Genomic DNA, 115,343 nt, shown 5'->3' on the forward strand with positions numbered 1-115,343 from the left:
ATGAAAACAATTTTGCGTGCAGTCATTACATTTTTTGTATGCGTCTGTCATACCGTGCTTGACACGGTATCCATGTTAAATAAAAAATGGATTCCGATTTTCATCGGAAGCAGGAAAGCCGTTACTTTCTCCTTACTCCTTGCTACTTTTTCCTTGTTTTTGGCAGCGCCAAAAACCAATGCCCAAACATCTGTAAATAACTTCGCAGATTTTATAGCCATAACAACCACAACAAACAATTACGACATATCTTTAACCGGCGATATCTTCTTTTCCGGCGGTAATTTTAATGTTTTAAGCGGAACAATTACCGGAAACGGATACGTGTTAGACGGGCAAAATGTAAATGCCGGAGTTCTGCTTACTTCCGGAAATAATTTATTTTTTTATGGCCCCATAACATTTCAAAACTTTTCAAAAATAGTAGGTAGCAGCGGAACAGCAGCTCAAGGAGGGGCGTTATTTGTAGCGGGAGCATATAATGCATATTCAGATAGCACAACCATCTTAAATTTTACAAATGCAATAATAAGCTTTACAAGCAATACGGTAAGAAGTGGGGTCAACGGAGCAGCAGCACAAGGCGGAGGATTATTTGTAGGCGGAGTAGTCTCTGCCAGCGCAGGTATTGGAGCAAACCATTCCAGCAGCAGCGGCACAGCGATAGTAAATTTTACATCATCAACAATAAACTTCACAAGCAATACAGTAGCAAGTGGAAACAATGGAACAGTCGCGCAAGGCGGAGGCTTATTTGTAGGAGGAGCGGTGTCAGCCGGAACATATAGTAATGGAGTAAACAATTCCAGCGGCGGCACAGCAATAGTAAACTTTACATCGTCAACAATAAACTTCACAAGCAATACGTTGGTAGTGAGTGGAAACACTGATGGAACGGCGGCGCAAGGCGGAGGACTCTTTGTAGGAGGAGCGGTGTCTGCCGGAACATATGGTACCGGAGTAAGCAATTCCAGTAACAGCACAGCAATAGTAAACTTTATATTGTCAACAATAAACTTTACAAGCAATACGGTAACGAATACAAATCAGGGAACCGTTGCGCAAGGCGGAGGGCTCTTTGTAGGCGGAGCGGTCGCAGCCGGAGTACGTGCTGGAACAAACAATGCCAGTAGCGCCACAGCGATAGTAAACTTTACATCGTCAACAATAAATTTTGCAGGCAATATAGCAAAGAGCGGATCTGCTGCAACAGCCGCGCAAGGCGGAGGACTGTTTGTAGGAGGAGCGGTTGCAGCCGGAGCAAATGATACTACTGGAACAAACAATGCCAGCAGCGGTACAGCGATAGTAAACTTTGTATTGTCAACAATAAACTTCACAAGCAATACGGTAAGGGGTGGAGATGCCGGAACAGCAGCGCAAGGCGGAGGGTTATTTGTAGGAGGAGCAGTCGCAGCCGGAGGAATGGGTGCTAGTAAAAATTTCAGCAGCAGCGGTGCAGCGATAGTAAGCTTTACATCATCAACAATAAACTTTGCAGGCAATATGTTAATTGTTGACGGATCTAATGGAAGCTCCACACAAGGCGGAGGGTTATTTGTAGGAGGAGCGGTCGCAGCTAGCTCATATGGTAATGGAGTAAATAATTCCAGTAACAGTACAGCAATAGTAACTTTCACAGATTCAAAAGTTAATATAGACGGTAACGCCGCGCAAGACGGCGGAGGAATGTTTATAAGCGGTTCAGTATCAACAGGTAGCTTTTATGGTATCGGCGTGGCCACCAACGGCGTAGCGCAAGTAAATTTTACCGGTTCAACAATAGCAATAACAGGCAACGTAGCAAGCGTGCAAGGCGGAGGAATATATATAGCGGGAAATTATGGAGCAGGTTCCAGCGGAGGGCAAGCAAGCCTAATATTTGAGAATGCACAAGTTTCATTTACAAGCAACACGGCAACAAGCGGAAGCGCAATATACGCAAATAACGGTTCAACGGTAGTGTTTAAAAACTCGGATGTAAAATTTATAGAAAACGTTACGATAGGGGCAACAACGGAAAACGGAGGAGCGGTTAGCGTAGAGCGACGTTCTAAAGTTATTTTTTCATCCGGAACAACGGAATTCAAAGATAATACGGCATCAAGAGGATCGGGAGTATATGTTAGAAGCAGCAGCACAGTAGAGTTCATCTACGGGGATGTAAAATTTGATAATTCATATATATATGTAGTTATGGATTCAACAATAAGTTTTAGCAGCAGCAATGTGTTGTTGAGTAATAATAATACGGGCGCCCGCGCAACGTCAGTAGGAAGTAGAGCGTGGTTTTTAGTTAACAGCAGTACGGTTGAATATGTAAATAATAATAGTGATAACGGCGCTGCAATATTTTTAGATAGTAAAGGAAGTGCAGTATTTTATAGAAGTAATGTTAATTTTAGCAGCAATACGGCTGACGATAGCGGAGGAGCGATAGGGTCAAGATATTTTTCAACCGGTTCCGGTAATATGGCATTTGAAGGCGGAGTAGTAAATTTCAATTATAACACAGCGGGAAGCGCCGGCGGAGCAATATATATAGCAGCTAGTTCAACAATGAGCTTTACAGGAACAACGGTAACATTCCAAGGAAACAGCGCGCGGCAAGGAGGAGCAGTAAATGCAGTTAGCAATTCAAGCTTTATTTTTACGGGCGGAGCAGTAGAATTCTTGTGGAACAATACAACAAACGGAAACGGTGTAGTGTATTGGGACACAAGTTCATACGTTGGGTTAGAAAATGCAAAAATAACAAAAGCAATAGGGAACCAAGCCAACAACGGCGGATTTTTATATTTGGTAAACCAAGGAACGTGGAGCTTTGCAAATATAGATATGTCGTCAAACACAGCGCGAAGCGGATACGGAGGAGCGTTGTATTTGAATAGCGCAACAGTAGTATTTAGCGGAACAAATACAATTAGTTATAACACAGCAAACAGCTACGGCGGAGCAATACAAGCGTTTGATACAAAGAATATAGATTTCAGTTTGGCAACGCTCAAAGCGGAAGGAAACATGTCGGCGGCAGGCGGATTTCTGTATGCGGTAAATACGGGAACAATAACATTTGGAGCGGCAGAATTTTACGCAAACACAACAACGGCAAGCGGAAGCGGAGGAGCGCTCTACGCAGGGCCGAACGCGCAATTTAATTTTATAGCAACAACAACAACGTTTGAAAACAACATGGCAGGAAACGTAGGAGGAGCGCTGTATATATTAAACAGCACAAACGGATATATAAAATCGGCGAACACGCTGGTATTTAAAAACAACAAACAAACCGCCGCCGGAGGAGCAGGAGGAGGAGCAATATATATATTGTCGTCGCTGTCAACAATATTTGAAGCGCCTGTAATGAATTTTGACGGAAACACAGCGGTAGGAAACGGCGGAGCGGCAATGATAAATTTAAGCGCGGCGCAGTTTTTAGGAAGCGGGGAAATAAAGTTTAGCAATAATATAGCCAAAGGAAACGGAGCAAGCGCGGGAGGAGGGGCGTTATTTCTAAACGGAGCGCAAGCGTATTTTGATAATAGGGAAGTTACATTTTACAATAACCAGTCGTCGCCGTTAAATGCAGGAGGACAAAGCGGAGGCGGAGGAGCGTTGTACCTATATTCAATAGCAACGGGCACGTCGGCATACGTGGAGTTTAACGGAAAAACAAATTTTACGTCAAACACGGCGGTAGAACGAGGCGGAGCAATAGCAATGCACGGGCAGGTAAAAGTATCAAGCGCAGTATTTAACGAGGACGTATATTTCGGATATAACAGCGCAGCCAACGGGGTAGGCGGAGCAATAAGCATGATAGGGCCTATAGGAAACAAATTGGTATTTAACGGAAATACAACGGAATTTAAAGGAAACGAAGCCAAAAACGCAGGATGGGACGGAGCGGTAGGAGGAGCAATAAGCGCAGGGGACGCGTCGGATTCTGCGGTAGAATTTAATTCGCAAATAACGTCGTTTACGGCAAACAAAGCGTATGGAGCAGGGGCGTTGAACTTAACGCAAAGCAGCGTGGCGTTTAGTAAGGAAGTATATTTTACAAGCAACGCGGCAAAGTTTGCAGGCGGAGGGGTAGCAGTAGTAAAAACAGGGCAAAGTTACATATTCGGGTCAACGGCAGTATTTAGCGAAAACACGGCGGCAACCGACGGAGGGGCGCTGTATAATTATCAAGGAATAATAGAAACGAAAGGCAATACAATATTTAAGGGAAATAAAGCGCAAGCAAGCGCAGGAGCAATATATAATTATGAGGGATTGGTAAATTTAGGGGGAAACGTTGTATTTGAAGCAAACCAAGCGGAAGTATCGGGAGGAGCGCTGTATGCGGACGCAGCGGCGAGCGAAATACAATTTGCAGATGGCAGCACAATAACGTTTAAAGGAAATAAAGCAACGCAAAACGGCGGAGCGATATATGCAACAGCGGGAGCAAAAATAGTATTTTCTTCAGGCATAGCGCAGTTGGTAGTTGCCGGCAACACAGCGGCCAAAGGCGGGTTTATAGCGGTAGAAAACGCAACGGCAACGTTTGACGGCGGGAATTTCAGTTTTAGCAATTCAACGGCGTCAATATCCGGAGGATTCTTGTATGCGGCAAATAATGCAATAGCCAATTTTGAAAATATATATGCATCATCAAACAGCGCAGCATTAGGCGGATTTATAGCAGCGGAAAGCGGAGCAATAATAAATATTACAGGCTCAACAATATCGGCAAACGTAGCAACCAGCAGCGGAGGGGCGATATATTTATCAAACAACAGCGTTGCAAATTTTAACGGCGATGTATTATTTGCAACAAATACGGCATCGTTTGGCGGCGGCGCAATATATATGGAAAACAGCAGCGCAAGTTTTACCGCAAATGCAATTTTTGATTACAACGGTTCCGTCAGCGGAGCGGTTATGCAAGCGGTAAATTCGCAAATATATTTTACGGGCGTTTCATCTTTTACAAATAATTATAATGCAGGAAGCGAATATAACAATACAGATCGTGGAGCGGTATATTTGTTAAACAGCACAGCAACGTTCAATGATACTTATTTTATAGGAAATACCGGCGCGTATTACGACATTGCCGGAGGAGCGTTGAATTCGGATAATGCAATAATTCAGTTTTTAGGAAATATAACGGTGTTTGCCGGTAATAGGGCAAGACAAGCAAATTCGGCGGCATATATGCTTGGCGCGAAAGTTTCAAATTCAACGGTATTGTTTAAGAGCACAACTACAATTTTCAATGGAAATTCTTTTTGGGCGGACAATTCAACGGTAACGTTCTCCGGAAATTATGTAGAGTTTTCAAGCAACAATATTAACAACACAAGCGGCGGAGCAATAAGATCGGTTAATGCGGATATATTATTTGAAAACGTGCAGGTAGTTTTCAATGATAATCAGGCTAGACCAGGCTATATGACGCCAAGCGAATATTCTGCTTACGGAGGGGCAATAGCAAACATCGGCGGAAGAATAAGTTTTGTTAACGCGCCGGTTTTATTTGAAGGCAACGTTGCGGATATATATTCAAATGCATATTCACGCAACATATTCGGAGGAGCAATATATAATGCTAACGGGGGAATAATAACAATAGGTTCTGCAACGTTTGTAGGTAACGTTGCGTATAGCTCCGGAGGAGCAGTATATAACGCGAGCATATACAATATGGAAACCGGCATAGGCGACATAATATATGAAGGCAACACTGCAGGTTTTGCAGGCAACGACATATATAATATAGGAACAATAAATATAAACGGCGGAGCAAAAGGCGTGTACATATACGACGGAATGTATTCGTCAAACATAGTAAATAAATACAATGCAGGCGTATTGTATTTAAGCAGCGGAAATTATTTCAGCACAATATTTAACCAAAGCTCCGGAACAACGTTGATAGACAAAGCGGAAGTAACAATAGAAAACGCTGTGTGGAACGTAGCCACATCATCAGGCGTCCGTGTAACGACGTCGGCGGTAACAACTACAAACACGGCGGTGAAGTTTGACAAAAACATAAATACCGATGGAGGCGCATTGTATGCTTATGCGTCAACAATAACATTTAACGGCAACACAGTAATATTTGAAAGCAACACAGCAAGTAATTACGGAGGAGCGCTATACGCAGAAAATTCAAGCGTAACGTTTAATAATGCGCAGATAAATTTCACAAGCAACGCCGCAGTGGATGGAGGAGCAATCTACAGCAACTTGGCGAACATAACATTTAACAACGGCAACGCAACGTTTACAAACAACAAAGCGCTAACGGGAAGCGGAGGAGCAATCTACGCAGTGGACGATTTGGTCTTTGACGGAGCAAACGTAGATTTCACCGGAAACGAAGCGTTGAGCGGAAACGGAGGAGCAATATTTGCCGACGACACAATACTAACAATAAAGAACGCAGTGATGACGTTTATGAACAACAAAGCATTGCTTGGCGGAGCAGTGTACGCAAGCAACAATTCAAATATAACGTTGTCGGGAAGAGGAAACTTCACAGGAAATGAAGCAGCAACAAATGGAGCGGCAGTCTATGTAACAGGCGGCAGCACAGTAACAATAGAAGCCGCAAACGGCGATATAATATTTAGCGGCAACAAAGCCGCCGGCACACCAAACGATATATACGCGGACAACAATAGCCGACTAAACTTAATAACCTCCGGAACCAACACAATAAGTATAGCAGGAGGAATATTAAGCAACACAGCGGGCACGGCAATAGAAGTAAACAAAACCGGAACAGGAACGCTCTTGCTTGGAAGCGATAACGAAGTCTGGGGCGACTTTACGGCGACAGCGGGAAAAGTGGTGCTGTTAGAAAGCGCAACGTTTAAAGCAAACAACATAATATTTAACGGAGCCGAGTTAGACATGACCGACGCCGACCTGTATGATAACTTGCACGTAAACGTAGCAACGGCAACAACGATGTTTGCAAGCAATACAAGCTTGTTAATGGACATATTTAAAAACGGAAACAACGACCAAATATTTGCAAGCTCGGCGCAAATAGGAGGGAATTTGCAAATAAAAGCGCACTTTGGGGTGTACAATAATCAGGAATACCATTTGATAATGTCGAGTGAAAACGCGATAAACGGAACGTTTGCAAACGCAACGTTTGTATATGTAGGAACAGGAGCATTTAGCTATCAAGTGAAGTATAACGATATAACGGATTGGACAGGCGTAGTGAGAATAATAGTAAACGGAATAAACAAAGGGGACTTCCAAAACTTGCCGAAGTTAACGTTCAACCAAAGCGAAGTGGCAAAAACGTGGGACGAATTATCAATAATTCTGCCGACAAACGACTTGGAAAAAATAATGGAAGCAACGGCAAACTTAAGCGACCAAGAAGAACAAAAGAAAGTGCTGGCAATAGCGTCAGGCTACTTCCACAGCAACGTAATAAAGTCTGCAGCGTTGGACAGCGACAATAACGAGTTGTATGACAGAATAAAAAACCACAGCACAAGGGAACACACAAACAGCGCAATATGGGCGCAAGTAACCGGAGGAAACACAAAGTTAGGCGGCGACGAAAACAGCCTTGGCGAATACAAAGATAATAGATATGGAGTAATGGCAGGGTTTGACATATACTTTGGAAGCATGAGCAGCATAAACAAAACGATGTTGGGAATATATGTAAACTATAAAGACCAAAGCATGAACCAAGAAGCAAGCAAAGCAACGCTAAATAAAATAGGCGGCGGATTATACGGCGGCTACATAGAAGAAAGCTACGAAATAAAAGCAATGATAGGCGGAAGTAAGGATAGTTACGAAACAACAAGAAATATAGCAATAAGTCAGTACCTGCCGGTACCGCCATACGCCGACAGAAACGCAAAAGCCAACTACGAAGGCTTCACGTTAGGAGCAGACGTGGAAGGCGCATTGAAATACAAAATAGGAAACAACACAAACTTCAGACCATACGCAGGAGCAGAATTAAAGAACGTGAGCTACGACGGCTTCACAGAAACCGGAGCAAACGGATTAAACCTAAAAGTAGAAGCAGGCAACTATTTAAGAACAACCGCGCGAGTAGGAGCGGGAGTAAACTACGACGATAAGACATGGGCAGGATATGTAAACTTGGAAGGAAAATACTTATTAACAGGAAAGAAATACGAAATAGAAAGCGTATTTGAAGGAACGGAAGTGAAGTTCTTAAGCCGAGGCTACGAAGAAAACGGGTTGATATTAGGAGCAACATTAGGCGGAAGCGTGAGAATAACCGAAGGTCTAAAATTCTTCATAAACGCCAACGCCCACACAGCCGAAAAGTTCACAAACCTCTACGCCAACGCGGGTTTGAGATACAATTTCTGCGGAATAACGCATAAAGAAAAAGAAGAACCCGTCCCCGCGCCGGTGGTGGTGGTAGAACAGGCGAAGCCTGAAATAATAGAACAACCAAAGCCTGCTGTGGAAGCAGGCAAGAAGCAGATACAGCCATACAGATCAAGGGCAGTAAACTTTGACACAAACAAATATTTGTTGAAGAGCAATCATATAATGAGCATAAAAGAGCATGCGGAATATATAAAGCAGCATGAGTATAAGAAGATAACAATAGAAGGACACACAGACAGCACGGGAAATGAGAAAGTAAATCAGCCGCTGTCGGAAAGAAGAGCGCAGAGCGTGTATAATGAGTTGGCAAACAACGGAATACCAAAAGAGAAAATGGAAATAGTAGGACATTCGTCAAAGAACCCGGTTGATACCAACAAAACAAAAGAAGGAAGAGCCAACAACAGAAGAGTAGAAATATTTGTAGAATAACTAAAACGGCAAAGTGAAAAGTGACACACTTGTGTGTCATTGCCGAAATCCGTAATCGGCAATCCACGTTTGCTAAATATTAGATGTATGCATTATATCTTTAAAAGTGAGAAGTGGAAATAATAACAAATAAAAAAACCGGAAGGGTTAAAACTTTTCCGGTTTTTTTTGTTTGTTGCTTGTAGTTGTTAGCAGTTGCCGCTTCAGTGCGGTTTATGAGTGGAAAAATTTAATCGACGAGTCTAATTTTTATGTGTTTGAGTGCAGGAAGTGCGCTAGTTTATAAAAATTGCCGATTAAATTTTGTAACGAATGCGCTGCGGCGGCGGGCGTTTTGCTTACTTTTTTGCTCGTGAAAAAGTGAAGCAGGGTTTGGTGCGCAGCGCCCAAGGCGTTGCCTTGAATCTCAACTCAAAATAAAAAATGACAATAATTACAGATTGAAAAAGCAATAATATTGTGTTATAAATAAAATGTATGAAAACAAAAATTCCAAATAAATTTATGTCAATAATAGAAAAAATTGCAGTTACTGCAAAAGAGTCCGGTTTTGAGGCGTATGCGGTTGGCGGTTTTGTGCGGGATATTTTTATTTCCAGGGAGCCTAAAGATTTGGATATTATGGCTCAAAGCGCCAATGTTTCGGATAACAGCCGTCTTGACGGCGTTAATTTTTCTAAAATTATTGCAAAAAAATATAACTTGCACGAACCCGTAATTTTTGAAAGATTCGGCACGTCTAAACTTTTAATTGATAATGAAGAAGTTGAATTTGTTATGCCGAGAAAAGAATATTACGACGATAACTCCAGAAATCCGGATACTGAAATCGGCTCGCTTCAACAAGACGCGTTAAGACGCGATTTTACAATCAACGCTTTGTTTTTACGTTTAAACGATATGGAAGTTTTAGACTTAACCGGCAAAGGGCTTGAAGATTTAAAAAATAAAATTATAAGAGTTACCGACCCTGAAAGCGCCGAGTTAATTTTTGCGCAAGACCCTTTAAGAACGCTGCGCGCCGTGCGTCAAAGTTTACAGCTTAATTTTGAAATTGAGCCCGATACTTACAAGGCAATGAAAACCACAGCCGGCAGAATTTCCATAGTTGCCCCCGAACGTATTCGCGATGAAATAAATAAAATTTTAATTGAAAAAAATCCTTCTGTTGCTTTTGAAATGGCAGACGATATAAATTTGCTTAAAAATATTTTTCCGGAAATTGAAAGGTTGAAAAATTTGCAGCAACCTGAAAAATACCACAGCGACGATGTTTTTACGCATACAATGAAAGTTTTAAACAGAGTGCCGCCGGAGCTTGTTTTAAGAACCGCCGCTCTTTTGCATGATATCGGAAAGTTCGCAGCATGTAAAAATGAAAACGGAAAAATTACTTTTTACGGGCACGAATTAGAAAGCGTAAAGTTAGCGGAAAATATTTTGAAAAGATTAAAGTATTCCAAAGATTTCACAACGCAGGTTTTGCTTGTAATAAAAAATCATATGTATCCTAAAATGTACACAGCGCAATGGTCTGACGCTGCAATAAGACGTTTTGCCCGCGCCTGCGGAGAAAATTTAAATTTAGTTTTAGAACTTTCAAAAGCAGATTACGGGAAAGATAAGTCGGACGATAAACTTGAAGAGCTTATAAAACGCATAGACGATTTAAAAAATAAAAATATTCTTTACGTTACAAAAGAATTGTTAAGCGGCGACGAATTAAAAAAATATTTTAATCTCCCAGACGGCAAATGGATATCCCAAGCCAAAGAAAAAATAACCGAACTACAACTTGAAACCCCAACCCTAACAAAAGAAGAAGCTTTTGAAGCCATAAAAAAGATATTACAGTAAGCAGCATGGTTCATTATATGTCTGATAAACTCGTGAAATGTCATTCCTGCGAAAGCAGGAATCCACAGTTACTAAAAATAATAAAAATCCCTACACGCCGAAGGCGTGAATTGTCGAAGATGATAATTAGTAAAAATGGATTCCTGCTTTCGCAGGAATGACAAACCAATTGTTTTGTGGTTAATTCCGCTTTTTACCCGTCTTCGGGACTTCGTTCCTACGACGCGGCACGCTTTACCGTTATGGTTATCTAATCCTTAAAATCTTATGCAGTTGCGGCATTATCAATACGTTCGGGAGTGTTTTTTTTAGTTCCGTGTAAAATGCGGATAGGTTTTTTGCAAGAGGAATGTCTTTGCCGGTTGAAGGTTGTAAAATAAGACATATTTTTTTAGAGGCGCTGCGGATAATTTGTCCGCTGCGCTTTATTTCATTTAATGATGTATTTTTCGTAACAACGCATTTTACAAATACTTTATCTTTTGCGATTTTTAAAAATTCTTTATGTTCTTTCCAAAAACTTTTTTTGCATTCGGATTGAAATTTAAAATCCATTGAAACTATATCGCAGAAAGAAATAATCTTTTTTAAATTTTTCGGAAGAGTTCCGTTTGTTTCCAAGTAAACTTGAAAGCCGTATTTTTTTAATGCCGGTAAAAAAACTTTTAAAAAATCGGCATGTATCAACGGTTCCCCGCCGGTTATTGCTATTGACGGTTTAGATGTACCTGTCATTGCGAAGCGCGAAGCGCCGCGGCAATCCATTTTTTTTAAAATTTTTTCAATTTCAGCAAGCAGTTCTTGAGAAGAGTAATATTTAGCATTGTCGGATATTTTTATAGAATAAGCCGTATCGCAGTAATTACACTTTATATTGCACCCGGCAAAACGCACAAAAATTTGAGGAGTTCCCGTATAAGGACCTTCCCCTTGGTAAGAAAAAAACACTTCATAAACCGGAGCATAGATGTTTGTTATTGGTTTTTGTTTTTTAACTTTGCTTTTCACTTTTCACCCGTTTTCGGCGATTTGCTTCTACGCTGCGGCAAGTTTTTCTTTTTGTTTTAAATTGCCGGATCGTTAAGTTCTGCTTCTTTAAAACCTTTTGCTCTCAATTTGCATGAGTCGCATGTGCCGCAAGGTTTTTTCAAACCGTTATAACAAGACCATGTGTATTGATACGGAACTTTTAATTTTCCGCCGAGTTTTATAATTTGGGCTTTTGTCATGTTTACGAGAGGAGCCTGAACCGTAATTTTTAATCCGAGAGATTTCAGCAGTCCGTTGTATGCTTTTATAAACTCAGGTCTGCAGTCGGGGTAGCCGGAATAATCCAGCGCGTTTGCGCCGATAAAAATACTTCGCGCGTTTATTGATTCCGCATAAGAAAGTCCGTAAGATAAAAAAAGCGTGTTGCGTCCGGGAACGTAAGTTGCGGGGATAATGTCTTTTATAACTTTATGCGTAGGAACTTTTTTATTTTTGTTTGTAAGAACGTCTTTAGACCACGGCAGAGAAAGTTTAATAACGGTAAAATCCGCCTTTACAAGTTTTGCAATTTTCTGCGCGGATTTTATTTCTCTTTTATGACGCTGCCCATAATCAAAAATTAAACAATAGCACTTATAACCTTTTGACAAAGCGTAATAAAGCGCCGTCGTAGAATCTAACCCGCTGGAAAACAAAATAACAGCATTTTGCTTTTGCCGTATTTTCACTTTTCACTCTCCACTTTACCGTTAAATAATGAACACGTATAATATTTAGCAAACGTGGATCCCGGATTAAGACATTCCGGGATGACACTTCGTGTCGCTCTTCACTCTGCTGTTATTGTTGCCGAAGAAGTGTCGCTTTCCCAAACTTCTACTTCCGCCACTTTTGCGGTAAGCGTTTCGGCTTTTTTTAATTCTTCAAAAATATACAAGGCTATGTTTTCTGCCGTGGGGTTTATTTTGTCAAAAGGCGCGGTTTCGTTTAAAAATTTATGGTCTAAATAAGTCATAATTTTATCAAGATGCGCTTTCAAATCCGTAAAATCTATAAGCATTCCCGTTTTGTCTAATTGCGTTCCGCCAAATGCCGCGCGGATTTTCCAATTGTGCCCGTGGACGTTTTCGCACTTGCCTTTATATTCTCTTAGACAATGCGCCGAGGCAAAACCTTTTGTAACCGATAATTTATATTTCATGCGCGCTCCGGATTTATTTTTGTTACTTTAGATATTTTATTTGAGAAAAATTTGCCGCCTATTTGCGCAAATTTTTCAGGGTTGTCGCTTACATAAAAAGCCAGCGTCCCTTTTTTTGAATTTTTTGAGGATATTTTATTTTTTTCTAAAATATTTTTAACTTCATTTGCCGTTGCTTTTGCGGAATCAACAAGAGTTATTTTTTTACCTGCATTTTTTTGCAAAGAGTTTTTTAGAATAGGATAGTGCGTGCAGCCTAAAACAAGCGTGTCTATATTTTTTTTAAGCAAAGGTTTAAGGTAATGGCGCACTATATCGTCGGTAACTTTGTTGTTAACCCAGCCTTCTTCCACAAGCGGAACAAAAAGCGGGCACGCCTGCTGGCTTACGGAATATCCCGATATTTTTTTTATAGCTTTTAAATAAGAACCGCTTTGAACCGTGCCTTCGGTTCCTATAACGCCGATATTTTTGTTTTTTGTAACTGCCGCCGCGGCTTTTGCGCCCGGGTCAATTACGCCTATAACGGGAACTTTTAAATTTTTCTTTAAATTATCCAAAGCAAAGGCGGACGCAGTATTGCACGCAACAACTATAAGTTTCACGTCTTTTTTTATTAAAAAACCCGCAATATCTTTTGAAAAATTAATAACCGCATTTTTTGATTTTGACCCGTAAGGCACGTGCGCCGTGTCGCCGAAATAAATAAGATTTTCTTTCGGCAGACATTTGCGTATTTCGGACATAACGGTAAGCCCGCCGAACCCCGAGTCAAATATTCCTATAGGTTTATTTTCCGTTGTTTTGTTTTTTTTCTTTGTGGGCATAGAAGTTTTTAATTCCCTCGTATATTGAATCTGCAATTGCGGTTTGAAAAGTTTTTGTGCCAAGCTTTGATTCTTCGGAATAGTTGCTTATAAAAGCGCTTTCAACAAGCACCGCCGGCATTTGCGAACCTCTTAAAACATAGAAGCTTGCCTGCTTTACGCCCCTGTTGGATATTTTAAGCCTTTCCGGAGTTTGGGCGGCTATAAACCCTCCGAGTTCCGACGAGTCGTTTATGTATTCGTTTAACATCATAGACCATAACATGTCCTGCAAAAGAGCGCGTTTTTTTGTGGGTTTTCCTTCAAGCTCTATAACGGAGTTTTCAAGAGTTGCCGTAGCCTGCGCTTCGGAATCGGTGGCTTTTTCCGACAAGAAATAAACTTCAAAACCGTTTACGGCTCTGTCAAAATTGGCGTTGCAGTGAATGGAAATAAACAAGTCCGCGTTATTTTCATTTGCAATATTTGTTCTTTCAACAAGCGGAATGAACGTGTCGTCTTTTCTTGTAAGAATTACTTCAAACTCGTCGTCGTCGTTTAAAATATTTTTAAGCTCTAACGCAATTGCGAGATTTATAATTTTTTCTTTTGTGGCGTTAGGGCCTACGGCTCCCGGATCTTCGCCGCCGTGTCCGGCGTCAACAACGATAATTTTTTTGCGTCCCGTGTAAGGTTTTTTCGGCGTCTTCTGAGGGACAACGTCCGGAAGCGTAGTTGTGTCGTCTATTATTACGTAACTGTCGTCGGCTATGTTTGCTTCTTCAAACGTTACAACGGGCACAGCCGCCAAATCGGAGTTGTCTCCGGTTTCGGCTCCGTCAACAATTTCCGATATTTCTTCCGTTCTTTCTTTTGCCGGTTCGGAATTATCTAAAACCGTTGTTGCTGCGCTTTCTGAAATATCCACTTCTTTGGAGTGGGCAATTTCAACCGATATTCTGTCGGGATTTTTTAACGCGTGGCTGTAAACAACTTTCGGCGTCTGCATTAAATTTATTTGAATATAGGCTGCCTTGCCTTCCGTTTCGCTGAAAATATCGCGCACCGCTCCGTTGTCTAAATTTATAAGATTTCTTTGAATTTTGCCGCGGTGAACCGTAAGCAAAATGGCGCCGGTAGCTTTGGATATTGTGTATGGAAGAGGTTCCGTAAGACCTATTATAAGCTCTGTTTTTTCCGGAGTCGTAAAGTATCGTATTGAAGAAATATTTTCGCGGCGTTTAACATTTAGTATAAGAGAGTCCGCGTTCCACAACGCGTCGGCTTCAACAATGTCGGAAAATTCTTTAGACGTAATAATTTCAGGCGGTATATAAATTTCATTTTTTATAAGTCTTGAAGGCAGGGACATTTTTTTTCTTTTTTTGCCGAAAACTACGGAAGTTGAGTTTGCTTTTATATCTATTTTGCGATTGCCGGCGCGCAAGATAACTTCCGCGCTTAACTGTTTCCAGTCAATTGTAAGCCCGTAAATTGCGGCAATTTCTTTCACCGAAAAATATTTTGTATTTTCGGAAACCGGGTAGGCGTTAATTCCGTTGTAAGGTTGTCCGTCAATTACCGCGTTAACTTTTTTTGACGCAGGAGCATCCTCCTGCGCAAAAACATTCGCGCAAATAACCATAACAGCCAATAATAAAAATAAAATCTTTTTCATTGTAGTTTATTAATGTTTTTTGCAGTTTTTAAGCTTGCAGTTAATAAATTCTTAATATCTAAACAGTCTTTTAATAAACCTTCATATTCTTTTTCATTTATGTATTTAGATAAGTGCAACAGTCTAATCCAGTATTCTGTTTCAGCTGTTTCTTTTTGAGCAATTTGCATTTTGGCAATGAAATCCGCTCTGCTGCTTCCATAGTTGCCTTCGTTAATGTTTGCTCCAATAGAGGTGCCGCTTCTAATTATTTGTTTTGAAATAATATTTTCTTTGTGTGTTGTAATTAGATACTTATATAGTTTTACAATTCGTCCTGCAAATTGTAATGATTTATCTAATAAAATGTTTTCTTTTGGCATTATATTATTCCTTTTAATGGCAAATGAAAAATGATGAATGATAAATTATGAGTACAAAAAGCGCTTTGTTGTGTTAGATTTAAAAATATTTATCATTAATCATTCATCATTTTTCATTCTTCATTGTATGTATGTCGTGCGCTTTTTGGGGTGGAGGTGGGGGGAATTGAACCCCCGTCCGAAAATGCGTCCGTAAGACCGCTACAGGCTTAGTTTGGAATTTTTTCTCGTTTGCGGCGCCCTCTCCAAACGGGATTACGCCGTAAACCAGCTCCGTTTTGTTTTCGCATCAAGCTGACGGAACATGCCGCTTGAAACTAACCTGCTTTTGACGTTTTATCCAATTAGCAGATATCCTTGGTAAAACGAGGCTGACTTAAGCAGCCATTGCGGCAAATCCGAAACCGGAATTGCCAACATTAACGAAATTATCGTTGTTGTTTATTTTTTGGTCGATTTTTACGGAGCCATCGACCAACTCCGGCCTGCTGTCTTTACGTTCAAACATCCCCGTCGAACCCTGTTCACCCCCGTGAAAAGGCAATTGCAAATTATTAATTACTAATGAGTAATTGATGCTTCAGTTTCTTTTGTTTTTAAAGAACTGCTGTATTATTTTTGCGCATTCTTCTTTCAAAACTCCGCCTTTAAATGCAACTCGGTGGTTTAGTTTTTTATTGCCGGCAACTTTTAATACGCTTTTGCACGCTCCGGCTTTTTTGTCGGCGGCGCCGAAATAAATTTTACTTATGCGGGCGTTAACCAGCGCTCCGGCGCACATTGGGCAAGGCTCAATTGTAACATATATGTTGCAGCCGTTCAAACGATAGTTGGAAAGTTTTTTAGCGGCTTTTCTTAAAGCTATAATTTCAGCGTGCGCCGTGGGGTCGCTGTCTGTAATGCATCTGTTAAAGCCTTTGGCGATAATTTTGCCGTCCTTAACAATAACCGCGCCTACGGGAACTTCTCCGATTTTTTCGGCTTTTGCCGCTTCTTTTAACGCCATGGTCATAAATTGAATGTCGTTATCGCCGTGAACGCAGGCAACGCGGCAATCTATTTTTTTAGTCAATCCGGATTGTTTTGCCATTTTATTTCCCGCAATGACCGGCTTCAATATTTTTCTCAAAAATTTCGCGGATATCTTTGGGAAAGCGAACCACTTTTAAATCTTTATTTACAAACGGATGGACTGTTTTTCCGACCGCTAAAAGCTTATCATCGCACTTTACTTCATATTCGCAGGTTATGCTTGCGGCGCCAATATCGGTAAGTCTTGTTTCCACGGTTATTAAATCGTCGTATTTTGCCGGAGATTTATATTTGCATTCGGCGTAAGTTACGGGAAAACAAAATCCGCGTTTTTCAATTTCTTTGTATTCAAGACCTATTTCCCGCAGCCATTCCGTTCTGCCTCTTTCAAAAAAAGTCAGATAATTTCCGTAATAAACCACGCCCATGGTGTCGGTGTCGGCGTAAGCTATTCTTAACTGCAGTTTATTCATTTTATTTCTCCAAAAGTTTGTTTTTGTAATTAGATTGATTATATCATTTTTATGTTGACTTTTGCCCGACAACTTTGTATTATTACGGTCTGTCTTTTGCTTTACCCAAAGAGGTAAGGCTAACCCTTAAGACGTTTTTTAAGGAAATCCAAAAAGGAGGTTAAACCATGAATTACGAAAGCACATTTATCACTTCTCCGGAACTACAGCCTGACAAAGTTGAAGAACTTACCGCAAAAGTAACAAAACTCATTGAGTCTTCAAAAGGAACCGTAAAATCCGTTCAGCAGCTCGGTAAAAAAAGACTTGCATATCCTATCGCTAAATTTCGCGAAGGAAGCTACGTCTATATTGAGTGGTCAGGCGAAGGTTCTGCAATTGCTCCGTTAGAAAATTTCTTGAAACTCAACGACAGCGTTATAAGATATTTAACGATAAAAGTTGAGAAGAAAAAAGTTGTTGCAAAGAAAGCTGCTCCTAAAGCTGCCGAAGCGGCGTCGGAGGTAAAAAAAGATGACACAGCAAACCAACAGTCTGCGCTTGCCTGAGCAAAACAGCGTTATAATGGTAGGAAGACTTACAAGAGACCCTGAGCTTAGACGCACCGGCACGGGAAAAGCGGTTTGTTCTTTTGATATAGCCATTAGCAGAAGATTTAAAGATCAGGCTACCGGCGAATGGAAAGACGCGGATCCTACGTTTGTTCCGATAGTTGTTTGGGGAGATATGGCCGAAAGATGCGGAGAGCGTCTTAAAAAAGGCGCTCCTGTTCACGTTGAAGGCAGACTTCAAACCAACAAATGGGAATCAACGGACGGAACAAAAAAAAGCCGTCTTGAAGTAATAGCTTCAAGAGTGCAGTTTTTGTCAATAGTTCGCCATGAATCTCAAACGCAGGCGGCGGCAATAGGCGCAAAGCCCGTTGACGACGACTCGCAGCCGAATACGTCATTTAGCGGCGATGAAGACGAAGATATTCCGTTTTAACGGAAAATAAGATTTTTATTGAAGTTTCGGAGGAAAATATTATGGCATTTGCAAAAAAACCCCAGGGCGGCAAACCTTCAGGCGACGGCCACGCTCGTCCCGGAGGAAAGTTCAGAAAAGGCGGTCCGATAAGAAGAAAAGTCTGCCGTTTCTGCGCTGATAAAATTGAAATAGATTACAAGAACTTAAGCTTGCTTCGCGCGTTTATAACTGAAAGCGGAAAAATTCTTTCAGGTCGCGCAACGGGCACGTGCGCAAAGCACCAGAGAGAACTTGACACCGCGGTAAAAAGAGCGAGAATGCTTGCGCTTTTGCCGTTTACTGTTAATTAATATCGGAGGAATAAAATGAAAGTTATTTTAAGGTCCGATATTACAAACGTCGGACGACAGGGCGAGATAAAAGACGTTTCGGCCGGTTTTGTAAGAAACTATCTTGTTCCGCAAAATCTTGCAATGGAAGCAACTCCTCAGAATTTAAAAATCTGGGAGAGAGAAAAAGTAAAACTTGAAAAGCAGAGAGAAGAAGTAATAGCCGCGGCTAATACCCTTGGCGAAAAACTTACCGCTGAAGAATTTTCGGCAAAAGTTAAAGTAGGCGAAAACGGAAAAGTTTTCGGCTCTATAACTACGGCAACCGTAGCGAAAATTTTGGAAGAAAAAGGTTTTAACGTAAATAAACGCGATATTCTTCTTTCCGACAACATAAAAGAACTCGGAAATTACGAAATAAGCGTTAGACTTCACCCTGAAGTAGCGGTGAAAATAAAACTTGCCGTAACAGGCGAAAAAGAATAATATAAATTAGAAACCCGTCTGAAAGAGAAATCTTGCAGACGGGTTCTAATCACTAACGCTTATGGCTACAAATTTACCTATCATAGAGAAAGTTCCACCTCAGGCTTTAGACGCCGAAATGGCAGTCTTGGGCGCAATGCTCATAGAAAAAGAAGCCATTACAAAAGCCATAGACATAATCAAAGAAGACGATTTTTATAAAGAAGTTCACAGACAAATTTTTACCGTTGCGCGCGATTTGTATCTTGAAAATCAGCCTGCGGATATTATTACCATTGCCGACAAATTGAAAAAAGTTTCAATGTTTTCGGAGGTCGGCGGAGTTTCGTATCTTACCTCTTTAATAGATTCCGTTCAAACCGCGGCAAACGTTGAGCATTACGCGTCCATAATCCGCGATAAATCCATTTTAAGAAATCTTATAAACGCAGGCTCTCAAATAGTTACGGACGCATTTAACGAAAAATATTCTCCCGAAGAAATACTTGACCAGTCTCAAAGCAGACTTTTCAATATTTCGCAGGTTAAAAATAATAACGGTTTTGTAAAAGTAGGCGAGCTTGTACGCCCTACTTTAAAAATATTAGAAAAACTCCATTCCGATAAAAAAGATATTCCCGGTCTTCGCACCGGTTTTTCGGAACTTGACGTTATGACCGCGGGTCTTCAGCCGTCGGAATTAATAATTATAGCGGCGCGTCCGTCTATGGGTAAAACTTCTTTTGCGTTAAACATTGCCGAGCACGTGGCGCTTGAAGAGAAAAAACCGGTCGCTATTTTTTCGCTTGAAATGTCTAAAGAATCTTTAATGATGAGGTTTTTAGCGTCGGTGTCAAGAGTTAACGCTCACAATTTAAGAAAAGGAAGATTTCAGCCGGCGGACTGGTCAAGACTTACAACAAACGCGCAAAATATTTCAGAATCTCCCATATATATAGACGACAGCTCCGACATAAGCGTTATAGAGCTGCGCGCCAGAGCAAGAAGACTTGCAACCGAGCTTGAAGCCAAAAAAACTCCGTTGTCTTTAGTTGTTATAGACTACATACAAATTATGCGCGGCTCTTCAAGAAATTCGGAATCCCGCCAGCTTGAAGTTGCGGAAATTTCGCGTTCGCTTAAAGGGCTTGCGAGAGATTTAAAAGTTCCCGTAATTGCGCTTTCGCAGCTTTCAAGAAAAACAGAAGACAAGGGAAGAAAAGACAATAAACCGCAGCTTTCAGATTTAAGAGATTCCGGCGCTATTGAGCAAGACGCCGACGTTGTGGCTTTCATACACAGAGAAGGATATTACAACAGGCAGGATCCCGATTTGAAAAACTCCGCAAGCGTAATAATAGGTAAGCAGAGAAACGGTCCTACCGGCGAAATAAGCCTTACGTTTGAGTCGGAATACACGAAATTTTCAGATTTAAGCCAAAGAAGAGAGCAAGAGTAATTTTAACGCATAAAATTAAGTGTGAGTTAATTTCCAATTGTCAGTTATCTTTTTAAAAGAGGATATAAATGAAAAAAGAACCGCCTCCCGCCTTAACAAACTTATTTTTCCCTAAAAAAAGAACCCCTGTTTTTTTCAGACAAAACTGGGTGGAAGTAGATAAAAGCGATTTTCACTTCAACTTAAAAAAAATCAAAGAGCATCTTGCAAAAGATACAAAAATAATGACGGTAATTAAAGCCAACGCATACGGACACGGCGGAGTGGCGCTTGCCAAAGAAGCGCAGAAAGCCGGCATTTCTTGGATTGCCGTTTCTTCTCTTGAGGAAGGAATAACTTTCCGCGAAGCCGGCATTAAAACTAATATTTTAGTTTTGGGCGGGCTTTATCCGTTTGAAAATTTGCAAGTTGCAATAGTTCATAACCTTACGCCCACTATTTCAACAATGGCGGCGTTGTCCGCGCTTGAAGATATGGCTGTGCGCCACAATAAAATTGCCAATTTTCATTTGGCGGTTGATACCGGCATGGGCAGAATCGGCTCGCTTTCGGAAAGCGTGTATCCTATGCTTCAAAAAATTGCGCAGACTCCGGAACTTAATATGACCGGCATGTACACGCATTTTACGGTTGCCGACACCGACCCCGTTTTTACGCAAATGCAGCTGGAAAGTTTTACAAAAATCGTAAAGTATGCCCGCCAGACTCTCGGTTTAAAATTTATAGCGCACTCGGCAAATTCCGCGGCGCTTTTTAGAAATAAAAGAACGCATCTTGATATGGTGCGCCCGGGAATAAGTCTTTTCGGGCTAAGTCCTTTTAAACACGCCGAAAGATTTATAAAATTAAAACCGGTTTTAACGTGGAAAACTAAAATTTCTTTTCTTAAAAGAGTTCCGTCCGGTTTTTGCGTAAGTTACGGAAGAACTTTTGTTACCACAAAAGAATCCGTAATAGCTACTATCCCCGTGGGGTATGCCGACGGATATAACAGACTTTTGTCAAATAAAGGCGACGTTTTGGTAAGAGGCAAAAGATGCCCTATAGCCGGACGCATAACAATGGATATGACCATGATAGACGTTACCGGAGTTAAAGGCGTAGCTTTGGGCGACGAGGTGGTTCTTATAGGCGCGCAGGGCAAAGAGCAGATTAAAGTTGACGAACTCGCAAAAATTCAGGATACAATAAATTACGAAGTAACCTGCGCAATATCTCCAAGAGTGCCGCGAATTGTTGTATAATATGCACTATGAGAGACAGCGCGACGGCAACCGTAATAAAAGCAAGAAAGTTGGCAAGAACTACCGCCAGACTTCCAAAAAAAATATTCTTATCTTTTTTTGAAAGCGTCGGCAGCGCGGCGGCTATGACTTTTCAAACTTTTCTGTGGATATTAAAAGGCGACGTGTCCGCAACAAATACCGTCGCACAGATGGTAGAAACCGGATACAGATCTTTCCCCATTATACTTCTTACCTCATTTTTTACCGGAATGGTTTTAGCTCTTCAGGTGGGTTCCGCAACTACAAATCTTTTTAACGAACCCGTTTTTGTGGGGACGGCTACGGGCATGTCTTTGGTTATAGAGCTTGGGCCTGTGCTTACCGCGGTTGTAATTACAGGGCGGGTAGGCGCGGCGATAACGGCGGAACTGGGCACAATGAAAGTTACCGAGCAGCTGGACGCGCTTTATACGCTTGGAACCAACCCCGTAAAATATCTTGCGGTTCCGAGATTTTTGGGTCTTATTTTTATGCTTCCTCTTCTTACCGCGGCAGCAAATATTATAGGCGTTTACGGCGGGCTTGTAGTAACTTCAAGCACTTGGGACGTTCCGTCGGCGGTATATTGGAACAACGCTTTGGATTTTATGACGGTAAAAACTTTCCTTCACGGGTTTATAAAATCATTTTTCTTTGCGTTAATTATAGCTGTAGTCGCATGTTACAAAGGTTTTAACACTTCAGGCGGCGCCGAAGGCGTGGGAAAAGCCACGACAAGTTCCGTTATGATGTCGCTTGTTTTAATTTTGGTATCGGATTATTTTTTAACTTCCGTGCTTGTAGCTGTCAGAATAAAGTGATAAAATATTGGAGAACGCGGGCTGATGATTAAGGTTAAAGACCTTCATAAACAATTCGGCTTTAAGCACGTGCTTTGCGGCATAAATTTTGAAGTGCGCGACGGCGAAACGCTTGCCATTATAGGCTCTTCGGGAACCGGCAAAAGCATACTGCTTAAAAATATAGTAGGGCTTATTAAGCCTACAAGCGGCGCCGTTTATATAGACGGAGTAAACGTAACAAACTGTTCCGCCGAAGAATTAATGAACACGCATAAAAAAACGGGATACGTTTTTCAGGAATCGGCGTTGTTTGATTCTATGACCATTTTTGAAAACGTGGCGTTCGGTTTAAAAATGCTTACTAAATATAATGAAGAAGAAATAAGCCAAAGAGTTTCGCAGTGTCTTAAAATGGTCGGTCTTAAAAATGTAGAACGCTTAAAACCGTCGGAGCTTTCGGGCGGAATGAAAAAAAGAGCAGCCCTTGCAAGAGCAATAGCGTATCAGCCGAAATACATTTTTTACGACGAGCCCACAACGGGTCTTGACCCGATAATGTCGGACGCTATAAGCGATTTAATAATAAATCTTAGAGAAAATCTTAAAGTTACTTCAATAGTCGTTACGCACGATATGAAATCTGCGTATAAAATAGCCGACAGAATAATAATGCTTTACAAAGGGGAAGTTGTTTTTGAGGGAACTCCCCAAGAAACGAAAAAAACCAAAAACCCCGTTGTCAGACAGTTTGTGGAAGGTTCAAGCCACGGCCCGATACAAACCGAAAGAAATTTTGAAATGGACGGATTATGAACAACAGCGTTAAACTCGGACTTTTTATAGTTGTGGGAATTGCGGCAATAGCAATTTCCGTGCTTATGCTTGGCAGCTGGACTTTGGGCAGAACTTATAACGTTTACGCGGAATTTTCAAACGTTGCCGGACTTACAAAAAAAGCCAAAGTAAAAATTTCCGGCGTAGATGTAGGCGTTATGAGAAGCATAGAGCTTAAAAATTCAAAAGCCAGACTTAAACTTGCAGTAAATAAAAATGTAACTCTGTATCAAAACGCAAAAGTCAGAATAGTTTCCATGGGCGTAATAGGAACAAAATACATAGAAATTTCTCCCGGAGATTCAAACTATCCGCAGCTTTTGGCGGGTGATACCATAGAGTCGGACGCGTCGGGCGGAGGAGATCTTTTCAGTCAGCTGTCTTCAGGTTCCATGACGAGAGATTTGGCGGACGCCGTGAAAGATTTAAAAATCATAATGAGAAGTATAGCGCAGCACAACGAAAAAATAGCTTCCTCAATAGGCAACATTAACGATTTTTCACGCGATCTTGCGCAGATAACAAGCCAAAATAAAGACGGCATAACCCAAGCCGTGGCATCAATGAAAGAAGTTGCCGATAAATTAAATATTGTTCTTACAAAACTTACGGAGGGCGACGGAACGATGAGCGCTCTTTTGAACGATTCTCAAATGAGCAGCGATTTGAAAGAAACGGTAGCTTCCGCAAAGGATACCGTCAACGGACTTAAAGAAACTCTCGGCAGAGCAAGCACTTTGCAGCTTGAGTGGAACTATATGGGCAGATACAACGCAAGCGCCGCCGTGTTTGTAAATGACGCCGGAATAAAAATAATGCCAAACAACAGTAAATTTTACTACGTGGGCGTGGCAAATATCGCCGACGCGGGGAAAGTAAGCGACCCCGATAAAGCTTCCAAAAACAAACTTGAAGCTCTTTTGGGTTTCAGATTTAATAAAGCTGAAGTTTACGCCGGCGCATTGCGCGGCAAAGCCGGAGTCGGCGCGTCGTATTCGTTTTTTGAACCCGTTTACGCGCCTTACAGAACGCTTCAGGTTTTTGTTAACGCGCACGATTTCACAAGAGAAGAGCACGGCGTCCGAGTTGACGCGGATGCAAGAGTGGGCATAATGAAATGGCTTTACGCCGGCATAGTTGCGGAAGACGTTTCGCACAAGGCTGATTTTACTTCTTACATAAAACTTGAAATAAAAGATAAAGATTTAGCGTCGTTGTTTGGCATAGCCGGAGTAGCGGCGGTAGCTTCTAAATAATGCCGAAGTCATTACCGCGGCATAGGCAACGGCGTGACGCAAGACAGGCGGCTTTAAGACGGATTATAAATGAAAAATAAAAAAACAAAAGTTACATATTTATGCCAGCAGTGCGGTTACGAGGCTGCGCAGTGGCTTGGAAAATGTCCGTCGTGCGGCGCATGGAACAGTTTTACCGAAGAAAAGTTTTCTGCGCCGGCAAAAGGTCAGGCGGTTGCCTCAAGACAGCTTACGGGATTTTCGTCGGAAGTTGTAAAGCTTAAAGATATTGCGTCCGGAGATTTTAAAAGATACGCCACAAATATAAAAGAGTTTGACAACATGATAGGCGGCGGAGTTGTGCCGGGCTCTCTTATTTTGCTTGGCGGCGCGCCGGGAATAGGCAAATCAACGTTAATGCTTCATGTTGCAAACGCTTTAAGCTCGTCGGGAACCGTTCTTTATATTTCAGGCGAAGAGTCTCTTGCGCAGGTAAAAGCTCGCGCTGAACGTCTTAACGTAAAAAAAGATAATATTTTTTTAGCGTCGGAAACTAATCTGCAAAATATAGTTGACGCTATAAATAAAATTGAGCCGAAGTTTTTGGTTGTAGATTCAATTCAAACAACTTACCATCCGGAACTTTCAAGCGCGCCGGGCACCGTGGGGCAGGTAAGAGAAACCGCGGCGGAATTTTTAAGAATTGCAAAATCAAAAAATATAACGGTTTTTCTTTTAGGGCACGTAACAAAAGAAGGGGATTTAGCAGGCCCCAGAGTTTTAGAACATATTGTGGATACGGTTTTATATTTTGAAAACGAGCGCCAGCACACGTACAGAATTTTGAGATCTTATAAAAATCGTTTCGGTCCCACTTCGGAAATAGGAATCTTTGAAATGGGGCAAACCGGACTTAGCGAAGTTTCAAACCCGTCGCTTATTTTTTTGGGAGAGCGCGCGTCGGGAGTGCCGGGAAATATAGTTACCGTTTCCGTTGAAGGAACGCGCCCTATTTTGCTTGAAGTTCAGGCGCTTTCGGCAAGAACGAACTTTCAAATTCCAAGAAGAATGGTTGCGGGTTACGATACCAACAGAATTACTATTTTGATAGCGGTTTTGGAAAACAGGCTTAACTTGCCGCTTGAAATGCAGGATATTTTTGTAAACGTTGCGGGCGGAGTAAAAATTAAAGAAACCTCTTTGGATTTGGCTGCTGCCGGCGCCATAGTTTCGGCGCACGCAGGGTTTATTTGCCCTAAAGATTTAGTCGCTTTCGGCGAAGTAGGTCTTGCCGGCGAAGTCCGCTCGGTGGCTTTTTGCGCCGAAAGGCTTGCTGAAGCTGAAAAGTTAGGATTTAAAAAAGCCATAGTGCCCAAAGGGAATTTAAAAAACTTATCATATAAAGGCAAAATTGAAATATTCGGCGCAGACAGCGCAGACGCGGCTATAAAATTTTTGAGAAATCAATAATCAATAAAAATATATCGGGAGAAAAAGATGATTAGATTTACCACGGCAGGCGAATCCCACGGAAGAGGGATTATTGCAATTCTTGAGGGAATTCCCGCAGGGCTTAACGTTAACTCGGAAGATATAGACGTAGAGCTTGCAAGAAGACAGAAAGGTTACGGCAGAGGCGCAAGAATGAGAATAGAGACCGACGTCGTAAAAGTTCTTTCGGGAATGCGTTACGCAAGAACAATCGGTTCGCCGATAGCGCTTTACGTTACAAACAGAGACTGGGAAAACTGGGAAAATATTATGTCTCCGATAGCCGTTGATTTAGACGGAGAAATTCTTTTAAAGCCGCGTCCGGGGCATGCAGACCTTGCGGGGCTTATGAAATACGGCTCTACAGATTTCAGAGATATTTTGGAAAGAGCGTCCGCCAGAGAAACCGCCGCAAGAGTTGCGGTCGGCGCGGTATGCAAAGAACTTTTAAAAGAGTTTGACATAAGAATTACTTCTTACACTTTGCAGATAGGAAATGTTACGGCGGATATTAATTCCGTTCCGGCTGAAAAAATATGGCACAATACGGAAATGTCTTATGTGCGCTGTCCCGACGCTGCGGCAAGCAAAAAAATGATACAGCTTATAAAAAAGACCGGCTCGCAGGGCGATACTTTGGGCGGCAAACTTGCGGTTAAAATAGAAAACGTTCCCGCGGGTCTTGGAAGCCACACCCAGTGGGATTTAAAATTAGACGGAAGACTTGCGCAGAGTTTTCTTTCAATACAGGCAATTAAAGCCGTAGAGTTTGGCAGCGGATCAAAACTTGCGGCTATCCCCGGATCTTTATCTCACGACGAAATTTTTTATAACGATAAAAAAGGTTTTTACAGAAATACAAACAGGGCGGGCGGCATTGAAGGCGGAATGTCTAACGGCGAAACTATAGAAATTTCGTGCACAATGAAAGCTATACCGTCTCTTGCAAAACCGCTGCGTTCGGTAAATTTAAGCACAAAGAAAGCGGCCAAAGCGGAAGCTGTGCGCAGCGACGTTTGCGCGGTGCCTGCCGCCGGAATTGTTGCGGAAGCTGTCGCGGCGTTTGAAATTGCAAAAGCTCTTAAAGAAAAATTCGGCGGCGACAATATTGAAGATATGAAAAAAAGCGTAGCCGCTTATAAAGCAAGACTTAAAAACATATAATATGAACATAGTTTTAACCGGATTTATGGGAAGCGGAAAATCGGCGGTAGGCGCGGAGCTTGCAAAAAAGCTCGGGTTTGAGTTTGTTGATACCGACGAAACCGTTGAAAAAGCATCCGGCGTTAAAATAAGCGAAATTTTTGCGCTCTACGGCGAAGAAACTTTCAGAAATATGGAATTTGAAGCGGTTGCGGCTGCCGCTGAAAAAGATAACGCGGTAATAGCCACAGGCGGCGGAGCGGTTTTAAACGCGCAGAATATAATTAATCTTAAAAGAAACGGAATTATTATTTATTTAAAAGCGTCGCCTGAAATAATATACGCAAGAATAAAAAACGAAACTCACAGACCTTTGTTGAAGCTTGCAGACCCATTAAGCGAGATAAAAAAGTTATTGTCGGCGCGCAAAGACGCGTATGAAAAATACGATTTTTCTTTTGACGCAGGCGAAGGCAGCCCGCGGGAAATTGCCCAAAAAATAGCTTTGGACTCAGGCGTCAAAAAAATGCTGGAGGAAAAGATATGAAAAAATTTGCGGTAATATTATGTTTATTTTTTGTCGGAGTTTTTTTTGCAGCTTGCAACAACGTTGAGCTGGACACGTCTTTGTTTAAAGACGGCGATGTTATTTTTCAAAATAAAAAATCTAAGTCCGGCGATCTTTTGGCGTTTCTGTCAAACACAAAATATAATAACGCCGGAATTTTATTTTCAAGAGGCGGAAAATGGTATGTTTTGGAAGCCGTTCAGCCCGTGCAGCTTACGCCTTTAAAAAGCTGGATTAAAGAGGGCGAAGACAACCGCTACGTAGTTAAAAGGCTTAAAGAAGAGAGCACTCTTATTACGCCGCAAACGCTTGAAAGTATGAAAAAGTTTAACAGCGAATTCCTCGGAAAACCTTACGACCAGTATTACGAATGGTCGGACAGAGCGTTTTATTCTTCGGAGCTTATCTGGAAAATTTACAACAGGGCGCTGGGCATAGAAATTTCTCAGCTGCGCGTTTTTGCGGATTTTAATCTTGCCGATGAAAATGTTAAAACCCGTCTGCAGGAAGTTTTTGGAAATAATATTCCCATTTACGAACAAATTACCACCCCTGCTGATATTTTTAATTCTAACATGCTTATAACTATTGTTGAAAAATAATTGAAAAATGAGCAAGTTTTCTTTAATAAATTGACTAAAAAATACATAAATTATATAATTGATACATTATTATCTTTTGCGGGAGAATAAATTGAAAAAAATTGTTTTCGGACTTTTTATGGTTCTTGCGGCTGCTGCAAGCGCTCATGCCGGAAGGCTTTGGGTTATGGATTCTCCTACATCAAACATTTTAAATTACGGAGCATATGACGTTGATATAAGGTTTTTCAGCGCCGGCGGAGTGCAAACCCGTCTTGATTTCGGCGTGTTCAAAATTTTTAACATAGGCATAGCGTGGGAGTTTGATAAGTTTATCGGAAACGATAAAGTGCAAGTTGCAATTCCGGCGCTTTCGGCAAAGTTAGACGTTTACAGCGGCGATATGGATCTTCCGTCTATAGCGTTGGGCTACGACGGACAGGGATATTTTTTCAGCACGGATTATACCGACGATTACTTCCAGCTTGGCAAAGGCGTTTATTTTGTTTTGGGCAGGGAGGTTTTTTTTGAAGGGCTAACAATTAACGGCGGATTAAATATGAACAATTTCAGAAACGCTAAAGTTTACGCGTTTTTAAACGCCGAAGTCCCCTTGCTGAAAGATTACATAGCTTTTATGGCCGAATACGATAACTTTCATTACTTTGCCGACGCAAGATTAAATTTCGGTTTAAGATTTTCTTTAAGCGAATACATAGATTTTGATTTTATAATGAGAGACTGCTGGGCGCCTAACGGCTTTGACAGAGTCCCTAACGAAAGAGTGTTTAAAATTAATTACTCGGGCAAGTTTTAAGGAGAATCAATGGAAACGTCTTTTGACTTTGAGCAACCTTTAGTTGAGCTTGAAGAGAAAATAGAAGAGTTAAAAACGTCTTCGCTTAACAATCATGCCGATTTCTCTAAACAAATCGCTGAACTTGAAGCGAAAAAAGAAAATCTCAAACAAAAAATTTACGGTTCTCTTACGCCTTGGCAGAGAATACAAATTGCGCGCCACCCAAAAAGACCTTACTCCGCCGATTATATAAAATTAATTTTTGAAGATTTTGTAGAACTTCACGGCGACAGAGTGTTTGGCGACGACCGCGCTCTTTTGTGCGGCATGGCGCTCTTGGACGGAAAGCCGGTAATAGTTATAGGTCATCAGAAGGGAAGAACGCTTCAGGAAAACATGGACAGAAATTTCGGCATGGCGCACCCCGAAGGTTACCGCAAAGCCATGCGCATAATGAAACTTGCGGAAAAATTTAACAGACCCGTTATAACTTTTATAGATACATCCGGCGCTTATCCGGGAATAGCCGCCGAAGAAAGAGGGCAAGCCGAAGCCATAGCCAGAAATTTAAGAGATATGGCAAAGCTTTCGGTTCCTGTTTTAAGCGTTGTTATCGGCGAGGGCGGTTCCGGCGGGGCGCTTGGCATAGGCGTGTCAAACAAAGTTTTGATGCTTGAAAATTCGTATTATTCCGTTATTTCTCCGGAAGGCTGCGCAGCCATACTTTTTAGAGACGGTTCTAAAGCGAAAGATGCGGCCGAAGCCATGAAAATTACCGCAAAGGATTTGTTAAATCTTAAAGTTATAGACGAAATAATAAAAGAACCTCTCGGCGGCGCGCATAACGACGCTGAAAAAACCGCGGTAAACATAAAAGCTTCTTTAAATAAATATATTAAACTTTACGAAGATATGTCCGCGCAAAAAATAGAAGACGACAGATATTCAAAGTTTCGCAACATGGGCGTTTTTGAAGAACCGGCTTCTTTCGTGAAAATTGTAAAAGAAAAAAAGCCTGCGGCAAAAGCGAAGGTAAAAGCAAAAACCGCGGCAAAATCCAAACCTAAAAAAACGGCAAAGAAGTAAACATATAATACAGGAGGAATCACAATGGCATTAGTTCCGGCAAAACAGATTTTGGACGAAGCGAAAAAAGGCGGCTACGGCGTAGGCGCTTACAATGTAAACAACATGGAGCAGATTCAGGCAATTATGGACGCTGCGAAAGAAACGCAGTCTCCCGTAATAATTCAGGCAAGCCGCGGCGCGCTGAAATATGCAAGCTTTACTTACCTTGGGTATTTAATGAAAGCGGCGGTTATTGAAAATCCGGATATTCCCGTTGCAATGCATTTAGATCACGGCAACTCTTTGGAATCCGCAATAAAAGCTATTGACCTCGGATTTTCTTCGGTTATGATAGACGGTTCGCTTTTGGAAGACGGAAAAACCGCTTCCGATTACGCTTACAATGTTAAAGTTACAAAATCAGTTGTGGAATACGCTCACGCAAGAGGCGTTTCGGTTGAAGCTGAAATAGGAACTCTCGGCGGAATTGAAGACGGCGTAGGTTCCGGCACAATTCATTTGACAGATCCGCAGGAAGCTAAAAAATTCGTAGAAGCCACCGGAGTTGATTCTTTGGCTATTGCCATAGGCACTTCGCACGGCGCGTATAAATTTAAAGAAACCCCTAAACTTGCTTTTGACGTTTTGAAAGAAATCAGAGGGCTTATAAATATTCCTATCGTTCTTCACGGAGCGTCTTCGGTTCCGAAAGCTTTGATAGACGAAGTAAACAAATACGGCGGCAAAATGCCTGGCGCGCAGGGCGTTCCTATTGAGCAGCTTCAGGAATCGGTAAAACTCGGCGTTCAGAAAATTAACGTAGATACCGACGGCAGACTTGCAATTACCGCCGCTATCAGAAAAGTATTTACCGAAACTCCGGAAAAGTTTGACCCCAGAGATTATTTAGGACCTGCCAGAACGGCTCTTAAAAATCTTATAGTTACAAAAATGAAAGATTTCGGCACCGCGGGACACGCTAAAGATTACGCGCCGAAATCTCTTGAAGATTACAAGAAGCTTTACGCCTCTAAGTAAAAATTCGCGGTTGTTTGATTTTTAGGATTTTGAAAACTATTCGGCGCACGCTTTACATAAAATGTTAAAGCGTGCGCCCATAATATAGGAGGCGTTTATGTCGTTTTACCATATAAAGAGAATTGACGTTTCTTCGGTTTTTAAAACAGTGCCTTTGGTTTCTGCCTCGGTAAACGCTGTTTTGGCTGTGGGATATTTCTTTCTTGTCCAAGCTCAAAATGTAACGCTTTCGCAGAAACTGCAGTTTGTGTTTGTGCTGTTTGCAATTTTAACGATGTTTGTAACTTTGGTTTCAATTCTTTTCGTATTTTTTTACAATATATTTTCAAAAAAATTGGGTGCAAACGTAGTTGTTGCGCTTGAACCTAAAGAATAACAGGGAGAATCTCACATGAATAAAGTTTTGTTGACGGCGCTTGGTTTTTGTCTTTTGGCGGCGGCTTGCACAACGCCTGGTAAAAATACGGCAATCGGCGCAGGGGCGGGCGCGGCGGTAGGCGCAGTTACCGGAGCGGTTATTGCAAATAATACAAAAGGCGGAGAAGCGTGGAAAGGCGCAGTTATCGGCGGAGCGGCAGGAGCGGTTGCCGGCGGAGCAATAGGCAATTATTTTGACAAACAGGCCAAAGAACTTGCGGCAATTGCAGACGTTGCAAAAACAAACGACGGTTTAAGAATAACTCTTAAAAACGATATTCTTTTTTCAGTAAACAGCGCGGAGTTATCTTCCGCTGCGCAAAAAACTCTTACGGATTTGAATACGGTTTTGAAAAAATACCCTCAAAACATTATAGTTGTGGAAGGCAATACCGACAATACCGGTTCTGCCGCAACCAACAAAACGCTGTCCGAAAAAAGAGCAAAAGCTGTTTATGACTTTTTGCTTGGCACCGGACTTAAAACCTACAAAATTTCTTACATAGGCTACGGTTTAACAAACCCTATTGCCGATAACTCAACTGAAGAAGGTCGCGCAAAAAACAGAAGAGTAAACTTGGACATAACAGCTAACACGGCAGCAATTAAATAACGGCAAAGTGAAAAGTGACACGAAGTGTCATCCCGGAATGTCTTAATCCGGGATCCACGTTTGCTAAATATTATACGTGTTCATTATTTAACGGCAAAGTGGAAAGTGAAATTTACGACAAATAAAAAAAACCGGAAGAGTTATAACTCTTCCGGTTTTTTTATATTTATAGATTCTGTTATTTTGCCCATCTTGAGATGAGATTTCGTATTATTTTGTAGTTTTTTGCCGTGAATTTCACTTTTCGCTTTAAAAGATGTAATGCATACATCTAATATTTAGCAACCGTGGATTGCCGATTACGGATTTCGGCAATGACACACAAGTGTGTCACTTTTCACTTTGCCGTTAAACGCGTTTGACATCTTCAAAGTAAAATTTATATAATGGTCGCTGTAAGGCAAAATATGGCCGCTCATATTGTAAAAATATGCGCGGTTTATAATTGTCCGAAACTTTTATGACAAATAAAATTATATTGGCGCTTATCATTGCTCTTCCAATATTCGGTTCTTGTCTTCTGCCTGTAGCAGGCAGAATTTCGGCAACATTTAGAAATATACTCGCATTGTCCCTTGCAATATTTGTTTTTGCACTGGGACTTTTTATTGCCCCGTCGGTTTTTTCCGGCAATATTATAGAAATAGGATATAACCTTCCTTTCGGTTTTAATTTCCTTTTGAAAGCCGACGCTTTTGCGCTGTTTTGCGCTTTGGCATCTTCTTTTGTCAGCGCAATTATAGTTTTCTACTCGTTTGAATACATTAAACCATACAAAAATCAAAATGAATACTACTTTATAGTTCTTCTTTTCCTCGGCTCTATGATGGGTATAATTTTTTCCGCAAATCTTATACTATTATATATGTTCTGGGAAATGACGGCTCTTGCCTCGTGGAGGCTTATCGGGTTTTTTAGAAAAGATGATTTTGTTCGCCGCGCAAACAAAGCTTTTTTGGTTACCGCCGGCGGAGCTTTCTTAATGCTTATAGGATTTTTTGTAGTTTATTCGCAGGCAGGAAGTTTTGATTATAAAGCTATTCATGCCGCAATACCTGCCGGAAACGTTAAAAATCTTGCGGTTATTTTAATTTTGTGCGGTATATTTGCAAAGTCCGCAACGTTTCCTTTTCATACGTGGCTTGCGGATGCAGGCGTTGCGCCGTCTCCGGTAACAGCTCTTCTTCACGCCGCTGTTTTGGTGAAAATAGGCGTTTACGTTTATGCCAGACTTTTTACAAATATAATTGCGCCGTCCGAAGAAATCAGGACGGTTATTTTTATAATTATAGCTTTAAGCGCTTTGCTTTCGGGCGGCGCCGCTTTAATTGAAAAAGATATAAAAAGAATTATCGCTTTTTCAACGGTAAGCCAGCTTGCGTTTATATTTTTAGGTTTTGTCGTGGGAACGCCCTTGGCGTTTGGCGCGTCAATGCTTTATATTTTAATGCATTCAAGCGCAAAAGCCGGACTGTTTTTAAGCGCGGGAATTATAGAACACGAAACCCACACAAAAGACACGTCTCAAATGGGCGGACTTTTTAAAGTTATTCCTATAACCGCGGTTGGTTTTCTTTTGTGCATGGCATCTATTATAGGTATTCCTCCCATGGGCGGTTTTTTCAGCAAATTTTTTGTAATAACGGGCGCGGCGGCGGCTGGCTACTACGCAGTGGCTCTGGTTTTTGTTTTAGCGGCTACGCTTACAATATTGTATATGGTCAGAGTTTATTATAAAGTATTTTTGGCAGCCCCTGTAAATGCAATCGTCGCAAGCGGGCATAAATCAAGTTTTTGGTCTCCTATGAATTTAAGCATTTCAATACTTGCTTTTATTTCTCTTGTGTGCGGTTTAGGCTTTGGCTGGTTTACGCGCATTGCGGAACTTGCCTCAAAACAAATGTTTGGAATAATTTAAAATGGATGCGTCCTCTATATACTTCATCTTAATACCTGTTTTAGCTTCGCTTGTTTTGTTTTGCATTCCTAAGAAATTTGAGGGTGTAAACAAAGCGTTGTTTGTTGCCGCGGCAATTTTCAACATTGCGGCAGTCTTGGTTTTCTTCGGAAAAGATATTGCGGCAAACTTTCCGTGGGCGGCGTTTGGCTTTTCTTTTTCAATTTTAACTTCTTCTTTGAAAGAAATACTGCTTATAATATCGGCGGTTTTTGCGCTGCTTACGGCAATTTTTACAATTTGCAACCCGCAGGGAACTTCCAAAGTAAAGCTTTTTAACGCTTCCGTTCTTTTGGCGCTGGGCTTTGCAAACGGCGCTGTGCTTACAAATAGTTTGGTATTTCTTTTAATATTTATAGAAGCTCTTGCCATACCTTTTATTTTGATGATATTGTCGTCGGACAACGACAATAAAAAACTTGCGGTTAAAGCTTTTGTTATAACTGCCGTTGCCGATTTGTTTTTAATGCTTGGCATAGGCATAGTTTACGCTCTTTCAAAAACCGTCCAAATTTCCGATATTTCTCTTGCGCTTTCCGGCGGACAGGCAAAAGCCGCTTTTATTTTTATGGTTATAGGCGCCGCTGGAAAACTTGGCGCTATGCCGTTTCACAGCTGGATGCCCGAAGCCGCCGAAAAAACTTCTGTAGGCTTTTTAGTGTTTATGGCTACGGCGGTTGAAAAAGTTTTGGGCATATACATATTATATGTAGCAATTAAAATTTTTAACGTTGCTCCCGGAGCGGTTGCGTGGCAGCTTCTTGCGGCAGTTGCGCTTGGCGCGTTGGTTGCGGCGCTTTTGTCAAACTCTCAAAACTCTTTCAAAAAAATGTTGATATACACAAGCATAAGCCAGGGCGGGTTTATGATGCTTGCTATGCTTACGGCTGTTCCTGTTGCAATTGCCGGAGCCGTGTTTCATCTTTTGGCTCATACGGTTTATAAATCAGCGTTATTTTTCGGCGCGGGAATTCTTGAAGAAAGCAAATCGGAAACCGTTTCTTATAAAAACAACGTTTATATTTTTATTTGTTTTACTCTTGCGGTTGCGTCTTTTATAGGCGTTCCTCTTTTTGCGGCGTTTTATTCAAAAGAACTTGTTTACGAAGGCGCGTTTGCCGCGGGAATAGTTTGGTATGCGGCTCTTGTTTTGGTAACTTTTTTCTGTTCAAGCGCGGTGTTGAACTGGTTTGGAAAAATATTCTTTAACAATAATTCCGAAACAAAACAATACTCCGTAACTTCAATGATTGCGGCTTTAACTGCGTCGTTTTTGTGTCTTTTGCTTGGAGTGTTTTCAAATATTCCCGAGCATGTTATAGGGAAAGCCGTTCCTTTTACCCAAGAACATTCGGGAGTTTTAATTTTTGCGGTTTCAATAAGCGCTCTTTTAATTGTTGTTGTAAACTTTATTATAGGCAGCGTTAAAAATAACGGGCTCGGCTTTGTTTCGCCTATAGTAAAATATCTCGGGATAAATAAATTAGACGAAACGCAAAAGGCAGACCCTTACGAATTGGCAATTAGCTTTTACAAAAAATTTGCCGCGGCGTCTTTTAATTTTGACAAACTGCTTAACAAAGTTTACGATGTGGTTATACCTTCCGCGGCGCTAAAAACCGCGGCGGCGTTAAAAAATATTCACAACGGCGATACGACGCGTTATATTTTGTGGGTTCTTGCGGCTATTGTTGTTGCCGTTATATTTTTTGTGTTTTCTTGAGGATAAATGACGATATCTCTTATTTTAATTCCAATCTTGCTTGTATTTGCGCTTAATATTCCGCGCGTTAGCGGAAAAACCGCCTATTATGCGGCGCTTGCGTTTTTTGCGTGGCAGCTTGCGTCGGTATTTTTTCCGTGCTTGGGTTCGCAGCAGTTTGCCGGTTTGGCGGGTAAATTTTTCTCATTTAATATTGCGGCCGACGGCATATCTGAAATAATGATAGTGTCGGCGTCAGTTGTAGCTTTTGTTTCTCTTATGACGTCTAAAGTTTTTTCAACTTCAGACGGCAAATTGTTTTCTCTGTCAAATTTAATGCTTCTTTGCATTGCCGGTATTAACGGGCTTGTTTTTGCAAAAGACGCGTTTACAATGTATGTTTTTATAGAAGTTATCGCCGTGGCGTCTTACATAATGATTTCGCTTGATAAAAAAGTCGGCGCGCTTGAAGGCGGTTTTAAATATCTTATTATTTCTTCAATAGCTACGGTTATGATGCTTTTTTCCGTGGCTTTGTTTTTTCTTGCGGCGGGCGGAACCGGCTTTGCGGAAATTTCCGCGGCTGTAAAAGATTACGGTTCAAACGGAATAGTTTTAATTGCAATAATACTTTTTATGTGCGGGCTTTTAATAAAAGGCGGGCTTGTTCCTTTCCACTCGTGGCTTTCAGGCGCGTATTCGCAGGCGCCCGCGGGAGTTTCGGTATTCTTGGGCGGAATAATTACAAAAACAACGGGCGTGTTTACGCTTATAAGATTTTTAGATTCCGTAACCGGTTTTAACGGCGAAATAAAAACCGTTCTTCTTATAACGGGAGCTTTATCTGTTGTGGGCGGCGCGCTTATAGCTATAGTTCAAAAAGATTTCAAAAGAGTTCTTGCGTATTCAAGTATCAGTCAGGTAGGTTATATAGTTTTGGCGCTCGGCGCGGGCACTGCGCTTGGCGTTGCCGCCGCATTGTTTCATATTTTTAATCACGCTATTTTTAAATCGTTATTGTTTGTTAACTCCGCCTCGGTTGAAAAACAAACCGGCAGGCTTGACGTTGACTCTTTCGGCGGGCTTGGATACAAAATGCCGATAACTTCTACGACAACCGCTATTGCATTTTTATCTGCTTCCGGAATTCCTCCGTTTTCGGGTTTTTGGAGCAAACTGTTAATTGTGCTTGCTTTGTGGAGCGCGGGTTATCAGGGTTTTGCGGTTCTTGCGGTTTTGGCAAGTCTTCTTACAATGGCGTATTTTGTAACTTTACAGAAAAAAGTTTTTTTCGGCGAACTTTCGCCGTCGCTTGAAAACGTTTCGGAAGCTCCGAAATCTTTAACTGTGCCGGCAATAATTTTAGGCGGCATTACAATAGCCGTAGGTTTGTTGTTTCCGTTAGTTTTAAAATATTTTATACTGCCCGCCGCCGGACTTTAAAGCGGTCGCGCAGCTCAATATCCGAAAAAGTTTTTGCCGTTAATTTTAATTTTGTTGTTACCGTTTGCGGCTGTCAAGTTTTTAAGCTGCTAAACTTCTAAGCCGCATTAAAAAGGATTTTTTATGGATACGCCTTTAATACACATTATTCTTTTAGCGCTTACCGTAATATTTGCGGTTCTTGCGGTTGTGCGCACAAGAGTTGTTCGCGCGGCGATAATGCTTGCGTCAATAAGCATTGTTGTAACGCTTATACTTTTTTTGCTTAAAAGTCCGCTTGCGGCAATTTTTGAACTTTCCGTTTGCGCCGGACTTATAACCGTTATTTTCATAAGCGTTATCAGCCTTACAAATCCTTTAACGCAAAAAGAGCGCGGCGACGCAAGGGTGGGAATGTATAAAAAATTCGTTTTCCTACCTATACTTGTGGCGGTTTGCGCGGCTGCTTTTGTTTTGCTTGCAAAAGAAATAAATTACGTTCCGCTTCCTTCGGAAGCAATTGCCGACGCGTCCGCAAGAAAAGTTTTATGGGAAACAAGACAATTTGATTTGCTTGGTCAAATAATAATAATTCTTACAGGCGTTTTCGGAGTGGTTGTTCTTTTTAAAGATAATAAAGGAGATGACAAGTGAACACGGAATCTCTTCTTCTTTTTAAACTTTATATTATAAGCGCGCCCGTGCTTTTTGTAATAGGCATATACGCAATTATGGTTACAAGAAATATTATTTCAATTATAATAGGTCTTGAAATCATGACAAAAGGCGTAACTATTTTGCTTGCCGCCGCGGGTTATTTTAACGGCAGACCCCAGCTTGCGGAACCTTTAATTATAACCATGATAGTAGTTGAAGTTGTTGTGCTTACAATTTCTGCGGGATACATAATAAATATTTCAAAAAAACATAATTCTTTAGACGTTGAAAATATTAAAAAACTGAAAGGTTAAAAATGAATTTTTACGCTTTAATTATTTTGCCTCCTATAGTGTTCGCCGTTGTGTTTGCGTTTATGTTTTTGCTTGCGCGCGCGACAAATAAAATAGCTTTTAAAAATCCGTTAAACCCAAACGGCAAGCTTAAAGCTTACGCGTGCGGCGAAGATGTTAAAGAGCACAGATTAAAACCGGAATATTCCGAGTTTTTCCCCGTGGCGTTTTTCTTTACGATAATGCACGTTATAACTCTTTTGCTTGCCTCTACGCCTGCAGACATGAAAACTTCTATCGGCATAACGGCTTTGTTTGTAGCTGTTGCTTATATAAGTATTTTGATAATTTTCAGGAGAGAAAGAAATGATTAAAGCTGTTAAAAAGCTTATCACTTGGGCGCGTTTAAAATCTCCCTGGGTTATACATTTTAATACCGGCGCATGCAACGCTTGCGACATAGAAATAGTTGCGGCTCTTACGCCCACTTACGATTTGGAAAGGTTTGGAGTTTTGCAGAAAGGAACTCCAAGACACGCAGACGTTTTGTTGTGTTCCGGCCCCGTTACAATGCAGCTTCAGGACAGGCTTGTAAGAATTTACGAGCAGCTTCCCGAACCTAAATTTGTTGTGGCTGTAGGTACGTGCGCGTGCAGCGGCGGAGTTTTTGAAGGCTGTTACAGCATGCTTGGCGGAATAGACGAAGCAATTCCCGTTAACGCGTATATCCCCGGATGTCCGGCAAGCCCCGATGCAATTATAGACGGAGTTACAAAACTTTTAAAAAGTTACGAAGACGCCGAAAAGGAAAAATTAAAAAATAAAAAAGGGGGAACCGGTGGAAAATAATCTCCCGATTGTTGAAAAAATAGCCGCAAAATATCCGGATTTAAAAGACGCAATACGCGTGCAAAGAGAGCAGAGAATTTGGATAAAAGTTCCGTATGTAAACTTTAGAAAATTTTTAGAGTTTGCCGCAAGCCAATTAAAACAGGATATTTTCTGCATGCTTACCGGTCTTGACGATAAAGAGAATTTTTCTTTTATTTATCACATGGCGGACGTTGCAGGAGTTATGCTTAATATAGAAACATCCGTTCCTAAAACAAACGCTGTTATAGACACAATTACCGATATATATCCTGCGGCAGAGCTGCAGGAAAGAGAAGTTGTTGATTTATTCGGAGTTAAAGTTAACGGTCTTGGCGCAGGTCCAAGATATCCTTTATCGGATAACTGGCCTGACGGGCAGTATCCTATGAGAAAAGATTGGACGGCGGACAAAATAGAGAAAAAAATTTATAAAGCAACTCCTCTTAAGGAGGATTGCAATGGCTAAAAAATTAATTATTCCCGTAGGGCCGCAGCATCCCGCGTTAAAAGAGCCGGCGAGTTTTGACGTAACTCTTGCGGGCGAGCAGGTTGAAAGCATTTTGGTAAAAGTAGGATACAATCACAGAGGCATAGAAAAAGCCTGCGAGCAGAAAACTTATCTCAACGATATGTATCTTTTGGAAAGAGTCTGCGGAATATGTTCGCATTCTCATTCAACGTGTTATTTGCAGGCGGTGGAAGAAATCGCGGGGCTTCAAGTGCCTTTGCGCGCAAAATATATACGTTCAATTATCGGCGAGATGGAAAGAATTCACAGCCATCTTTTGTGGGTTGGCGTAGCCGCTCACGAAATAGGTTTTGACACTCTTCTTATGTACACGTGGAGAGACAGAGAAGTCGTAATGGATTTGCTTGCGCTTCTTACGGGCAACAGAGTAAATTACGGAGTTAACGTTTTAGGCGGCGTGCGCAAAGATATTTCCGACGAAGAAAAAGATCAAATTTTAAAAGCAATGGACGTTTTGGAAGAAAGAACAAAATATTACGCTCAGGTTGTTACGCAGGAAATTACAATAAAAAAGAGACTTTCAAAAGTAGGATATTTATCTCCTGAAGATGCGGTGAAAATGGGCGCGGTAGGGCCTACCGGCAGAGCTTCGGGAATTGCAAGAGACGTGCGCGCGGAAGAAAAATACGCGGCATACGGCGAGGCTGATTTTAAAGTTATTACGGATAATAATTGCGACGTTTACGCAAGAGCGCTTGTGCGCGTAGGCGAGCTTATGGAAGCTTACTCAATAATAAGACAGCTTGTTAAAAAACTTCCGGCAACGCCTTTGAAAGTTCCTGCTCCGTTAAGAATTCCCGCGGGAGAAGCTATTTCAAGATATGAAGCGCCTCGCGGCGAAGATTTGCATTATGTTCGCGCAAACGGAACCGATAAACCCGAAAGAGTAAAACTTAGAGCCCCCACTCTTGCAAACGTTCAGGCAGTTTCAACAATGTTGGAAAAAGGATATCTTGCCGACGTTACTATAGTTATAGCGGCAATAGATCCGTGTTTTTCGTGCACGGACAGAATGATACTTTCGTTAAACGATAAAAACAGCAAAAATTCTCAAGTGTCATGGAAACAATTAAGAGAAGAAAGCATACTGTGGTATAAGAAAAACCGCGGCGTAGATTTTTCAAAAGTTAAGCTGGAAATAAAATAGTTTTAAAGACAACCGAAAGGAAAAAAGATGACTTTGTATTTACTGCACACATTATTCTATATTTTCATTTTCCCGGGACTTTTATTTTTGCTGGTATTGTCTCTGGCGGCGGAATATGTTGACAGAAAACTCTATGCAAGAATGCAGACAAGAGTAGGTCCTCCGTGGTTTCAGCCTTTCGCGGATTTAATAAAACTTTTATCCAAAGAACTTATAATTCCCGAGAACGCCGACAAATTTATTTTTAAAACGCTTCCTCTTGCGGCGTGTACGGCGGCGGCAACGGCATTTTTATTTATTCCGGCGTGGACTCCAAAATCTTTATTTTCTTTTAACGGCGATATAGTTGCGGTGTTTTACATATTAACTATTCCTACGCTCACTTACGCTTTGGGCGGCTGGTATTCTCGCTCGCTGTATTCGCTTATCGGCGCAACGCGCGTTTTAACTCAATTGTTTTCTTACGAAGTTCCTCTTATGATGGCGGTTTTAGCTCCGGGAATTTTAGCGGGCTCGTGGACGTTTTCAGAAGTAATAAGTTTTTACTCGGCGCACGGCTGGCTGTTTTTGGTAAATATTATAGGGCTTGCGGTGGCAATTGTTGCGGTTCAAGGAAAGCTTGAAAAAGTTCCTTTTGATATTCCTGAAGCTGAAACGGAAATTGTCGGCGGCGCGTTTACGGAATATACAGGACCGTTATACGCTTATTTCAGACTTGCAATGAACATTCAAACCATATCTGCCGCCGCGCTTATATCTGCGGTGTTTTTGCCGTTCGGGTATAATCTTGTTTTGTGGCAGGGGTTGCTTGTGTTCTTGGCAAAAGTTTTGGCTATTATTATAATTCTTGCAATAGGCAGAACAATTTTTGCAAGAATAAGAATGGATCAAATGGTAAAATTCTGCTGGAAATATCTTACTCCTTTTGCGCTTTTGCAGATTTTAATAAATATAATTCTTAAAACGGCGGTCAAATGAACAGCATAGGTTCCGTACTTCTTGAAGTCATAAAGTCTCTTTTTAAAAAACCGGCTACGTCAAATTATCCCAAAACAAAAAGAGAAATACATAACAGCTATGCCGGAATGATTTCTTTTGAACAGGACAAATGCATAGGCTGCTCGCTGTGCGTGCGCAATTGTCCGGCAAACGCCATAAAAATTACAAAACTTGCCGATAAAATTTTTAGCTGCGAATTGTCTCTTGCAAACTGCATATTTTGTTCGCAGTGCGTTTTTTCATGCCCCAAAAAAGCTCTTTGCACTACGGACAATTTTGAGCTTGCCCAAATTGACAAATCAAAACTTACCGTAAAACTTGAAGAACTTGCTTTCGTAAAACAAAGCGAAGCAAATATTTTTGCCGATACCGCTAACAATCCCGCTGAAAACGCGCAGCTTAAATAATGGAAGATATAAAAAAAGTTCTTAAAGAGTTTTTACGCGGCGCCGGCAGCGTTGTGTTTCTTGCTATAGGCTCGGAGCTTCGCGCCGACGACGCCGCTGGTATTGAATGCGCGAAAGAACTTTTAAAAAATAAGCTTCCCGAAAACTTTAAAGTGTTGTTAGGTTTTACCGCTCCCGAAAATTTAACGGGCGAAATTAGAAAAGCAAAACCCACGCATTTAATAATTTGCGATGCCGCAAATTCAGGCTTATCCGCCGGCAAAACAAGCGTTATAGAAACAGAATCTATTGACGGCGCGGCATTTTCAACCCATATGATGCCCATGAACGTTTTCATAAATTACATATCGCAAAGCTCTCCGTTAAAAACCCTCATTTTAGGCATTCAGCCCAAAACCTTAGATTTCGGCGCGGAAATCTCAAAAGAAGTAAAAAAATCCGCGCAAAATCTTGCTGTTGTAATACTTGAAACATTATCTTAAAACTACTCTGCTTTAACGCCTGCAAATTTCCGCATGCTTGTTGTAGTAAAAACCATTGAAAATTCAAGTATTTAGGCTATACTCTACAAAAGACTGATTAGGTTTCAATAAACGTTTCAAGAGGAATATATGAAATCTTTTTTAAAAACTTTTTCACTTTCATTCTCCGTCGCAATAATACTTTGCGCAACGGCTTTTTCGGCACCGGTAAAACCAACAGCCGGGGGGCTTGGAGTGTTGGGAGACTGGACAAACCAAAATATGCCAAACCCTACTTTAAGAATGGCTACGCAGGTAGATAGAGCTTACCCTACAAACAGATGGTGGGGGTCAATGGCGGTGGGAAATACCGCAACTTACAATTTGCTTGCATTGCAAATGTCTTTGGGGCCGCTGTTAATAAATTTCAATAGCGGCGCAAGCGGGTGGCAGGGCGTTAACGGTTCGGGATATTTATTAGGAGCAGCAAACGTAGGTTTGCGCAATAGCAATGAAATTGAATCTGTTATGACGACTCCTAATTTTATTCATGTTCTTGGCGCGTTAGGTTCAAACAGTGAAACTTATATACGCGAGTCTGCGACAAAAGTGCAAAGCTATTCCGACTGGGGCGTTACTGCTGTAATACAAGATCAAAATGATAGCAGTAAAAAAATGACGGTTACATTTGCTAAAGGATCTCCTTTTGTTTTTAATACTTTTGCATCGGGCGTAATGCCCCAGCTCCGTTTCGGAGCGCAAAACCCCAATTATTGGACATATGGCAACGACGGTATTATATTATCTGACGGGAAAAATTATTACGGAATATACTGCCCGCCGGGAACAACTTTCAGCAGAATATTATCGGGTTTTGCTATGGACATAAATTTGCCTGCTTCCGCAACGGTCGAATCAGATAGATATGTGGTAATAGCTCTTTTACAGGTCGGAGGAACAGAGGCGCAGGCAAAAAAGGTATATGATGAGTACCGTCAATATGCTTATAATTTTATAACAGATACAAAAGTTTCATGGACACAAAATAGCGACTCTTCCGTTTCAACAACATTTAATTATTCTTTAACGTCTAAAAGAACCGGGACAGGATTTATTTCAGGACAAACGGTTTTTGCGCTATATCCTCATCAGTGGAGAAATCTCTCTCTCGGGTCTGCGGCAACCGCGTTAACTCAAGCTGCCGAATTTACCACTATTCGCGGGAAATTAAAAATATATAAAGGCTCTTCTTTTACTACAAAATATAAATTTAACGGAATCCTTCCTAATTTAACTTATGAAATTCCTCAAGCAAATTTATCTAAAATGAATACGTATATAAATAACGATAAAGTTTATAATCCCGCAAACCCCGGAGGCACGTCTGAAGATCAATCGTTAAATACATACCGAAGAGGGAAAGCGTTGGCAAAAGCGGCTAACTTAATTCCAATATTACATCAGCACGGAGATACTGCCGGGCGTAATGCTGTAATAAACACATTAAAAGCAGAACTTGAATTGTGGTACAAAGGTCAATCTAATAGAGCATTCAGGTATGATGCCGTATGGGGCGGAATAATAGGATATCCTAATGCATTCGGCTCGGAGATATATAACGATCACCACTTTCATTACGGATATTTTATTTATGCGTCGGCAATACTTGCAATGTTTGACCCGGATTTTGCTTCTGCAGCACAGTATAAAGCAATTGTAGATTTGCTTGTCCGTGATATTTATAATAATGATAGAAACAATAAAAGTTTTCCGTTCTTAAGAAATTTTGATATTTACGAAGGTCACTCTTGGGCAACCGGAAAAGGATTTACCGATGCCGGAAACGACGGCATAGATCAAGAATCAATTTCGGAAGCTATGAATGCGTGGGCTGCAATATATTTGTGGGGAGTTGCCACAAATAATCAAGATTGGATAAATCTTGGAATGTACGGATATACAACTGAAAGCGAAGCGTCAAATGAATATTATTTTGATATCCATAATGAAACATACCCGTCAAATTTTACCCATCGCGGCGGGATACTTTATGACAGCGCGTTAAAATATTTTACTCATTGGAATCAAAATCCAACGGCGCAGGAAGTTTCCGGAATATGGCTATTGCCGCTGACGCCGTCAATGTTATATTTAGGTTATGACACATCTTATGCCCGGTTTTATTACAATAAAATGCTCAGCGAAAGCAATCAGAATACAAATATGTGGAAAGACGTTTGGCTTAGATATAAATCTTTATTTAATGCTTCGGAAGCTTTACAGGATTGGAATACATGGTCGCCTGCGGCAAGCGCGGCGGAGCCGGGAAGCAGCTTGTCTTTCTCGTATCACTTTATAAATTTCTTTAATCAGCTTGGAAATGTAAGCACAGGTTACTATGCAAAAGATGCGTCCGGAAACAATGTTCCGTTTACGGTTATGAGTAATTCTTCAAGCACAACTTTTATAACTTACAATAATTCAAACGCTTATAAAACCGTAGATTTTTATTCTAATGCCGGCGTAAAACAGGGCAGCGTTTTGGTTCCGCCTTACACAACGGTTTCGGCAAAAAATAATTTTGAAAATTTGAAATACGATTCTTTGAGAACGTTTATCTCAAGCGGAAGCAATTATGTTTTGGTAGATAATAAATATTCTGAAAACGTTACGCTAAACAACGCGGCATTGCCCTCTGTTGACGCAAATAAATATTACGTTTTACCTTTAGCGTTTAATGTAGCCGCTACGACAGCGCCTGTTACTGTAAAGTTTTCAGGAAATATTCCGGCTACGTTCTTGGCTAATCAAATAAATTTATATAAATATAATTCATCAGCAAATTTAACCGCGGTTAATCAAACCGTGGCGATAGAAAAAGACGATAACGGCGCGGTAAGCGTTGTTATACAGGCAACGCTTGGACAAGCGGGGACTTATGTTGTTGCTATAGAAAGAGCTGTCAAGCAGCTTTCGGGAGTAATAAAAACCACCGACAACGTAAACGTTAACGTTACAATGAAAATTTACGACGATATAGATAAAAACGTTAAAACAAGAAATTATACCGCCGGAGTATATTCTACTTCAACGATTCAGGGCGCGCAGTATGTTCTTACGCCGGAAGCCTCCGGTTACGCGTTTAGACCTGAAAACTATTCTGTTACAGGTTCAAGCGTTGAAACGGTTCAAAATTTTACGGCGTATCGCACAACGCAAATTTCCGGAACAATAAAAAATAATATCAATAATTCTAATGTGTCTGCGTCGTTTGATATCTATAACAGCGTTGACGGTTCAACGGTAACTGCCGCTTATAGCGGTAGTTATATAAGCACATTAATTGTCGGCGCGCAATATGTAATTACGCCGAAAGCAAACGGATTTCTTTTTGAACCGGAAAGCTTGGAGATTACAGCCGGCAATTATTTAAATCAAAACTTTAAAGCTTTTGCGGTAAGTAAGGCAAGCGGAAATGTCGGAGTTATGAGTTCTCAGTATGATACTTTATTATCTCTTTATGACACTGTTGCGCAGACAACAAACACAATAAATGTGGCAGCTTCCATAGGCGTAAACGGCAACTACATTTACGACAATCTTAAAGAAGGAATATCTTACATATTAACCCCAAATTCCGAGAAAGTTTTATATGAGCCGGAAAGCTATATTTTTACGGCAAAAGCATCGTCTGATACGGTTTTAAATTTCAATACTTATTTGGCAGCCTATGCAAGCGGAACTGTTATGTTCGGCAATTATAATACGCCGTTTTCAGGCGGAGAACTGCACATTTACGATACTGTTAATCGCACTACATATACACAAGGGTTTAACGCAACATACACAAGTAAAAAATTGGCAGCCGGCAGGCAATATGAAATATGGATTTCTTCCCCGGGATTTTTAACAATCCCTGAAAGATCAAGCTTTACGGCAAACAGCTCTACAATATTTATATACGATTTTAGAGCATATCCGATTATTGGAAATATTTCAGGAAGCGTGTTAACGCAAAACGGCGCACCTGTAAACGCAACAATGTTTTTTTCCGGAGCGGCAATGTCCGGAAGGTTTTTGAGATATCCTATAAATGAGGGCGTGTATAGCGTAAATGCTGTTGAGACTTCAATGGTAATAATGCCGTATGCGGAGCAGTATATATTTAAACCAACGCAATTTTATCCTTCTTCAACTGATACTTTTACAAACGGACAAACAAATGTAATTCAGAATTTTACAGCATATTCCGGTTCGCATTTTAGAGGCTCAATAAAGTATGTGTCTGATTTTATGATGCCGAAATTAAATATGCTTGTTTGGGACAATGTTTCAAATTCAACTCAAACAATGGAGTTTTCACATAGAATGCCGGACGATAAAGACGGTGATGGAATAATGGATACTTTTGACATTGAATTTGAAGCAGGTGTAAATTATGTAATTACTCCTAATAATCCGGACGGCATTTATTCTTACGAGCCCGCAAGCGTTTCTTTTACGGGCGGCACGCAATATGTAAGGCAAAATTTCACGGCGAGAAAATCCGTAAATGTAAACGTTGAAATGGAGCTGATTCCCATTTCAGGGCTTACTGTAACGCAAAATGAATATATGATAGCTTTATTTAATTTAACCGATGCAACGGCGACTTACAAACATATAGCAATAGATCAAAGAAATAGCGTTAAAGGAACTGTGTCTTTCACGGTTAAAGAGGGAAAAGAATATGTTGTTGTTCCAATTCAGACTGCGGCAGCTGGAAGGTCGGAGACATCGTTTACGTTTAAACTAATTAATATTCCTGAAAACTATACATTTTACGCTTCAACAAACACTCAAAATGCCAAATTTTATATTACGCAGGATAACGGTTATGCTAACAGTAAGGTGTATTACGCCACGGGCACTGTAAAAAAGGCAGCAACTCAAGCAGATGTTCCCGTAAATTATGTTTTCACGGATAATACAAAAGCGCTATCTTCGCTTGTTTTGCCGGTAAAACCCGTTTACAATAGTTCAATAAGCGGATATGAATTGCAAGAGATAAGCGGCAGTTATAAAATACCATATATGTCCGACAGCGATAATATTATAGATTTTGTAAGCAAAGATTATGTATATAACCCTAAGGGTATTAAAGTTAACAAAAGAGCTATAAGCGTAGGTTTAAATATTACCGCATATAAACCCGGTTCAATTATCGGCTCCATATCTATAGACGGTTATGCGGCAAAAGATATAAATTTAGATTTGCCGGTAAGGCTTCAATACGGGACTCAATATCAACAGGATAGATATATTTTTACAACTATGAAAGTTAGAGAAGGACAATATGTTCTTGAAGATTTTACGGGCGGAGTGATAAACGATAAAAACTATGCCACTGTGCAGCTTGTAAGTTCATTTACATATAATACTAATACCGCTAATTATAAAAGCGGCGGATATGGAACTAACAGCAACATTATAAGCGAGCCGCAAGCAATTAATTATATTGAAGGCGTTAATGCTGTAAACTATATGGATTTTAAAATATCGCCTACGTACTTTGTAGAATTTTCAGCATGGTATTCATTGATGCATCCCGTTATTCCGACATATGCTCAGTATTACACAGGAAATTCTTATTTTTACGTGTATGATACGGTTGCAAAAACTACGTCAACTTTTGCCGGAATTCACTCGGCTACATATCAAGACTCTGCGTATTCACCGGGCATCGAACAAATTCCGCCGCACGATGTTGCTTCAATTGAAAATTATAATAGGCTTCCTCTTTTGCAGGGAAGACAATATATAATAACGCCTGCAAGCAATACGGTTTATTCTCCAGTGCCTCAAACGCACGGAGGAGTTGTTTATGAGCCCAATTCGGCGGTTGTGTATGTTCCGCTTGGAGCAACGCTGGCGGATAAATTCAAAGTTGAAACGAGCACATTTATTAAATTTACAGGATACATGGTTTCGCTTGCAAGCGGTTCGCTAAAAAATACAAGCGGCAACGCAATCTCCGGTTCCAATTTTATAACTTCATATGACGAAGTGAAAAACTCATCGGCTAATCTTGTTAATATTTCCAACGGGAGATATTCTTACGATGTTGTTGAGGGCAGACAATATACAATAACTCCCACTGCAGCTAATTATATTTTTAATCCTGTAAAATATACATTTGTCGCGTCAACCGCAATAACTGTAAAAGATTTTCAGGCTTTAACTGTTTCTAAGATTTCCGGTAATATTTATCAGTTGCAAAACGCGTCTGCTCCGGCGCCGGTTGTAATTGATGTTTATGAAGATGTCGGAAATACAAATAGCTTACAGCCCGAACTGTCTCCGCTTCAGAAAACCCCTTCGGGAAGTAACTGGCAATTGTTAAAAACAATATTATCGCAAGACGGTTTCTATAGTTTTAGCGCAGTTGAGGGAAGAAAATATTTAGTAAATGCCGAGCAGATGAAATCGGGTCTTATTGCATTGCAGCCCGGCGAATCTTTGCCTGAGCCTGCTGTAATTGTGCCTGAATCTTTTGAGATAACAATTGCAACGGTTTCTAAAACTCAAGATCTTGTTGCTTATCCTGCGGTAAAACTTATAGGCGACGCAAAAAATAATAAAGACGATTCAACGATTGGAGTAAGCTTAATAGTTTATGATGTTGTTGCAAAAACATCTTCAACAAAAGATTTTACCGGTGATATAAATAAAGACTTAGCGCAAGGCAGAAGTTACGTAATTACGCCTGTTGCCGAAAACTTTGCGTTTGAACCGCAGGCAATTTATATTACTCCGTCTTCTTCAACGCATATAAATTTTAAGGCGTTTGCTTTGGGAAAAGTTAGCGGAGTAATAAAAAATAAACAGACCAATGAAGATGTTGCGGTAACAATGCATGTGTATGACCACTCTCTTGCAACTGCAACTGCAAAAGCATTTAACGGTTCTCACTCTCATGACGTTATAGAAGACAGGGTTTACACATTTACCCCTGTTGCGCAAGGATACGTGTTTGAGCCTGAAAGCTTCACAAGCACAGGGACAAATCAAACCGTTACAAGAGATTTTGTTGCTTTGTCAATTTACGATATCACCGGCAAACTTACAAGAAACGGCAAGCCGGTTGCAGGGGCGGATGTTTATGTTTATGATGAAACGGCTAACAGCACGGCAACCGTAACAACAAATGCGCAAGGAGTTTACGCAAGCTCAATAACTGCGGGAAATAATTATACGGTAACGCCGTCAACGCAAACTTATATCTGGACGCCGGAAAATCTTGCGTTTACGTCGGTATCCGATAGCATAGATAACGCAGATTTTGAAGTGACCAATAAGTTTACAAAAGTAACGCCGTATCCTAATCCGTTTAAGCCGTCAAAAGGTTCTACGCACATAGCGTTTTCAAATATTAAAGCCGGGGATAAAATAAGAGTTTACAATTTGTCCGGCGATAAAGTGTTTGAAGCCGATGCGGCTGCGGACGGAGATTATTTGTGGGACGTTAAAAATAATTCGGGAAAAAATATTGCTTCCGGAGTCTATATGTTCCACGTTGACTCAAACGGAAAAGCAACAACAGGCAAAGTAGCGATTGAAAGATAGTTTTAACGGCAAAAGTTAAAAGCGGAAAGTTTAAATAACAGATTGCAAATAAATAAAAAAAGCCCGCGAAAGAAAAAATTTCGCGGGCTTTTTTTATTTATCAGCTATTATTTGTCGCTTCTGTCGTAGCTGTTTTTTAGAACTCTGTCTTTTGCCCGACCGGAGCCTATTGCTTGCGCAGAGTAAGATTTCCCCGTGGAAGTAATTGTGAAAGTTTTAAAATTTTTATTTTCTCTGGCGTCTATGCCTAATGTTTCGTCATAATCTTTTGCTTCTTCGCCGCCGTCGTAATATACGCCGAATTTTGCATGATATTTTTTTTGAGCGTTATCAATTTTTACAAGCAGGCTTTCGCCTTCGCTGTCTAACGCTCTGTTTGCAAAATTTTTATAAACGGGAAACGCTATAAAAAACAATGCGGCAATTATAGCGATAACTATTATAAGTTCTACAAGTGTAAACCCTTTTGATTTACGCATTTTTTGCCTCTTTAAATTTAAATTTTTACAAGTTTAGCTTTTACGCCGCGGACGGATTTAATGCTTGAAAACAGAGATTTTATTTCTTTTGCGCAAGCAACAACTTCAATAATAATTAAACCTTTGTCAGAGCATGTGTCGCCGGGCGAGTCGTGTATTCCAAGACGGGTTTTAATTATGCAGCCTGCCTGCGTAAGCAGTTTTTGAACCGGCACGGCTGAGGTTTTTCTTTTTTCAACGGAGATAATTATGATATTTGCCATTTTATTGCTCCTTTGGCTTTAGTTCCAAAAGCTCGCTTATCGTTACAATTTCGTAGCCCTGCTCTTTTATTTCGTCTATAAATTGGTCAAGAAAAGAAAGAATTCTTCTGTTTTTTGAGCCGTCGTGCATTAAAAATATTGCGCCGTTTCTAATTGCCTGTTTATAACCGTTGTGCATTTCTTCGGCAGTCATGTTTTGATGCCAGTCGCAGCCGAAAGTCCAATTGATAACATAATAACCGTTTTTTCTTGCAACTTCAATTGCGTCCGGTTTTGCGTATCCGTGAGGATAGCGGACTAAAAACGGTTTTACGCCCGTAGCGGACTGTATTGCTTTTTGCGAGCTTAATAACTCTTCTTCTATCTTATATTTTTTATTTCCGCTTATTTCTTCTCTAATGCGTTGCGGATAAAAATCAAAATAATTTTTTTTGTTGAAATACGGCAAGTAATAAGTTTTTACATATGCGGACTTATACGCGTAAAAATTTACATGCGCCCATGTGTGGTTTGCAATTTCGTGCCCTTGTTCTTTTATAAGTTTTGCCGTAGCCGGAAACTGCGCTGCATTTATTCCAAGCATAAAAAACGTTGCTTTAACATTTTTGTTTTTTAGAATTTCCAAAACGTCTTTTGTAATTGCGCCCGGACCGTCGTCAAAAGTCAAGGCAACTTTTTTTTTGCCGGAAGAGCCGGCGGCATAAAAAATTCTGTTTTGGGCAAAAGAAACCGAAGCTAAAAACAAAAGAACTAAAATTATAAATTTTTTCATGATGCTATAATACGGCGCATGTCCAAGGCAGCGCATGCGCAAGCAAAATTAAAAGACCGGCGTTAACAATTTGCATCCAAAAGTTGTCGCTTATTTTCCACGGTATGGCTTCCACAACGGTAGCTATAACCGCTCCGGCTAAAGCAAATTTCCAGTTAAAAATAAAAAGTCCCGCAATAAAGCATGCTATTAAACAAGCAATGCTTCCTTCAACGCTTTTACCAGCGAAACTTTTATGTTTGCCTATGGTTTTGCCGACTAATGCCGCCGCCGCATCTCCGAAAGAAAGATATAGGAAACTTGCAAAAACCATTGTGCGCGGCGCGCCAAGCCAAAGGTCAAAAATTAAAATTGTAAAAAGAGCTCCGCTTAAAGTGCCTATTAAGCCGCTTATTTTTTGAGCTTCCTCGGGTCTGTAAAAACCTTTATAATTGTTGCAAAAATATTCGTTAAAAGAAGGAATGTTAAATCTTAAAATTTCAAAAATCGCCACAACGGCAATTGCCGCGGCAAGCCCTAAAATTATATAGTTTTTGTCAAAATACCAATATCCGAAAACATAAATTAACGATAATAAATGAAACCCTTTTCTTTTTAATTCGTCTTTTGGAACGCTAACCATATTTGGCTGACTCCTGAAAATAAAAATTTATAAGAATTTATAATGCTTGTAATAATAGAGCCAAAAAGCTGCGATGGGCTTATTGCTTCCGCAAAAGCGAAAGTCATAAGCAAAGCAAACGTTATAATGTTTACGGCGGCTATTACAACGTAAGAAAAGAAAACGCCGTAAACTTTTAAATCCGGCTGTTCAATGCCTAATATATATATTGTAAGAGCTATGTGAAACGCTATTGAAAACCCCGCAAAAAAAAGAAATATTGCGTAAAAAGGCTTAATGTCGCAAAACCATCCGAGTAAAACGTAAACTAAAATTATCGCAAAAGTGTATATTGGGAAAATATAAGGAGCAAGCGTAATCCACAAATTATCTTTTGTAAGAGTTACGCTGCCGGACTCTTTTCCTACTTTAAATTTTTTAATTCTTGCGCCGCTTAAAACGCCTGCGAGCGCGTGGGAAAGTTCGTGTCCGAAAACGTATGTGCGCAGGGGCTTATAAAACGCAATTTGAAAAACTATATAACAAAAAATTCCTATCCAAAAAGCCGTATATTTGCTTCCGCTTGTCGCCGCAAAATCTAAAAAACTCATCAAAAGAGCCCATGCGCCCGCAGCAACAGCCGGAATTGCCAAAAAAGCCGTAATCGTTCTGACAAGTTTCATGCATAAGATTGTATATAATTTGCGCCGTGTTTACAAATTGACGGACATTGCAGAAAATCGTATAATTTATGGAATTATTACAACCACGCTATTATGCGGGTAATAAATCAGGGGGCGCGCCCGCGCGGCGCGTTTAGCCTTGAGAAAAAGGAGCGAGTATGCTGAGCAAGATTCTTTCGTGCAGAAAGTTGTATGCGGCATTCGCATTAGTTGTTGCGGCGGTAAGCAGTTCTTTTGCAAGCGAAGCGGATTTGGTTATACCTGATTTGGCATCTGTAAGTTTTTTCGGAAATGTAATTGACGGTAAAACTCTTTTGGTGTTTGGTTTTGCAATTTGTCTTTTCGGACTGCTTTTCGGACTTTATCACTTCATCGGCATTAAAAAACTTCCCGTTCACAAATCTATGAAAGACATCTCGGAACTTATTTACGAAACCTGCAAGACCTATCTTATAACGCAGGGAAAATTCATAATAATTCTTGAAATACTTCTTGCGGCAATTATAATTGTGTATTTCGGCGTTTTGCAGCACTTTGAAAACGTTAAAGTGGCGGTTATAGTTCTTTGCAGCGTTATAGGAATTTTAGGAAGCTACACTGTCGCGTGGTTTGGAATGAGAATTAATACTTTTGCAAATTCCAGAACGTCTTTTGCAAGCTTGAAAGGAAAACCTTTTCCGCTTTTTGCAATTCCGCTTCGCGCGGGCATGAGCATAGGCATGCTTCTTATAAGCATAGAACTTACCATAATGCTTGTAATACTTCTTTTTATCCCCAGAGATTTTGCCGGAGCCTGCTTTATAGGTTTTGCAATAGGAGAATCGCTGGGCGCCTCCGTTTTAAGAATTGCCGGCGGAATATTTACAAAAATAGCAGACATCGGTTCCGACTTAATGAAAATTGTTTTCAACATTAAAGAAGACGATGCAAGAAACCCCGGAGTTATTGCAGACTGCACCGGCGACAACGCGGGAGATTCCGTAGGTCCTACCGCCGACGGTTTTGAAACTTACGGCGTTACCGGAGTTGCTCTTATTACTTTCGTAGTGCTTGCCGTAAAAGACCCTGTTTTACAGGTTAAACTTTTAGTTTGGATTTTTGTAATGCGTTTGATAATGCTTATAGCAAGCTCTGTTTCTTACGCTATTAACTCCGCAATTGCAAAAATAAAATACGCGAAAGCCGCAAAAATGAACTTTGAAGCTCCTCTTACTTCTCTTGTTTGGATAACTTCAATAGTTTCGGTAGGTCTTACTTTCCTCGTATCGCACTTTGTTATCGGCGACCTTGGCGACGGAAGTTTGTGGTGGAAACTTTCGGCAATTATAAGCTGCGGAACAATCGCCGGAGCCGTAATACCTGAAATTGTAAAAATATTTACTTCAGTTAAAAGCGCGTTTGTGCAAAACGTTGTAACTTCTTCAAAGCACGGCGGCGCGTCGCTTAATATTCTTGCGGGTCTTACCGCGGGAAATTTCAGCGCGTACTGGATGGGGCTTGCAATTATTGCTTTAATGACGGGCGCTTATTTAATAAGCAATCTTGGGCTTGGCGCCATAATGATAGCGCCTGCGGTATTTTCGTTCGGTCTTGTTGCGTTCGGATTTTTAGGAATGGGGCCTGTTACCATTGCCGTTGATTCTTACGGACCTGTTACCGATAACGCGCAGTCCGTTTACGAACTTTCTCTTATTGAAGATATAAAAGGGATTAATAAAGAAATAGAAAAAGATTACGGTTTTAAACCGGCGTTTAATAAATCTAAACTTTTGCTTGAAGAAAACGACGGAGCCGGCAATACGTTTAAAGCTACGGCAAAACCGGTTTTGATAGGAACTGCCGTCGTAGGTTCTACTACCATGATATTTTCTATCATCGTTCTTCTAACGCAGGGTTTAACGCAGGGGCTTGAAAAACTTTCGCTGCTTCACGCGCCTTTCCTTTTGGGCTTAATAGCAGGCGGAGCCGTAATTTACTGGTTTACCGGCGCGTCTAACCACGCGGTTACAAGCGGAGCTTACAAGGCCGTAGAGTTTATTAAGAAAAATATTAAACTCGGCGGGAAAGCTAAAAAAGCTTCCACGAAAGATTCTAAAGCGGTTGTGGAAATCTGCACGAAATATGCGCAAAAAGGAATGATAAATTTGTTTCTTGTAATATTTTTTACAACTTTAGCTTTTGCGTTTATTGAGCCTTACTTCTTTATAGGTTATCTTATTTCAATAGCGCTGTTCGGACTTTTTCAGGCGATATTTATGGCGAACGCCGGCGGAGCTTGGGATAACGCGAAGAAGTATGTTGAAGTAGATTTGCATCAGAAAGGAACGGAACTTCACAAAGCAACGGTTGTAGGCGACACTGTCGGAGATCCGTTTAAAGACACGTCTTCGGTTGCCATGAACCCTATAATTAAATTCACAACGCTTTTCGGGCTTTTGGCGCTTGAACTTGCTTTGGTGCTTGCCGCTAAAGGAAACCTCATTTACATTTTGTCCGCAACGTCTTTTGTTATAGCCGTTGTGTTTGTAGTGAAATCTTTTACGGACTTACGCAACAGGGACGAAGAGAAAGTTGCTAAAAAGAAATAACATATAAAAACAAAAAAGCCGAACTTGCTTTTTAGCAAGTTCGGCTTTTTTTATTTTTAGCGGTTAGTTTTTGTTTATTAATTGTTTTGCGTGTTCAATAGCTGCAGGGGTAATTTTTTCTCCGGATATCATTCTGGCTATTTCTTCAATATGCTCGTTTTCGGATAAAATTCTCGCTTTTGTGTATGTTCTTTCGTTTTCGGTTTCTTTATAAATTTTAATATGCGTTTTGGCAAAAGCGGCAACCTGCGCCAAATGCGTTATGGCAAAAAGCTGTTTATTTTTTGAAAGCTCTTTCAATTTCTCGCCTATTTTTTCTCCGGTTTTTCCGCCGGTGCCCGTGTCTATTTCGTCAAAAATTGTAGTCTGGTCGCTTTGAAGACCGGACGAGGTTTCTATTGCAAGAAGAACTCTTGAAAGCTCTCCGCCGGACGCGCATGCTCTTAAAGGCAAAATTTTTTCGCCTTTATTTGCGCAGAACATAAATTCTATAGAATCGTATCCGTCGGCTGCCGGTTCTTTTTGCATAAAACTTATTTCAAAAAGAGCGTTTTTTATTTCAAGTTCAGTTAAATTTTTTTGAACGTTTGCGCAAAAAACAGTCGCTGATTTTTTTCTTGCCAAGCTTATTTTTTCGCAGATATCTGTAAGTTCTCCGGTTTTTGCCGCAAGCTCTTTTTCAAGTTTTTCCGTATTTTCTTTAAAGCCGCTGATGTTTTTTAACTCGGTTTCAATTGAATCTCTGTAAGATAAAATATCGGCTATCGCGGTTCCGTATTTTTTCTTAAGTTTTTTTATAAGTTCCGCTCTTTCAAGAGCTGCGTTTAGTTTTTCCGGGTTTAAATCTGTTTTAGAAAGAATATTTTCTATTTCTCTGTAGGCTTCTTCCGCTTGATAGTAAGACTGCTCTATAAGCGAGAGAGCTTCCGAAGCGTCCGCGCCTAAAGAGTTTATAGTTTCAATATTTTTTTTAGCTTTTAAAATTGCGTTTAACGCGTCCGAGTCTCCGGAGTGAAGAAGCGATATTGCTTCGTTGGATAAGTTAGCTATTTTTTCGGCATTTTTAAGTTTTGGGAGTTCCGCCTCAAGCTTCTCTTCTTCGCCCTGTTCAAGATTTGCGTCGTTTATTTCCTGAAGTTGAAAAGAGTATAAATCTAACTTTCTTTCTCTGTCCGCGTCGGATAAATTTATGGCTTCAAGTTTCGCTTTCAAATCTTTTACTTGCCCGTAAAGCGCGGCGGATTTTTCTAAAAGCGGCGCAGTTTCCGGAGTGCGCGCGTCAAGTATTAAAAGCTGGGTTTGGGAGTCAAGAAGCGAATGTTTCTCGTCTTGGGAATGAAAATCTATAAGCAGTCCGCCGAGTTTTGACAATGTGGAAACGTTGACGGGAAAATCGTTTATGTAAGCTTTGCTTTTGCCGGTATTTTCAATAACTCGTCTTATTAAAACCGTACTGTCCGGCGCTTCTATGGAAAGATTGTTGAGGAAATCTGAAATTTTAGAATTTTTGAATTCAAAAGTTCCGCCGATTGTGCAAACCGAACATCCGGAACGTATGGAAGAAATATCCGCCCGCGACCCTGTAAGAAGTTCAATTGAATTAATAATAATAGATTTTCCCGCGCCGGTCTCGCCCGAAATTACGGTAAAGCCGTCCGAAAAATCCAAATTCAAATCTTCAATAAGCGCATAATTTTTAATAGAAAGGTTTAAAAGCATTATCTACCCGCCGTCTTTGTTTTATAGTTTGTTTTGATGTTTTAACAAGTTTCTATTTTTAATTCTAAATTGCCGTTGCTAAACTCCCCAGTGGAGTTTTTTCTTTAAAGTTTCAAAATAAGATTTGCTGCAGTTTTTTATGAGTTTTAAATTCTTTTTATACATTGAAATTTTTACAACGGTTCCGTTTGGAAGAGAGTAGTTTTCCTGCCCGTCCACGGACAATAAAATTTTACCGTTGTTATTTTTGTTTTTAGCCGCAAAAGAAAGAACGTCTCTGTCCGAAAGTATCATTGGGCGCTGCGTTAAAGTGTGCGGCGATATCGGCGTAAGAATAAACACCGGCAGATTAGGGTACACTATAGGCCCTGAAGCCGCAAGCGAGTATGCCGTTGAGCCCGTAGGAGTGGCAAGTATCATTCCGTCGCATTTATATTCTGCGGTAAATTTTTTATCTATGTTTGCGTTAATGGTAATAAGTTTTCCGCCGGCAAGAGAACGGATAACGCAGTCGTTTGCGGCTATCGTTTTAATTTTTTTGCCGTTATGAAGAAATTCTACGGCAAGCAAAACTCTTTTTTCTACTTTTATTCCGTCGGCCAATATATTTTTTAGAAGCGAAAAAACTTCGTTTGCGTCGGTGTCCGTTAAAAATCCGAGAGAGCCTAAGTTTACGCCTTTTACGGGAACCGAAAGCGGGGAGAACGTGCGGATAACTTTAAGCATGGTTCCGTCGCCGCCTACGGAAATTACAAAATCGTATTTTTTGGCTTTTACCGAATGAGAGTCGCAAACGTAAGGTTTGCATTTATTGTTTTTTAGCCACGCGGAAATTTCAAACGCAAGTTTTTTTGCGTTCGGCTTTAATTTGTTGTAAATAATTCCGGCGTTGTATTTCATAAAATAACCTGTTTTTGCTATAATTTTAACACTAATATTATATATAAAATCTATAGAAAATGTAAGGCGGTTTTATGTTTTGGCAAAAAGAAATTGAAACGGCTTCCCGCAAAGATCTTCAAAACTTCCAGCTTAAAAATCTTAACGAAACAATAGAAAGAGCAAAAAAATCAAAAATATATTCAAAGCAATTAAAAGACGTTCGGACTTTAACGGATGTAAAGCAGCTGCAAAATCTTCCGTTTACGCAAAAGCAGGATTTGCGCGACGGTTTCCCGTATGGTTTTTTAGCGGCAGATTTAAGCGACGTTATTCGCATGCACTCATCTTCCGGAACAACCGGCAACCCCACTGTCGTTTTTCATACTAAAAAAGATTTAGACGCGTGGTCTAATATTTCCGCCAGATGCATGTTTACCGCCGGAGCAAGAAAAACGGATATTTTTCAAAACACTATGGGTTACGGACTTTTTACGGGCGGTCTTGGTTTTCACTACGGCGCAGAAAAGCTTGGCATGATGGTTATTCCCATAGGTCCGGGAAATTCGCAAAGACAAATTTGGTTTATGAAAAATTTTCAGGTTTCGGCTGTTCATATTTTGCCAAGCTACGCTGTAAGACTTTACCACGCAATGAAAGACGCGGGCGTTAACCCGAAAACGGATTTAAATCTTAAAATATTTTTTATAGGCGCCGAGCCGCACACCGAAGAGCTGCGGCGTGAAATTGAAGGTTTGTACGGTGTTAAAGCGTTTAACTCTTACGGTCTTTCCGAAGTAAGCGGGCCGGGAATAGCTTTTGAATGCCAGGAGCAAAACGGCATGCACATTTGGGAAGATTACGTAATCCCTGAAATTATAGACCCTGAAACTTTGGAAGTTCTGCCCGACGGCAAAGAAGGAGAACTTGTTCTTACCACAATAAGCCGCGAGGCAATGCCGGTAATAAGATACAGAACTCGCGACCTCACTAAAATTATTTCCGAACCTTGCCCCTGCGGAAGAACGCACAGGCGTATTGCAAGAATAAAAGGAAGAACCGACGATATGATGATTATTAACGGTGTTAATATTTTCCCGGTGCAGATAGAAAAAACCATTATGGGCATTCCCGAAGCCAGCAAAAACTATATAATTGAAATAACAAAGAAAAATTATATGGACAAGCTTAATATTAAAATTGAAATTAATCCCGAAACTTTCGGCGGAACGCTTGAAGGGCTTGAAAATTTAAAATCAAAACTTAAAATAAAATTAAAAGAAGAAACCGGCGTTTCTCCGGATATAAGTTTTGTGGACAGAGGCGCTTTGCCCGTAAGCGAAGGAAAAGTTAAACGAGTTTACGATTTAAGAGATAAATAGAGAGGTGTTAAAATGTCATATCATCTGTCGGTTCTTATGGTGGATAACCAGCCCGGTAAGCTTGAAAAAATTACAAGGGTGCTTGACGATAACAAAATAAATTTACGCGCCATGTCTTTGGCAAGTTCCGGCAATTTCGGCGTTGTAAAACTTCTTGTGGACAGCCCCGATAAAGCTTACGGCGAACTTAAAAAGCAAAATCTTACGGTTACAAAAAGAAAGATAACCGCGGTAGAAATAGACAACGTTCCGGGTGCGCTGCACAAAATAATAAGCAAACTTTCGCACAATAAAATAAATATAGAAGACTGCTATGGTTTCCTGCTTAAAGACGGAAAAACCGCGGCTATAGTTTTGGAGATTGAAAACTCTCCTGAAGTTGAAGAAATAATGAAAACTCTCGGGCTGAATATTTTGCAGGAAGATAAACTTTATAATTATTAGAGGGTAAAAATGATTTCTTTAATTCTTGTTTCCGTGTTTATTATTGCCATGATTGCCGCCGGCGTTTGGGGTATGAAAAAAACTAAAACTTTAAACGATTTTTTTATCGGCTCAAGAAAAATAGGTCCTTGGATTTCGGCTTTATCTTACGGAACGGCATATTTCAGCGCGGTTATTTTTATAGGCTTTGCGGGCAAGCTCGGCTGGGGATACGGATTAAACGTTTTGTGGATTGCCATAGGCAATGCTGTTATAGGTTCGTTTTTGGCTTGGATTGTTTTAGGAAGAAGAACAAGAACGATGACGCAAAACTTAGATGTCGTCACAATGCCGGAATTTTTGCAGGAGCGTTTCAGCGGAAAGTATTTTAAGATTATTGCGGCATCCGTAATATTTTTATTTTTGCTTCCTTACGCGGCTTCGGTGTTTAAAGGTCTCGGTTATCTTTTTGAGGTTAACTTTAATATTTCTTTTGATACGGCTCTTTTGATAATGGTTGCAATAACTGCCGTTTATCTGATACTTGGCGGATATTTCGCAGTAACAATTACCGATTTTATTCAGGGTTTTGTAATGCTTTTCGGCGCAATTCTTATGGTTGTAATTCTTGTAGGACAAGCCGGGGGGCTTACTTCGTCTATACATCAGATTTCCGAAAATTATTACAGAGACGTGTTTTCTCAAGGCGCGCCGGATTATATTATGCTTGCGGCATTGATTTTTATGACGTCGTTTGGCGTATGGGGCATGCCTCAAATGGTGCAAAAATTTTATGCCGTTAAAAATGAAAAAGTTATTAAACTTGCCGCATACACTACGCTTATATTTGCTCTAACTATTTCCGTATGCGCTTATTTTACGGGAGCTCTCACCCACGTATTTTTTAACGCGCCTATTCTCGGCGCAAACGGCGCAGCAAATTTTGACGCTATGATTCCCGAACTTCTTATCAGGTTTTTACCTGAAGGCGTAATGGCTTTAATTCTGCTTCTTATTTTATCGGCGTCAATGTCAACGCTGTCGGCTTTGGTTTTGGTTTCCGCTTCAAGCATAGCTATAGATTTGTATAAAGGGCATGTAAACCCGAAAGTTTCAAAAGCAAGCTCTGTTTTTATGATGCGTTTTTTGACGGGTATATTTTTATTGATATCTTTCTTAATTGCAAAGTATGAATTTTCATTTATTATAACGCTGATGTCTTTGTCGTGGGGAGTAATCGCCGGCGGATTTTTGGCGCCTTACGTTTACGGCTTATATTGGAAAGGCGCTACGCGCGCGGGCGCAAAGAGCGCAATGATTTCCGGCATATTTTTGGCGATATCTCTGTTTTATATTTTGGGGGCAAATAATGCGCCTTTGGCTTCAAGCATAGCTATGATTGTTCCGTTTGCCGTTGTGCCGGCGGTAAGTATTTTTACAAAAAAACCCGATGCAAAAAAAATTAAGAAAGCGTTTAAAGGGATTTAGTCGCATTAACAATTTTTTCAGCGGTTTCTTTACTAAAGCCGACAGCTTTTATGTCGGCTTTTTTTATTGCGCTGTATCTTAAAAACTCTTCAAAAGATTTTGCGTAATATTTGTTGTCGTATCTCGCTTTGTTTTCAATTAGAAATGAATGATTGCCGTTTTTTATTGTGTGAGTTGTTGTTATGTAAGGGCTTTTATATACGTTAACAGCATCGCGCGGCTGCGCGGCCTTTGCGTATATAAATCCGGCGGATAAAATTAATCCTGAAAATAAAAATCGTTTTTTATCTTTAAATGAAAATAATGAGAAAGCAAACAAAAAATATAAAGTCATTTTAATTATGTCCGGCTTTGCAACGTTTATAGCTGCATATTTAAATTGCGCAAAAAATTCCGTTAAAAATATTACGGCTTGCGTTATAAGAGAAATTACATATGCCAGCCCTTCGGCGGGTATGCGGGAAATAAAAGTAAGAAAGTAAAATATTATTCCAAGCGCAAGCATAATTCCTATGGCGGGCACTATAATTATGTTTGACACAAACGAGATAAGCGAAATCTTGCCGAAATAATACATGCATATTGGAATAAGTAAAATTTGAGCTGAAAGCGTTACCGCAAAAGTTTCGCATAAGAATTTTAGAATAGGGTTGTTAACGCTTTGAAACAATGTCATAATTTTAGAATAAAAATAAACTATGCCTATCGTTGCAATGTAAGACATTTGAAACGACGCGCCGAAAAGTTGTTGAGGTTGGGCAATAAGTATTAATAACGCAGATAACGCCAGCGAGTTATATATTAGCGGTTCTCTGTCTAAAGCAAGCGATATTAACATGCAGGAAAACATTATTACCGCGCGCATTACAGGCGGCTGCGCTCCCGTTATAAGCGCATACAAAAATAAAAACGGTATGCACAAAAGATAAGCTTTTTTAAGAGAAAATCCTAGAAGTTTAAACAGAAATAAAAATATAACGCTTACATAAGCTACGTTTAAACCGCTTACTACCAAAATATGCATTAATCCTGCGTCTATAAAATTGTCCCTTGTTTCTTTTTCCAAAGAGCTTTTGTCGCCCACAATTATAGGCTTTAAAATTTCAGCGCATTTTTTGGAAAAGTACGCGTCAAATTTATTTGATATGTCTTTTTGTATAAGCAGAGCGTATTTTTTTATAAAACTTGGTTTTGACGTTATGAATTCAAAATATTTAACGTCAAAGGTAGTGTAGATGTTTTCTCTTGCAAGATACGTTCTGTAATTAAACAAAAGCGGCAAAGGAGCTTGCAGCGGTATTTTTAAACGCCCTTCTAACGCCAAAACGTCTCCGTAAGAAACGTTATATGCTGCAGGACAGTTAACAAGAATTTTTTCGGATATTGTTTTACCGTTTACTTGTGAAGTTTGAAAAATAAATCTTTTTCCGTTTTTTACGGGTTCGGGGTCTGAAATAATTTTTCCTTCTATGTTTACATCTGTTTTTGAATTTACCAGGTTTAGCAGCAAACTTTGTTTTTCCGGAGCGAAAAATCCGCAATAATCTAAAGTTATCAGCGTTAGCGCGTAAATAATGAAAACAGTTATTGCGGGTCTTTTTAGAAGAAGTTTCATTTTGGCAATATAAAATTTTGAAATGCTGTTTAGACAAAGATGCAAAAATCTTCAAAAATTATAGCATAAATTGTATAATCTTAAATATGAGCAATAAAACAATATCGTCCGTTGGCGAATTTGGATTTATAAACATAATAAAGAAAAAATTTGCTTTGCAGCGGCGCAATAAACAAGTTAGCGTTCCCATAGGCGACGACTGTTTTTGTTTTAAATCCGGCGGCATAAATTTATGCGTTACAAAAGATATGCTTGTTGAGGACGTTCATTTTAAAAAAGAGTGGACTTATCCTCAAGAACTTGGCGCTAAAGCCGTTGAGGTAAACGTAAGCGACGCGGCTTCTATGGGCGGCGCGCTGCCGAAATATATTTTTATAGGTTTAGGTTTGCCGCCTGAAACAGATTTTAAATATGTTGAAAAAATATATCAGGGAATTAAAAACGCCTGCGCAAAGTATAAAATTTTACTTGCCGGCGGGGATAGCGTAAAATCTGATAAAATTATTATTTCCGTTACCGTTATAGCGGTAGGCGGTAAAAATATTGTTCAAAGAACCGGGGCTAAAGCCGGAGATTTGATAGGCGTTACAAATACTTTCGGCAATGCCGGCGCGGGCGTGGAACTTTTATATAAATACGCGGGTAAACGCAAATTTAATAAAGAAGAAAAATATCTGATAAAAAAACAAAACAGTCCGCAGGCGCGCTTAAAAGAAGCGGGTAAAATAGCTAAATATTTAACTTCAATGACGGACGCTTCCGACGGGCTTTACGTTTCATTAGATCTTATTGCCGCAAAAGCGGGCGCAAATATAGCGCTTGAGAAAATTCCTCTGTCAAAAGAATTAAAGAACGTTTTTAAAGATAAACAAAAACAAATTAATTTGGCGTTATTTGGCGCGGAAGATTTTGAACTTGTTTTTACTGTTGCAAAATCTAAAGCCGCGGCAGTTAAAAAGTTAGTTCCTACGGTTTCCTATATAGGCGAAATAACCGATTCTAAAAAGGTAAAATATTTCTATAATGGCAAAGAACAAAAAATTAAATACGCGGGTTTCAAACATTTTTGAAACTTCTTCTGCCGAACAGACGCGCAAAATAGGCGGCGAATTTTCAAAACTTTTGAAAAAAGGCGATATTATTTTTTTAAAAGGCGATCTTGGCAGCGGGAAAACAACTTTCACGCAAGGCGTTGTTAACGCGTTTGGCAATAAAGGGTTTGCAAGAAGCTCTTCGTTTATGCTTGTTTGTGAATATAGCGGCGCAAACGCGGCGGATAAACTTTTTCATTTGGATTTATACAGATTGTCTCAGGCAACTGTTTGGGATATAGGAATTGAAGAGTATATTTACGGCGATAATATTTCTATTATTGAATGGGCGGACAGACTTGTCGGCGTTAAGCCGAATTGGCTTGTTGAAATGGAATATGTCGGAGACAATAACAGAAAAATTACAATAGAGTGTGTGAAATGAAAATTTTAGCGGTAGAAACTTCCGGAAAAACTTTTAGCGTAGCAATTAACGAAGACGGAAAAACTTTGGTTTCGTTTATTTATGATTGCGGACATGTGCATTCTGAAATGATAATTCCCGTAATTGAAAAAGCTTTAAGCGACACCGGAAACGCTTATAACTCAATAGATAAGTTTGCAGTTTGCGCAGGCCCTGGAAGTTTTACCGGAATAAGAGTAGGAATGACCGTTGTTAAAACGCTGTCGCAAACGCTTAAAAAACCGGTTGTTTCAATAGATGCGTTAAGCATTCTTGAAAAATCTTTTATTGATATTTACGGCATTAAACTTGTGGCGGCAATAGATGCGTTAAGGGACGAGGTTTACGTTAAAAGCAAAAAAGGTATTGTAATAAAAAGCGTGGATTTATTTATAAAAGAAAATAAAAAATATAAAAATAAAATTATAATTATTGGCAATGCCGCAGAAGTTTACAAAGAAAAACTTGCCAAAAATTTAGGCAATATTTGTTTGCCTTCGGTATTTAATATTCCCAAAGCTTCCGTTCTTGCTTTTATGGCTCAACGTGAAAAAGGCGTCAGCTATTCCAAAGCGGAACCTCTTTACGTGCGCCGCTCGTGGGCAGAAGAGTCCGTGAAAATAAAAAGGAGCTAAAAATGGAAATTCAGGGCTATATACTTCATGTCAAAGGTTCCGACGATCGCTATCAACATATGCAGGAGCAAATTAGAAATCTTAAAATTCCGTTTAAATATATTTTAGACGGCGATCAATGCGACCTGACTGCTGAAATAATTTCAAAAAATTTTAAAGATAAGTTAGCTTGTGTTTCGGGAATTTCTTCATGTACATATAAACATTTTCTGTCTTTAAGAGACATGATAAAAAATAATGTTCCTTACGGATTGATTTTTGAAAACGATGTGTTTCTTGATAAAAATTTTGAAGCAGCTGTTCATAAAGCAATTTCTGAAATAAAAGCAAGCAAGCAAGCAAGCAGTATAAAAAATTTTTATTTAAGTTTGGAAGATTCATTTATGAAATTTGTTAAAGGCAGCGCCCGCAAAAAAGGGCAAACCGTTTATAAAATAGAAAGAGGCGAATATGGCGGATATAATGGATATAACACAAGAGCCGCCGGAGCATATATCGTAGATTTGGAAGCGGCAAAGAATATAATAAAAGAAGTAGATTCAAATAAATGCGGGCTTGTAAGCGATTGGTTTTATACATATTGCGTCGGTGAAGGTATTATAAATTTATATTATATTCATCCTACCATAGTTTCGCAGGGAAGTCATAATGGAAAGTTTAATTCTTTGTTCCCTGGGGTAAAACGTAAAGGGCGTTTGTCTTACCTGCTTCAAAAACAATATAAGAAGCTTCTTTGGCGCTTAAGATAATTTAGTATTTGCTTGAAGGTTCTAAGATATATACCGTAACGTCTCTAAACATCCACGATTGTTCTTCTTTGGCGTTGTTTACTCCCAAATCCACCCTGTTGCCTTTGATAAGATTTCCCGTATCTCCTGCATATCCGTAACCGTATCCTGAAATAAAAAGTCTTGTTTTTAAAGGTATAACTTTAGGATCTACGGCAACTATTCCTCTTTGCATTTTCTGTCCGAGAAAGGTTACGGTTCCATCTCCCCACGCAAGCGGGTCTCCGGGATAGTAAGCGGTTGCCACCATTTTTTTTCTTTTCATTTTTGAAAGATTATAAACTTTTTCTACTTTGTTGTCAGGCGTAAGAAGCGCAAGGCGGTAGTGCTCTTTTGCTATTGAACGTTCGTTTAAAACTTCTCTTTTGTGAAGTTTTCCGTCGTAATAAATATCGGAGACAATTCTTATTACGGTTTTTTCAACGCCTCTTTGAAGCTGCGTTTTTCTTAAGTTTGAATTGTAAACTCTGCTCCAAGTAACTCTAAACGGAATTTTTTCGGTTATTTTTTTTGTCTGTTTTTTTACTCTTGTTATTTTTGCGGTTTTAAGAGGGGGAAGCGGTTTGTTTAAATCGCGTGAAATTATATCGTTTTTGCCAAGCGTTATGTTTATGCGCGCAAGAATTGTTTTTAAAGGTATAAATTTGTAAGGTTTTACCGTAATAATTTTATTATCTACTCTAACATAAGCGCGAGACTTTGATATATCTATCAAGTGTAAAAGAATTGAAAAAATAAATATGCCGGCAGCGGCGACGGCTATTTTTAGCGGTATTTTAATTTTAGTTTTCATTTTCGTCAAGATACGGACGAACTCTAAATTCTACGCCGGCGTCTTTTGCAATTTTTTCAACTTTTGACACGTCAAGCCCCGGAAGTTCTACGGCGGTTATTACAACCTGGGGGATGTATTCTTTAGCTTCTTTTGCAAATTTTATAATTTCGTCAAAAGATTCTTCGCCGAAAGCCGGACGGTTAAGTTCGTTATGTTCTTTAGGATTTGTTCCGTTAAGACTTATTGAAACGGCATCCGCCAAACCTTTGAGCTGCGGTAAAATATTCTTTTGGTGATAACGGTTTGCAAGCCCCGCGGTATTTATGCGTACTTTGCCGCCGTTGTCTTTTACCCATTTGGAAACTTCTTTTACAATATTAGGTTTTACAAGCGCGTCGCCGTAACCGCAAAAAATAATCTCGCCGTATTTTTTCGGATCGCCTATATTTTTTATGATATCCTGCGCGGACGGCTCTTTTTGAAGTTTTAAATCATTGCCGTGAAAATTGTTAGCCCATTTGTGTTTTATGCAATAAGGGCACGCCATCATGCAGCGGTTGGTAATATTCAAATATAAATTGTTTCCAAAAACATAAGATATTGTATTCATTTTATTTCCTCTTGTTAAGGGCGCTTCGCCTCTTAACAATACTCGTCATACTTTTTACAGGCGATCTGGAAGCAACTGCAATGACTGCTGCTTACCTTCTTATCATCATAACTTCTTATCTTCTAAAATGTTGAACAATTTTTTTGCGTTGTCAGTTGTTATTTTTGCCGCTTCTTCGTAAGAAATTCTTTTGATGGCTGCTATGGCTTTTAACGTTTCAATTACGTAAGCCGGTTCATTTCTTTGCCCGCGATAATTTTGCGCGGAAAGGTAAGGGCAGTCCGTTTCTATTAAAAGTTTTGAAATATCGGTTTCTGCCACAACTTGTCTTAATGTTTCATTTTTCGGATAAGTTACAGGTCCGTCAACTCCCAAAAGAAATCCGCGGTCTGTAAAAAATTTAGCTTCTTGTGCGGCGCCCGTAAAATAATGCACAACGCCTTTTGGAAGAGTTTTGTAAGCTTTTAAGATATTTATAATATCGTCAAATGCTTCGCGGCAATGTATTATGAGAGGCTTATTGTGTTTAATAGCGATATCTATCTGTTTTATAAAAACTTCTTTTTGCAATTGTTTTGACTCGGTTTCGTAGTGATAATCAAGCCCTGCTTCTCCGACGGCTATAGCTTTTGGATTTTTTAAAAGTTCTTCAAGCTTTTTAAAATCTTTTTCAGAAACGTTTTGCGCTTCCTGCGGGTGAATGCCGAAAGACGCATATATATTGTCGCGCTTTGAAAACTCTAAAGCTGCGTCCCATTCTCCGGTTTCGCATGCTATTTCAAAAATATAACTTACGCCGGCGGCTTTGGCTCTTTGCAAAACAAACTCGCGGTCTTGGTTGAATTTAGAATCCGTTAAATGAGCGTGAGTATCTATAATCATTTTTGCACAATGCGGGGAAATAAAATTCCCGGGTTTTCAAGTTTTGCGCCTGCGGAAATAAATCCGTTTTCAGGAATTGTTTTATCGGCAAAATACTTTTTAGCCGTATCTGTTATATTTCCGTTTGCGCCTATTATTTTCCAAATTTTCTCGGATATTTCGGGCATAAAAGGCAGCAGATGAATAATTATTAACGCTGTTGCCTGTAAGTATGAATTAATGCACGCCGGCAGTTTTTCAGGTTCGGTTTTTGCAAGTTTCCACGGCGCGTCGTTTTCTATTTGCTGGTTTACTAATGTAATTGCGTTTTGCAAAGCTTCGGCGGCTTTGTGAGGATGAATTGCGTCCATGGCCGGAGAAAAATCTTTATTTAAAATTTCCGCCGCTTTTTTTGTAAGTTCAAGCCCGTTTTGCGCGTTTGGAACTTCAAGGTTAAAATATTTTTCCGCCATTTTTATTGTGCGCGAAATAAGATTGCCTAAATTGTTAGCCAAATCGGTATTATATTTTAAAGTAAAAGCGTTCCATGAAATATCGCCGTCGGGACCAAACGGTATAAGCGTTACCGCTAAATATCTTGCCGCATCAACGCCGAATTTATCTACAAGTTCCTGAGGCGAAATAACGTTGCCGAGGCTCTTTGACATTTTTATTCCGTTTGAAGTGAAAAATCCGTGGGAAGAAACTTTTTTAGGAAGCGCAAACCCGGCTCCCATAAGAAGCGCCGGCCAAATTACAGAGTGAAACCACAGAATATCTTTTGCCATTAAGTGAACGTCCGCAGGCCAGTATTTGTTAAAAGTTTTCTCGTCGGAAGGATAACCTATGCCGGTTATATAATTTATTAACGCGTCAACCCAAACGTAAACCGTTTGTTTTTGGTCAAACGGAACGGGTATGCCCCATTCCAAAGCGGCTCTTGAAACGCTTATATCTTCAAGACCAAGTTTTAATTTTCCTATAATTTCATTTCTTCTTTCTTCAGGCTGTATTTCAATATATTCTTTATGGTTTTTATCGGTAATTCTTTCAAGAAGCGCGTTTTGAAAAGACGATAGTTTGAAAAAATAATTTTCTTCCGCTTGTAGAACCGGTTTTGTTTTGTGCAGGTGGCAACATCCGTTTTCGTCTAAATCTTTCTCGGAATAAAATCTTTCGCAGCCCGTGCAGTAAAGAGCTTCGTATTTTTTCTTAAAAATTAAACCTTTATCAAAAAGTATTTGAACAAATTTTTGAACGGCCGTATCTTGTCTTGCTTCGGTTGTTCTTATAAAATCCGTATAAGATATGTTTAAAAGTTTCCAAGCTTCTTTAAAACGCGCGCTCATTTCATCTACAAGCTCTTTCGGGGTTTTGCCTTTTTCTTTTGCGGCGGCGGCAATTTTTGCGCCGTGCTCGTCTGTGCCCGTAAGGAAGAAAACGTCAAAATTATTCAAACGTTTCCATCTTGCGAGAATATCCGAAGCTATTGTGGTGTAGGAGTGTCCTATATGCGGAATATCGTTCACATAATATATAGGTGTGGTAATGTAATATTTACGCATTTTAATTCCTTTTATTTAACTCTTTTATTTGAGATATGGGAAACGTCTTAAAATCTTTATTACCGAAGTCCGCGGTGATAATTTCTTTTATGCAGTCTATTGCCGCCAAGCGCGCTTTTCCGTTTGGCGTTGAGATGGTTTCGCCTACGCGCGGCAATTCTTTTTTGATATTTTTATAAGTGTCGTTTTCGTAAGCTATGCAGCACATAAGCCTTCCGCAAAGGCCTGAAAGTTTGGTTGTGTTAAGAGAAAGTTCCTGCTCTTTTGCCATGTCTATGGTTACGGAATTAAAATCTTTTAAAAAACTCTGGCAGCACAAAACTTGCCCGCAGGTGCCTATGCCTCCGACAATTTTAGACTCGTCGCGAACGCCGATTTGCACCATTTGAATTCTTGTTTTTAAAACGTGTCCCAAATCTTTTATAAGCTCTCTGAAATCCACTCTGGTTTCGGACGTGTAATATACAAACAGTTTGGAGCGGTCAAAAGTATATTGAACGTAAGTAAGTTTCATGTCTAATTCGTGGTTTTTGGCTTTTTCAAGAACCGTGGGAAAAACTTTTTCGGCTTTTTGCGCGTTCTCGTTTATTTTTTTTCTGTCTTCTTCGGTAACTTTTCTGATAATTTTACCGATATGTTCTTTGCCTTTTTGAATTTCTTTTTCTTTTTCAAAAACCACGCCGAATTCCACGCCGTGCTCGGTTTCAAGAATTACCTCGTCGCCCGGGCGAATGTCGTGATGCGAGACTTCCGCGTATGTTTTATCTTTAATTCTTCTAAGCATTACTCCGGCTACGGATGGCATATGTTAACCTCTTTTTTTATTGTTCAAAGCTTAAACATCTTTGATGTTTTTTTTAAGTCGTATAAATCCAACAGCAAATTGTCCATTACGGTTTGCGCGTTTACGTTTTTTAAAATTAAGGCGCGCGCGTTGTTTAAGTATTCAAGCGTTTTTATAGCGCTGTGCGGATATAATCTGAAATCTTTTTTTGCTTCCGCGGTCATTGCGCCTATATATTCTAACGTTTCGTCTTTTGCAACTTTGCGCGATAAATTTAAAATATCGGCGGCGTCTAAATTTTCATTTTTTATTTTAAGCCACAAAGATAAACCTTCGCTTTCGGCCGGGTCTATAAGTTTTTGAGCGTCTTCTATGGAACCTTCCGCTATTGCGGCTATTTCTTCGGCTTTTAACGCCGCAAGAGAATTATTTAACATAAGATAACTTGCAATTTCGTTTTGCCCCAAAGGCTCAAAAAAAAGCGTTTGAGAACGCGAAACTATTGTCTGCGCAATAGTTTCTTTATGGCGCGCTATTAAAATAATTAAAGTGTTATCCGGCGGCTCTTCAAGCGTTTTAAGCAGAGAGTTTGCCGCCGCCGCATTCATTTTTTCAGCCGGTTCAACTATAAAAATTTTCCATTTTGCTTCGTGCGCTTTTGTTAAAACTTCTTTTTGCATTTCTCTTATGGTTTCAATTTTAAGAGTTTTCTGTTTTTCAATATCTTCGTCAAGCATTTCCGCCTGTTTTGCAAAATCTATAAAATGCAAATCCGGGTGGGAAAAATGCGATATCTTTTCGCAGTTAGAACATTTTCCGCACGCGCCGGCGTCCGTTTTTGTCCAGTCGTTTACCGTGCAGTTTAAAACTTTGGCAAGCTCTACGGCCGTGTGGCGTTTGCCTACTCCGTTTTGACCCATAAAAATATAAGCGTGCGGAAATTTTCCGCTTTTAAGCTGGCTTGCCAAAACGTTCTTTATTTTTTTCTGGCCTAATATATTTTCAAACATTTTTAATCTTCAATTTTGCGTCAATTTCTTTTTTTATTGCCGACCACGTTTTATTTATATCTTTGTCGGTTTTTACAACTTTAATTCTTTTCGGATATTTTTTTGCCTGCGCAAGATAACCTTTGCGAACGTTTTTGTGAAATTCAAAAGATTCCATTTCTATTCTGTCGCCGCTTACCCCGTAAGATTCTTTATCTAAATTTTTTGCTTTTTTTAAACCTGTTTTCGGGTTTATGTCTAAATATATTGTAAGCTCGGGAATAAGTTTGCCGCTTGCCGCCGCGTTTAATTTGTTTATTAAAGACAAATCTAATTTTCTGGCAAATCCCTGATACGCTACCGTTGCGTCGGTAAATCTGTCGCAAATAACTACGGCTCCGCTTTTTAAAGCCGGACGCACTATTTCTTCAATATGCTGCGCGCGCGCAGCTTCGTATAAAAAAAGTTCGCTTAAAGGAGTAAGTTTTGACTTAGGATTTAAAAGAATTTTTCTTATGCTTTCGGCTGCAACGGTGCCGCCGGGTTCTCTTGTGAGAAGAACTTTAAAACCTTTGCTTTCAAGATACTTTTTTAAAAGCAGGGAATTACTCGTTTTTCCGGACCCTTCGCCGCCTTCAATGGTAATAAAAAAAGATTTATTTTTGTTCATTTTTCTATACGTTTGTTTAAATATTAACGTATAATTCTATAAAAAAAGGCGCAGGGTGTCAAAAATATGTTTTTGAAATTACAAATCGGAGTGTACTCAAAACAGTTCAACGCATCCTTTACTTGATTTTTTTGTTGAAAAAAAAGATTTTTTAATATATAATTCACGAAGTAAAACATAGCCGAAAAATATTCGGGGGGGGGTATAAGTGTATCCCTTAAAATTTGTTGTATAAAAGCAAGCCTCGCGACGAAATGTCGGCGCGGCTTTTTTGCTTTACAAAAAGTAAATCCGGACAGTTGATAAATATTTTTTAAGGGGAAAAAATGAAAAAAACGTTTGTTTATTCTGTTTTTGTATTATCTTGTTTATTTGTATTTATTGGCAATATCTATGGTCAGAGTTACCCTCGCATAGATAATAGCACCGGCGGGATAGTCAACGTAACTATCTCCACGACATTTGCGAATCTATCCGGCAGTGCTTATGGCGGCGCAGTGTATAATGATAATAACGGAAAAATAGATTTTCAAGCATCGGTGATTTTCTCTAGCAACAGTCCAACTGAAGATGGCGGCGCAATTTATAACAAAGGAAATTCTTTGATTGAATTTCAAGGTCCAAGTGTGATTTTCGCGGGTAATAGCGGAACCAACAATGGTTATAACAATGGAGGAGCTATTTATAGCGATAATTCTACTATTAATTTTAATAATACAATCGCGACTTTTATTGAGAATACCGCAGGAGATTATTGCAATGGCGGCGCTATTTTGAACACATGGGGCTCTTTAACTAATTTTACTAATTCAGTCGTAACTTTTACTAATAACAGCACAGGTTTGGGTGGCTGGGGTTTTGGGGACGGCGGCGCTATTTCTAACCATATAAATTCTTCAGTTAGTTTTAATGGTTCAACCGTAACTTTTGTTGATAACACGGCAGGTTACGTTGGTGGAGCTATTTATAACGAGGAATCTTTGATTGAATTTAGCAATTCAAACGTCCTTTTCGCTGATAACATGGCAAACGACTTCGGCGGAGCTATTTATAATAATATATCCATTGTTAGTTTTAATAGCGGTCTTGTGCATTTCAATAGTAACAGTGCGCAATATGGCGCCGCTATTATGAATGATGCATCTTTGATTACATTTAGCGGTTCAAGCGCGGCTTTCACAAATGGCACCGCAGATTATGATGCCGGCGCTATTTATAACATTGCTGATTCTACTGTTAGTTTTACCGGCGGGTTTGTGATTTTTGAGAACAATAGCTCAAACAATGGCGATGGCGGCAGTATATTTAATGAAGGCGTGGTAGAAATAGCCGGAAGCATAATGAATTTTATAAACAACAAAGCAATAGCGGGAGCCGGAGGGGGAGTATTTGCGCAAGCAGGAAGCAGCATAACATTAGAAGGGTCAGGGAATTTCATAGGAAACGAAGCGGGAAGTTACGGAGGAGCAATATACGTGTCAAGCAGCGCAAGCGTAAGCATAATAGCAAACAACGGGGACATAGCGTTTGACAATAATAAAATGAACGGAAGCCCCAACGACATATACATAGCTGATTGGGGCGTGTTGAATTTAGGGGGAGCAAAAGATATATATTTTAAAAGCGGAATAGGGTTTAATACGACAACAAGCAGCATGAATATAAAAGTAACAAAAGAGGGAAGCGGGGTAGTATATCTAGATTATAGTAACCCGTATTTAAGCAATTTAGAATTTAAAGAAGGAAGCATAGGTTTGCACAGCGCAGGAAGCAATAGCGTAGGAAACCAGTTGACAATAAACGAGTTAGACGCAAGCGCAAGCGGAAGTCAAAAGATATATATGAATGTAAAAATAAACGGACAAATAGACGACGAGTCTGATAAAATAAGAATAATAGATAAATATGAAGGGAATATAGAAATAGCGGGCAAACAAGTGGGAACAATGGGAGCGCTGACAGCAGGGGACGGAATGAAAGCGGTAGAGTTCGGAGAGAACGCAGTAATAAACGGAAATTTTAGTTTAGAAGGCGGAAAAATAGATAACGGAGCATATGAAATAAAAATGTATAAAGGGGACGACGCAACGTTTAGCGATTGGAGCGCGTCGGCAGACCCAAGGGATTATTATTTAAGAACAGCAGTAAGCGGAGCCGGAGGAAACCCAGTACTAACGGACGTATATAAAACAATGGCAAACATGCCAATATTGAACGTGCTGTTGGCGCGAGCGGGAATGAACAGTTTAGAAAAACGCTTAGGTGACTTAAGAGGTTTTGGTGTTGGAATAGCCGGCGTGTGGAGCAGGGTATATGGAGTAAACGAGAAAGTAAAAGATATGGTGGACACAAATTTAAGTTTAATGGGAATAGAAGCGGGTTTTGACGTTTTGGTAAATAGAGAGGAAAAGAATAAAATATATGTTGGAGGAATGTTTGGATATACGGGAGCATTGGAAGCCAAAACAAAGTTAGGGGTAGAAAACAGCAACGGAAACGGAAGGGGAGTAAGCGTAGGGTTGTATGGAAGCTGGATAGAAGAAAGCGGCTGGTTTGTAGATTTGGCAAGCAGATATTTCATAACAAGTTTTGATATGGCAAATTACAGTTCAATAGGCGATAAGTTGGAGTATAAACCTGAAAGGGACATATGGGCAACGGGAATAGAAGCGGGAAAAACGTTCAAGGTAGAGCAAGACGAGAATAAATATATAAGAATAGAACCGAAGTTAGAAGTGCAGTATCTAATGGCAGGCGACGATAAAACAACGGTAACCAACGGCGTAGGGAGTTTGGAGTATGGAAAAGCGGATTATGTAAAAGGAAAAGCGAATATATTGATAGGTTACGCAGTAATGAAAAACGGGGAAGTGAAGTATGAGCCGTATATAGAAATAGGATATAATCATGAGCTGGCAGGGAAAGGGAAAATGAGTTATAGCGGAGTAGGATATGAAAGCAACATAAGCGGAGGCGGTTTTGAAGGAGCGTTGGGAGTAGATGTAAAGGTGAGCGAAAATATATACATATACGGACAAGGAAATATAGAGAGCGGAGAAAAGTTTAGCGCAATAGGAGCAAACGTAGGAGTAAGAATAGGAATAGGGGAAAAGGGAAAGGAAGCAGCAGTAGTAGAAACAAAAGCAAAGCCGGCGGTTGTTGAATCAACGGCAACGGCAGCGGTAGAAAAAGAAGATAAAGATATAGAAGAAGCCAAAGCAAGAAGGAAAGCGTCAATAAAAGCGTTTAGTATTAAGGCGGCAAGTTTTGGAGTAGGTAAATCAGAGTTAACGCCGAAAGCGAAAGAAGATATAAAAGAGATGGCGCAAGAAATAAAGAAGTATGAGTACACGTCGGTAACAATAGAAGGGCACACAGACGCAAGCGGAAAAGCGGAAGTAAATCAAGAGTTGTCTGAGAAAAGAGCAAAGAGCGTGAGAGAAGAGTTTGTAAAAGAAGGAATAGAAGAAAGCAAAGTGAGAATAATAGGATTTGGACACAGAATGTCGGTGGACACAAACGAAACCGCCGCAGGAAGAGCCAACAACAGAAGAGTAGAAATATTTGTAGAATAACAAAAACGGCAAAGTGAAAAGTGACACGAAGTGTCATCCCGGAATGTCTTAATCCGGGATCCATGTTTGCTAAATATTATACGTGTTCATTATTTAACGGTAAAGTGAAAAGTGAAAATAACAACAAAGACGAAACGGCAATTGCAAATTAGCAAATAACGACAAAGATAAAACGGCAGATCCCGATTTAAATCCGGAATCTGCCGTTTCTTTTTGTTTGTAATTGCCGTTTCTTACCCTCGTACCATCTCAACTTCCCACCCTCTATTTTCGCTTTTTTGCCTTTTCGGGTGTAAAAGTAGTAAAATAGGATAAATCTTGCCTTAAAAGGAACTTATGAATATTTACATGCTGTTAATTGTTTCATTTATTTTTCTCATCTATGTTCTGCAGTCTGTTGCAGATATTTTAAACGTCAGAAACATATCTGCAAAAATTCCTAAAGAGTTTACCGGATACTTTAATAAAGACAGCTATGCCAAATCTCAAAAATATCTTAAAACAAAAACTAAGTTTTCTTTGCTGCAAGCTTCGTTTTTTACCGTTGTTGAGATAGTTTTTATATTTGCCGGCGGTTTTAATTTTGCAGATTTATTAGCGCGTTCTTTTGGTTTTGGGGAAATTGTTACGGGCTTAATATTTTTCGGACTTTTATTTTTTGCTCTTGAAATTTTAAAAATTCCGTTTGGCGCTTACGATACTTTTGTAATAGAAGAAAAATTCGGATTTAATAAAACCAAAGCGGTTACTTTTATTGCGGATTTAATTAAAAACTGGGTTATAAGCGCGGTAATTTTAGGCGCAATTTTTATTGTTGTCTTGTGGTTTTTTACGGAGTTTGGAAAGTTTGCGTGGATTTATTCCTTTGCGGCTGTCGCCGTAATAGAGATGTTTTTTGCGTTTGTTTACCCAGTTGTAATAATGCCGTTGTTTAATAAATTTACTCCTTTGAAAAACGGAAAACTTAAAACCTCCGTTGAAAAATACGCGGCGAAAGAAAATTTTAAAATGAAAGGTCTTTTTACTATGGACAATTCGAAACGTTCCACAAAATCTAACGCTTTTTTTACCGGTTTCGGACGTTTTCGCAGAATAGTTTTATTTGATACTCTCATAAAAAAACATACGGTTGAAGAGCTTACAAGCGTGCTGGCTCACGAAATGGGGCATTTTAAATTGGGGCATATAAAGAAAGATTTAATATACGGATTTATTTCTATGGCGTTTATGTTTTTTTTGCTTTCTGTTTTTATAAATTCGCCGTGGCTTTTTGAAGCTTTTAAAATGCAAACCGCGTCTGTTTACGCGGGCGTTGTGTTTTTCGGATTTTTATATATTCCGATATCTTTTATTATAGGTATTATCTCAAGCGCAATTTCCAGAAAGCATGAATACGAAGCTGACGCCTATGCCGTTAAAACTTATAAAAAGCCAAAAGCCATGATTGACGCTCTTAAAAAATTATCTGTGGATAACCTCTCAAATTTGTATCCTCATAAATTTAAAGTGTTTTTGGAGTATTCTCACCCTCCTACGCTTGAAAGAATTGAGGCTATAAAGAAAATAAAAATTACGGAGAAAAAATGAAAAAAATCCTGACAGCTTTTATTGCGGTTGTAATTTTTGTATGCACGGCTTGGGCAAGACAATATTTTGAAACCTATTCTCAAAGCAGCAATCCTCTTTTTTATTTTGATATTGCCGATGCAGGAGATATGTTTTATGCAGGCAACGGATCTTTTGCGGACAGGGACGAGTTTTCAGCATGGACTCTTGGCGCGCGTCATATTTCCGTAATAGAAGATGCGGCGGGTTACTGGTCGTGGCTGTTTGGAAGTTTGCCTGTAAATTCTAATGCCGTAACAGTTTCTATCGGCACGTACTTAATACAAAATGCCGATGCAATATCAACCATGGGCGCAAACGGCGGAGGCAAAACAACTTTGCTTGCCGCAATAATAGATAATGAATTTAGAGATTACTACAATACCGGTTTTGACGGAGGAGTAAAAGCTTACGGACAAATAAGAGTAGGTTTTGTCTCAGCTCCAAACATAGGGTATATGGGGAAACTTAAACTTTTGCCTGATAACGGAGCTTCGGCGCATATGTCAAGCGTAATTTTGCACGAACTTGGACACGCTCTTGGCATATCAAGCGATAAACTCTATTCCGGCAGCGATATGTTTTTTGCGGAGTATTCTTCCGGAACCGGAGCGCTTTCTCTTATGGATAATCACATTTACGACTCTACCGGAACAAAAGCGCAGATAGGAATGCAGATAATTTCAACCGCTGTTTACACAAGCGGCGCGTTTAATATAATACCGGTCGGCGACGCTTCTCTTGACGACCCGTCCGTAGGAGGATACGCTTTTTTTCAGGGGACAAACGTAAACGAAGTTATAGATCCGGACGATATGCACGACTACAACGATCTATATTTTGCCTTCAATAATCCTAATAAAATTTTTGGAATTCCGCTGCTTGGTTTACGCGACGGCGCGGGAAACGCTTTTAGTCATACGGAACTTCGCAACAGCATGATGAGCCACCAGCAATACCGTAACTGGAGCACGTATATGGAAGCGGAACTTGCTCTTTTACAGGACATAGGCATTAATCTTGACAGAAAAAATTTTTACGGATATTCAATATACGCAGACAATGGTTTTTACGCAATTCCTTTGAATTTAACTTATAGCGCAAGAAATTCTACCGGCGGTTATATTTCCGGGGAGTATAACTTTACGCCATACGCCGTAGGGCTGCATGTTTACGGAAGCTCAAACGCTTTTTTAACAATGACAAACGCAAGTATTTTAACGGAAGGTTTTTCTTCGGTTGGAATACGCGTGGACGGCGAGTGGAACTCTGTAAATATAGACGCCAATTCAATAGTTTCCGCTAACGGGGAATACGGCGCCGGCATTTTGGTAAGTTACGGCAAAAATCATAAAATATTCAGTTCGGGAACGGTTACGGCTTTAGGCGCAAACGGAATTGCCGCGCGTTTTGATTTCGGAGATAATATTCTTGGAAATTCCGTTGAATACAGAGGTTCGTTTATCAGAGGAAATACCGATGCTTACGGCGAGTGGGCGGCGGATAAAACTCTTTTGCCGGAGATTGACGGCGCGCTTGTAAATGCGTTTGCCGTTAGCGGCGCTCTTAAAGGAAATAAAGCCGCAATTTATATTTCAAAAAATGCTTTTGTAGGGAAAATATTTATATTAAAAGGCGCAGAGCTTTCCGGCGATATAATTTCAGACTGGGATAAAAATGCGAATTTTATACAGAATGCAACCCCAAATGCGCTTGTAACCGACCTTACTTTCGGGCTTTTGCTTGACAATGACGAAAATGCTTTTCCCGACATGTCTTTTAATATGTCTTACAGCGGAAATATTGCTGCAAAAAAATCTTTAAACGTTTCGCATTTTGCGGGAAATCTTACTTTTGACGGAAAAATGACGGGGCTTAATCAGTTTTACGTTGGCGATAACGCTTCTTTTAATGTAGTCTCTTACTACGATTCGCCTGCGGTTATTGAAGCGGATAAAGTTATTTTTTCACCCGATGCCGTTTTAAATGTAAACGTTCAAAATTCTTTTGCGTATAAACTTAAAGCGCCGTTGCTTTTATTTGCCTCTCCGAACGTTACGTTGAATTCTTCGGATAATGTTTTTTTTAACGGAACGCTTAATACTCAGTCCGGTTTTTACGATAATTTAGACTCTCATTTTGCAATTGAAAACACTTCGGAAGGTTATGCTTTAAATGTTGTGTTTACGCCCACGGACGCAACGACGCTTTCCGCAGAAAGAACCGCCGCAAGCGCCGTCGGCGCGCCTTTGGCTGTTGCGGTAAACTCAAACGATTCAAATTCTATTTTTTCCGCGGCGTCTTTAGCGTTGAAAAATTTAGCGGGTGATTGGAACGTATGGTTTGCGCCTTCGTATAATTTTGCAAATTCAAACGACAGCGTAAATTATTCAATAAACTCTTTTTCATTGTCGGCGGGGCTTGATAAAAAGATTTCAAATTCTTTTGTTTTGGGAACGGGTTTAAGTTTTGCGCGTCCCGAGTATAAGTCGGACGCTGCAAATGTTCAAACTTCGGCTTTTTCCGCTTTTGTCTATGCGGGCGCAAATGTTTTTGAAAAGCTTGAAATAAATCTTTTCGCAAGCGGAACCGGAAATATTTATTCCCAAACAAGATGCGTCGGTGCGCAGAAATACGAAAGCGATTATAACGGCTCTGCGTATGATTTCGGCGTTAAAGTAAACCGCAGTTTTAAAGCGTCGGAAAAAATAACTTTAACTCCTTTTGCGTCTTACGAATATCTTGTTTTAAATGTTGCAGAATACAAAGAATCAAACGGAACTTACGCTTTAAAGTTTGACGATTCGTCTGAAAAAACATCAAGATTAAATACCGGAGCGCAGGCAGGTTTTGTAATTTCAAAAATTTTAACTTTAGACGCTAAAGTTTATTATTCGGGACTTTTCGGCGACACTAAAGCGCAAACTCTTGTCAGCTTTATCGGCGACGAAAGCGTTTCAAACCTTACAACTTCAAACGCTTTAGATAAACATTCGCTTGGGGCAGGTTTAAAACTTTGGGCGCCTGTCGCGCAAAATTCAAAAATATCTTTCGGATATAATTTACTTATCGGCGAAAATACCGATAACCACAGAATTGATTTGAATTTTGTTTTAGGCATATAAAGGAGAAGGGAATGGATAAACTTCTTAAAGATTTATTGTTGTCCGACGGAGTTTCCGGATACGAAGAAAACGTTGCAAAAATTATGAAGGGCGCGCTTTCCAAAGTTGCGGATTTTGTTGAAACCGACAATTTCGGAAACGTGATAGCAAAAAAGGGGAAAGGCAAAAAGAAAATAATGATTGCCGCCCACATGGACGAAATCGGATTAGTCGTAAAACACATAAGTTCAAACGGTTTTATTTATTTTGTTAAAGTCGGCGCAATAAACGATTCTATTTTGCCCGGCATAGTTGTGGAAATTGTCAACAAAAAAGGCGAACATATAAAAGGCGTGCTGGGCACAAAACCGCCGCATTTAATGAGCGCGGAAGAAGCAAAAAAACCTGTAAAATTTGACAGCATGTTTATAGACATAGGTCTTGGTTCAAGAAAAGAGGTTGAAAAAGTTGTTGAAATAGGCGACCAGATAATTTTTGAACCGAACGCCGGCGTGTTAAACGGAGATATTTATTACGGCAAGGCCGCAGACAACAGAATAAGCTGTTACGCAATGGTGAAAGTTTTAGAAAAACTCCCAAAAAATTTAGACGCTGAAGTTTACGCGTGCGCCACGGCGCAGGAAGAAGTAGGTTTAAAAGGCGGCAAAACATCGTCATTTAAAGTAAATCCGGATTTTGCTTTGGTAATAGATACAACGGTAGCCGGCGATATGCCCGGAATTGAAGAAAAAGTTTCGGCGCTAAAACTCGGCGCGGGCGTTGCCCTGACATTTTTGGAAGCTTCCGGCAGAGGCACAATTGTTCCTCAAAAAGTCAGACAGCTTATGCTTGAGGCGGCAAAGAAAAATAAAATTGCGCATCAAATAGATATAATAGACGGCGGAATGACCGACGGCGCCATAATTTATACAAACCGAGAAGGAATTCTAACCGGAATTTTAAGCATACCTACAAGATATATCCATGCGCCAACGTCGGTATTTAACATAAAAGATGTTGAAAGCGCCGTAGATTTAGCCGTTGAAACAATTAAAAAAGCGGCTAAAGAAATTTAGAAAGGCAAAGTGGGAAGTTAAAAGCGGAATTAACGGTACAAAACAATTTGTTGTTGTTCTTTTTAGCTTTTAAATTTACGCTTTACATTCTGAGGTAATCAGTGTTAAATTTTGCAATACTTGCAAGCGGTTCAAGCGGCAACTGTTCGGTTCTTTGGAACGAAAAAGCCGCGGTTCTTATAGATTGCGGAGTCAGCGCTAAATATATAGAGCAAACTCTTTCTTTTTTGGGGCTTAAGTCTAAAGATTTATCTGCCGCTGTTATAACGCACGCGCATATAGATCACATAAGCGCATCCGGCTTAAACTTTCTTATAAAAAATAATATCCCGCTTTATTCCTGCGAAGATGTTTTAAGCGATATATTTGAAAAATATCCGGATAAAGCCGAAAATTGCAATGCCCGCAAAAGAAACGACGGTTTTAAAATAGAAGATATTAATGTTGAAAGTTTTAGTCTGTATCATAGAGATTCCAAAATTTCCGCTACTCTCGGCTTTACTTTTTCATCGGAAGTTGCGGGAAGAAAATATAAAATAGGCTATGTCACAGATACGGGAAAAGTTTGTAAAAATATAATTAAAAGCCTTGCCGACAGCAATATACTTGTTATAGAATCCAATTACGATGAAGAGATGCTTAGCTCAAGTTTTCGTCCTTATGAGAATAAAAAATGGGTTTTAAGCGAGTTTGGGCATCTTTCAAACGCTGCCTGCGCGCAGGCAATAGCCGAAATTAAAATTTCATCGCGCGCCAAAGACAGTTTAAAGTATGTGTTTCTTGCGCATTTAAGCAAGCATCACAACTATCCGGAACTTGCGCTTAAAGTTGCAAAAGATTGTCTTTCGGCGCAAAAAATTTCAGGCGTAAACGTTTTTTCCGCCAAAAGAAACGTAAAAAGCCGTACAATAAAGATAGCGTAAGCCTTTAGCTCTTTACAAATTTGCTAAAATAGGGTATAAGATAAACAGATTAACTATTTGAAAAAGCATTATATCAACAGAGGGGGAGATTATGGCAGAAGCAAGATGCATGAAATGTAAGAAACAGGTTGAAGTGAAAAATCCTCAGGATGTAATTATGAAAAACGGTATGAAGGCGCTTTCCGGAGTATGTCCGGATTGCGGAACAAAAGTTTTTAAGATTGTAGGAAAAAAATAAGATAGTTTTAAAAGAGCCGGCGAAAAATAATATTTTCGCCGGCTCTTTTTTTATTTAAATTATAAAAAGATAGCGGGAAAATAAGATATATGTTATACTTACGCCGTTAATACATATATATAAGGTGTAACGCTAATAAAATGAAAAAAATACTCTTCTATCTTACGGTTATGTGTGTTTTTGCCGTAAATGCTTACTCTCAAACGGTGAGTGTTTCAAGCTTTACCTACTTGCAGCAACTTTACCAGTCCGGCGGCTCTCAAGATATAAGTTTAACGTCAAACATATCGTTTGCAGATTGGCTTGGCGCTCCGGGGTTTTCCCTTTCAATGTCGGTTGACGGTCAGTCTTTATACTCTTTTGACGGTGCCGGCGCTTACGGCGGCTTTTACGGCGACCCTATGTCTATGGGAAGTTTTTCATTCAATAATACCGCGCTTAAAAATTTTGTAAGTTCAGGAGCGGTTTCGGTAACGTTCGGCACTTTCAATTCTTCAAACACCTCTTTTAGCAATAACGGCAACGTTTTAACCGGCGGAGCCGTTAGTATAGCCTTATCAAACTCCCAATTAGACGGCAATATAGTTTTCAGTTCAAATTCCGCGGGCGCTTCGGGCGGAGCTTTTGCAGTGGTTGCAAGCGATGTTTTGTTTACGGGAAACTCTTATTTTTACGGCAACACGGCGGCTGTAGATGCCGGCGCGCTGCTTGTAACTTTTGACAGTTACGTTACATTTAACGGAAGTTCAATTTATGAAAACAACGTTTCTACTTCCGCTTCCGGAGACGGTTACGGCGGAGCTGTGGCGGTTTTTGAATCTACCGCTATTTTTTCTTACGCGGAATTTAGTTCAAACCTTGCCGACAGAGGCGGGGCTATAGCCGTTATAGACGGAGATTTGCCCGGCAGCGGTTCTTATGTTTCTTTCGGCGACGTAATTTTTAACGGCAATACGGCCACGTCCATAGGCGGCGCGGTATATGCCGACGGGTCGGTAATAGATTTTAACGGCGATGCGCTGTTTCAAGATAACAATGCTCAGTCCGGCGGAGCCGTGCGCGCCGATATTTCCGTTGTAAACTTCAACGGCGACTCCGTTGCGTTTTCTTCAAACCACGCAACATATAACCCCGGCGGAGCATTTTACCTTTTCAGATCTACCGTAAATTTTAATTCCGCATATTCTTCTTTTTCTTACAACGCTTCAAATTTTAACGGCGGCGCAATATTTGCAAACTATAAATCTTCAGTCCTTTTTTCTACGGGCGCCGCTCTTTTTGAAGGAAACAGAGCTTCCCTTAACGGCGGCGCTGTTTACGCGCTTTCTTCAAATGTAGAATTTCAAAATGTAAGTTTTATAAATAACACGGCGCAGAGCGGTTTGGGCGGAGCCGTTTATATAGCGGGTACCGCCGCAAGCGTTGCCACGGCAACGTTTAGAACTTCCGTTCAAGGCTTAAGTTCTTCTACGGTTTTTAGCGGAAACGCCGCAGGCTCGTCGGGTAACGGAATGTATATAGGCGATTATTCAAAAGTTTATTTTATAACGGATTCGGGCGCAAGCGTGGAGATGTATGATAACATAGCTTCCGGCGCAGGCGTAACCGGTTCAAAAATTTATATTTCCGGCGCGGGATATTTTAACCTTTACGCAAACTCGCTTTCAAATAAAGCGGATGTTGAATTATCCGGAAATCTTAATTTTAAAAACGGAGCAGCTCTCGGCGCGGGAATGCTTACGATTAATCCGGGTTCTTTTATAGACATGCTTGACGGCGCGACAAATTCAATAAACGCGGCTTATATCAACAATGCGGGAAGAGTGGATTTAGAAACTTTTGATACGGTAAACGATTCTTTAAACTCTTCCGGCGCTCTTGTTTTAGACGCGGCAAACAGCGTTTTAAATGTAACCATTCAAAATTATACGCCGCAAAAAAGAATATACAAACTTTTCAGTTACGGTTCTCTTGCGGGACAGTTTAACAGCGTAAATATCCTCGGAGTGGCGCTGCTGCCGTCGGATTATCAAATATTATACGGAACCGGTTACGACAGTTTTATCACGCTTATATTAAACGGAGATACGCAGAGCAATTTTAGCGCTATAACGGGGCTTACTTTTAACCAAAGCGAAACGGCGAAAATTTTTGACAATGTTGCGCAAACAGCTTCTGGAGATTTGTTAGATGTAATTTTGGAAGTTCAGCTTTTAAGCAATACCGCCTTGCAGAAAGACGCTTTAGGTCAGAGCGCGGGATATTTTCTTGCAAACGTTTTAAGAAACGCCGCTATAGAATCTTCGCACAAAGACATATACGATAAAATGAACGGTCGCGCAACTTCATCTCTTGTGTCCGGAATATGGGCGCAGGCAATAGGCGGCAACGTTTCCCGCAAAGGCGATGAGAATTCAATAAATGAATTCCGCAGCAACTCTTCCGGCGCAATGATAGGTTATGACAAATTTGATTATAATACAAACGTTGTTTTCGGACTTTTCGGAAAATATAAAAACAGCGATATAAAGCAAGATCCGCAAAATTCTGCCGCGGCAATGAATGCCGGCGCAGGAATTTACGTAGGCTGGATAAGCGAATATGTGGACATTAAAGTTTTGGCTGAAGGCGGTTTTGACAACTATGACACATCAAGATATATTCCGTTTGTAAACAGAACCGCAACGGCAAAATTCAACGGGCTAAACTACGGCGGAAACGTTGAAGCTGCCGCTAAAATTCCGTTAATCGGCAATTTTAAAATAAGACCTTATGCGGGATTTGAAGCTAAAAATTCAAGCTATGAAGATTTTAAAGAAAGCGGCGCGGGAAGTTTAAATTTAAATGTTAAAGGCGGAAACTATTTCAGAAGCGCAGCTCGCGGCGGAATAGGTTTTATTCTTGACAATAAAAATTTTAGTTTCTATGTTCAAGGAGAAGGAAAATATTTAACCTCCGGCGATATCAGCGAAATAGAAAGCGCATTTGACGGCGCAAAATCTTTATCGTTTAAAACGCGCGGATATACGGAAAACAAATTTAGTTACGGCGCGGGCGTTGGCGTGTCGCTTGCGTTTTCTCAATACTTTAGACTATTCGCAAACGGAAATTATTATTCCGGTGCGGATAAATTTGAAGATTTATACGCAAACGCAGGCATAAGAATTGCTTTTGGAGACTCTGCGCCTGTTATTGAAAAAGCGGGCAGCGCAGACGCAAAACCTGCGGAAAAATCTATGCCTTTAACCTCAAACGAACCGCTTGAAACAAGCGAAGTTGCTTATCAGCCGCCTGTGGATGCGCAAAATTATGCTCCTAAAAATCCGCAGCTGCAAGTTCCTGAAACTACGCCTCAAGACGTTAGCGCCGCAGAACAGATTACGGATTTGAATGCCGATACTGCTGCGCCTGAAGACGTTCCTCAAGTTTCTATAGAGAGCGCTTTAGACGCTGTTTCTTCGGATGCGGATAAACTTGCCGCCGACCGGAATCAGCTTCAAAATATTTTGCCGCCAAATGCGGTTCCTGTAACGGATGCGCCGGTTGCGCAGCCTGTTGCCGAGGATGTTCCTGAAGCTGCGGCTGAAGAAGTTCCGTCGGTGCGTCCGTCTATAATTCCTGATAATGCGGTTGCTGTAACTCAAGCGCAGCCTGCGGCTTTTATTGCTGCTGCTGAAGTTTCGGCGCCGGCGCCTGTTGTTGTGGAAGAACCTGTCGCAAAAACTCCGGCTGTAGTTAAACCGGCTGCGGCTCCAAAGAAAGCTGCGGCTGTAAAGCCTGCTGCAAAAAAAGCTAAAACAACTGCGGTGAAATCTAAAGCTGCAGCTAACAATAAGAAAGCCGCAACTGCGGTTAAAAAAGCTGCGCCTAAAAAGGCGGCTGTAGCGGCGGTAAAAAAAGCTCCCGCAAAAAAAGCGGCGGTACAACAAGCTGCGGTAAAAAAGAAATCGGCGGTCAAAACTAAAGTATCTCCGGCAAAAGCGGCTGCAAAAACCGTAAAGCCGGCGGCTAAAAAAGCTCCCGCAAAAAAAGCTTCAGCCAAGAGAGCCGTAAAAAAGAAAATTTAACAATAAAATATAAATAAAAAAAGAGCCGGCTTCTTTTAAGAAGCCGGCTCTTTTTTTATTTTCTATTCTTCGTCGCTTTCATTTTTAGAAGAACGTTTTCTTACTAAGTGGTCTAAAGCCTTTTTTCTCAAACGTATGGAAGTGGGCGTAACTTCTACAAGCTCGTCGGGAGCTATATATTCTACCGCTTGTTCAAGATTCATAATTCTCGCAGGGGTAAGAACTGCCGCGTCGTCGGCGCTTTTGCTTCTCATGTTTGTAAGTTTTTTCTGTTTGCAGGGGTTTACTACCATATCTTTTTCTCTTGAGTTTTGCCCTACAATCATCCCCGCGTAAACTTCAAGCCCTGACCCTACAAAAAGCTGTCCGCTTGTTTGTAAGTTGTCTAAAGCGTAGGCGGTTGTTTTGCCGTGTTCTTTTGCAATAAAAACTCCGTTTGTTCTTAAATCGGAAAGATTTGTTTTTGGAAGGTAATCAAAGAAACTGTGATGCATAATTCCTTCGCCGCGCGTGTTTGTAAGAAACTCGTTTTTAAAACCTATTAAAGCTCTTGCGGGAATTATGTATTCAAGCCTTATTCTGTTTTCGCCTTCGCTTACCATGTTTTCAAGTTTCGCCGCGCGCTTGCCGACAAGTTCAAAAATAACTCCCTGATACTCTGAGTCTATATCAAGGGTAAGGTATTCCATAGGTTCGCAAAGTTTTCCGTTTTTTTCTTTGTAAATTACTTCGGGAGAAGATACGGCAAGCTCAAAACCTTCGCGTCTCATGGTTTCTATTAAAATGGTTAAATGCAATTCGCCTCTTCCTGAAACTTTGAAACGTCCTTCGCCGTCAAGAGGAGTAACTTTCAGCCCTACGTTTGTCTGCGCTTCTTTTTCAAGCCTCTCTTTAAGATGGCGGCTTGTTAAGAATTTTCCTTCGCGTCCGGCAAAAGGGGAATCGTTTACAAGAAAGTCAATTGAAACGGTTGGCTCGTCTATGGAAAGAGGATCAAGCGGCGCTACGTCGTAAATTCCGCAAACCGTGTCGCCTACTTCTACGCCTTCAAGACCTGATATTGCCACAATGTCGCCGGCTTTGCCTTCCTGAACTTCGCGTTTTGCAAGTCCTGCGAATTTATCTATTCTTACGGCTTTTGTAATTTTAGGGTTTGCGACATTTTTTACGTTTACAAGCGCAACCGGCTGACCTTTTCGGACGCTTCCGTTTAAAATTCTGCCTATTCCTATAGCGCCTAAAAAATTGCTGTAATCAAGCATTGTTATCTGCATTTGAAGCGGTTTTTCGGCATTTGCAAACGGCGGCGGAACGTGAGTCATTATGGTTTCAAAAACAGGTTCAATATCCGTTCCTTTTTCTTCCATAACTTTGCTTGCCCAGCCGTCGCGGCCGGAAGCGTAAAGAATAGGGAAATCAAGCTGCTCGTCGGTAGCGCCGAGTTTCATAAATAAATCAAAAACGTCGTCAACAACTTTGCTTGGAGAGGCAAAAGGTTTGTCCATTTTGTTTATTATAACTATCGGGCGAAGCCCCAAAGACAAAGCTTTTCTCAAAACAAATCTTGTCTGCGGCATAGGACCTTCAACCGCGTCCACCATAAGCACTGCGCCGTCAACCATTTTAAGCACGCGTTCAACTTCGCTTCCGAAGTCGGCGTGTCCGGGAGTGTCAACTATATTTATAGTGTTTCCTTTGTAATCTACGGAAGTGCATTTTGCAAGAATGGTAATGCCTCTTTCTCTTTCAAGAGGATTTGAATCTAAAACCATATCCTGCGCGGCGTCGCTTTTTACTTTAAACTGACCTGAAAATTTTAACAGAGAGTCAACAACGGTTGTTTTGCCGTGGTCAACGTGGGCGATAATTGCAATGTTTCTGACGTCGTTTCTTTTCATAAATCCATTAAAAAACCGACCCGAATAAGGGGTCGTATTTTCTTATCCTTTTTTTAGAGTTCGCTTATTATAATATATATTGTGTTTTTTTACAAACAATGCGCGCTTTGCACACGAATAATAGGCGCTTGGATGTAAGCAATGCCGCAACGGCAAAAATACCGAAATTTATTAGCTTTTAAGTTAGTATTTGCCGCACATCTGCTTATCAACTCATCCTCTATTTGCGCTCAAAGCGCGCAACATTGACATTTAAGATACGCTTTTATACAATATATATCTGAAAATACAAGGAGTTTTACATGATAATTTTAACAGGCGGCGCTGGCTTTATAGGCAGCTGTTTTTTATGGAAATTAAACAGTGTCGGTATTAAAGATGTGCTTGTTGTTGACCACCTCAATGAAACCGAAAAGTGGAAGAATCTTGTAGGAAAAAAATATTACGATTACATGCAGAAGGAAGATTTTTTTAACGCCGTTGTTTGCAGACAGGTTCCAAAACCCGAGGCTATAATTCACTTGGGAGCATGCAGCTCCACTACTCTCACCGACGCTAACTACTATATAAAAAACAATTACGAATACTCTAAAGTTTTAGCTCTGTGGGCTTTTGAGCTGGGCATTCCTTTCATCTACGCTTCGTCTGCCGCTACATACGGCGACGGCGCTTTCGGTTATGATGACGACATATCAAAACTTAATAATTTAGTTCCTCTTAACATGTATGGTTTTTCAAAACATATGTTTGATATGTGGCTGTTAAATAATAATTATATTAATAAAACCGCCGGCATAAAATTTTTTAACGTTTTTGGACCCAACGAATATCACAAAGGCGATATGAGAAGCGTCGTCTGCAAAAACTACGACGACGTGGCTTCAAAAGGCATTATAAAACTTTTTAAATCTTATAAAAAAGAATATGCCGACGGCGACCAAAGAAGAGATTTTGTTTACGTAAAAGACGTTGTTGAAGCTATGTATTTTCTGCTTACAAACCCTTCAAAAACCGGAATTTTTAATTTGGGCGCCGGAAAATCAAGAACGTGGAACGATATTGCAAAATCCATGTTTGCCGCGGCAGGGAAAAAAGAAAAAATAGAATACGTTGAAATGCCGGAATTTTTAAAACCAAAATATCAGTATTTTACCGAAGCAAAAATGGACAATCTCAAAAATGCGGGATACGCAAAACCTTTTACGGAGCTCGAAGATTCCGTTAAAGATTATTGCGGTTATTTGAAAAATAAAAGCTATTTATAGAAGACAGGAAGTTAGGAAGATAAGAGGTCAGGCAGCTGCTAAACTTCAAAACTGCCAAGCTATCCAAACCTCTATTTCGCGGAGTTTTAATGAATCTTTTAAAATTGATAGAAGCGTTTAAAAAACAGTCTGTTCTTGTAATAGGCGACACTATGGTTGATAAATTTATCTGGGGAAAAGTCGGAAGAATTTCTCCCGAAGCGCCGGTGCCCGTAGTGGAAATTACAAAAGAAACGGAAACTCTCGGCGGAGCCGGAAACGTTGCAAATAACATAACGTCTCTGGGCGCAAAAGCTTACGTGGTAAGCGCCATTGGGGAAGACAACACCGGAAACTCCCTCATTAAACTTCTATCCGAAAAAAATATAAATTCCGATTACGTTGTTTACGACGCCCACAGACCCACTATAATTAAAACAAGAATAATTGCGGCAAGCCAGCAGGTTGTGCGCGTGGATAGAGAAATTAAGGGAAGTTTCGCGCATTCTACGGAATTAAAAATAATAAAAAATATAGAGCAACTTTTGCCTAAAGTTAACGGCGTTATTATTTCCGATTACGGAAAAGGAGTCGTAAGTCCGAAAGTTTTAACGAAAGTTATTGCTCTTGCCAAAAAATATAAAATTCCCGTTACGGTAGATCCTAAGATAGAAAATTTTAAAAAATATAAAAAAGTTACGACAATTACGCCTAATACGAAAGAAGCTATAGAAGGCATGAGCGCAAGAAACATCTCTACGGATGCCGATATAGAAAATCTCGGCAGAAAAATTCTTAAAACTTTAAATTCGGAATCGGTTCTTATAACGCGCAGCGAAAAAGGCATGACTCTTATAGACCGCAACGGGAGAGTTACAAATATTCCCACAAGAGCCAAGGAAGTTTACGACGTTACCGGCGCAGGCGACACGGTTATTTCCACAATGACATTGGCGCTTGCGGCAAAGGCAGATTTAATAAGCGCGGCTGAAGTAGCAAATTTTGCGGCCGGCATAGTTGTAGGCAAAATAGGAACCGCAACCGTAACGCCGGAAGAATTAAACAAAACCATAACGGAATTTTACAAATGAAAACCGCGGCGGTAATTCCGTCAAGATACGCTTCTACGAGATTTCCCGGAAAGCCTTTAGCTTTAGTAAAAGCAAAACCGCTTGTGCAGCGCGTTATTGAACGCGTGCAAAAGTGTAAAAACGTAGATTTGGTTGCGGTAGCTACCGACGATAAAAGAATTTTTGACGCTGTTACGTCTTTAGGCTATAAAGCGTTTATGACTCCGCAAAGCTGCAAAAGCGGCACGGACAGAATTGCATATGTCGCAAAAAAATATCTTAAAAATTACGATATTTTTTTGAACGTTCAGGGCGACGAGCCGTTAATAGATTATATGCTTGCGGATAAACTTGCGTCGGAACTTAAAAATTCTAAAGCCGAATACGTAACGGCGGCTTTTCCGATTACGGATGTTGCGGATATAAGAAATCCAAACGCCGTAAAAGTAGTTTTAGATTCTTTCGGATTTGCTCTTTATTTTTCGCGTTTGCCGGTGCCCTACAACAGAGACGGCGCAAAAGTTAAATATTATAAGCACATGGGCATTTACGGATACACAAGAAATTTTCTTTTAAACTTTTCAAAAATGCGCCCGTCTGTTTTGGAAAAGGCGGAATCTCTTGAACAGTTAAGAGCGCTTTCCAATGGCAAAAAAATAAAAGTTGTTATTGTAAAACAAGATTCTATTGGCGTAGATGTGCCGGCTGACGTTAAAAGAGTTGAAAAACTTTTAAGGAAATAGAATGCAAAATAAAAAAATTCAAATATCAAAAAATATAATTTTATCAAACGATAAACCGTTTGCGGTTATTGCGGGGCCTTGCGTTATTGAAAGCGAAAAGCACGTTATGGCGCTTGCCGCCAAACTTAAGAAAATTACCTCCAAGCTAAATATTCCGTTTATTTTTAAAGCCTCTTACGACAAAGCTAACCGCTCGTGCGGGTGTTCTTACAGAGGTCCTGGAATTCAAGAGGGGCTTAGAATTCTTGCAAGAGTAAAAAAAGAGTTAAGTCTTCCAATTCTCACCGATGTTCACACCGAAGAACAAGCCGCACAAGCCGCTCAAACGGCAGACATACTTCAAATTCCGGCGTTTTTATCAAGACAAACGGATTTAATTAAAGCGTGCGTTCAAACCGGAAAACCGGTAAATATAAAAAAAGGGCAGTTTCTTGCCCCCGAAGATATTTTTAACGTTATAGACAAAGCCGAGAAATTCGGCGGAAAAAAAATTACCCTAACGGAAAGGGGCGCAAGTTTCGGCTATCACAACCTTGTCGTAGATTTTAGAGGATTAGCGATAATGAAACGCTCGGGTTACCCTGTGGTTTTTGACGCAACCCACAGCGTTCAGCTGCCGGGCGGCGCGGGAACAAAAAGCGGCGGTAACAGAGAGTTTGTTCTTCCTCTTTCAAAAGCTGCCGCGGCTGTCGGCATAGCCGCGCTTTTTCTTGAAGTTCACGAAAATCCGGATAAGGCGTTGTCCGACGGAGCAAACAGCGTTAATTTAAATTATTTTGAACAAATATTAAAAGATATTAAAGCAATAGATAAGGCGGTAAAAGCATGACACAGGAAAATAAAAATTTTGCTCAAGGGCAAAATGAAACTTCTCAACCCGAAGCGGTTGTATGGAAGCCAAATTATAAATGGCTTGCAAAAGTCGCGGGAATTATTTTAGCTTTTGTAATAGTTTTGTTTTTTACTTTAAACATTGTGTTAAAGCCTTATATGCGCAATATTCCATCTGAAATTACGCCGTGGCTTAATAACGGCGGCGCTCAAACTCAAACGGTAAGATAATGAAAATCAGCGCAAAAATTTTAAAGAAAGCAAAAAAAATTAAACTTCTCGCAAGCGACGTTGACGGAGTGCTTACCGGAGGAGAAATAATAATTTTAAATAACGGCGAAGAAGTAAAAATTTGGAACGTAAAAGACGGTTTAGGTTTTTCAGATTTGCTTCGCCAAGTTTTTCCGAGAATAAAAACGGCGTGGATTACCGGAAGAAAATCCGAGCAGGTAAAAAACAGAGCGGAAAATTTGAAAATAGATTATCTTGTTCAGGGAAGCTCTGATAAAATATCGGCATTAAACGCTATTCTTTCGGAAACAGGTTACGATGCTTCTCAAACCGCTTACATCGGAGACGACATAGTTGATATCCCTGTTTTAAAAAAAGTCGGTTTTTCAATATGCCCTAAAGATGCTTCTTGCGACGTAAAAAAATATGTAGATTACGTTTCTGCTTTTGACGGCGGGGAAGGCGTTGCAAGGGAAGCCGTTGAAATAATTCTTAAAGCCAAAAACGAATGGAAAAAAGTTTTGGAAAAATATAAATGAGCGCAATAAAAAAAATCAGAAGGAAAATTTATTACTATGTGGCTTTTGTAGTTTCTAAAGTTGTTTTGGCTATTCCGTATAAATTTTCCGTAGGCGTTTTAGGGCCTTTTTTTGGGGCTATAGGTTATTGCGCCGCGCGCAGTTCAACGGCAATAGCTAAAAAAAATCTCAGAGAATGTTTTCCTAAAAAATCGGAAAAAGAAATTTCTAAAATCGCAAAAGCAGTTTTTATAAATCAGGGAAAGAATTTTTTTGAGCTTGCAAATTTCCCCAAGCTTAATAAAGAGCGTTTGGAAAAAATTGCTTCCGTTGAAAATGCGGATTTAATAAAAAAGTCGTTAGATAAAGGCAAGGGAATTCTTTTTGTAAGCGCTCACGTCGGAAATTGGGAAATTATCGCCGCAATGACGGCCGGTTTCGGAGTTCCCGTAAACGTTGTGGCTAAAAGAATTTATATAGAAGGTTTAAACAACATGCTTGTAGGTTACAGAACAAGCAAAAACGTAAAAGTTATTTTAAAAGATTCTCCTGATACCGCCAGAAAACTTATTAAGGCTTTAAAAGGCGGCGAGATAATAGCAATGCTTATAGATCAAGACACAAACGTTCCGGGAGTGTTTGTGGATTTTTTCGGCAAGCCCGCGTGGACGCCTTCTGGGCTTGCCGTGCTTGCATTAAAAACCGGCGCGCAGGTTCTTGTAGGGCTTGATTGTCGCGTTGGCAAGTATGCTCATAAAGGTATTATTTCCGGACCTGTTTTAATTGAACCTTCCGGAAATTTTAACAACGACGTAGCCGCTCTTACGCAAAAAGCGACAAACGTTTTGGAAAATTACATAAAAAAATATCCCGAGCAGTGGGTATGGTTTCACGAAAGATGGAAGACAAAACAAACTTAACGGATAAAATATAAAAGGTGTAGCGATGCGGATTTTAAGATACGAGAGAATATTATTTGTTTTTGCGGCTTTAATATGCGTTGCGTTAGCGTCTTGCAAATCTGAAAAAACGATTATAGAAGAAACGCCTCCTATGACGGAGCAGGCTGTTGAGAAATTTACCATTACCGAAACGGAAGCGGGAAAAGTAAAAATGGTTCTTGAATCCGAATCGGCAATTATTAACGAAGACACGCAAAAAGCGTTTTTAAGGCTGCCGAGAGTTAAGTTTTATCAGGACGGCAAATATGCATCTACTCTAATTACCGAAAGCGCCGATATAAACCTTGAAACTTATGATATTGCCGGACACGGAAAATGCACCATAGATACGGTAAACAACGAGCATCTTCAAACCACTAACTTAGGATATGACGCAAAAAAGAAAATAGTTTTCAGCAAAACCGACGTAACTCTCACCAGAGACGGCGACACGGTTTACGGCAAAGGTTTTGAGGCGGATACAAAGCTTGATAAAATTGTTATTAAGAAACAAAAAATCATTATCAATAAAAATAATTAGCGCAGCGTTTGCCGTGCTTTTTCTTTTTGTTTGCAATGCGGCAGCTCAAAAGATTTCGCAGCAAACTGTAATAACCGGCGATTCTATGGAAGTGCGCAGAAGCGGCGACGTTACGGTTTCAAAAGGCAATTCTAAAGCCGTAAACGGAAACAACGTAATAACTTCGGACAATATGATTTACAACAAAAAAAATTCTTTGCTTGAAGCGTCCGGCAGAGTTAAGATTGTTTCCGTAGTAAATACAAAAGAACCTCTTGAAGCTTACAGCAGTTTTGCAGAATACGACATTAACACGGAAAAGGGAAAACTTTGGGGCGCAAAAACAAACGTAAAATATTTTCTTTCAGGTTCCAGCGCGCCGGTTGTTTTAAAAGCGCAGGAAATTTATTTTAACGGCGGGCTTGAAACATTAAGCGCTTTTAAAGACGTTGAAATAATAACTTCTTCGGGAACGATATTTTCCGATAAAGCCGTTTATAATAAAAAAGACGACACAATTACCATGGAAAAAGACGGCGAAAGTTTAAAAAGACCGACCGCGGATATTTATTACGACGGAAGAAAAGCTTTTTATGAGGCCGATAAAATGATTTTTCACGCTTCTTCGGACAGCAAAAAAATAATTATGACCGGCGGCGTCAGCGGGAAAATGGAAATGGAAGATAAAATACAATGATATTAAGATCTGAAAATTTATTTAAAAAATACAAATACAGAATGGTTGTTAACGGCATAAGCATAAGTGTTAAACAAGGCGAAGTCGTCGGGCTTTTGGGCCCCAACGGCGCCGGCAAAACCACGACGTTTTACATGACGGTAGGACTTATAAAACCATACGACGGAAACGTTTATTTGGGTTCTGATAAAATAACGGATTGGCCTATGTATATGCGCGCAAGATCCGGAATAGGCTATCTCTCGCAGGAATCTTCTATTTTCAGAGGCTTAAGCGTGCGGGATAATCTTATGGCTATAGCGCAGCTTTTGCCGGTGTCAAAAAAAGAGCAGCAGGAAAAAGTAGATTCGCTTCTTGAAGATTTCGGACTTACAAAACTAAGTTCCCAAATGAGCGTAACTTTATCCGGCGGAGAAAAAAGAAGACTTGAAATAGCCCGTGCGCTGGTTAACGATCCGAAATTTTTGCTTTTGGACGAACCGTTTGTGGGCATAGACCCTATAACCGTTGACGACATACAAAGAATAATAAAGAAGCTTAAAGCGCAAGGTTTGGGCATTCTTATAACGGATCATAACGTCCGCGAAACGCTTGAAATTATAGACAGGGCTTACATAATTTACGAAGGCAAAATTTTGCTTGAAGGAAACGCGAAAGAACTTTTAGAAAATCCGAAAGCAAGACAAGTCTATCTTGGCGACAATTTTAAGATGTGATCGCCGAAAGCGGTCACCGCCCGTCTTCGGGACTTTGTTCCTACGCCGCGGCGAGTTAAATATATGCAATAAGCTTTGTAATTATAAGTTTCAAATTTGATACCATTATATAAAGGAGACATTAATGCAGATTAACATTACGGCAAGGCATCTGAAGCTTACCGATGCCATCGGTTCTTATGTGCGAAAGAAAGTTTCCAAAGCCTCAAAGTTTTATGACGGCGATGATGTTTGGGCGCACGTTATTTTGTCCGTAGAAAAAAGCAGACAGATTACCGAAATAATTTTTCACGTCGGCAAACTTGCGTTTAGAGTAAAGGAACAGTCTTTAGATCTTTACGCGTCGGTAGATCTTTCCGTTGATAAACTTGAAAAACAACTCAGAAAACAAAAAGAAATATCCAAAATTCACAGAAAGAAAAATTTAAAAGCGGCAAAAGATAAAAAAGCGGATTTGGACGCTTTCTCTTACGACTCCATGGAAGACTCCGGAACGAAAATTTCCGAAGTAAAACGCTTTGATTTAAAACCCCGCACAATAAATGAAGCTATTGAAGATTTGGACGTTCTCGGATACAGAGTTTACATGTTTCTTAACGAGCAGACCGACAGCGTAAACGTTTTATACAGAAACGACAGCGGTTCAATAGTTTTGTTAGAGCCTGAAATATAAAGCCGGAAAGAATAAATTTAAGTAAATCTTCGGAGGCGTGTAAATGAAAATTATGGATTTTTTAAGTCCCGACGCAATTGTTGTTGACTTAAAAGCTGCCGATAAAAAATCGGCTATCGTAGAACTTGTGGACGTGCTCAAGGACGCGAAGAAAGTAAAAAAGACGGATGAAATTATTGACGTGGTTCTTGAAAGAGAAAAACTCGGTTCTACCGGCATCGGGCAGGGCGTGGCTATTCCTCACGGAAAAACCGACGCTTTGCAGGAGCAGGTGGGAGTTTTGGGCATTTCAAGAAAAGGAATAGAGTTTAATTCTCTTGACGGGGAACCGGTTCACATTGTGTTTTTGCTTGTAGGACCCGTTGAAGTTGCCGGACAGCATTTGAAAGCGCTATCTAGAATTTCAAGACTTTTTAAAGATAAATTTTTAAGACAGGCAATAAAAGAAGCAAAAACAGTGGACGAAGTTTTGAAAATTATACAGCAAGAGGACGCTTATTAATGGCTGTTTTAGACGTAGGAATTTTGCTTAATGAAAAAAGCGAAGAACTCAAGCTGGAGCTTGTAGCCGGTAAAAACGGGTTGAACAAAAAAATAACCGTCGCCGATATAAGCCGTCCGGGTCTTGCGTTTTCCGGTTACTTTGAGCATTTTCCTTACGAAAGAACGCAGGTTATAGGAATAAGCGAATACACTTATTTAAATTCTTTAGATTACGGCCAGCAGTTAAAAATGCTTCACAAAATTTTTTCTCATCCAAACGCTACGTGCTGCATTCTTACAAGAGGGCTTGAGCCCACTAAAGCTATGTTTGAAGAGCTTGAGTCGTTACAAATTCCGCTGATAAAAACTAGTCTGAATTCTTCTTCTCTTATAAGCGACCTTATTTATTATTTTGACGGCAAACTCGCCCCTACAATAAAAATTCACGGGGTGCTCATTAATGTTTACGGTCTTGGCGTTCTTATAATGGGGCATGCCGGAATAGGTAAATCCGAATGCGCTTTGGAGCTTGTAAAAAGAGGACACATGCTTGTTGCCGACGATATGGTAAATATAAAAAAAATGTCGGGACGCACTCTTTTGGGAAGCGGTCTTGAAATAACCAAGCATTTAATAGAAGTTAGAGGCGTAGGAATAATAGACGTAAAAAGTCTTTTCGGAATAGGCAGTATTTTGGACGAGTCTCACATAGAATACGTTATAAAACTTGAAGAGTGGGATAAAGTTAAAAAAACAGAAAGAGTCGGAATGGACGAGTTATACACGGAAATTTTGGGCGTAAATGTTCCTGAAATTATTGTCCCTGTGGGGCCGGGAAGAAACCTTGCGGTTTTGGTTGAAACCGCCACGCTTAACCAAAGACTTAAAAACAAAGGTTATTTTACGGCTAAAGAACTCAGCGCGAGACTTCAAAAAGCAATTTCGCAAAAAAACGGCAATGAATAAATTTTATATTGTTTCCGGAATGTCCGGCGCCGGCAAAAGTCAGGCGCTAAAAGTTTTTGAAGATTTCGGTTTTGTCTGTGTGGACAACATGCCGCTTCAAATGGTCGTCGGCTTTGCGGACTTGTGTCTTAAAAACCCGTCAAAATACAAAAACACAGTAATAAGCATAGATTCAAGAGCAGGCAAATCTTTAGACTCTTTCTTTGACGTTTTAAACTCCCTTAAAAGAAAAAAAATAAACTACAAAATAATCTTTTTTAACGCCGCTGATTCCGTGCTTATAAGAAGATATTCCGAAACAAGGCGCAGACATCCTCTCGGGAAATCCGTTTTGGAAGGCATTAGTCTTGAAAGAAAAATGCTTGATAAAGTTTTCGGAGTGTCCGACGAAATAATAGATACTTCAAATATGACTATGGGCGAGCTTAAAGAAACAATTTCAAAACTTACCGGAGCAAACATAAACGCAAAACAAAACCTTAACGTGTCGGTAGTGTCATTCGGCTATAAATACGGAATTCCAAACGATGCCGATATAGTTTACGACGTGCGCTTTATAACAAATCCGAACTATGTGCACGGTTTGAAATTTAAAACCGGCAAAGATAAAGCCGTTAAAGATTACATAGTAAAACAAAAAGAGTTCGGAGCTTTCTTTAATATATTTTCAAAACTTATCGCAGTTACTCTTCCGGGATATATTAAAGAAGGCAAAAGTTATCTTACAATAGCAATAGGCTGCACCGGCGGAAGACACCGTTCCGTTTTCACTGCGGAAAAACTTTCCGCGTTTTTGAGAAATAAAAAATATAAAGTAAAAATTAACCACAGAGATATTTTGCGCTCAAGATAATGAAAAAAATAAAAATAGCCGCAATCGGCGGCGGAACCGGTCTTTCAACGCTGCTGAGAGGTTTAAAAAAATATAACTGCGATATAACGGCTATAGTAAACGTTGCTGACGACGGCGGCAGTTCCGGCAAACTTAAAAAAGAGCTGGGCGTTTTGCCTCCCGGCGATATAAGAAATTGCCTTGTTGCTCTTTCGGAAGAAGAAAGTCTTATGTCAAGACTTTTTCAATACAGATTTCCCGCAAAAGGCGCTCTCGGAGGACATTCGTTCGGAAATCTTTTTTTAACGGCGATGTCGGCAATATCGGGCGGGTTTGATAACGCAATAGCAAGAAGCGGCGAAGTTCTTGCCATAAGAGGGCAGGTTTTGCCGGTAACGCTTTCTTCGGTTACGCTTGAAGCGGAACTTGAAAACGGAAAAATAATTTCCGGCGAAACAAAAGTGTCGCAGGCAAAATCAAAAATAATAAAAGTTAATTTAAGTCCCGCGGCGCCTCCTGCGGCGGGGGAAGTTTTGGAAGCCATAAAAAAAGCGGACGCAATAATTTTCGGCCCCGGTTCTTTATACACTTCAATAATAGTTAATTTTCTTGTGGACGGCGTAACCGAAGCATTGAAGGCGTCCAAAGCGTATAAAATTTATGTTGCAAATATTATGACTCAACCGGGCGAAACTTCCGGATATAAATTGTCTGACCATATAAAAGCTATTGAAGATCATTCGTATAAAGGCGTTGTTGACTGCATAATTGCAAACAGCGCGAAAGTTCCGGCAAAGGTTGCCAAGAGATATAAAAAACAAAATTCATATCAGGTTGCAATTGATAAAACAGGGATTAAAACCGTTAAAAGTAAATTATTTTCAAATGAAATTTACGCAAGACACAATTGCGACAAACTTGCTTTTGCTATAAACAAAATTATTAAGGAACGAATCCATGATTAAAATTGTCGTGGCAACCCATGGAAATTTTGCGCAGGAACTTATCAACGCCGCAGAAAGCATAGCGGGCAAACAGTCTAATCTTTACGCCGTAAAAAGAGCCGCAAACGACAGCCTTGCGCAAATGCAGCAAAAAATAGAAGAGCTTTTAAAAAGCGTCGGCGGTTCTCAGGAAGACGGGGCTTTAATACTTGCGGACATGCTCGGCGGAACTCCGTGCAACGCGGCAGCCCCAATGTGTAAAATTTTTAACACCGAACTTATTGCCGGCGTAAATCTTCCAATTCTTTTGTCGGCAATTTTCGCAAGCAAATCCGCAACAAGCGCCGCAGAGCTTGCCTGTAAAGTTTTGCAAGACGGACAAAAAAGCATAGTTAACGTAAAGAAAATGCTTACAGACAGAGCGAAGTAAAGGGGAAAATTATGCCTGTAGTTGTTGTGAGAATTGACGACAGACTTGTGCACGGACAGATAGTGCAGGGCTGGCTTAAAAATATAAATATTGACGTTATCGTTGTGGTTTCAGACGCAGTGGCAAAAGACCCTATGCAGCAAATGCTTATGTCTATGGCTATGCCGTCTTCCACGCGTTTAGAAGTAAAAAATGTTAACGAAGCCGGCGCAAGTCTTGCAAAAGGCGCGTATGAAAAAGATAAAACTATGATTTTGGTTTCCAACCCCGCCGACATTTTAAAGATGATAGAGCTCGGCGCGGATTTTAAATCCGTTAACGTGGGCGGAATGCATTTTGTGCCCGGAAAAAGACAGCTTTTGTGTAACTTGTCGGTAGATGACGACGATGTCAAAAATCTTTACGCTATTTATTCCAAAGGCATTGAGATAGAAGGAAGAGTTCTTCCTTTAGACGACAGATTGAATATTATACCTATAATAGAAAAAGAATATAAAGGTTTGAAATGAGTAAAGTTAAATTTATTTTTTGCGTTCACAATCATCAGCCCGTCGGAAATTTTGAATGGGTTTTTGAAAAGGCTTATCAGGTTTCCTATAAGCCTTTTATGGATGTTATGTTAAACCACCCTAAAATAAAATGGTGCATGCACGCAAGCGGCATGATTTGGGAGTTTTGCCAAAAAGAACACCCCGAATATATTAAAAACGTTAAAAAACTCGTTGCAAGCGGTAATCTTGAAATTTTATCAGGCGGATATTACGAGCCTATCATTTCGTCCGTTCCGGATAGGGATAAAAACGGACAAATACAAAAACTTACGCAATACGTTAAAGACGTTTTCGGCTGCCGCGAGGCGCACGGCGCATGGCTTGCCGAGAGAGTTTGGGAGCCGTCTCTTGCAAAACCTTTGTGCGAAAGCGGCATAAAATATACTGTTTTAGACGACGCTCATTTTGCGGCCTCGGGAATAAATACCGACGATTTAAAAGGATATTATGTTACCGAAGAGCAGGGATGTTCTTTAAATGTTTTTCCCATAAGCCAGCGTTTAAGATATACGATTCCTTTTCACGACGTTAATGAAACTATAGAATACTTTAAAGATTTGTCGCGCCAAAATGCAGACAAAAACTCCGTTGTGGTTATGGCTGACGACGGCGAAAAATTCGGCATGTGGCCGGGAACAAACAAACACGTTTATGAAAACGGATGGTTGGAACGTTTTCTTACGGCGCTTGAAGAAAATTTTGACACGGTGGAAACCGCAACTTTCTCGGAAGTTTTAAAAACAGAAAAACCTTCGGGAAGAGTTTATCTTCCGTGCGCGTCTTACTTTGAAATGTCGGAATGGTCTCTTCCGGCGCCTGCGCAGGAAAAGTTTGACAACGTTTTGGCAAAATACGGCTCAGACCGGGACGCAAAAACTTTTCTGCACGGCGGGTTTTGGCGCAACTTTTTAACTAAATACGAAGAAGCAAACAATATGCATAAAAAAATGCTGCGCGTAAGCGATAAAGTTGGGAAATATGTTTTAAGCAAAAAACCGCTTGCGCAAAAAGCGTTGGATAATCTTTACGCAGGTCAGTGCAACTGCGCGTATTGGCACGGAGTTTTCGGCGGGCTTTATCTTCCTCATTTAAGAAAAGCGGTTTACGCGTCTCTTTTAAAAGCTGAAAATCTTTACAATAAATCTTTTTTAAAACGAGCCGGCTGGTTAGCAGATGATTTTAGCCGCGCAGGCAAAGAAGATTTTCTTTACGAAAGCAAACACCAAAATATTTACGTAAACCCGCAAGACGGCGGCAGTATTTTTGAATGGGATATCTTTAAAATAAACCATAATTTTTCTGATGTTTTAACCAGAAGATACGAGTCTTACCACAAAAAACTCAAAGACAATATAAATAATGCGGTTGTGGCGACCGATAACGAGTATGAAGTTCAAACAATACATAACGACGCCGTAAAAGTTAAAGAGTTCGGTCTTGATAAATTTTTGGTTTACGATAACTACAGAAGAACTTCTTTGCGCGACCATTTTGTGGGCACGGATATAAAATATGAAGATTTTGCTTTTTCAAGATATTGCGAAATGGGCGATTTTACCGCCGGAGAATATAAAGTTATCTCCCGCGCGGCAAACCTTGAACTTGAAAGAAACGGCAAGGCTTACGGTAAAGATATCAGCGTGAAAAAAAATATTTCCGCGCAGCACGACGGATACGAAGCTGCATATGAAATTACCAACAATTCAAGCGAATCTATTGAAATTTGTTTTATTTGCGAGCAGGTTTTCGCTTTTTCATCAAAAGACGGAGACGACACAGCTAACGACAAAAACGTTTCCGGCTGGAAAAGATACGACGATTATTACAAAGCGGAAGTTGAACTTAAATTTTCGCAAGACTGCGATTTGTTCGTTTACCCGCTTGAAACTGTTTCCGCTTCCGACAGCGGATACGAAAGAACTTATCAGGGCACCGTTGCCGCGCCCGTTGCAAGATTTCATTCAACGCCCGGCGGCACGGTAAAATTTTCAATAAAAACGTCGGTAAATTTTAAAACTATAATATGATAATAGAAAATATTTTTATTCTTGCGTTTATTGCTGCTTTATGCAGTCTTGACATAACGGCTTTCGGTCAGTTTATGATTTCAAGGCCTATATTTTGCGCGCCGCTTTTCGGCTGGCTTATGGGCGACATAACTTCCGGGCTTTGGATAGGAATGATTGCTGAAATGGTTTGGATTAACGCTATTCCTATGGGCGTTGCCGTGCCTATAGATATTACGTCAATAGCAATACTTGCCACTTACTGGGCTTCTAAATTCTTCCCGGGAATGCAGGAGGCGGCTATCTGGGGAATTGCTTTTGCGGTTCCGCTGGCGTATTTTTATAAAGAGATGGACGTGGCGGGAAGAAACTTTAATATTAAAATTATGCGCTGGGTTGAAAAGGGGCTTCACGAGGGAAAAGAGTCCAGAATAGATATAGGAATAGTTTTAGGGTTGGGGTTATTTTTTTTAAGAATTTTTGCATTTTATTTATTTGCAATGTTTATCGGCGGATTTATATACCAAGGCATTTTCCTTCAATTTACGGTGTTTATTCTTTTGGGTTTCAAAAAAGCGTGGTACTTGCTTCCCGTGTTTGGTTTCGGCGCCATGCTTTACAACTTTAGAAGCGTCAGAATTCCTTTGATTAAAGGAAGAAATAAATGATTAAAACTTATTTCAGAATGTTTTTAAGAGCTTTCTTTATACAGTCTTTGTGGAACTTTGAAAGGCTGCAAAACGTCGGTTTTTTGTTTGTAATGAAACCTTTTTTTAGAAAAATATATAAAAATAAAAACGACAGACGCGAAGCTTTTTTGAGACACACCGGTTTTTTTAATACGCATCCGTATATGGCTAACGTAATTGTGGCTATTTGCGCAAACTGCGAGAGAATAATATCGCAGGAAGGGCTTAAAAACGCTCCAGATATAAACCTTTTAAAAAGTTCTATGGCAGGACCTCTTGCCGCAATTGGGGACTCTTATTTTTGGGGCACTTTAAGACCCGTTGTCGCGTTGTCGTGTATATTTATGACAATACTTTTTTCGCGCGTTTTAAGCGGCAGTTTAACCGGTTACGGCATAATAATTCCCGTAATGTTTTTCTTTTTGTATAACGCGGTGCATGTGCCCGTTCGGTTCTGGCTGTTGTTTGCGGGGCTAAAGCTTGATAAAAACAGCATTTATATAATAGCCAAACTGGAAGTTAAATTTTTCCTTGAAGTGCTTAAATATATCGGAGTTTTGCTTCTTTTGGCGTCTATAGCAATATATTTTCAGGTTTTCGGGTTTGGTCCGGGAAACAATATATTTTTTGCGGGGTTTATTCCCGACGCGGCGGTTTTGGGCGCGGTGCTTGTGTTGTCCGCTTTAGCCGGAAAGTTCAGCCCGACGTTTGCGTTTTATACGCTTCTTATTTTGTGCGTAGTTATCTCTTATTTAGGAATATAAAATGAAAGAAAAAATTATTACAGTGTCAAATAAACTCGGACTTCACGCAAGACCGGCGGCTCTTTTGGTTCAAACCACGTCAAAGTACAGCGCTACAGTAAAAATTTACAAAGACGATTATGAAGTTGATGCAAAAAGCATAATGGGCGTTATGACTTTAGCCGCGGCTTTGGGCAGCAGTTTGAAATTTATCGCAGACGGCCCCGACGAAACGGAAGCTCTTGACGATATAGAAAAACTTTTTAACGCAGGATTTCACGAATAGGAGAAAAGATGCCCGATCAAAAAGACGTCATACTTCACGGTGTCGCGGCGTCGCCGCAAATAGCCATAGGCAGAGTTTTTTTATTTGAAGATGATGATTTCTCAATGTCTTTGGTTAAGCGCAATATTGCCGAAAAAGACAGAGCCGGCGAGCTTAAGCGTTTTAACGCGGCTATGGATAAAACGCGGCTTGAGCTTAAATCTTCTTACGAGAAAATAAACGAAATTTTAGGCGAGAACTACGCTAAAATAGCGGACGTCCATCTTTTAATATTAGGCGATCCGGCGCTTGAGCGCGACGTAAAATTTGCAATAGAAGCCGGCGCTAACGCGGAATACGCGGTGTTTAGCGTTATAGACAAAGTAGTAAAATCGTTTGAAAAAATGCAGGACGAATATTTCAGAGAAAGAAAACAGGATATTCTTGACGTAGGCAAAAAAATTATAGCTCATCTTTTGGAAAAGCAAAAAAGAACTCTTTCCGACATTAAGGAAGATTCAATAGTTGTGGCGCACAATCTTACGCCCGCCGACACCGTTGCCATAAGAGAGAAGTTTGTAAAAGGATTTGTTACCGATATCGGCGGAAAAACGTCTCACACTGCGATAGTTGCGCAAGGTCTTGAAATTCCCGCGGTTGTGGGTTTAAAAAATATTTCTCATCAGGTTGCAACCGGCGACCTTATTATAATAGACGGAAACAAAGGTCTTGTTATTTTAAACCCTACGCCGGAAACCGTTGAAAAGTACAAAACAGAGTCTGCGCTTTTGTCCGAAAAAACAAAAGAGCTTAAAAAAATAAAAAATCTTCCGGCAGAAACGCCGGATAATTATAAAGTTTCAATTTTTGCAAATATAGATAATCCCGACGAAGTAAAATCAGTTTTAAATAACGGCGCAACGGGAATAGGGCTTTACAGAACGGAATTTATGTTTTTTAACCGTTCGGTTCTTCCGAATGATAAAGAACATTTTGAAAACTATAAAAAAGTAGCCGAAGAAATGAGCCCTTATGCCACAATAATAAGAACGATAGACGTCGGCGGAGACAAGCTTGCCGACGCCGGACTTTTAAATTTTGACGCGGAAGCAAATCCGTTTATGGGGTTGCGCGCAATAAGATTATGTTTAAAATATCCCGACATTTTTATAGATCAGCTTAAAGGAATTTTAAGAGCGTCGGCTTTCGGAAAAATAAGATTGATGTATCCTATGATTTCAGGGCTGGACGAGCTTTGCGAAGCAAATAAAATTTTAGAAAAAGTAAAAGAAGAGCTTAGAAAAGAAAAAGTTGCTTTTGATGAAAATATAGAGGTAGGCGCAATGATAGAAGTTCCGTCTGCCGCCGGAATAATGGACGTTTTGGCCAAAGAGCTTGATTTTGTTTCAATAGGCACAAACGATTTAATTCAATACACTTTGGCGGTTGACAGGGTAAATGAAAACGTAGCCAATTTATACGACCCGCTTCATCCGGCTATTTTAAGGCTTATAAAAAGAATAATAGAAGAAGGGCACAAAGCAAAAATAGACGTGGGTATGTGCGGCGAAATGGCGGGCGACCCTTACTATACGCCTGTGCTTTTGGGGCTTGGGCTTGACGAATTCAGCGTTTCGTCGGCGCAAATACCAAAAATTAAAAAAGTTATAAGGAGTATAACAATAACGGACGCAAAAAAACTTGCCGAAGATATTTTGGCAAACGCCGACAGAAAATTCTCTTCAAAACTTTTAGACAAAGTTCAATCTAAATTAAACTAAGCGGGATGAAAATAAATAATGTCAAATATAAGAAATTTTTGCATAATAGCGCATATTGACCACGGTAAAAGCACTCTTGCCGACAGACTTTTAGAATATACCGGAACAATTTCCAAACGTGAAATGAAAGAGCAGATTCTTGACGGCATGGAGTTGGAGCGCGAGCGCGGCATTACAATAAAAGCCAAAGCCGTCAGAATGAATTATACGGATAAAAACGGCAATCCTTACGTTTTAAATTTAATAGATACTCCCGGACACGTTGATTTTACTTACGAGGTTTCCCGCGCGCTTGCCGCGTGCGAAGGCGCAATACTTGTTATAGACGCTACCCAAGGCGTTGAAGCCCAGACGCTTGCCAATACCATGCTTGCAAAGAACGCAAACCTTAAAATAATTCCCGTTATAAATAAAATAGATCTTCCGACTGCCGACGTTGACAGCGCATACGAACAGATGAAAGAAGGTCTTGACGTTGACGCGGAACCTATTCTTGCAAGCGCAAAAGAAGGAATAGGAATAAGCGAAATTGTAGATTCTATCGTCGCAAACGTTCCGCCGGCGGTGGTTAATTCCGACGAGCCGCTATCGGCTTTAATATTTGATTCTTTTTACGATTCTTACAGAGGCGTTATAGTAATTGTTCGAGTTTTTGACGGTAAAATTAAAAAGGGCATGAAAGTGCGCTTTATAGCTTCTAACGCGGAATACGAAGTTCTTGAAGTGGGTTATATGAAATTAAAACCCGTAGAATTTGACAGTTTATCGTCGGGAGATGTAGGCTACGTAGTTGCCGGCATTAAAGATATTCACGATATAAAAATAGGCGACACAATTACCGAAAGCGCCCGTCCTACAAAGCATCCTCACGCAGGTTATAAAGAAATACATCCTTTTGTTTTTGCGGGGCTTTATCCTAACAGCACGTCGGAATACGACGGTTTGAAAATGGCTTTGGAAAAATTAAAACTTTCCGACTCGTCGCTTATTTATTTTCCGGAAACTTCCGTAGCGCTTGGTTTTGGTTTCAGATGCGGGTTTTTGGGTTCGCTGCATTTGGAAATTGTAAAAGAAAGGCTTGAAAGAGAGTTCGGTTTAAGTCTTTTGGTTACGGCTCCTAACGTAGTTTATAAAGTAAAAACTAAAGGCAAATATATTACCATAGACAACCCCGCAAGATTTCCAAACAACGCCGACATTGAAGAAATTTGGGAGCCTTACGTGGAGGCTACAATAATATGTCCCGTAGATTATTTGGGCGCTATTTTAGAGCTGTGTCAAAAACGAAGAGGCACGCAAACCCAGATGAAATACATGAACACCAAAATTGTGGTATTAAAATATCATCTGCCGCTTGCTGAAATTATCGTAGGTTTTTACGACGCGTTAAAATCCGTGTCAAAAGGATACGCGTCTTTTGATTACGAGCACACCGCCGAGCAGCAGGGCGACCTTGTAAAACTTGAAATTATGATAAATTCCGAAGTTGTCGACGCGTTTTCAGTTATTACGCACAAAGATAAAGCTCAAACTTCGGCGCATTATTTGACGGAAAAATTAAGAGGCATTATTCCAAGACATATGTTTGAAATACCTATTCAGGCTAAAGTAAACAATAAAATTATTGCCAGAGAAACAATATCGGCAATGCGCAAAGACGTTTTGGCAAAATGTTACGGCGGAGATATAACAAGAAAGAGAAAACTTCTTGAAAAGCAAAAAGAAGGGAAACGCAAAATGCGCCAATTCGGCAGAGTAGAAATTCCGCCGGAAGCGTTTGTGGCGGTTTTGAAAATTGACGACTGAAAACGGCAATTGAAAATTGAGAATGGAGAATTGAGAATTAAAATCAAAGACTTTTTTTTGGCATTTTAGGCATAACAACAAGCATTGTGATGTCATTGCGTGCTGCGATACGGAATCCATTTTTACTAATGATAGCCTTTCTCATTATTTTGAACTTTGCCGTTTTAATATTGTAGTTTAAAGGGGAATTATGGAACTTAAATTGTTTATAGCGGGTTTAATTTTATTTGCAGTTGCAATGTTTATGCTTACCATAAAGAAAAAGTTTACTTCCGAAAGTTCCCAAAAAACTTTTAAAACAATTTATTCATGGGTTGATACCGGCTGGACGGCGCTTATAATTGCGTCGTTTTTAATGTTCTTTTTTGTTCAGGCTTTTAAAATTCCGTCGGGCAGCATGAGGGATACTTTGCTTGAAGGCGATCATCTTTTTGTTAATAAATTTATTTACGGTTTTCATATTCCGCTTTCGGGCGGCGCAAGATTTTTGCCTATTAAAAACGTTTCCAGAGGCGATATAGTTGTTTTTCAAGCGCCGCAGTCCGCGCTTTCTTTTGAAGAAAAAAAAGCCGGCATTACAAAAGATTTTATTAAACGCTGCATAGCTGTTGCCGGAGATAAAGTTCAAATAAAAAATAAAAAACTTTATGTAAACGACGTTGAAGTAAACGAACCTTACGTAAAAGCCAAAGACGTAAATATTTATTCCGGAACAGATCTTGCAGACTATCAGCAAAATTGGGAAAAAGGCAGATTTGCGTCGGTTCGTCCGGATTATATAAGAGATAATTTTGGCCCCGTAACAGTTCCTGCAGGGCATTACATGATGCTTGGCGATAACAGAGATTACTCTTTTGACTCGCGCTTTTGGGGACCGCTTCCCGATAAATTCATAAAAGGCAAAGCCTTGTTTTTATATTGGCCGGTTAATCGCTGGAGAGTAATTTAGGAGGCGTGAATGAATTGGATTTTTTGGATAGTTCTTGCGGTTGTTTTAGCAACTCTTGAAATTATAACTCCTTCGGTTTTTTTCTTTATGTGTCTTGCCATTGGCGCGCTGTTTGCGGCTGTTGCGACATTTTTTGACGTTTCAAACTGGTTTGAATTCGGAATTTTTATAACTGTGTCCATAGTGTCAATTTACACAATAAGACCTCTGTTTAAAAAATTGATGAGCAAATCTGAAACTGTAAATTCCAACGTTGACGCTTTAATCGGCGCGCAGGCTGTAGTAACGGAAAAAATATCTTTGCAAAAAGCCGGTTTTGTGAAAGTTAACGGCGAGATATGGCTTGCCGAATCCGACGGTGAAATTGAATCCGGCGAGACAGTGAAAATTAAATCGGTCAGCGGAACAAAAGTGTTTGTAAAAAAATAAAAGGAGTAAAATATGGCGCTTTTAATTTGGGTAATAGCAATTTTTGCGGTAATCTTTATTGCAAACTCAGTGAGAATAATTCGTCAATACGAAAAAGGGCTTGTTGAAACATTGGGCAAATATACGGGCACAAGAAGCTCCGGAGCAAATATTATAATTCCTATGTTTCAAAAAATAGTTAAAGTTGATATGAGGGAACGCGTTATAGATGTGCCTCCTCAAAATGTTATTACAAAAGATAACGTTTCGGTAACTGTTGACGCTATAATTTATTTTCAGGTTACAGACCCCGTAAAAGTTGTTTATAACATTGAAAACTTCGCGCTTGCCGCTTTGAAACTTGCACAGACTAATTTAAGAAATATCGTCGGAGAAATGGAATTGGACAGCACTCTTACTTCAAGAGAAAAAATCAATGCGCAGCTTAGAATAGTTATGGACGAAGCTACTGATAAATGGGGCGTAAAAGTAAACAGAGTTGAAATTCAAAAAATTGAACCTCCGAGAGATATAACCGACGCGATGTCAAAACAAATGAAGGCCGAAAGAGAAAAAAGAGCAAATATTTTGGAAGCCGAAGGTTTAAGACAGGCGGCAATTTTAAAAGCCGAAGGCGCAAGGCAAGCTGTTATTCTTGAAGCGGAAGCTACAAAAGAAAAGAACGTTCTTGAAGCTACCGGTCAAGCCGAGGCAATTAAAAGAGTTGCCGACGCAGAAAAATACGAGATAGAAATAGTTTACAAAGCCATTCACGAAGGTAAGCCGACAAATGACCTTATAGCTATAAAATATCTTGAATCCCTTGCGAAAGTTGCCGACGGGCAGGCGACAAAAATTTTCCTGCCTTTAGAAACCGCGGGCGTAACGGCTTCAATAGGCGGAATTGCGGAACTTTTTAAAGACCCTGCAAAGCTTGCAAAAACTATAGAGAAAAAATAACAAAGGTTATACATAAAAAAGCGTCATCCGTTGGGGTGGCGCTTTTTTAACTTATATGACAGGATTATATATTCACATTCCATTTTGCAAACAGAAATGTTTTTACTGCGATTTTTTTTCGGTAAAGTATGATAACGCATTGGCGGATAAATATGTTGAAGCCGTAATAAGTCATGCAGGTCAATACAAACCAGTTAAAGTAAGTACAATTTATATAGGCGGCGGCACTCCTTCTGTTTTATCCGAAAAACAAATCGCGCAACTTTTAACTTCAATAAATAAAACCTTTGATATTTCTTTATTAACGGAATTTACCTGCGAATTAAATCCGGAGTCCGTAACGCCGGAAAAATTAAAAATTTTAAAAGATAACGGCGTAAACAGATTAAGCATAGGTCTTCAGTCGTCGCAAGATAAAGACTTGCAAGCTCTCGGCAGAATTCACAATTTTGATACTTTTGCGCAAGCTTTCAAATTTGCAAGAGAAACAGGTTTTAATAATATAAATTTGGATTTAATATACGGCTTGCCAAATCAAACGCTGTCCGATTGGCAAAAAAATTTAAACGAAGCTCTGCAATTTAACAGCGAACACATCTCTCTCTACCCTTTGACAATAGAACCAAACACGCCTTTGTATGCAAACGGAACGTCCACCGATGATACTTTGCAAAGAAGAATGTATGAAGCCGCCGCGGAAATTTTCAAAAAGGCGGGCTTCAAACATTACGAAATTTCCAACTGGGCTAAAGCCGGCAAAGAAAGTATTCACAACAGCAATTACTGGCGCAATGCGGAATACATAGCCCTTGGAGCCGGCGCGTCCGGTTACTACAATAAAAAAAGATACAAAATAGTTGAAGATATAGAAAAATACATCAAACAAATTAACCTATTTATTGACGAAGAAGTTATAACCGACGATATTTGTGAAACGGAAACAATAATTCTCGGGCTTCGTCTTTTAAACGAAGGAGTGGATGTAAAATATTTTAAAAGCGCGGCGCATAAAGCGGCTTTGGAACGCTTTTTAAGCCAAAAACTTTTAGTCTTAAAAAACGATAGAATTATGCTTGCAAAAAATGCCGTTTTTACGTCAAACCAAATACTTTCCGAATTTGTCTAAATATACATTGACAAAACCACCTCTGCCGACTATACTTAACAGCAGGGCTTTACAAATTTAATTGAATTTTCATATAAAAGGACAAAAAAATGAAAAGATTACTGTTTTTAACTCTTGCGTTGTCATTCGCGTTTGTTTTTGCAACGTCGGTAAAAGCCGAAACTTATACCGGAGATTTTCTGTTATATGACGGTTTGAGCGTGAATACAAACGGCGGGGCGTTGTATCTTCCTGGAGGACAGACTACTTTTGATACACTGATTACTTCTTTTACAAATAACAGCTCCGGATATTACGGTTCCGGCGGCGCAATATTTATTGGCAGAAACGGCCAGTATGCCACATTAATTTTTAATGGCGACACGTATTTCGGCAATAACTCTAAAAATGCAATAGTTGTAGATTACGGTTCAAAAGTTTACTTCAACGGGCATACTCACATATTTGAAAATAACACTCCAAATGCCATTTCTTTTGGCGGTAACGATGAAACTTTGGTGCAGTTTTCGTCGGCAAATGTGTTTTTTAGAAATAATGCTATTAGCGCTAACGGTTTTTCAGGCAATTATGCGGCGGGTGTGCCGGGCGTGCCTGACAGCAGCTATATAATTTTTAACAATTCAACAGTTACGTTTACAAATAGAAACGGCAGCACGTTTGTGGAATCTGCCAATAACGGAGCAGTGTTTAACGGCGGAACTGTAATTTTTGACAGCAATTCTGTCTCAATAAATTTTTCAAACAGCTTTGACCAAATTGTTTTTAACCCTAACAGCGTAGAATTCAACTATAACTATTCCAACGGTAACGGCATACAAGTAAAAGATTTGGACAGGTTTTTAAACTTTAAACTTTCAGCCGCCGGCAATAAATCTCAAAACGGCGGCTTCTTAAATTTTGTAAGCACAAGCGTAGTTTTCAATAAAGAAATAGAATTTATCGGAAATTCGGCTGTTAACGGCGGCGCAATTTACGCCGACAACTCGGTTTTAACTTTTAATAATAAAACTACTTTTAAAAATAACGCTTCGCAAAACTCAGGCGGAGCAATTTATTTACAAAATTCTACTGCAAATTTTAACAGCGCAAACGGAGAAATATTATTCTCTTCTAACTCATCTCAAGGGAAAGTAAACGATATATATGCAAACAACTCTGTTTTGAATTTCAATACGGTAAACAATGCAATAACAGTCAGCAACATAAAAACCGAAAATTTTTCTTATATAAATAAAACCGGCAACGGAACTTTGTATTTTGATTGGGACGCTTATAACAACGGTTATAATTCTACAACCTTAAATAATACAATATTTGATATTTCCGCAGGGACAGTTACCGTGTATTCGTATTACGAGCAGTCAAAAGGGGCTTTAATAGCAAACAATGCGTATCTTAATTTTGGAACGGTTATTTTTACAAGTAATACTAATAATAACGGCGGCGCTGTTTACGCAAACAATGCAAATGTATCTGTTGCCGGCATGACAGCGGCTTTTGAAGGGAACGTAGCTGCAAACTCCGGCGGCGCAATTTATGCTTCAAACTCAATAGTAAAATTCGGAAATTTGACTACAAGGTTTGATTCTAATAAAGCTGCATTCGGCGGCGCAATTGCAATAAGCGGAGGAAGTTTAGAGCTTAACAATGGCGTTACTACTAATATGCAGTTTGGTCCTACATTTATAAAGAATTCCGCAACAAATAACGGCGGTGCAATTTATGCTATAGACGGCGCAAAAATAAATGACACTAATTATAATGTGATTACTGCATTTAATCCTCCTGCAGGCAACGGAACTCCTGTATTGGCTAACGCCCAGCTTACAACTTCTTTTGAAAGAAATACTGCTTCATGGGGCGGCGGCGCTATAGCGACTATGGGAGTAAATACTGCGGTTAATTTTAACAGAACGGTAAAGTTTACCTCTAATACTGCAAGCGCCGGAGGCGGCGCTATTATGGCTGACCAAAATTCGGTAATTAACTTGAACGGAAAGTCGTTATTTTTAGGAAATAATTCAGGCAGTATCCAAAATGAATACGGAGCTTCCGGCGGCGGAGCAGTTTTTGTTGCCAATAGCGCCGTTGTGAATTTTTCAACATCTTCAACAGTTTCTTTTACAAGCAACACTGCTGCCAATTACGGCGGAGCGTTAAGCTTAAAACGTTACGGTACGGCTAATTTTTACGGAAACATCTCTGACTTTATCGGAAATAATGCAACTTACGGCGGCGCAGCGGCGTTATTTTCTAACTCAAACAGCTACGGTGGAAGCTTGCTGAATTTTATAGGCGGGCAAGTTAGTTTCGCAAAAAATACCGCTACCTATGGCGGAGCAATATATGTTGGCGGTTACCCTACAATTTCATTGGTAAATTTCTCACAGACAACCGTCACGTTTGCAAACAATACTGCAAACCTTGGCGGTGCAATTTATGTAGGAGAATCAAACGCCGCAAATAGAATTGAGTTTAACAACTCAAGAGTAGTTTTTGCAAGCAACGCTGCCACAGGCGCGGATAAATCTGAAATATATATCGTAAACAGCGGTTCATATTCCGGCTACAATGTCCCCGGAGAAGTAATTTTTAACGGTGGAACGGTAGTGTTTTCAAGTTATACCGGCACAATCGGAAAATTTGTTAACGACTGGAGCCGCGTAACTTTTAATCCTGATGTTATAGAGTTTTCAAATAATATTAATCTTTCTTCAATTTACGATTGGAATGTGTTTAAAAATTATAAGATTAACGCAATAGGGAACACCGGCGGATTTTTAGATATTATCAATCAAAATATTTCGTTTAATAATAATTTAAATGTAATAGGTAACAATGCTGGAAGCATGGCGTCTGCCGATGGATCTGCGTTGTATATAGCAACCGGCGTTGTAACATTTTCGCAGCTGAATGCTTCAGGAAATAAATCGCGCGGAGCTTTAAGCGCAATGTATTCTAAAGTATATTTTAACGGAGCCTCCCAATTCTATGATAATGCAGTTTCTTTCGGTCCCGGCGGTGCGGTTAGTGTTCAATATAGCTCGGTTGTGTTTAATCAAAATGTAACTTTTACAAGTAATGCCACAGCTATTTATGGCGGCGCAGTATATGCCGATAGAAGTGATATTTTATTTAATGCTTATGCGAATTTTGTGAACAACTATGCCAACGGCAGCGGCGGCGCGGTTGCTGCTTATGATAATGCGTATATTCAGTTTGCAAATGTGGATTTCACAAATAATTCTACATTTGCCGGCGGAGCTTTGCTTGCAGATTATGCAAGTAACGTAGTGTTTAACGGC

Annotated in this window: 100 protein-coding genes and 1 other RNA gene (1 of these 101 running past the window's edge); 76 read left to right on the forward strand and 25 right to left on the reverse strand. The window is 40.0% G+C overall.

Annotation, left to right across the window (positions count from 1 at the left end; translation table 11 throughout):
• Both Epro_RS07075 and Epro_RS00010 read left to right on the forward strand, forming a co-directional pair.
• Positions 1-8,838, forward strand: coding sequence for an OmpA family protein (locus Epro_RS07075; RefSeq protein WP_052569475.1), 8,838 nt, complete (start codon positions 1-3; stop codon positions 8,836-8,838).
• A 477-nt stretch (positions 8,839-9,315) separates the two neighbouring features.
• Positions 9,316-10,695, forward strand: a complete 1,380-nt coding sequence (locus Epro_RS00010) for a CCA tRNA nucleotidyltransferase (protein ID WP_052569476.1) — start codon at positions 9,316-9,318, stop codon at positions 10,693-10,695.
• 246 nt (positions 10,696-10,941) lie between these two features.
• Here Epro_RS00010 and Epro_RS00015 read toward each other — a convergent pair whose 3' ends face one another.
• The 9 genes from Epro_RS00015 to Epro_RS00050 all read right to left on the reverse strand — a co-directional run bounded on the left by Epro_RS00015 (position 10,942) and on the right by Epro_RS00050 (position 17,237).
• Positions 10,942-11,703: a 7-carboxy-7-deazaguanine synthase QueE gene (locus tag Epro_RS00015; RefSeq protein WP_052569477.1), complete on the reverse strand. Its 762-nt coding sequence runs from the start codon at positions 11,701-11,703 to the stop codon at positions 10,942-10,944.
• 56 nt (positions 11,704-11,759) lie between these two features.
• On the reverse strand, positions 11,760-12,413 hold the full coding sequence (gene queC / locus Epro_RS00020; protein ID WP_082121436.1) for a 7-cyano-7-deazaguanine synthase QueC: 654 nt from the start codon (positions 12,411-12,413) through the stop codon (positions 11,760-11,762).
• 101 nt (positions 12,414-12,514) lie between these two features.
• Positions 12,515-12,886 carry a 6-carboxytetrahydropterin synthase QueD gene (gene queD, locus Epro_RS00025; protein ID WP_052569478.1) on the reverse strand — a complete coding sequence of 124 codons (372 nt, stop codon included), beginning with the start codon at positions 12,884-12,886 and terminating at the stop codon, positions 12,515-12,517.
• Positions 12,883-13,713, reverse strand: coding sequence for a glutamate racemase (gene murI / locus Epro_RS00030; protein ID WP_052569479.1), 831 nt, complete (start codon positions 13,711-13,713; stop codon positions 12,883-12,885). The genes queD and murI overlap by 4 nt, the downstream gene beginning before the upstream one ends.
• Complete coding sequence (locus Epro_RS00035) at positions 13,676-15,370, reverse strand: N-acetylmuramoyl-L-alanine amidase family protein (RefSeq protein ID WP_052569480.1); 1,695 nt, start codon at positions 15,368-15,370, stop codon at positions 13,676-13,678. The genes murI and Epro_RS00035 overlap by 38 nt, the downstream gene beginning before the upstream one ends.
• Complete coding sequence (locus Epro_RS00040) at positions 15,367-15,732, reverse strand: four helix bundle protein (RefSeq protein ID WP_052569481.1); 366 nt, start codon at positions 15,730-15,732, stop codon at positions 15,367-15,369. Before Epro_RS00040 ends, Epro_RS00035 begins: the two co-directional genes overlap by 4 nt.
• Before the next feature lie 148 nt (positions 15,733-15,880).
• Positions 15,881-16,264, reverse strand: a transfer-messenger RNA (tmRNA) gene (gene ssrA / locus Epro_RS06940).
• A gap of 48 nt (positions 16,265-16,312) precedes the next feature.
• On the reverse strand, positions 16,313-16,822 hold the full coding sequence (tadA, locus tag Epro_RS00045; protein WP_237754511.1) for a tRNA adenosine(34) deaminase TadA: 510 nt from the start codon (positions 16,820-16,822) through the stop codon (positions 16,313-16,315).
• Between the two features lies 1 nt (position 16,823).
• Complete coding sequence (locus Epro_RS00050) at positions 16,824-17,237, reverse strand: acyl-CoA thioesterase (protein ID WP_052569482.1); 414 nt, start codon at positions 17,235-17,237, stop codon at positions 16,824-16,826.
• A 167-nt stretch (positions 17,238-17,404) separates the two neighbouring features.
• Between Epro_RS00050 and rpsF the strand changes: the two genes are divergently transcribed.
• The 31 genes from rpsF to Epro_RS00205 all read left to right on the forward strand — a co-directional run bounded on the left by rpsF (position 17,405) and on the right by Epro_RS00205 (position 50,366).
• Positions 17,405-17,785, forward strand: a complete 381-nt coding sequence (rpsF, locus tag Epro_RS00055) for a 30S ribosomal protein S6 (protein WP_052569483.1) — start codon at positions 17,405-17,407, stop codon at positions 17,783-17,785.
• Positions 17,751-18,224 carry a single-stranded DNA-binding protein gene (locus Epro_RS00060; protein WP_082121437.1) on the forward strand — a complete coding sequence of 158 codons (474 nt, stop codon included), beginning with the start codon at positions 17,751-17,753 and terminating at the stop codon, positions 18,222-18,224. The genes rpsF and Epro_RS00060 overlap by 35 nt, the downstream gene beginning before the upstream one ends.
• 41 nt (positions 18,225-18,265) lie before the next feature.
• Positions 18,266-18,556 (forward strand): 30S ribosomal protein S18, encoded by a 291-nt coding sequence (rpsR, locus tag Epro_RS00065; RefSeq protein ID WP_052569485.1) that lies wholly within the window; start codon positions 18,266-18,268, stop codon positions 18,554-18,556.
• 15 nt (positions 18,557-18,571) lie between these two features.
• A complete protein-coding gene (gene rplI / locus Epro_RS00070; RefSeq protein ID WP_052569486.1) occupies positions 18,572-19,021 on the forward strand; it encodes a 50S ribosomal protein L9 in 450 nt (149 codons plus the stop codon).
• A 61-nt stretch (positions 19,022-19,082) separates the two neighbouring features.
• Positions 19,083-20,459, forward strand: coding sequence for a replicative DNA helicase (gene dnaB, locus Epro_RS00075; protein ID WP_052569487.1), 1,377 nt, complete (start codon positions 19,083-19,085; stop codon positions 20,457-20,459).
• 68 nt (positions 20,460-20,527) lie between these two features.
• Entirely contained in the window at positions 20,528-21,703 is a 1,176-nt protein-coding gene (alr, locus tag Epro_RS00080) for an alanine racemase (RefSeq protein ID WP_052569488.1), read from the forward strand.
• A gap of 8 nt (positions 21,704-21,711) precedes the next feature.
• Entirely contained in the window at positions 21,712-22,545 is an 834-nt protein-coding gene (locus tag Epro_RS00085; protein ID WP_052569489.1) for an MlaE family ABC transporter permease, read from the forward strand.
• A gap of 24 nt (positions 22,546-22,569) precedes the next feature.
• The gene (locus tag Epro_RS00090; RefSeq protein ID WP_052569490.1) at positions 22,570-23,340 is read left to right on the forward strand and encodes an ABC transporter ATP-binding protein; all 771 of its coding nucleotides are present in this window, start codon (positions 22,570-22,572) and stop codon (positions 23,338-23,340) included.
• Positions 23,337-24,617: an MlaD family protein gene (locus tag Epro_RS00095; protein WP_052569491.1), complete on the forward strand. Its 1,281-nt coding sequence runs from the start codon at positions 23,337-23,339 to the stop codon at positions 24,615-24,617. The genes Epro_RS00090 and Epro_RS00095 overlap by 4 nt, the downstream gene beginning before the upstream one ends.
• Before the next feature lie 69 nt (positions 24,618-24,686).
• A complete protein-coding gene (radA, locus tag Epro_RS00100; protein WP_052569492.1) occupies positions 24,687-26,066 on the forward strand; it encodes a DNA repair protein RadA in 1,380 nt (459 codons plus the stop codon).
• Between the two features lie 27 nt (positions 26,067-26,093).
• Positions 26,094-27,251: a chorismate synthase gene (gene aroC, locus Epro_RS00105; RefSeq protein WP_052569493.1), complete on the forward strand. Its 1,158-nt coding sequence runs from the start codon at positions 26,094-26,096 to the stop codon at positions 27,249-27,251.
• A 1-nt stretch (position 27,252) separates the two neighbouring features.
• Positions 27,253-27,777, forward strand: a complete 525-nt coding sequence (locus Epro_RS00110) for a shikimate kinase (protein ID WP_052569494.1) — start codon at positions 27,253-27,255, stop codon at positions 27,775-27,777.
• The gene (locus tag Epro_RS00115) at positions 27,774-28,400 is read left to right on the forward strand and encodes a YiiX/YebB-like N1pC/P60 family cysteine hydrolase (RefSeq protein ID WP_052569495.1); all 627 of its coding nucleotides are present in this window, start codon (positions 27,774-27,776) and stop codon (positions 28,398-28,400) included. The genes Epro_RS00110 and Epro_RS00115 overlap by 4 nt, the downstream gene beginning before the upstream one ends.
• 91 nt (positions 28,401-28,491) lie before the next feature.
• Complete coding sequence (locus tag Epro_RS00120; RefSeq protein ID WP_052569496.1) at positions 28,492-29,196, forward strand: hypothetical protein; 705 nt, start codon at positions 28,492-28,494, stop codon at positions 29,194-29,196.
• A gap of 9 nt (positions 29,197-29,205) precedes the next feature.
• Positions 29,206-30,264 (forward strand): acetyl-CoA carboxylase carboxyltransferase subunit alpha, encoded by a 1,059-nt coding sequence (locus Epro_RS00125; RefSeq protein ID WP_082121438.1) that lies wholly within the window; start codon positions 29,206-29,208, stop codon positions 30,262-30,264.
• A 24-nt stretch (positions 30,265-30,288) separates the two neighbouring features.
• Positions 30,289-31,284 carry a class II fructose-1,6-bisphosphate aldolase gene (gene fba / locus Epro_RS00130; RefSeq protein ID WP_052569497.1) on the forward strand — a complete coding sequence of 332 codons (996 nt, stop codon included), beginning with the start codon at positions 30,289-30,291 and terminating at the stop codon, positions 31,282-31,284.
• 97 nt (positions 31,285-31,381) lie between these two features.
• A complete protein-coding gene (locus tag Epro_RS00135) occupies positions 31,382-31,660 on the forward strand; it encodes a hypothetical protein (RefSeq protein ID WP_052569498.1) in 279 nt (92 codons plus the stop codon).
• 15 nt (positions 31,661-31,675) lie between these two features.
• Positions 31,676-32,314 carry a YiaD family glycine zipper/OmpA-like lipoprotein gene (locus Epro_RS00140; protein WP_052569499.1) on the forward strand — a complete coding sequence of 213 codons (639 nt, stop codon included), beginning with the start codon at positions 31,676-31,678 and terminating at the stop codon, positions 32,312-32,314.
• 460 nt (positions 32,315-32,774) lie between these two features.
• A complete protein-coding gene (locus Epro_RS00145) occupies positions 32,775-34,232 on the forward strand; it encodes an NADH-quinone oxidoreductase subunit 5 family protein (protein WP_082121532.1) in 1,458 nt (485 codons plus the stop codon).
• Between the two features lies 1 nt (position 34,233).
• Positions 34,234-35,994, forward strand: a complete 1,761-nt coding sequence (locus Epro_RS00150) for a complex I subunit 5 family protein (protein WP_052569501.1) — start codon at positions 34,234-34,236, stop codon at positions 35,992-35,994.
• Positions 35,995-36,000: 6 nt separating this feature from the next.
• The gene (locus tag Epro_RS00155; protein ID WP_052569502.1) at positions 36,001-37,416 is read left to right on the forward strand and encodes a complex I subunit 5 family protein; all 1,416 of its coding nucleotides are present in this window, start codon (positions 36,001-36,003) and stop codon (positions 37,414-37,416) included.
• Positions 37,417-37,539: 123 nt separating this feature from the next.
• Positions 37,540-38,049 carry a Na(+)/H(+) antiporter subunit B gene (locus Epro_RS00160; protein ID WP_052569503.1) on the forward strand — a complete coding sequence of 170 codons (510 nt, stop codon included), beginning with the start codon at positions 37,540-37,542 and terminating at the stop codon, positions 38,047-38,049.
• Positions 38,046-38,366 (forward strand): NADH-quinone oxidoreductase subunit NuoK, encoded by a 321-nt coding sequence (locus tag Epro_RS00165; protein ID WP_052569504.1) that lies wholly within the window; start codon positions 38,046-38,048, stop codon positions 38,364-38,366. Before Epro_RS00160 ends, Epro_RS00165 begins: the two co-directional genes overlap by 4 nt.
• Before the next feature lie 2 nt (positions 38,367-38,368).
• Positions 38,369-38,719 carry an NADH-quinone oxidoreductase subunit A gene (ndhC, locus tag Epro_RS00170; RefSeq protein WP_052569505.1) on the forward strand — a complete coding sequence of 117 codons (351 nt, stop codon included), beginning with the start codon at positions 38,369-38,371 and terminating at the stop codon, positions 38,717-38,719.
• Positions 38,712-39,194 carry an NADH-quinone oxidoreductase subunit B family protein gene (locus Epro_RS00175; protein ID WP_082121439.1) on the forward strand — a complete coding sequence of 161 codons (483 nt, stop codon included), beginning with the start codon at positions 38,712-38,714 and terminating at the stop codon, positions 39,192-39,194. The genes ndhC and Epro_RS00175 overlap by 8 nt, the downstream gene beginning before the upstream one ends.
• A complete protein-coding gene (locus Epro_RS00180) occupies positions 39,184-39,684 on the forward strand; it encodes an NADH-quinone oxidoreductase subunit C (protein WP_052569506.1) in 501 nt (166 codons plus the stop codon). The genes Epro_RS00175 and Epro_RS00180 overlap by 11 nt, the downstream gene beginning before the upstream one ends.
• Positions 39,677-40,894, forward strand: coding sequence for a hydrogenase large subunit (locus tag Epro_RS00185; protein WP_052569507.1), 1,218 nt, complete (start codon positions 39,677-39,679; stop codon positions 40,892-40,894). The genes Epro_RS00180 and Epro_RS00185 overlap by 8 nt, the downstream gene beginning before the upstream one ends.
• A gap of 27 nt (positions 40,895-40,921) precedes the next feature.
• Positions 40,922-41,872 (forward strand): complex I subunit 1 family protein, encoded by a 951-nt coding sequence (locus Epro_RS00190; RefSeq protein WP_052569508.1) that lies wholly within the window; start codon positions 40,922-40,924, stop codon positions 41,870-41,872.
• Positions 41,869-42,300 carry a 4Fe-4S binding protein gene (locus Epro_RS00195; protein WP_052569509.1) on the forward strand — a complete coding sequence of 144 codons (432 nt, stop codon included), beginning with the start codon at positions 41,869-41,871 and terminating at the stop codon, positions 42,298-42,300. Before Epro_RS00190 ends, Epro_RS00195 begins: the two co-directional genes overlap by 4 nt.
• Entirely contained in the window at positions 42,300-42,782 is a 483-nt protein-coding gene (locus tag Epro_RS00200; RefSeq protein WP_052569510.1) for a hydrogenase 3 maturation endopeptidase HyCI, read from the forward strand. Before Epro_RS00195 ends, Epro_RS00200 begins: the two co-directional genes overlap by 1 nt.
• A 129-nt stretch (positions 42,783-42,911) precedes the next feature.
• Positions 42,912-50,366 (forward strand): glycosyl hydrolase, encoded by a 7,455-nt coding sequence (locus Epro_RS00205; RefSeq protein ID WP_052569511.1) that lies wholly within the window; start codon positions 42,912-42,914, stop codon positions 50,364-50,366.
• 107 nt (positions 50,367-50,473) lie between these two features.
• Here Epro_RS00205 and Epro_RS00210 read toward each other — a convergent pair whose 3' ends face one another.
• From Epro_RS00210 to Epro_RS00230, 5 genes are read right to left on the reverse strand one after another with little or no spacing between them, the layout of a single operon-like run.
• A complete protein-coding gene (locus Epro_RS00210; protein ID WP_052569512.1) occupies positions 50,474-50,845 on the reverse strand; it encodes a type IV pilin protein in 372 nt (123 codons plus the stop codon).
• A gap of 17 nt (positions 50,846-50,862) precedes the next feature.
• Entirely contained in the window at positions 50,863-51,108 is a 246-nt protein-coding gene (locus tag Epro_RS00215; RefSeq protein WP_052569513.1) for a CPF_0552 family protein, read from the reverse strand.
• A 1-nt stretch (position 51,109) separates the two neighbouring features.
• Positions 51,110-51,880, reverse strand: coding sequence for a polysaccharide deacetylase family protein (locus tag Epro_RS00220; protein ID WP_052569514.1), 771 nt, complete (start codon positions 51,878-51,880; stop codon positions 51,110-51,112).
• Between the two features lie 4 nt (positions 51,881-51,884).
• Complete coding sequence (locus tag Epro_RS00225; protein WP_052569515.1) at positions 51,885-52,502, reverse strand: diacylglycerol/polyprenol kinase family protein; 618 nt, start codon at positions 52,500-52,502, stop codon at positions 51,885-51,887.
• Positions 52,475-53,164: a hypothetical protein gene (locus tag Epro_RS00230; RefSeq protein WP_052569516.1), complete on the reverse strand. Its 690-nt coding sequence runs from the start codon at positions 53,162-53,164 to the stop codon at positions 52,475-52,477. Before Epro_RS00230 ends, Epro_RS00225 begins: the two co-directional genes overlap by 28 nt.
• Positions 53,165-53,322: 158 nt before the next feature.
• Here Epro_RS00230 and Epro_RS00235 point away from each other — a divergent pair, with 158 nt between their 5' ends.
• Positions 53,323-55,752 (forward strand): sodium-translocating pyrophosphatase, encoded by a 2,430-nt coding sequence (locus Epro_RS00235; RefSeq protein WP_052569517.1) that lies wholly within the window; start codon positions 53,323-53,325, stop codon positions 55,750-55,752.
• A 63-nt stretch (positions 55,753-55,815) separates the two neighbouring features.
• On the opposite strand, the gene recN is transcribed toward Epro_RS00235, so the two are convergent.
• Both recN and Epro_RS00245 read right to left on the reverse strand, forming a co-directional pair.
• Positions 55,816-57,471 (reverse strand): DNA repair protein RecN, encoded by a 1,656-nt coding sequence (recN, locus tag Epro_RS00240; protein WP_052569518.1) that lies wholly within the window; start codon positions 57,469-57,471, stop codon positions 55,816-55,818.
• A 78-nt stretch (positions 57,472-57,549) separates the two neighbouring features.
• Positions 57,550-58,371 (reverse strand): NAD(+)/NADH kinase, encoded by an 822-nt coding sequence (locus Epro_RS00245; RefSeq protein ID WP_052569519.1) that lies wholly within the window; start codon positions 58,369-58,371, stop codon positions 57,550-57,552.
• A 74-nt stretch (positions 58,372-58,445) separates the two neighbouring features.
• Between Epro_RS00245 and Epro_RS00250 the strand changes: the two genes are divergently transcribed.
• The 3 genes from Epro_RS00250 to Epro_RS00260 are packed head-to-tail and all read left to right on the forward strand — an operon-like array spanning position 58,446 to position 61,643.
• On the forward strand, positions 58,446-59,732 hold the full coding sequence (locus Epro_RS00250) for a phenylacetate--CoA ligase family protein (protein WP_052569520.1): 1,287 nt from the start codon (positions 58,446-58,448) through the stop codon (positions 59,730-59,732).
• A gap of 12 nt (positions 59,733-59,744) precedes the next feature.
• A complete protein-coding gene (locus Epro_RS00255) occupies positions 59,745-60,176 on the forward strand; it encodes a hypothetical protein (RefSeq protein ID WP_052569521.1) in 432 nt (143 codons plus the stop codon).
• Between the two features lie 9 nt (positions 60,177-60,185).
• Positions 60,186-61,643, forward strand: a complete 1,458-nt coding sequence (locus Epro_RS00260) for a sodium:solute symporter family transporter (RefSeq protein WP_052569522.1) — start codon at positions 60,186-60,188, stop codon at positions 61,641-61,643.
• Here the strand turns inward: Epro_RS00260 and Epro_RS00265 are convergent.
• On the reverse strand, positions 61,630-63,258 hold the full coding sequence (locus tag Epro_RS00265) for a ComEC/Rec2 family competence protein (protein WP_052569523.1): 1,629 nt from the start codon (positions 63,256-63,258) through the stop codon (positions 61,630-61,632). The genes Epro_RS00260 and Epro_RS00265 overlap by 14 nt on opposite strands.
• Positions 63,259-63,344: 86 nt before the next feature.
• Between Epro_RS00265 and thiL the strand changes: the two genes are divergently transcribed.
• From thiL to Epro_RS00285, 4 genes are read left to right on the forward strand one after another with little or no spacing between them, the layout of a single operon-like run.
• On the forward strand, positions 63,345-64,328 hold the full coding sequence (thiL, locus tag Epro_RS00270) for a thiamine-phosphate kinase (RefSeq protein ID WP_052569524.1): 984 nt from the start codon (positions 63,345-63,347) through the stop codon (positions 64,326-64,328).
• Positions 64,282-64,734 carry a tRNA (adenosine(37)-N6)-threonylcarbamoyltransferase complex ATPase subunit type 1 TsaE gene (gene tsaE, locus Epro_RS00275; protein WP_052569525.1) on the forward strand — a complete coding sequence of 151 codons (453 nt, stop codon included), beginning with the start codon at positions 64,282-64,284 and terminating at the stop codon, positions 64,732-64,734. Before thiL ends, tsaE begins: the two co-directional genes overlap by 47 nt.
• Positions 64,731-65,387, forward strand: a complete 657-nt coding sequence (gene tsaB, locus Epro_RS00280; RefSeq protein ID WP_052569526.1) for a tRNA (adenosine(37)-N6)-threonylcarbamoyltransferase complex dimerization subunit type 1 TsaB — start codon at positions 64,731-64,733, stop codon at positions 65,385-65,387. Before tsaE ends, tsaB begins: the two co-directional genes overlap by 4 nt.
• A 2-nt stretch (positions 65,388-65,389) precedes the next feature.
• Complete coding sequence (locus Epro_RS00285) at positions 65,390-66,136, forward strand: glycosyltransferase family 25 protein (protein WP_052569527.1); 747 nt, start codon at positions 65,390-65,392, stop codon at positions 66,134-66,136.
• 1 nt (position 66,137) lies between these two features.
• Here Epro_RS00285 and Epro_RS00290 read toward each other — a convergent pair whose 3' ends face one another.
• The 7 genes from Epro_RS00290 to tmk form a co-directional block, all read right to left on the reverse strand.
• The gene (locus tag Epro_RS00290) at positions 66,138-66,968 is read right to left on the reverse strand and encodes a G5 and 3D domain-containing protein (RefSeq protein WP_052569528.1); all 831 of its coding nucleotides are present in this window, start codon (positions 66,966-66,968) and stop codon (positions 66,138-66,140) included.
• Positions 66,958-67,560 (reverse strand): TatD family nuclease-associated radical SAM protein, encoded by a 603-nt coding sequence (locus Epro_RS00295; protein WP_052569530.1) that lies wholly within the window; start codon positions 67,558-67,560, stop codon positions 66,958-66,960. The genes Epro_RS00290 and Epro_RS00295 overlap by 11 nt, the downstream gene beginning before the upstream one ends.
• Before the next feature lie 105 nt (positions 67,561-67,665).
• Positions 67,666-68,442: a TatD family hydrolase gene (locus Epro_RS00300; RefSeq protein WP_052569531.1), complete on the reverse strand. Its 777-nt coding sequence runs from the start codon at positions 68,440-68,442 to the stop codon at positions 67,666-67,668.
• Positions 68,439-69,986 carry a methionine--tRNA ligase gene (gene metG, locus Epro_RS00305; RefSeq protein WP_052569533.1) on the reverse strand — a complete coding sequence of 516 codons (1,548 nt, stop codon included), beginning with the start codon at positions 69,984-69,986 and terminating at the stop codon, positions 68,439-68,441. Before metG ends, Epro_RS00300 begins: the two co-directional genes overlap by 4 nt.
• Before the next feature lies 1 nt (position 69,987).
• A complete protein-coding gene (locus Epro_RS00310) occupies positions 69,988-70,791 on the reverse strand; it encodes a PSP1 domain-containing protein (RefSeq protein WP_052569535.1) in 804 nt (267 codons plus the stop codon).
• Between the two features lie 23 nt (positions 70,792-70,814).
• Complete coding sequence (holB, locus tag Epro_RS00315) at positions 70,815-71,780, reverse strand: DNA polymerase III subunit delta' (RefSeq protein WP_052569537.1); 966 nt, start codon at positions 71,778-71,780, stop codon at positions 70,815-70,817.
• Positions 71,773-72,429, reverse strand: a complete 657-nt coding sequence (gene tmk / locus Epro_RS00320) for a dTMP kinase (protein ID WP_052569539.1) — start codon at positions 72,427-72,429, stop codon at positions 71,773-71,775. Before tmk ends, holB begins: the two co-directional genes overlap by 8 nt.
• Before the next feature lie 326 nt (positions 72,430-72,755).
• Between tmk and Epro_RS00325 the strand changes: the two genes are divergently transcribed.
• The 7 genes from Epro_RS00325 (at position 72,756) to Epro_RS00350 (ending at position 87,017) form a co-directional block, all read left to right on the forward strand.
• Positions 72,756-76,004: an autotransporter outer membrane beta-barrel domain-containing protein gene (locus Epro_RS00325; RefSeq protein ID WP_052569541.1), complete on the forward strand. Its 3,249-nt coding sequence runs from the start codon at positions 72,756-72,758 to the stop codon at positions 76,002-76,004.
• Between the two features lie 336 nt (positions 76,005-76,340).
• Positions 76,341-77,591 (forward strand): M48 family metallopeptidase, encoded by a 1,251-nt coding sequence (locus Epro_RS00330; RefSeq protein WP_052569542.1) that lies wholly within the window; start codon positions 76,341-76,343, stop codon positions 77,589-77,591.
• A complete protein-coding gene (locus tag Epro_RS00335) occupies positions 77,588-80,734 on the forward strand; it encodes an autotransporter domain-containing protein (RefSeq protein ID WP_052569544.1) in 3,147 nt (1,048 codons plus the stop codon). Before Epro_RS00330 ends, Epro_RS00335 begins: the two co-directional genes overlap by 4 nt.
• Positions 80,735-80,745: 11 nt before the next feature.
• Positions 80,746-81,789: a M42 family metallopeptidase gene (locus Epro_RS00340; protein ID WP_052569546.1), complete on the forward strand. Its 1,044-nt coding sequence runs from the start codon at positions 80,746-80,748 to the stop codon at positions 81,787-81,789.
• Positions 81,790-81,890: 101 nt separating this feature from the next.
• Entirely contained in the window at positions 81,891-82,712 is an 822-nt protein-coding gene (locus Epro_RS00345; protein ID WP_052569548.1) for an MBL fold metallo-hydrolase, read from the forward strand.
• A 91-nt stretch (positions 82,713-82,803) separates the two neighbouring features.
• Positions 82,804-82,950, forward strand: coding sequence for a DUF5679 domain-containing protein (locus Epro_RS07135; protein ID WP_169745515.1), 147 nt, complete (start codon positions 82,804-82,806; stop codon positions 82,948-82,950).
• 140 nt (positions 82,951-83,090) lie between these two features.
• Positions 83,091-87,017 (forward strand): autotransporter family protein, encoded by a 3,927-nt coding sequence (locus tag Epro_RS00350; RefSeq protein WP_052569550.1) that lies wholly within the window; start codon positions 83,091-83,093, stop codon positions 87,015-87,017.
• A 62-nt stretch (positions 87,018-87,079) separates the two neighbouring features.
• Here Epro_RS00350 and typA read toward each other — a convergent pair whose 3' ends face one another.
• On the reverse strand, positions 87,080-88,915 hold the full coding sequence (typA, locus tag Epro_RS00355; RefSeq protein WP_052569552.1) for a translational GTPase TypA: 1,836 nt from the start codon (positions 88,913-88,915) through the stop codon (positions 87,080-87,082).
• 302 nt (positions 88,916-89,217) lie between these two features.
• On the opposite strand from typA, the gene rfaD reads away from it, so the two are divergent.
• From rfaD to Epro_RS00495, 28 genes are all read left to right on the forward strand, one after another.
• A complete protein-coding gene (gene rfaD / locus Epro_RS00360; protein WP_052569554.1) occupies positions 89,218-90,180 on the forward strand; it encodes an ADP-glyceromanno-heptose 6-epimerase in 963 nt (320 codons plus the stop codon).
• 89 nt (positions 90,181-90,269) lie between these two features.
• Positions 90,270-91,250 carry a D-glycero-beta-D-manno-heptose-7-phosphate kinase gene (gene rfaE1 / locus Epro_RS00365; RefSeq protein WP_052569556.1) on the forward strand — a complete coding sequence of 327 codons (981 nt, stop codon included), beginning with the start codon at positions 90,270-90,272 and terminating at the stop codon, positions 91,248-91,250.
• A complete protein-coding gene (gene kdsB / locus Epro_RS00370; RefSeq protein WP_052569558.1) occupies positions 91,247-91,972 on the forward strand; it encodes a 3-deoxy-manno-octulosonate cytidylyltransferase in 726 nt (241 codons plus the stop codon). Before rfaE1 ends, kdsB begins: the two co-directional genes overlap by 4 nt.
• 1 nt (position 91,973) lies before the next feature.
• Positions 91,974-92,801, forward strand: coding sequence for a 3-deoxy-8-phosphooctulonate synthase (kdsA, locus tag Epro_RS00375; RefSeq protein ID WP_082121442.1), 828 nt, complete (start codon positions 91,974-91,976; stop codon positions 92,799-92,801).
• Positions 92,798-93,034, forward strand: coding sequence for a hypothetical protein (locus tag Epro_RS00380; protein WP_052569560.1), 237 nt, complete (start codon positions 92,798-92,800; stop codon positions 93,032-93,034). The genes kdsA and Epro_RS00380 overlap by 4 nt, the downstream gene beginning before the upstream one ends.
• A complete protein-coding gene (locus Epro_RS00385; RefSeq protein WP_052569562.1) occupies positions 93,034-93,573 on the forward strand; it encodes a KdsC family phosphatase in 540 nt (179 codons plus the stop codon). The genes Epro_RS00380 and Epro_RS00385 overlap by 1 nt, the downstream gene beginning before the upstream one ends.
• Positions 93,570-94,472: a lysophospholipid acyltransferase family protein gene (locus Epro_RS00390; RefSeq protein ID WP_052569564.1), complete on the forward strand. Its 903-nt coding sequence runs from the start codon at positions 93,570-93,572 to the stop codon at positions 94,470-94,472. Before Epro_RS00385 ends, Epro_RS00390 begins: the two co-directional genes overlap by 4 nt.
• Positions 94,473-94,497: 25 nt before the next feature.
• Positions 94,498-95,034, forward strand: a complete 537-nt coding sequence (gene lptC, locus Epro_RS00395; protein WP_052569565.1) for an LPS export ABC transporter periplasmic protein LptC — start codon at positions 94,498-94,500, stop codon at positions 95,032-95,034.
• Positions 94,982-95,710, forward strand: a complete 729-nt coding sequence (locus Epro_RS00400; protein ID WP_052569567.1) for an LptA/OstA family protein — start codon at positions 94,982-94,984, stop codon at positions 95,708-95,710. The genes lptC and Epro_RS00400 overlap by 53 nt, the downstream gene beginning before the upstream one ends.
• A complete protein-coding gene (gene lptB, locus Epro_RS00405) occupies positions 95,707-96,426 on the forward strand; it encodes an LPS export ABC transporter ATP-binding protein (protein ID WP_052569569.1) in 720 nt (239 codons plus the stop codon). Before Epro_RS00400 ends, lptB begins: the two co-directional genes overlap by 4 nt.
• 124 nt (positions 96,427-96,550) lie before the next feature.
• On the forward strand, positions 96,551-97,099 hold the full coding sequence (gene hpf / locus Epro_RS00410) for a ribosome hibernation-promoting factor, HPF/YfiA family (RefSeq protein ID WP_052569571.1): 549 nt from the start codon (positions 96,551-96,553) through the stop codon (positions 97,097-97,099).
• A 43-nt stretch (positions 97,100-97,142) separates the two neighbouring features.
• Positions 97,143-97,601 carry a PTS sugar transporter subunit IIA gene (locus Epro_RS00415; protein WP_052569572.1) on the forward strand — a complete coding sequence of 153 codons (459 nt, stop codon included), beginning with the start codon at positions 97,143-97,145 and terminating at the stop codon, positions 97,599-97,601.
• Positions 97,601-98,548, forward strand: coding sequence for an HPr(Ser) kinase/phosphatase (gene hprK / locus Epro_RS00420; RefSeq protein WP_052569573.1), 948 nt, complete (start codon positions 97,601-97,603; stop codon positions 98,546-98,548). Before Epro_RS00415 ends, hprK begins: the two co-directional genes overlap by 1 nt.
• On the forward strand, positions 98,541-99,401 hold the full coding sequence (gene rapZ, locus Epro_RS00425) for an RNase adapter RapZ (RefSeq protein WP_052569575.1): 861 nt from the start codon (positions 98,541-98,543) through the stop codon (positions 99,399-99,401). The genes hprK and rapZ overlap by 8 nt, the downstream gene beginning before the upstream one ends.
• The gene (locus Epro_RS00430; RefSeq protein WP_052569577.1) at positions 99,401-100,345 is read left to right on the forward strand and encodes a gluconeogenesis factor YvcK family protein; all 945 of its coding nucleotides are present in this window, start codon (positions 99,401-99,403) and stop codon (positions 100,343-100,345) included. The genes rapZ and Epro_RS00430 overlap by 1 nt, the downstream gene beginning before the upstream one ends.
• Positions 100,338-100,754, forward strand: coding sequence for a PTS sugar transporter subunit IIA (locus Epro_RS00435; RefSeq protein WP_052569578.1), 417 nt, complete (start codon positions 100,338-100,340; stop codon positions 100,752-100,754). Before Epro_RS00430 ends, Epro_RS00435 begins: the two co-directional genes overlap by 8 nt.
• Before the next feature lie 11 nt (positions 100,755-100,765).
• Positions 100,766-101,263 carry a PTS sugar transporter subunit IIB gene (locus Epro_RS00440; protein WP_052569581.1) on the forward strand — a complete coding sequence of 166 codons (498 nt, stop codon included), beginning with the start codon at positions 100,766-100,768 and terminating at the stop codon, positions 101,261-101,263.
• Positions 101,260-103,332 carry an alpha-amylase/4-alpha-glucanotransferase domain-containing protein gene (locus tag Epro_RS00445; RefSeq protein WP_052569582.1) on the forward strand — a complete coding sequence of 691 codons (2,073 nt, stop codon included), beginning with the start codon at positions 101,260-101,262 and terminating at the stop codon, positions 103,330-103,332. The genes Epro_RS00440 and Epro_RS00445 overlap by 4 nt, the downstream gene beginning before the upstream one ends.
• Complete coding sequence (locus Epro_RS00450; protein ID WP_052569584.1) at positions 103,329-103,979, forward strand: PTS sugar transporter subunit IIC; 651 nt, start codon at positions 103,329-103,331, stop codon at positions 103,977-103,979. The genes Epro_RS00445 and Epro_RS00450 overlap by 4 nt, the downstream gene beginning before the upstream one ends.
• Positions 103,976-104,764: a PTS system mannose/fructose/sorbose family transporter subunit IID gene (locus Epro_RS00455; protein ID WP_052569586.1), complete on the forward strand. Its 789-nt coding sequence runs from the start codon at positions 103,976-103,978 to the stop codon at positions 104,762-104,764. Before Epro_RS00450 ends, Epro_RS00455 begins: the two co-directional genes overlap by 4 nt.
• 1 nt (position 104,765) lies before the next feature.
• On the forward strand, positions 104,766-105,029 hold the full coding sequence (locus Epro_RS00460; RefSeq protein WP_052569588.1) for an HPr family phosphocarrier protein: 264 nt from the start codon (positions 104,766-104,768) through the stop codon (positions 105,027-105,029).
• A gap of 8 nt (positions 105,030-105,037) precedes the next feature.
• Positions 105,038-106,789, forward strand: coding sequence for a phosphoenolpyruvate--protein phosphotransferase (gene ptsP / locus Epro_RS00465; RefSeq protein WP_052569590.1), 1,752 nt, complete (start codon positions 105,038-105,040; stop codon positions 106,787-106,789).
• An 18-nt stretch (positions 106,790-106,807) separates the two neighbouring features.
• Positions 106,808-108,595, forward strand: coding sequence for a translation elongation factor 4 (lepA, locus tag Epro_RS00470; protein ID WP_052569592.1), 1,788 nt, complete (start codon positions 106,808-106,810; stop codon positions 108,593-108,595).
• A 190-nt stretch (positions 108,596-108,785) separates the two neighbouring features.
• The gene (gene lepB, locus Epro_RS00475) at positions 108,786-109,544 is read left to right on the forward strand and encodes a signal peptidase I (protein ID WP_052569594.1); all 759 of its coding nucleotides are present in this window, start codon (positions 108,786-108,788) and stop codon (positions 109,542-109,544) included.
• A gap of 9 nt (positions 109,545-109,553) precedes the next feature.
• Positions 109,554-109,973 (forward strand): NfeD family protein, encoded by a 420-nt coding sequence (locus tag Epro_RS00480; protein WP_052569595.1) that lies wholly within the window; start codon positions 109,554-109,556, stop codon positions 109,971-109,973.
• Positions 109,974-109,985: 12 nt separating this feature from the next.
• Positions 109,986-110,912, forward strand: a complete 927-nt coding sequence (locus Epro_RS00485; RefSeq protein ID WP_052569597.1) for an SPFH domain-containing protein — start codon at positions 109,986-109,988, stop codon at positions 110,910-110,912.
• Positions 110,913-110,967: 55 nt separating this feature from the next.
• Positions 110,968-112,038 carry a radical SAM family heme chaperone HemW gene (hemW, locus tag Epro_RS00490; protein ID WP_052569599.1) on the forward strand — a complete coding sequence of 357 codons (1,071 nt, stop codon included), beginning with the start codon at positions 110,968-110,970 and terminating at the stop codon, positions 112,036-112,038.
• A gap of 89 nt (positions 112,039-112,127) precedes the next feature.
• Positions 112,128-115,343, forward strand: partial view of an autotransporter outer membrane beta-barrel domain-containing protein gene (locus Epro_RS00495; protein ID WP_052569601.1) — the 5' end (the start) only. 7,062 nt of this gene lie beyond the right edge of the window; 3,216 of the gene's 10,278 nt are visible here — the first part of the coding sequence; the start codon lies at positions 112,128-112,130; the stop codon falls past the right edge of the window.

This window comes from Endomicrobium proavitum, assembly GCF_001027545.1.
Classification (GTDB): domain Bacteria; phylum Elusimicrobiota; class Endomicrobiia; order Endomicrobiales; family Endomicrobiaceae; genus Endomicrobium; species Endomicrobium proavitum.

Bases quoted from the DNA above. Each gene is read 5' to 3' on its own strand.
- Epro_RS07075 (WP_052569475.1), top strand. From the start codon at position 1: ATGAAAACAATTTTGCGTGCAGTCATTACATTTTTTGTATGCGTCTGT.
- Epro_RS00010 (WP_052569476.1), top strand. From the start codon at position 9,316: ATGAAAACAAAAATTCCAAATAAATTTATGTCAATAATAGAAAAAATT.
- queD (WP_052569478.1), bottom strand. From the start codon at position 12,886: ATGAAATATAAATTATCGGTTACAAAAGGTTTTGCCTCGGCGCATTGT.
- murI (WP_052569479.1), bottom strand. From the start codon at position 13,713: ATGCCCACAAAGAAAAAAAACAAAACAACGGAAAATAAACCTATAGGA.
- Epro_RS00035 (WP_052569480.1), bottom strand. From the start codon at position 15,370: ATGAAAAAGATTTTATTTTTATTATTGGCTGTTATGGTTATTTGCGCG.
- Epro_RS00040 (WP_052569481.1), bottom strand. From the start codon at position 15,732: ATGCCAAAAGAAAACATTTTATTAGATAAATCATTACAATTTGCAGGA.
- tadA (WP_237754511.1), bottom strand. From the start codon at position 16,822: ATGGCAAAACAATCCGGATTGACTAAAAAAATAGATTGCCGCGTTGCC.
- Epro_RS00050 (WP_052569482.1), bottom strand. From the start codon at position 17,237: ATGAATAAACTGCAGTTAAGAATAGCTTACGCCGACACCGACACCATG.
- rpsF (WP_052569483.1), top strand. From the start codon at position 17,405: ATGAATTACGAAAGCACATTTATCACTTCTCCGGAACTACAGCCTGAC.
- Epro_RS00060 (WP_082121437.1), top strand. From the start codon at position 17,751: ATGACACAGCAAACCAACAGTCTGCGCTTGCCTGAGCAAAACAGCGTT.
- rpsR (WP_052569485.1), top strand. From the start codon at position 18,266: ATGGCATTTGCAAAAAAACCCCAGGGCGGCAAACCTTCAGGCGACGGC.
- rplI (WP_052569486.1), top strand. From the start codon at position 18,572: ATGAAAGTTATTTTAAGGTCCGATATTACAAACGTCGGACGACAGGGC.
- dnaB (WP_052569487.1), top strand. From the start codon at position 19,083: ATGGCTACAAATTTACCTATCATAGAGAAAGTTCCACCTCAGGCTTTA.
- alr (WP_052569488.1), top strand. From the start codon at position 20,528: ATGAAAAAAGAACCGCCTCCCGCCTTAACAAACTTATTTTTCCCTAAA.
- Epro_RS00085 (WP_052569489.1), top strand. From the start codon at position 21,712: ATGAGAGACAGCGCGACGGCAACCGTAATAAAAGCAAGAAAGTTGGCA.
- Epro_RS00090 (WP_052569490.1), top strand. From the start codon at position 22,570: ATGATTAAGGTTAAAGACCTTCATAAACAATTCGGCTTTAAGCACGTG.
- Epro_RS00095 (WP_052569491.1), top strand. From the start codon at position 23,337: ATGAACAACAGCGTTAAACTCGGACTTTTTATAGTTGTGGGAATTGCG.
- radA (WP_052569492.1), top strand. From the start codon at position 24,687: ATGAAAAATAAAAAAACAAAAGTTACATATTTATGCCAGCAGTGCGGT.
- aroC (WP_052569493.1), top strand. From the start codon at position 26,094: ATGATTAGATTTACCACGGCAGGCGAATCCCACGGAAGAGGGATTATT.
- Epro_RS00110 (WP_052569494.1), top strand. From the start codon at position 27,253: ATGAACATAGTTTTAACCGGATTTATGGGAAGCGGAAAATCGGCGGTA.
- Epro_RS00115 (WP_052569495.1), top strand. From the start codon at position 27,774: ATGAAAAAATTTGCGGTAATATTATGTTTATTTTTTGTCGGAGTTTTT.
- Epro_RS00125 (WP_082121438.1), top strand. From the start codon at position 29,206: ATGGAAACGTCTTTTGACTTTGAGCAACCTTTAGTTGAGCTTGAAGAG.
- fba (WP_052569497.1), top strand. From the start codon at position 30,289: ATGGCATTAGTTCCGGCAAAACAGATTTTGGACGAAGCGAAAAAAGGC.
- Epro_RS00135 (WP_052569498.1), top strand. From the start codon at position 31,382: ATGTCGTTTTACCATATAAAGAGAATTGACGTTTCTTCGGTTTTTAAA.
- Epro_RS00140 (WP_052569499.1), top strand. From the start codon at position 31,676: ATGAATAAAGTTTTGTTGACGGCGCTTGGTTTTTGTCTTTTGGCGGCG.
- Epro_RS00145 (WP_082121532.1), top strand. From the start codon at position 32,775: ATGACAAATAAAATTATATTGGCGCTTATCATTGCTCTTCCAATATTC.
- Epro_RS00150 (WP_052569501.1), top strand. From the start codon at position 34,234: ATGGATGCGTCCTCTATATACTTCATCTTAATACCTGTTTTAGCTTCG.
- Epro_RS00155 (WP_052569502.1), top strand. From the start codon at position 36,001: ATGACGATATCTCTTATTTTAATTCCAATCTTGCTTGTATTTGCGCTT.
- Epro_RS00160 (WP_052569503.1), top strand. From the start codon at position 37,540: ATGGATACGCCTTTAATACACATTATTCTTTTAGCGCTTACCGTAATA.
- ndhC (WP_052569505.1), top strand. From the start codon at position 38,369: ATGAATTTTTACGCTTTAATTATTTTGCCTCCTATAGTGTTCGCCGTT.
- Epro_RS00175 (WP_082121439.1), top strand. From the start codon at position 38,712: ATGATTAAAGCTGTTAAAAAGCTTATCACTTGGGCGCGTTTAAAATCT.
- Epro_RS00185 (WP_052569507.1), top strand. From the start codon at position 39,677: ATGGCTAAAAAATTAATTATTCCCGTAGGGCCGCAGCATCCCGCGTTA.
- Epro_RS00190 (WP_052569508.1), top strand. From the start codon at position 40,922: ATGACTTTGTATTTACTGCACACATTATTCTATATTTTCATTTTCCCG.
- Epro_RS00195 (WP_052569509.1), top strand. From the start codon at position 41,869: ATGAACAGCATAGGTTCCGTACTTCTTGAAGTCATAAAGTCTCTTTTT.
- Epro_RS00200 (WP_052569510.1), top strand. From the start codon at position 42,300: ATGGAAGATATAAAAAAAGTTCTTAAAGAGTTTTTACGCGGCGCCGGC.
- Epro_RS00205 (WP_052569511.1), top strand. From the start codon at position 42,912: ATGAAATCTTTTTTAAAAACTTTTTCACTTTCATTCTCCGTCGCAATA.
- Epro_RS00210 (WP_052569512.1), bottom strand. From the start codon at position 50,845: ATGCGTAAATCAAAAGGGTTTACACTTGTAGAACTTATAATAGTTATC.
- Epro_RS00215 (WP_052569513.1), bottom strand. From the start codon at position 51,108: ATGGCAAATATCATAATTATCTCCGTTGAAAAAAGAAAAACCTCAGCC.
- Epro_RS00220 (WP_052569514.1), bottom strand. From the start codon at position 51,880: ATGAAAAAATTTATAATTTTAGTTCTTTTGTTTTTAGCTTCGGTTTCT.
- Epro_RS00225 (WP_052569515.1), bottom strand. From the start codon at position 52,502: ATGGTTAGCGTTCCAAAAGACGAATTAAAAAGAAAAGGGTTTCATTTA.
- Epro_RS00230 (WP_052569516.1), bottom strand. From the start codon at position 53,164: ATGAAACTTGTCAGAACGATTACGGCTTTTTTGGCAATTCCGGCTGTT.
- Epro_RS00235 (WP_052569517.1), top strand. From the start codon at position 53,323: ATGCTGAGCAAGATTCTTTCGTGCAGAAAGTTGTATGCGGCATTCGCA.
- recN (WP_052569518.1), bottom strand. From the start codon at position 57,471: ATGCTTTTAAACCTTTCTATTAAAAATTATGCGCTTATTGAAGATTTG.
- Epro_RS00245 (WP_052569519.1), bottom strand. From the start codon at position 58,371: ATGAAATACAACGCCGGAATTATTTACAACAAATTAAAGCCGAACGCA.
- Epro_RS00250 (WP_052569520.1), top strand. From the start codon at position 58,446: ATGTTTTGGCAAAAAGAAATTGAAACGGCTTCCCGCAAAGATCTTCAA.
- Epro_RS00255 (WP_052569521.1), top strand. From the start codon at position 59,745: ATGTCATATCATCTGTCGGTTCTTATGGTGGATAACCAGCCCGGTAAG.
- Epro_RS00260 (WP_052569522.1), top strand. From the start codon at position 60,186: ATGATTTCTTTAATTCTTGTTTCCGTGTTTATTATTGCCATGATTGCC.
- Epro_RS00265 (WP_052569523.1), bottom strand. From the start codon at position 63,258: ATGAAACTTCTTCTAAAAAGACCCGCAATAACTGTTTTCATTATTTAC.
- thiL (WP_052569524.1), top strand. From the start codon at position 63,345: ATGAGCAATAAAACAATATCGTCCGTTGGCGAATTTGGATTTATAAAC.
- tsaE (WP_052569525.1), top strand. From the start codon at position 64,282: ATGGCAAAGAACAAAAAATTAAATACGCGGGTTTCAAACATTTTTGAA.
- tsaB (WP_052569526.1), top strand. From the start codon at position 64,731: ATGAAAATTTTAGCGGTAGAAACTTCCGGAAAAACTTTTAGCGTAGCA.
- Epro_RS00285 (WP_052569527.1), top strand. From the start codon at position 65,390: ATGGAAATTCAGGGCTATATACTTCATGTCAAAGGTTCCGACGATCGC.
- Epro_RS00290 (WP_052569528.1), bottom strand. From the start codon at position 66,968: ATGAAAACTAAAATTAAAATACCGCTAAAAATAGCCGTCGCCGCTGCC.
- Epro_RS00295 (WP_052569530.1), bottom strand. From the start codon at position 67,560: ATGAATACAATATCTTATGTTTTTGGAAACAATTTATATTTGAATATT.
- Epro_RS00300 (WP_052569531.1), bottom strand. From the start codon at position 68,442: ATGATTATAGATACTCACGCTCATTTAACGGATTCTAAATTCAACCAA.
- metG (WP_052569533.1), bottom strand. From the start codon at position 69,986: ATGCGTAAATATTACATTACCACACCTATATATTATGTGAACGATATT.
- Epro_RS00310 (WP_052569535.1), bottom strand. From the start codon at position 70,791: ATGCCATCCGTAGCCGGAGTAATGCTTAGAAGAATTAAAGATAAAACA.
- holB (WP_052569537.1), bottom strand. From the start codon at position 71,780: ATGTTTGAAAATATATTAGGCCAGAAAAAAATAAAGAACGTTTTGGCA.
- tmk (WP_052569539.1), bottom strand. From the start codon at position 72,429: ATGAACAAAAATAAATCTTTTTTTATTACCATTGAAGGCGGCGAAGGG.
- Epro_RS00325 (WP_052569541.1), top strand. From the start codon at position 72,756: ATGAAAAAAACGTTTGTTTATTCTGTTTTTGTATTATCTTGTTTATTT.
- Epro_RS00330 (WP_052569542.1), top strand. From the start codon at position 76,341: ATGAATATTTACATGCTGTTAATTGTTTCATTTATTTTTCTCATCTAT.
- Epro_RS00335 (WP_052569544.1), top strand. From the start codon at position 77,588: ATGAAAAAAATCCTGACAGCTTTTATTGCGGTTGTAATTTTTGTATGC.
- Epro_RS00340 (WP_052569546.1), top strand. From the start codon at position 80,746: ATGGATAAACTTCTTAAAGATTTATTGTTGTCCGACGGAGTTTCCGGA.
- Epro_RS07135 (WP_169745515.1), top strand. From the start codon at position 82,804: ATGGCAGAAGCAAGATGCATGAAATGTAAGAAACAGGTTGAAGTGAAA.
- Epro_RS00350 (WP_052569550.1), top strand. From the start codon at position 83,091: ATGAAAAAAATACTCTTCTATCTTACGGTTATGTGTGTTTTTGCCGTA.
- typA (WP_052569552.1), bottom strand. From the start codon at position 88,915: ATGAAAAGAAACGACGTCAGAAACATTGCAATTATCGCCCACGTTGAC.
- rfaD (WP_052569554.1), top strand. From the start codon at position 89,218: ATGATAATTTTAACAGGCGGCGCTGGCTTTATAGGCAGCTGTTTTTTA.
- rfaE1 (WP_052569556.1), top strand. From the start codon at position 90,270: ATGAATCTTTTAAAATTGATAGAAGCGTTTAAAAAACAGTCTGTTCTT.
- kdsB (WP_052569558.1), top strand. From the start codon at position 91,247: ATGAAAACCGCGGCGGTAATTCCGTCAAGATACGCTTCTACGAGATTT.
- kdsA (WP_082121442.1), top strand. From the start codon at position 91,974: ATGCAAAATAAAAAAATTCAAATATCAAAAAATATAATTTTATCAAAC.
- Epro_RS00380 (WP_052569560.1), top strand. From the start codon at position 92,798: ATGACACAGGAAAATAAAAATTTTGCTCAAGGGCAAAATGAAACTTCT.
- Epro_RS00385 (WP_052569562.1), top strand. From the start codon at position 93,034: ATGAAAATCAGCGCAAAAATTTTAAAGAAAGCAAAAAAAATTAAACTT.
- Epro_RS00390 (WP_052569564.1), top strand. From the start codon at position 93,570: ATGAGCGCAATAAAAAAAATCAGAAGGAAAATTTATTACTATGTGGCT.
- lptC (WP_052569565.1), top strand. From the start codon at position 94,498: ATGCGGATTTTAAGATACGAGAGAATATTATTTGTTTTTGCGGCTTTA.
- lptB (WP_052569569.1), top strand. From the start codon at position 95,707: ATGATATTAAGATCTGAAAATTTATTTAAAAAATACAAATACAGAATG.
- hpf (WP_052569571.1), top strand. From the start codon at position 96,551: ATGCAGATTAACATTACGGCAAGGCATCTGAAGCTTACCGATGCCATC.
- Epro_RS00415 (WP_052569572.1), top strand. From the start codon at position 97,143: ATGAAAATTATGGATTTTTTAAGTCCCGACGCAATTGTTGTTGACTTA.
- hprK (WP_052569573.1), top strand. From the start codon at position 97,601: ATGGCTGTTTTAGACGTAGGAATTTTGCTTAATGAAAAAAGCGAAGAA.
- rapZ (WP_052569575.1), top strand. From the start codon at position 98,541: ATGAATAAATTTTATATTGTTTCCGGAATGTCCGGCGCCGGCAAAAGT.
- Epro_RS00430 (WP_052569577.1), top strand. From the start codon at position 99,401: ATGAAAAAAATAAAAATAGCCGCAATCGGCGGCGGAACCGGTCTTTCA.
- Epro_RS00435 (WP_052569578.1), top strand. From the start codon at position 100,338: ATGATTAAAATTGTCGTGGCAACCCATGGAAATTTTGCGCAGGAACTT.
- Epro_RS00440 (WP_052569581.1), top strand. From the start codon at position 100,766: ATGCCTGTAGTTGTTGTGAGAATTGACGACAGACTTGTGCACGGACAG.
- Epro_RS00445 (WP_052569582.1), top strand. From the start codon at position 101,260: ATGAGTAAAGTTAAATTTATTTTTTGCGTTCACAATCATCAGCCCGTC.
- Epro_RS00450 (WP_052569584.1), top strand. From the start codon at position 103,329: ATGATAATAGAAAATATTTTTATTCTTGCGTTTATTGCTGCTTTATGC.
- Epro_RS00455 (WP_052569586.1), top strand. From the start codon at position 103,976: ATGATTAAAACTTATTTCAGAATGTTTTTAAGAGCTTTCTTTATACAG.
- Epro_RS00460 (WP_052569588.1), top strand. From the start codon at position 104,766: ATGAAAGAAAAAATTATTACAGTGTCAAATAAACTCGGACTTCACGCA.
- ptsP (WP_052569590.1), top strand. From the start codon at position 105,038: ATGCCCGATCAAAAAGACGTCATACTTCACGGTGTCGCGGCGTCGCCG.
- lepA (WP_052569592.1), top strand. From the start codon at position 106,808: ATGTCAAATATAAGAAATTTTTGCATAATAGCGCATATTGACCACGGT.
- lepB (WP_052569594.1), top strand. From the start codon at position 108,786: ATGGAACTTAAATTGTTTATAGCGGGTTTAATTTTATTTGCAGTTGCA.
- Epro_RS00480 (WP_052569595.1), top strand. From the start codon at position 109,554: ATGAATTGGATTTTTTGGATAGTTCTTGCGGTTGTTTTAGCAACTCTT.
- Epro_RS00485 (WP_052569597.1), top strand. From the start codon at position 109,986: ATGGCGCTTTTAATTTGGGTAATAGCAATTTTTGCGGTAATCTTTATT.
- hemW (WP_052569599.1), top strand. From the start codon at position 110,968: ATGACAGGATTATATATTCACATTCCATTTTGCAAACAGAAATGTTTT.